General features: G+C 72.8%; 81 protein-coding genes and 2 pseudogenes. 48 read left to right on the top strand and 35 right to left on the bottom strand.

Features of this window, described 5'->3' with window-relative positions:
* On the top strand, positions 1–309 hold a 309-nt coding region (locus tag CHC11_RS37775), incomplete at its 5' end, for a thiamine pyrophosphate-dependent enzyme (RefSeq protein WP_245920261.1).
* A 10-nt stretch (positions 310–319) separates the two neighbouring features.
* A complete protein-coding gene (locus tag CHC11_RS37770) occupies positions 320–1,801 on the top strand; it encodes a CoA-acylating methylmalonate-semialdehyde dehydrogenase (RefSeq protein ID WP_089316695.1) in 1,482 nt (493 codons plus the stop codon).
* On the opposite strand, the pseudogene CHC11_RS42270 reads toward CHC11_RS37770, so the two are convergent.
* The 5 genes and pseudogenes from CHC11_RS42270 to CHC11_RS37750 form a co-directional block, all read right to left on the bottom strand.
* Positions 1,775–2,092 (bottom strand): annotated as a pseudogene (locus CHC11_RS42270) (isochorismatase family protein); the annotation flags it as partial. The gene CHC11_RS37770 and the pseudogene CHC11_RS42270 sit on opposite strands and share 27 nt — an antisense overlap.
* Before the next feature lie 117 nt (positions 2,093–2,209).
* Positions 2,210–2,425, bottom strand: coding sequence for a hypothetical protein (locus tag CHC11_RS42265; RefSeq protein ID WP_218826414.1), 216 nt, complete (start codon positions 2,423–2,425; stop codon positions 2,210–2,212).
* Positions 2,426–2,590: 165 nt separating this feature from the next.
* A complete protein-coding gene (locus CHC11_RS37760; RefSeq protein WP_179279204.1) occupies positions 2,591–3,166 on the bottom strand; it encodes a hydantoinase/oxoprolinase N-terminal domain-containing protein in 576 nt (191 codons plus the stop codon).
* A gap of 20 nt (positions 3,167–3,186) precedes the next feature.
* Entirely contained in the window at positions 3,187–4,410 is a 1,224-nt protein-coding gene (locus CHC11_RS37755) for a CaiB/BaiF CoA transferase family protein (protein WP_089316694.1), read from the bottom strand.
* A complete protein-coding gene (locus CHC11_RS37750) occupies positions 4,411–5,112 on the bottom strand; it encodes a GntR family transcriptional regulator (RefSeq protein WP_089316693.1) in 702 nt (233 codons plus the stop codon). It lies immediately after the preceding gene.
* 113 nt (positions 5,113–5,225) lie between these two features.
* Here CHC11_RS37750 and CHC11_RS37745 point away from each other — a divergent pair, with 113 nt between their 5' ends.
* A complete protein-coding gene (locus tag CHC11_RS37745) occupies positions 5,226–6,119 on the top strand; it encodes a hydroxymethylglutaryl-CoA lyase (RefSeq protein ID WP_245920260.1) in 894 nt (297 codons plus the stop codon).
* A gap of 93 nt (positions 6,120–6,212) precedes the next feature.
* On the opposite strand, the gene CHC11_RS37740 is transcribed toward CHC11_RS37745, so the two are convergent.
* A complete protein-coding gene (locus CHC11_RS37740; RefSeq protein WP_089316706.1) occupies positions 6,213–7,436 on the bottom strand; it encodes an IS30 family transposase in 1,224 nt (407 codons plus the stop codon).
* A gap of 127 nt (positions 7,437–7,563) precedes the next feature.
* Between CHC11_RS37740 and CHC11_RS42260 the strand changes: the two genes are divergently transcribed.
* The 3 genes from CHC11_RS42260 to CHC11_RS37725 all read left to right on the top strand — a co-directional run bounded on the left by CHC11_RS42260 (position 7,564) and on the right by CHC11_RS37725 (position 13,739).
* On the top strand, positions 7,564–7,833 hold the full coding sequence (locus CHC11_RS42260) for a hypothetical protein (protein WP_218826411.1): 270 nt from the start codon (positions 7,564–7,566) through the stop codon (positions 7,831–7,833).
* A 201-nt stretch (positions 7,834–8,034) separates the two neighbouring features.
* Positions 8,035–10,956, top strand: a complete 2,922-nt coding sequence (locus CHC11_RS37730; protein WP_089316692.1) for a hypothetical protein — start codon at positions 8,035–8,037, stop codon at positions 10,954–10,956.
* Positions 10,953–13,739 (top strand): protein-arginine deiminase family protein, encoded by a 2,787-nt coding sequence (locus CHC11_RS37725; protein WP_089316691.1) that lies wholly within the window; start codon positions 10,953–10,955, stop codon positions 13,737–13,739. Before CHC11_RS37730 ends, CHC11_RS37725 begins: the two co-directional genes overlap by 4 nt.
* A gap of 93 nt (positions 13,740–13,832) precedes the next feature.
* Here the strand turns inward: CHC11_RS37725 and CHC11_RS37720 are convergent, their stop codons facing one another.
* From CHC11_RS37720 to CHC11_RS37700, 5 genes are all read right to left on the bottom strand, one after another.
* Positions 13,833–14,261, bottom strand: coding sequence for a hypothetical protein (locus CHC11_RS37720; protein WP_089316690.1), 429 nt, complete (start codon positions 14,259–14,261; stop codon positions 13,833–13,835).
* Positions 14,262–14,566: 305 nt separating this feature from the next.
* Positions 14,567–15,715 carry an oxygenase MpaB family protein gene (locus CHC11_RS37715; protein WP_089316689.1) on the bottom strand — a complete coding sequence of 383 codons (1,149 nt, stop codon included), beginning with the start codon at positions 15,713–15,715 and terminating at the stop codon, positions 14,567–14,569.
* Positions 15,708–16,691, bottom strand: a complete 984-nt coding sequence (locus CHC11_RS37710; protein WP_089316688.1) for a polyprenyl synthetase family protein — start codon at positions 16,689–16,691, stop codon at positions 15,708–15,710. Before CHC11_RS37710 ends, CHC11_RS37715 begins: the two co-directional genes overlap by 8 nt.
* Positions 16,684–16,923, bottom strand: a complete 240-nt coding sequence (locus CHC11_RS37705) for a hypothetical protein (RefSeq protein ID WP_089316687.1) — start codon at positions 16,921–16,923, stop codon at positions 16,684–16,686. Before CHC11_RS37705 ends, CHC11_RS37710 begins: the two co-directional genes overlap by 8 nt.
* Positions 16,924–17,126: 203 nt before the next feature.
* Complete coding sequence (locus tag CHC11_RS37700) at positions 17,127–17,858, bottom strand: polysaccharide deacetylase family protein (protein ID WP_089316686.1); 732 nt, start codon at positions 17,856–17,858, stop codon at positions 17,127–17,129.
* 29 nt (positions 17,859–17,887) lie between these two features.
* On the opposite strand from CHC11_RS37700, the gene CHC11_RS37695 reads away from it, so the two are divergent.
* A complete protein-coding gene (locus CHC11_RS37695) occupies positions 17,888–18,961 on the top strand; it encodes an MGDG synthase family glycosyltransferase (protein ID WP_089316685.1) in 1,074 nt (357 codons plus the stop codon).
* On the opposite strand, the gene CHC11_RS37690 is transcribed toward CHC11_RS37695, so the two are convergent.
* Together CHC11_RS37690 and CHC11_RS37685 are read right to left on the bottom strand one after the other, a co-directional pair.
* On the bottom strand, positions 18,939–19,808 hold the full coding sequence (locus tag CHC11_RS37690; RefSeq protein ID WP_089316684.1) for a DMT family transporter: 870 nt from the start codon (positions 19,806–19,808) through the stop codon (positions 18,939–18,941). The two genes, CHC11_RS37695 and CHC11_RS37690, sit on opposite strands and share 23 nt — an antisense overlap.
* Positions 19,805–20,686, bottom strand: coding sequence for a DMT family transporter (locus tag CHC11_RS37685; RefSeq protein WP_143227452.1), 882 nt, complete (start codon positions 20,684–20,686; stop codon positions 19,805–19,807). The genes CHC11_RS37690 and CHC11_RS37685 overlap by 4 nt, the downstream gene beginning before the upstream one ends.
* Before the next feature lie 57 nt (positions 20,687–20,743).
* Between CHC11_RS37685 and CHC11_RS43635 the strand changes: the two are divergent.
* The 5 genes and pseudogenes from CHC11_RS43635 to CHC11_RS37665 form a co-directional block, all read left to right on the top strand.
* A pseudogene (locus CHC11_RS43635) lies at positions 20,744–21,106 on the top strand (RrF2 family transcriptional regulator); the annotation flags it as partial.
* A gap of 119 nt (positions 21,107–21,225) precedes the next feature.
* Positions 21,226–21,459, top strand: a complete 234-nt coding sequence (locus CHC11_RS37675) for a ferredoxin reductase domain-containing protein (RefSeq protein ID WP_089316682.1) — start codon at positions 21,226–21,228, stop codon at positions 21,457–21,459.
* Positions 21,459–21,878, top strand: a complete 420-nt coding sequence (locus tag CHC11_RS37670; protein ID WP_089316681.1) for a ferredoxin reductase domain-containing protein — start codon at positions 21,459–21,461, stop codon at positions 21,876–21,878. The genes CHC11_RS37675 and CHC11_RS37670 overlap by 1 nt, the downstream gene beginning before the upstream one ends.
* A gap of 32 nt (positions 21,879–21,910) precedes the next feature.
* Positions 21,911–22,066 carry a biotin/lipoyl attachment domain-containing protein gene (locus CHC11_RS41830; protein WP_179279198.1) on the top strand — a complete coding sequence of 52 codons (156 nt, stop codon included), beginning with the start codon at positions 21,911–21,913 and terminating at the stop codon, positions 22,064–22,066.
* Positions 22,067–22,290: 224 nt separating this feature from the next.
* Entirely contained in the window at positions 22,291–22,602 is a 312-nt protein-coding gene (locus CHC11_RS37665) for a hypothetical protein (RefSeq protein ID WP_143227450.1), read from the top strand.
* A 417-nt stretch (positions 22,603–23,019) separates the two neighbouring features.
* Here CHC11_RS37665 and CHC11_RS37660 read toward each other — a convergent pair whose 3' ends face one another.
* Entirely contained in the window at positions 23,020–24,204 is a 1,185-nt protein-coding gene (locus CHC11_RS37660) for an MFS transporter (protein ID WP_089316679.1), read from the bottom strand.
* A gap of 189 nt (positions 24,205–24,393) precedes the next feature.
* On the opposite strand from CHC11_RS37660, the gene CHC11_RS37655 reads away from it, so the two are divergent.
* From CHC11_RS37655 to CHC11_RS37640, 3 genes are all read left to right on the top strand, one after another.
* A complete protein-coding gene (locus CHC11_RS37655; RefSeq protein WP_089316678.1) occupies positions 24,394–24,771 on the top strand; it encodes a group I truncated hemoglobin in 378 nt (125 codons plus the stop codon).
* A gap of 296 nt (positions 24,772–25,067) precedes the next feature.
* Positions 25,068–25,634, top strand: coding sequence for a TetR/AcrR family transcriptional regulator (locus CHC11_RS37645; protein ID WP_089316705.1), 567 nt, complete (start codon positions 25,068–25,070; stop codon positions 25,632–25,634).
* A gap of 15 nt (positions 25,635–25,649) precedes the next feature.
* Positions 25,650–26,393, top strand: coding sequence for a (R)-mandelonitrile lyase (locus tag CHC11_RS37640; protein ID WP_089316676.1), 744 nt, complete (start codon positions 25,650–25,652; stop codon positions 26,391–26,393).
* A 14-nt stretch (positions 26,394–26,407) separates the two neighbouring features.
* Here CHC11_RS37640 and CHC11_RS37635 read toward each other — a convergent pair whose 3' ends face one another.
* Positions 26,408–26,797: a DUF302 domain-containing protein gene (locus CHC11_RS37635; protein WP_089316675.1), complete on the bottom strand. Its 390-nt coding sequence runs from the start codon at positions 26,795–26,797 to the stop codon at positions 26,408–26,410.
* A 93-nt stretch (positions 26,798–26,890) separates the two neighbouring features.
* Positions 26,891–27,574: a pentapeptide repeat-containing protein gene (locus CHC11_RS37630; RefSeq protein WP_089316674.1), complete on the bottom strand. Its 684-nt coding sequence runs from the start codon at positions 27,572–27,574 to the stop codon at positions 26,891–26,893.
* Between the two features lie 219 nt (positions 27,575–27,793).
* On the opposite strand from CHC11_RS37630, the gene CHC11_RS37625 reads away from it, so the two are divergent.
* The 3 genes from CHC11_RS37625 to CHC11_RS37610 all read left to right on the top strand — a co-directional run bounded on the left by CHC11_RS37625 (position 27,794) and on the right by CHC11_RS37610 (position 29,768).
* Positions 27,794–28,270, top strand: a complete 477-nt coding sequence (locus CHC11_RS37625; protein WP_218826410.1) for a DUF4279 domain-containing protein — start codon at positions 27,794–27,796, stop codon at positions 28,268–28,270.
* Between the two features lie 136 nt (positions 28,271–28,406).
* Positions 28,407–29,156, top strand: a complete 750-nt coding sequence (locus tag CHC11_RS37620) for a ZIP family metal transporter (RefSeq protein WP_218826409.1) — start codon at positions 28,407–28,409, stop codon at positions 29,154–29,156.
* 201 nt (positions 29,157–29,357) lie between these two features.
* Positions 29,358–29,768 carry a VOC family protein gene (locus CHC11_RS37610; RefSeq protein ID WP_089316702.1) on the top strand — a complete coding sequence of 137 codons (411 nt, stop codon included), beginning with the start codon at positions 29,358–29,360 and terminating at the stop codon, positions 29,766–29,768.
* Here CHC11_RS37610 and CHC11_RS37605 read toward each other — a convergent pair.
* Positions 29,765–30,259, bottom strand: a complete 495-nt coding sequence (locus tag CHC11_RS37605; RefSeq protein WP_089316672.1) for a MarR family winged helix-turn-helix transcriptional regulator — start codon at positions 30,257–30,259, stop codon at positions 29,765–29,767. The genes CHC11_RS37610 and CHC11_RS37605 overlap by 4 nt on opposite strands.
* A gap of 96 nt (positions 30,260–30,355) precedes the next feature.
* On the opposite strand from CHC11_RS37605, the gene CHC11_RS37600 reads away from it, so the two are divergent.
* Positions 30,356–32,479 (top strand): MMPL family transporter, encoded by a 2,124-nt coding sequence (locus CHC11_RS37600; RefSeq protein WP_089316671.1) that lies wholly within the window; start codon positions 30,356–30,358, stop codon positions 32,477–32,479.
* Between the two features lie 6 nt (positions 32,480–32,485).
* Positions 32,486–32,992 (top strand): hypothetical protein, encoded by a 507-nt coding sequence (locus tag CHC11_RS37595; protein WP_089316670.1) that lies wholly within the window; start codon positions 32,486–32,488, stop codon positions 32,990–32,992.
* A gap of 24 nt (positions 32,993–33,016) precedes the next feature.
* Here CHC11_RS37595 and CHC11_RS37590 read toward each other — a convergent pair whose 3' ends face one another.
* Together CHC11_RS37590 and CHC11_RS41820 are read right to left on the bottom strand one after the other, a co-directional pair.
* Complete coding sequence (locus CHC11_RS37590; protein ID WP_089316701.1) at positions 33,017–33,415, bottom strand: ester cyclase; 399 nt, start codon at positions 33,413–33,415, stop codon at positions 33,017–33,019.
* A gap of 112 nt (positions 33,416–33,527) precedes the next feature.
* A complete protein-coding gene (locus tag CHC11_RS41820) occupies positions 33,528–33,692 on the bottom strand; it encodes a hypothetical protein (protein ID WP_179279200.1) in 165 nt (54 codons plus the stop codon).
* 627 nt (positions 33,693–34,319) lie between these two features.
* On the opposite strand from CHC11_RS41820, the gene helR reads away from it, so the two are divergent.
* Positions 34,320–36,509, top strand: coding sequence for an RNA polymerase recycling motor ATPase HelR (gene helR / locus CHC11_RS37585; RefSeq protein ID WP_089316669.1), 2,190 nt, complete (start codon positions 34,320–34,322; stop codon positions 36,507–36,509).
* Positions 36,510–36,727: 218 nt separating this feature from the next.
* Here the strand turns inward: helR and CHC11_RS37575 are convergent, their stop codons facing one another.
* Entirely contained in the window at positions 36,728–37,204 is a 477-nt protein-coding gene (locus CHC11_RS37575) for an iron chaperone (protein WP_089316668.1), read from the bottom strand.
* Positions 37,205–37,251: 47 nt separating this feature from the next.
* Positions 37,252–37,707 (bottom strand): carboxymuconolactone decarboxylase family protein, encoded by a 456-nt coding sequence (locus CHC11_RS37570; protein WP_089316667.1) that lies wholly within the window; start codon positions 37,705–37,707, stop codon positions 37,252–37,254.
* Between the two features lie 183 nt (positions 37,708–37,890).
* Between CHC11_RS37570 and CHC11_RS37565 the strand changes: the two genes are divergently transcribed.
* Both CHC11_RS37565 and CHC11_RS37560 read left to right on the top strand, forming a co-directional pair.
* Complete coding sequence (locus CHC11_RS37565) at positions 37,891–40,380, top strand: tetratricopeptide repeat protein (RefSeq protein WP_245920258.1); 2,490 nt, start codon at positions 37,891–37,893, stop codon at positions 40,378–40,380.
* Between the two features lie 118 nt (positions 40,381–40,498).
* Entirely contained in the window at positions 40,499–41,437 is a 939-nt protein-coding gene (locus tag CHC11_RS37560; protein WP_245920257.1) for a DUF5996 family protein, read from the top strand.
* 253 nt (positions 41,438–41,690) lie between these two features.
* Here the strand turns inward: CHC11_RS37560 and CHC11_RS37555 are convergent, their stop codons facing one another.
* Entirely contained in the window at positions 41,691–42,932 is a 1,242-nt protein-coding gene (locus CHC11_RS37555; RefSeq protein WP_089316664.1) for an oxygenase MpaB family protein, read from the bottom strand.
* A gap of 198 nt (positions 42,933–43,130) precedes the next feature.
* A complete protein-coding gene (locus tag CHC11_RS37550) occupies positions 43,131–44,363 on the bottom strand; it encodes an acetyl-CoA hydrolase/transferase family protein (RefSeq protein WP_089316663.1) in 1,233 nt (410 codons plus the stop codon).
* 280 nt (positions 44,364–44,643) lie between these two features.
* Here CHC11_RS37550 and CHC11_RS37545 point away from each other — a divergent pair, with 280 nt between their 5' ends.
* The gene (locus CHC11_RS37545; protein WP_089316662.1) at positions 44,644–45,408 is read left to right on the top strand and encodes a dienelactone hydrolase family protein; all 765 of its coding nucleotides are present in this window, start codon (positions 44,644–44,646) and stop codon (positions 45,406–45,408) included.
* A gap of 138 nt (positions 45,409–45,546) precedes the next feature.
* Positions 45,547–45,894: a VOC family protein gene (locus tag CHC11_RS37540; RefSeq protein WP_089316661.1), complete on the top strand. Its 348-nt coding sequence runs from the start codon at positions 45,547–45,549 to the stop codon at positions 45,892–45,894.
* Here CHC11_RS37540 and CHC11_RS37535 read toward each other — a convergent pair.
* Both CHC11_RS37535 and CHC11_RS37530 read right to left on the bottom strand, forming a co-directional pair.
* Positions 45,891–47,081, bottom strand: a complete 1,191-nt coding sequence (locus CHC11_RS37535) for a putative PEP-binding protein (protein WP_245920262.1) — start codon at positions 47,079–47,081, stop codon at positions 45,891–45,893. The two genes, CHC11_RS37540 and CHC11_RS37535, sit on opposite strands and share 4 nt — an antisense overlap.
* Positions 47,082–47,269: 188 nt before the next feature.
* The gene (locus tag CHC11_RS37530; RefSeq protein ID WP_089316659.1) at positions 47,270–49,126 is read right to left on the bottom strand and encodes an FAD/NAD(P)-binding protein; all 1,857 of its coding nucleotides are present in this window, start codon (positions 49,124–49,126) and stop codon (positions 47,270–47,272) included.
* A gap of 1,190 nt (positions 49,127–50,316) precedes the next feature.
* Here CHC11_RS37530 and CHC11_RS43630 point away from each other — a divergent pair.
* The gene (locus CHC11_RS43630) at positions 50,317–50,445 is read left to right on the top strand and encodes a hypothetical protein (protein ID WP_281258426.1); all 129 of its coding nucleotides are present in this window, start codon (positions 50,317–50,319) and stop codon (positions 50,443–50,445) included.
* 397 nt (positions 50,446–50,842) lie between these two features.
* Here CHC11_RS43630 and CHC11_RS37525 read toward each other — a convergent pair whose 3' ends face one another.
* The gene (locus CHC11_RS37525; RefSeq protein ID WP_089316658.1) at positions 50,843–51,664 is read right to left on the bottom strand and encodes an SAM-dependent methyltransferase; all 822 of its coding nucleotides are present in this window, start codon (positions 51,662–51,664) and stop codon (positions 50,843–50,845) included.
* A 249-nt stretch (positions 51,665–51,913) separates the two neighbouring features.
* Here CHC11_RS37525 and CHC11_RS37520 point away from each other — a divergent pair, with 249 nt between their 5' ends.
* Positions 51,914–52,750, top strand: a complete 837-nt coding sequence (locus CHC11_RS37520) for an SAM-dependent methyltransferase (RefSeq protein WP_089316700.1) — start codon at positions 51,914–51,916, stop codon at positions 52,748–52,750.
* A gap of 55 nt (positions 52,751–52,805) precedes the next feature.
* Positions 52,806–54,332, top strand: coding sequence for a class I adenylate-forming enzyme family protein (locus CHC11_RS37515; RefSeq protein ID WP_089316657.1), 1,527 nt, complete (start codon positions 52,806–52,808; stop codon positions 54,330–54,332).
* A gap of 41 nt (positions 54,333–54,373) precedes the next feature.
* Here CHC11_RS37515 and CHC11_RS37510 read toward each other — a convergent pair whose 3' ends face one another.
* Positions 54,374–54,940 (bottom strand): hypothetical protein, encoded by a 567-nt coding sequence (locus CHC11_RS37510; protein WP_089316656.1) that lies wholly within the window; start codon positions 54,938–54,940, stop codon positions 54,374–54,376.
* A gap of 1,194 nt (positions 54,941–56,134) precedes the next feature.
* Here CHC11_RS37510 and argG point away from each other — a divergent pair.
* Positions 56,135–57,583 carry an argininosuccinate synthase gene (argG, locus tag CHC11_RS37500; protein WP_089316699.1) on the top strand — a complete coding sequence of 483 codons (1,449 nt, stop codon included), beginning with the start codon at positions 56,135–56,137 and terminating at the stop codon, positions 57,581–57,583.
* Positions 57,584–57,806: 223 nt separating this feature from the next.
* Here the strand turns inward: argG and CHC11_RS41815 are convergent, their stop codons facing one another.
* On the bottom strand, positions 57,807–58,361 hold the full coding sequence (locus CHC11_RS41815; protein WP_089316654.1) for an Rv1733c family protein: 555 nt from the start codon (positions 58,359–58,361) through the stop codon (positions 57,807–57,809).
* A gap of 107 nt (positions 58,362–58,468) precedes the next feature.
* On the opposite strand from CHC11_RS41815, the gene CHC11_RS37490 reads away from it, so the two are divergent.
* A complete protein-coding gene (locus tag CHC11_RS37490; RefSeq protein ID WP_089316653.1) occupies positions 58,469–59,320 on the top strand; it encodes a universal stress protein in 852 nt (283 codons plus the stop codon).
* A gap of 7 nt (positions 59,321–59,327) precedes the next feature.
* On the opposite strand, the gene CHC11_RS37485 is transcribed toward CHC11_RS37490, so the two are convergent.
* Positions 59,328–59,918, bottom strand: a complete 591-nt coding sequence (locus CHC11_RS37485) for a TetR/AcrR family transcriptional regulator (RefSeq protein ID WP_218826407.1) — start codon at positions 59,916–59,918, stop codon at positions 59,328–59,330.
* A 93-nt stretch (positions 59,919–60,011) separates the two neighbouring features.
* On the opposite strand from CHC11_RS37485, the gene CHC11_RS37480 reads away from it, so the two are divergent.
* Positions 60,012–60,671 (top strand): HAD family hydrolase, encoded by a 660-nt coding sequence (locus tag CHC11_RS37480; protein WP_089316652.1) that lies wholly within the window; start codon positions 60,012–60,014, stop codon positions 60,669–60,671.
* On the opposite strand, the gene dmpG is transcribed toward CHC11_RS37480, so the two are convergent.
* From dmpG to CHC11_RS37465, 3 genes are read right to left on the bottom strand one after another with little or no spacing between them, the layout of a single operon-like run.
* The gene (gene dmpG, locus CHC11_RS37475) at positions 60,666–61,697 is read right to left on the bottom strand and encodes a 4-hydroxy-2-oxovalerate aldolase (RefSeq protein ID WP_089316651.1); all 1,032 of its coding nucleotides are present in this window, start codon (positions 61,695–61,697) and stop codon (positions 60,666–60,668) included. The genes CHC11_RS37480 and dmpG overlap by 6 nt on opposite strands.
* Positions 61,694–62,644, bottom strand: coding sequence for an acetaldehyde dehydrogenase (acetylating) (locus CHC11_RS37470; RefSeq protein WP_089316650.1), 951 nt, complete (start codon positions 62,642–62,644; stop codon positions 61,694–61,696). Before CHC11_RS37470 ends, dmpG begins: the two co-directional genes overlap by 4 nt.
* Positions 62,641–63,438 (bottom strand): 2-keto-4-pentenoate hydratase, encoded by a 798-nt coding sequence (locus tag CHC11_RS37465; RefSeq protein WP_089316649.1) that lies wholly within the window; start codon positions 63,436–63,438, stop codon positions 62,641–62,643. The genes CHC11_RS37470 and CHC11_RS37465 overlap by 4 nt, the downstream gene beginning before the upstream one ends.
* Positions 63,439–63,532: 94 nt before the next feature.
* Here CHC11_RS37465 and CHC11_RS37460 point away from each other — a divergent pair, with 94 nt between their 5' ends.
* Positions 63,533–64,279, top strand: a complete 747-nt coding sequence (locus CHC11_RS37460; RefSeq protein WP_089316648.1) for an IclR family transcriptional regulator — start codon at positions 63,533–63,535, stop codon at positions 64,277–64,279.
* A 13-nt stretch (positions 64,280–64,292) separates the two neighbouring features.
* Here CHC11_RS37460 and CHC11_RS37455 read toward each other — a convergent pair whose 3' ends face one another.
* Positions 64,293–67,145 (bottom strand): FAD-binding and (Fe-S)-binding domain-containing protein, encoded by a 2,853-nt coding sequence (locus tag CHC11_RS37455; protein ID WP_089316697.1) that lies wholly within the window; start codon positions 67,143–67,145, stop codon positions 64,293–64,295.
* Between the two features lie 384 nt (positions 67,146–67,529).
* Between CHC11_RS37455 and narI the strand changes: the two genes are divergently transcribed.
* The 16 genes from narI to CHC11_RS37375 all read left to right on the top strand — a co-directional run bounded on the left by narI (position 67,530) and on the right by CHC11_RS37375 (position 82,915).
* A complete protein-coding gene (narI, locus tag CHC11_RS37450) occupies positions 67,530–68,273 on the top strand; it encodes a respiratory nitrate reductase subunit gamma (RefSeq protein ID WP_179279199.1) in 744 nt (247 codons plus the stop codon).
* Between the two features lie 102 nt (positions 68,274–68,375).
* Positions 68,376–68,765 carry a hypothetical protein gene (locus tag CHC11_RS37445; protein ID WP_089316647.1) on the top strand — a complete coding sequence of 130 codons (390 nt, stop codon included), beginning with the start codon at positions 68,376–68,378 and terminating at the stop codon, positions 68,763–68,765.
* A 61-nt stretch (positions 68,766–68,826) separates the two neighbouring features.
* Complete coding sequence (locus CHC11_RS37440) at positions 68,827–69,699, top strand: Gfo/Idh/MocA family protein (RefSeq protein WP_089316646.1); 873 nt, start codon at positions 68,827–68,829, stop codon at positions 69,697–69,699.
* Between the two features lie 21 nt (positions 69,700–69,720).
* Positions 69,721–70,113, top strand: a complete 393-nt coding sequence (locus CHC11_RS37435) for a rhodanese-like domain-containing protein (RefSeq protein ID WP_089316645.1) — start codon at positions 69,721–69,723, stop codon at positions 70,111–70,113.
* A 71-nt stretch (positions 70,114–70,184) separates the two neighbouring features.
* A complete protein-coding gene (locus tag CHC11_RS37430; RefSeq protein ID WP_089316644.1) occupies positions 70,185–70,976 on the top strand; it encodes a DeoR/GlpR family DNA-binding transcription regulator in 792 nt (263 codons plus the stop codon).
* 269 nt (positions 70,977–71,245) lie between these two features.
* Positions 71,246–72,322: a substrate-binding domain-containing protein gene (locus CHC11_RS37425; RefSeq protein WP_089316643.1), complete on the top strand. Its 1,077-nt coding sequence runs from the start codon at positions 71,246–71,248 to the stop codon at positions 72,320–72,322.
* Between the two features lie 19 nt (positions 72,323–72,341).
* Positions 72,342–73,280, top strand: a complete 939-nt coding sequence (locus CHC11_RS37420) for an ATP-binding cassette domain-containing protein (RefSeq protein ID WP_089316642.1) — start codon at positions 72,342–72,344, stop codon at positions 73,278–73,280.
* Positions 73,273–74,517, top strand: a complete 1,245-nt coding sequence (locus tag CHC11_RS37415; RefSeq protein WP_089316641.1) for a sugar ABC transporter permease — start codon at positions 73,273–73,275, stop codon at positions 74,515–74,517. The genes CHC11_RS37420 and CHC11_RS37415 overlap by 8 nt, the downstream gene beginning before the upstream one ends.
* 46 nt (positions 74,518–74,563) lie before the next feature.
* On the top strand, positions 74,564–76,075 hold the full coding sequence (locus CHC11_RS37410) for an FGGY-family carbohydrate kinase (RefSeq protein ID WP_089316640.1): 1,512 nt from the start codon (positions 74,564–74,566) through the stop codon (positions 76,073–76,075).
* Complete coding sequence (locus CHC11_RS37405; RefSeq protein WP_089316639.1) at positions 76,072–77,547, top strand: FGGY-family carbohydrate kinase; 1,476 nt, start codon at positions 76,072–76,074, stop codon at positions 77,545–77,547. Before CHC11_RS37410 ends, CHC11_RS37405 begins: the two co-directional genes overlap by 4 nt.
* The gene (locus CHC11_RS37400) at positions 77,544–78,152 is read left to right on the top strand and encodes a histidine phosphatase family protein (RefSeq protein ID WP_089316638.1); all 609 of its coding nucleotides are present in this window, start codon (positions 77,544–77,546) and stop codon (positions 78,150–78,152) included. Before CHC11_RS37405 ends, CHC11_RS37400 begins: the two co-directional genes overlap by 4 nt.
* Entirely contained in the window at positions 78,153–79,211 is a 1,059-nt protein-coding gene (locus CHC11_RS37395; RefSeq protein WP_089316637.1) for a 2-hydroxyacid dehydrogenase, read from the top strand.
* Positions 79,212–79,256: 45 nt separating this feature from the next.
* Positions 79,257–80,063: a hypothetical protein gene (locus CHC11_RS37390; RefSeq protein WP_089316636.1), complete on the top strand. Its 807-nt coding sequence runs from the start codon at positions 79,257–79,259 to the stop codon at positions 80,061–80,063.
* A gap of 230 nt (positions 80,064–80,293) precedes the next feature.
* A complete protein-coding gene (locus CHC11_RS37385) occupies positions 80,294–81,001 on the top strand; it encodes a hypothetical protein (RefSeq protein WP_089316635.1) in 708 nt (235 codons plus the stop codon).
* A gap of 317 nt (positions 81,002–81,318) precedes the next feature.
* Positions 81,319–81,810 carry a metallophosphoesterase family protein gene (locus CHC11_RS37380; RefSeq protein WP_089316634.1) on the top strand — a complete coding sequence of 164 codons (492 nt, stop codon included), beginning with the start codon at positions 81,319–81,321 and terminating at the stop codon, positions 81,808–81,810.
* A 70-nt stretch (positions 81,811–81,880) separates the two neighbouring features.
* Positions 81,881–82,915: a crotonase/enoyl-CoA hydratase family protein gene (locus tag CHC11_RS37375; RefSeq protein ID WP_089316633.1), complete on the top strand. Its 1,035-nt coding sequence runs from the start codon at positions 81,881–81,883 to the stop codon at positions 82,913–82,915.
* A gap of 229 nt (positions 82,916–83,144) precedes the next feature.
* Here CHC11_RS37375 and CHC11_RS37370 read toward each other — a convergent pair whose 3' ends face one another.
* Together CHC11_RS37370 and CHC11_RS37365 are read right to left on the bottom strand one after the other, a co-directional pair.
* Positions 83,145–83,618, bottom strand: a complete 474-nt coding sequence (locus CHC11_RS37370; protein WP_089316632.1) for a DUF2752 domain-containing protein — start codon at positions 83,616–83,618, stop codon at positions 83,145–83,147.
* Positions 83,619–83,621: 3 nt separating this feature from the next.
* Positions 83,622–83,912: a CD225/dispanin family protein gene (locus CHC11_RS37365; protein WP_089316631.1), complete on the bottom strand. Its 291-nt coding sequence runs from the start codon at positions 83,910–83,912 to the stop codon at positions 83,622–83,624.
* Between the last annotated feature and the right edge of the window lie 680 nt (positions 83,913–84,592).

The raw sequence follows: 84,592 nt of genomic DNA, 5'->3' as shown, positions 1-84,592 counted from the left end.
CACCGCGTGCGCACCCCCACCGGGCTGGACGGCGACCCCATCCCGGTCGACCTGGCCGCCAACGCCGCCAGCCTCGGCGCCGACGTCATCCGCGCCGACGACGCCGACGGATTCAGGAAGGCGCTCCGCCAGGCGATCGCGTCGCCCCGCACGACGGTCGTCCACGTTGAGACCGACCCCCTCGCCGCGGGGCCGGGCAGTGACGCGTGGTGGGACGTCCCGGTCGCCGAAGTCTCCGCCCTGGAGAGCACACGGCAGGCACGCGCCCGCTACGACGACGACAAGAAGACTCAGCGCCGTTACCTCTGAAAGGAACCCGATGCGTTCTATCCAGCACTGGATCGGTGGTGTCCCGGTGGGCGGGAGCACCTCGGCGGCCGTCCACGATCCGGCGACGGGCCGGCAGGCGGGCGAGGTCGTCCTCGGGCGGCGCGCCGAGGCGGACCTCGCGGTGGGGACCGCGGCGCGAGCGTTCGAGTCGTGGTCCGAGGTGTCGCTGAGCCGGCGGGCGCGGATCATGTTCGCGCTGCGCGACCTGCTGGAACGGCACGAGGACGAGCTGGCCCGCCTGGTCACCGCCGAGCACGGCAAGGTCCTGGACGACGCGCGCGGAGAGGTCGTGCGGGGCCGGGAGGTCGTCGAGTTCGCCTGCGGGATCGCGCAGGTGCTCAAGGGCGAGTACTCCGACCAGGTGTCGTCCGGGGTCGACGCCTTCTCGTTCCGGCAGCCGCTCGGCGTGTGCGCCGGGATCGTCCCCTTCAACTTCCCGGTGATGGTCCCGCTGTGGATGCACCCGATCGCCATCGCGTGCGGCAACACGTTCGTGCTGAAGCCGAGCGAGCGCGTGCCCTCGGCGTCCAACCTGATCGCCGAGCTGTACGCGCAGGCGGGGCTGCCGGACGGGGTGTTCAACGTGCTGCACGGCGACCGCGAGACCGCCGACGCGCTGATCACGCACCCGGGCGTGGCGGCGGTGTCGTTCGTCGGGTCCACGCCCGTCGCGCGGCACGTCCACGAGGCGGCGAGCGCCGCCGGGAAGCGGGTGCAGGCCCTCGGCGGAGCGAAGAACCACGCGGTGGTCCTGCCCGACGCCGACCTTGACCTGGCCGCGGACCAGATCACGGCGGCGGCGTACGGATCGGCGGGCCAGCGCTGCATGGCGGTCTCCGTCGCGGTCGCCGTCGGGGCCGCCGCGGACCCGCTGATCGATCGGCTCGCCGGCCGGGCTCGCGCGATCAAGGTCGGGCCGGGCGCCGATCCGGCGAGCGAGATGGGGCCGCTGATCAGCGAGGCGGCGCGGCAGCGCGTCACCGGCCATGTCGAGGACGCCGAGCGGGCCGGCGCGAAGCTCGTCGTGGACGGGCGCGGCGCGGCCGGCCCCGGGTTCTTCGTCGGCCCCTGCCTGCTCGACGGTGTCGCCACCGGCATGGCGGCCTACCAGGAGGAGATCTTCGGACCGGTCCTGCTGGTGCTGCGCGCCGAGACCCTCGACGAGGCGATCGCTCTGATCAACGCCAACCCCTACGGCAACGGTACGGCGATCTTCACCTCGTCCGGGGAGGCGGCGCGGCGGTTCCAGCGCGCCGTGCACGTCGGGATGATCGGGGTGAACGTCCCCATCCCGGTGCCGATGGCGTTCTACTCCTTCGGCGGCTGGAAGGCGTCCCTGTTCGGTGACACCCACGTCCACGGGGCCGAAGGGGTGCGCTTCTACACACGCGCCAAGGCCGTCACGTCCCGGTGGCCCGCCCCCGCCGTGGCCGACGGGGCGTCCTCAATGGCCTTCCCCACGGCCCGCTGAGGATCCGCGCAGGGTCGTGAGCGCCTCGTCGAGGGACAGGACGTCCGCGTACTTGGCGCCCAGGTCCAGCAGGTTCGCCTCGTGCAGGCGGCGGTCCCGGTCGCCGCAGGCCTCGTCCACCACCGGCGGGCGGAACCCGTGCTGCAGCGCGTCGGTCGCGGTGGCGCGGATGCAGCCGCTCGTGGTGAGCCCGCAGATCAGCACGGTGTCGATGCCGGACGCGGTCAGGGTGGCCGCCAGGGACGTGCCGTGGAACGCGCTGGCGTACTGCTTGGTGACCACGGTCTCGCCGGGACGGGGAGGCCGCCCCCTCGGCGAAGTCGCCGAGGGGGCTGCCTTCCTCGAACACGCGGAGCGCGGGGATCTTGCGGCGGAACAGGCCGCCGTCCGCGCCGCCCGGCTGGTGACTCACCCGGGTGAACAGCAAGGGCAGCCCGGCCGCCCGGCCCGCGTCGACCAGGGTCGCGGCGGCGGCCACCGCGTCCTCGACCGGGGCGCGCAGCGGTGACCGTCCGCCAGGTAGGCGCGGACGAGGTCCACGGCCAGCACCGACGGCGACCGGCCGCAGCCGAGGCCGCCGCCGAACCCCGAGGCGCGGTAGCCGGCGGCGAGGTCGTCGCTCACCGGCGGTCCCGCAGCGCGGCGGCCGACCGGACGCCGACCGGCGGTCGTGGTGCGGGGAGGCCCGTCTCCTCCTCGCAGCGTTGATCGAACTTTCTGGGGCGCAGACCCCCGGCTTCAGCCGTGGGGGTAGCCCATCCGTCTCGACTCCCGGACATTAGGTAGCCCCTAGCTTTGTAGTCTTCGTGTGGCTGTAACCGTGCGGGCGAACCAGACCGCCCCCGTCACCTCGCCGGCCGGGCCGGACAGCAGCAGCGACAGCGGCGCGTCGATCCCGCTTCCGCTCAGCGACCGGTCCAGGTTGCCCACGTAGCGGGACACCTCGGGCTGGACGTAGCTGTTCGCCACGGTGGTGACGGTGCGCTCGTACTCCCGCATCTCCCGCATCTCCCGCAACTCCGGCAGGACGTGGCTGGACAGCGACACCGGCACCCCGGGCAGCTCCTCGGCGGCGAGTTCCGCCACCCGCCGCTCGTGCGCGTCGTTCGCGTAGGAGTTGATCGGCGAGACGGTCAGCGCCTCGATGCCGGCCCCGCCGAGCCGCCGCAGCTCCGCACGCGCGCGGTCCTCGTGCATCTCGATCCCGGCGTCCCGGCACACCTTGCGGATGCCGTCGAGCACGCCCTCCGACTGGTCGGCCGGAGTGGACGCCGTCTTGGCGCGGTGGCTGACGCCGGTCCGCTCGTCGACCAGCAGCACGTCGGTGAACGTGCCGCCCACGTCGACGCCCAGTCGATAACCCATCTGCCCTCCCGGTGCCGTGCTCAGATGACGCCGCGCTCCGACAGCGCGGCGATCTCGTCCTCTGGTAGGTCCAGGAGGCCGCCGTAGACCTCCCGGTTGTGCTCGCCGAGCCCGGGGCCGGGCCGGCGGACCGACCCCGGGGTCTCGCTGAGCCTGGGGAACGCGTTGTGCATCGGGAGCTCGCCGAAGTCCGGGTGGACGAGGCGCACGATCGCCTCGCGCGCGGCGAAGTGGGGATCGTCGAACATGTCCTTGGCGGTGTAGATGCGGCCGGCCGGGACGCCGCCGGCGTGCAGCCGCTCCAGCAGGTCCCCGGTCTCGATCCGGGCCGACCAGGCCGAGATGATCTCGTCCAGCTCGGCCATGTTCCGGCCCCGCTCGGCGTGCCCGGCGTACCGGGGGTCGGCGCTCAGTTCGGGCCTGCCCATCGTCCTGGCGAGCCGTCCGAACACGGTGTCCTGGTTGGCGGCGATCAGGATCATCTCGCCCGAAGCGGTCGGGTAGACGTTGCTGGGCGAGACGTTGGGCAGCACGGACCCGGTCCGCTCGCGCTGGTACCCGGCGACCGCCCACTCGGGCAGCAGCGACTCCATCATCGCCAGCACCGCCTCGTAGATCGCCGAGTCGACGACCTGGCCGCGTCCGGTGGCGTTGCGGTGGTGGACGGCGACGAGCGCGCCGATCGCGGCGAACACCGCCGCCAGCGAGTCGCCCAGCGAGATCCCGGCGCGGGCGGGCGCGCCGCCGGGATCGCCGGTCACGTGGCGGATGCCGCCCATCGCCTCGCCGATCGACCCGTACCCCGCCCGGGGCGCGTAGGGGCCGGTCTGCCCGAACCCGGACACGCGCACCAGGACCAGGCCGGGGTTCGTCTGGCGGAGCCGGTCGAAGTCCATCCCCCAGCGCTCCAGCGTGCCGGGCCGGAAGTTCTCGACCACGATGTCGGCACGCTCGATGATCCGCCGGGCGAGGTCCTGGCCTTCGGGGGTGCGCAGGTCGCAGGTCGCCGACTTCTTGTTGCGGGCGACCACCGGCCACCACAGGGACTTGCCGTGCGGCTTCTCCCGCCCCCACTGGCGCATCGGGTCGCCGGCGCCGGGCGGCTCCAGCTTGATCACTTCCGCGCCGAAGTCGCCGAGCAGCTGGCCGCAGAACGGTCCGGCGAGCAGCTGCCCCATCTCCACGACGCGGAGGTCGGCGAGCGGGCCCCTGGCGTCCGGCGCGGCGCCGACGTGCGTTGACATCTAGCCGGTCCTCGTTTCCGTGTGATCGTTCCGGTCGCTCGGGTCGTCCCGGTCGTCCGGGGTGCGGGCGGCGCGCAGCAGCACCGCCTTCGCGGCGAGCACGTGCGCCCGCGTCACCGACTCGGCCCACGTACCGTCGCCGGCCCGCAGCGCGGCGGCCAGCTCCCGGTGGTGTGCGGAGCTGCGGGCCAGGTCGGCGGGGGAGTAGCGGTGGAAGGTCCGCATCACGAGCGGGAGCCGCACCACCGCGTTGAGCATGGACACGAGCCGGCCGCTGGAGGCGGCGGCGCGGACGATGTCGTGGAACTCGGTGTTGAGGTTCGCGACCCGGTCCAGGTCCTGGCCGGCGCCCGGCGCGACGGCCGCCTCCATCAGGCGGCACAGCTCGTCCATGCGGTCCACGTCCGCGGCGGTGACGCGGGTGGCGGCGCGCCGCGCGGCGGCGCTCTCCAGCAGCATCCGCAGGTCGTAGATCTCCTCCAGGTCCTCGGGCGTCCAGTCCGGGACCCGCGCGCCGCGGTGCGGCAGCACCTCCACCAGGCCCTCGACCTCCAGCCGCCGCAGCGCCTCCCGGACGGGCGTCCTGCTGGCGCCGGTGGTCGCGGCCAGCTCGGCCTCGCCGAGTCGTGCCCCGGGCGGGTGGACGCCGTCCAGGATGTCGGCGCGCAGCCGTGTGTAGACGCGGTCCACGGCACGGACCATCCGTAACCTCCTCCCATGGATTGCATGCAAGATAGGCAGAACGTGAGCCTTGACACAAGAGACTTCCCAGGACAATCCTGAAGTTGACCTCATATTGCATACAAGGGAAGTCCGTGGTCGAACTCATCGAGGTGGCGCCCCGGGACGGGCTGCAGAACGAGTCCGCGATCCTCGCGACCGCCGACAAGGTGCGGCTCATCGAACGCAGCGTCGAGGCGGGACTGCGGCGGATCGAGGCCGTCAGCTTCGTGAACCCGAAGCGGGTCCCGCAGATGGCCGACGCCGAGGCGGTGATGGAACGGCTCCCCCGGCCGGACGGCGTCGGCTACGCGGGGCTCGTCCTCAACCGGCGCGGGCTCGACCGCGCTCTGGCCGCCGGCGTGGACGAGATCAACGTCGTCGTGGTGGCCACCGACGAGTTCAGCCGCCGCAACCAGGGCTGCACGGTCCAGGAGGGCGTCGCCGCCTGGGCCGCCGTCGCCGCGGACGCCCGCGCCGCCGGCGTCCGCCGCACCGTCACGATCGCCGCCGCCTTCGGCTGCCCCTTCGAGGGGGAGGTCCCCGCGGACCGCGTGCTCGACCTGGTCCGGCGGGTCGCCGAGAGCGAACCCGACGAGATCGCCGTGGCCGACACGATCGGTGTCGGCGTCCCCGCCCAGGTCCGCGCGCTGCTGACGGGCGCCGCCGGCATCGCCCCGGGCGTCCCGCTGCGCTGCCACTTCCACAACACCCGCAACACCGGCTACGCCAACGCCCTCACCGCGCTCGACTGCGGTGTGAGCGCCCTGGACGCCAGCGCCGGCGGCTTCGGCGGCTGCCCGTTCGCGCCCGCCGCCACCGGCAACATCGCGACCGAGGACCTGCTGTACGCCCTGGACCGCTCGGGCGTCGACACGGGCGTCCGGATGTCCGCGGTCGCCGAGACGGCGGCCTGGCTCGGCGAACGCCTCGGCAAGCCCGTCCCGGCCCTGCTCGGCCGCGCCGGCCCGTTCCCCGCCGTCCCCTGATCGGCGCCGCGTTCGCGGTCCGCAGTGCGTTCGGGTGCGGCAGGGCCCGCCGGGCACCCGGGCGGATTCAACGGGTCGTTGCAACACAGGTGGTCAACTGGCGGTTGCCAGAAGCTTAGCGAGACGCTGGGCTGGGGTTTCCCAGCCCAGCGTTTTGCGTGGTCGGCTGTTGAGGCGGGCGGCGATCGCGGCGAGGTGTTGGGGGGTGTGGACCGACAGGTCGGTGCCCTTGGGGAAGTACTGGCGGAGCAGCCCGTTGGTGTTCTCGTTCGAGCCCCGCTGCCAAGGCGAGTGCGGGTCGCAGAAGTAGACGGGAAGGTCGGTGGCGAGGCTGAACTGCTGGTGATCAGCCATCTCGGCGCCTTGGTCCCAGGTGAGGGACCGTCTGAGCTCGGCGGGCAGCGTGCGCATGGTGGTAGTGAGGGAGGCGGCGACGGTCTGGGCGTCCCGGCTGCCAGGCAGCGGGACGAGCAGGACGTAGCGGCTGGCGCGCTCGACCAGGGTGCCGATCTGGGACTGGTTGCCCGCTCCGATGATCAGGTCGCCTTCCCAATGGCCGGGGACCGCACGGTCATCGGCCTCGGCCGGCCGGTCCGAGATCATCACCATGGGGCTGGTGAAGCGGGGTTGGCGCTGGTCGGGGCGCCGGTGGGGTTTGCGGACGGTCCGCCCCGTCCGCAGCGCCCTGGTGAGTTCGCGGCGTAGTTCACCGCGGCCCTGGACGTAGAGGGCCTGGTAGATCGTCTCGTGGGACACGTGCATCTCCGGCCGGTCGGGATGGGCCAGCCTCAGCAGGTTGCTGATCTGTTCGGGGCTCCATTCCCGCTCAAGCCCGGCCCGGACCGCTTGCTCGAGCTCCAGGTTGGCCGCGATCTTCCCTTTTTTCGGGCGGGGCCTGCGGGCGTCGGCACGGGCCTGGGCGGCATGCGGCCGGTAGTCGCCGCTGCCGGGGTGACGGTTGCGTTTGATCTCACGGCTGATCGTCGAGGCCGGTCGGCCCAGCTCAACGGCGATCTGCCGGATCGAGATCTTCTCCCGCCGCCGGTCGGCGATCACGATCCGCTCGTCCTCGCTCAAGTACCTGCCCGAACACGACGGCGGCTCCACCGGCGCGTTCGCCGGTGGAGCCGCCTTGTTCCTCCCGGACGCTCTGCGTCCGTTCCGCCATCGCCTGCCGGTCTTCGGGTTCACCCCGACGACCCGGCACGCGGCCTCGTTGCCGTAGCCCTGCCGCACGAGCTCGAAGTATGCCGCCCGCTCAGCAGCCAGCCTCACCGGCCCCTGCGGCGACCGAACCTCACGGATCTCGAAGCCCAACACAACCCCTCATGAACTGAGGTGTTGCATCGACCCCTAGAACCCAAGCCGCATCGGCGGGCCCTGCCGCGTTCCCGCGGCGGCTATGAAGGCCCACGGGGACGGAGAAGGCGGTGCTGCGCCGGGCGTGCGCGGACCTGCTGCGGAGGAGATCGTCAACAGGCCCAAGAGCGCCTACCCGGCCAGCCGGGACCCCGGCTACGTCGAGACGCTGAAGAACCTGGTCATCGAGATGATCGACGAACCGGGCGCCCCTCTCTTCGACCTCTTGGACCGGGTGAGGGTCCGCGACGGCCGGCGCGGTGGCCCGTTCATGGTCACCGCGGCCGACCCGGGACGGGCAGGACGCCGGCGCGGTGATCGCGATCATCGACCCCGAACGGGTGGGCGGCTGTGATGGTCGGCTGAGGGCGGTGCTCGTGGTTTCCCTCAACCGAGTGGCACGATCCGGACACTGAAAGTAGTGGTTTCCACGATGTTGTTCCCCGACTACTCGGCGCACTCTGCGGTGAGCCGAGTCTCGCAGCCGTCCACCAGAAACGGCGGCCGGGAAGACCGTGGAGGGACCTCGATGGCGAGTGAAGGCATATTCCGGTTCATGACCGTTCGGCCGGCGCGCAGGCAGGCGACCCTGGCCGGGATCCCGATCATGGTCGAGTCGTCCGCGCTTCACCGGCGGCTCGCCGAGGCCGCGGCGGCGGGAGCCGACCGGGAGAGGCTCCGCGAGATCGCCGGCGGTCGACCGCGGCCGGACGAGGCCGCGCGCACCGCCGAGCTGGACCTTGCCCCGCTGCGCGCCTGGTTCTACGCCAACGAGAAGAGCACGCTGGCGGAAGCCGACCTGAACGGCTGCGTCTCCCGCGCCTTCGGGCGGTCCTTGGCCGAACTGGTCGACGCCCCGGAGTTCGCCGCTGCCCGGGCCGAGCTGAGCGACCGGCTGCTGGCGGCGGCGCTTCGCGGCGACACCGCGGGGACCGCGGAGCAGGATCTCCTCGACGCCAAGCTGCTCGGGCTGGCCGCCTCCGCCGCGACGGCCGGGCAGGAGCGGTCACTCGGAGAGGTCATGAGCGTTCCGGCATCGCTGCCGGCGTTCTTCGCGCAGCTCCCTGCGGCGCCGGTGTCCCCGCCGGTGGCGCCCGTCCTGGCGGAGCGCGACGAGGAGGCGGGGAACTGGCTGGACGACCTGGGCCGCGCGCACCGTGATCTGCTCAGGCTCGTCCACGACGGCAGGCACCTGGTCTTCTCGTCGGTGACCGCGGCGGCGGTTCCGGGCGCCGCCGCCGAACCCCCGGAGGCGGCGAGTGCCGAGCCGAGGCTCTCCGCCGACGCCGTGGCGGGGCTCAGCGAGGAGACGCGCGGAGTCCTGGACCGGCTGGGGCTGCTCGCCGGCGACCTGCGGCCGTTCCGCGCGATCCCCGCGGTCGAGGCCGAGCTGCACCACGCGGCCGGGCAGGTCGCGGTGGACGTCCGGCCGACCGGGACCCTGGCCTTCGACGGGGGCGAGATCGACCTGCACCGGTTCCACCGGGCCATGAGCGCCCGGGGCGAGGGGCTCGCCGCCGACCCGCCGCCGCCCGCGCCCCAGCACTCCGCCGCCGGCCTGGCCGACCTGCTGGTGGTGCGGCAGAAGATCAAGGCCTACGAACTGGGCGAGTTCGCCCACGTCGAGAACGTCATGACGGGGGAGACCCGGGACCGTTCGACCCGCCGGCTCACCCAGGTGGAGGTGACCACGGAGGACGAGAGGGAGACCGAGACCGAGAAGGAGCGGGACCTGCAGTCCACCGAGCGGGACGAGTTGCAGAACGAGGCGGAGAAGCACGTCAAGAGCCAGCTCGACATCGAGGCCGGGCTCCAGGTGAGCGGCAGCTACGGCCCGGCCGCGTCGTTCTCCTCCAGCGTCAAGGCCGGCAGCTCGACGTCCACCGAGGAGTCCCAGCGCAAGGCCTCGTCCTTCTCGCAGGAGGTCACGCAGCGCACGGCGGAGAAGGTGCGCGAGCGCGTCCGCAGCCTCGTCCGGCGGCGGACGCTGGAGGAGTTCGAGGAGACCAACCGGCACGCCTTCAGCAACGGCATCGCCAAGCACGTCCGCGGCATCTACCGGTGGCTGAACAAGGTCTACGACGCCCAGGTCTTCAACTACGGCCAGCGGTTCATGTTCGACTTCGTGGTGCCCGAACCGGCGGCGTACTACCTCTACGGGCTGGTGGAGAACCCGCCGCAGGACAGCGAGCTGGTGAAGCCGCAGGCGCCGGCCACGCCCGACGGCCAGCCGCTGCGACCGTCCTACCTGACCCGCGGCAACTACACCGACTTCGTCGCCCGGTACCGCGTCGTCAACGCGCCCGCTCCGCCGCCGTCGACCCGTACGGTCACGTTCTCCGACAAGCAGGACGGCACCACCACGACCAACTTCGGCCGCGCAGGCAAGATCGACATACCGGAGGGGTACGCGGCCAAGAGCGTGACGGTACAGGCCACCCACCTGTTCGAGGCCGGCAGCCTGCACAACTTCCACATCGTGATCGGCGGCCAGCTGTACGTCTACACCGACATCTTCGGCGCCAAGAGCGGTACCGCCGGAGCCGAGAAGGAGCTTTCCATCTCGATCGCGGTGACGGCGCTGTGCTGGTCGGTCGGCGTGGACGTGGAGTGCGTCGTCACGCCGGAGGCCGAGGCCCGGTGGCAGCAGTCGGTCTACGACGCCGTCATCGCCGCCTACCAGCAGCAGCTCGCGGAGTACAACGAGAGGGCCGCGCAGCGCGAGCTCCAGCGCAGCACCAACCAGCAGTTCGGCCGCAACCCGCTGGTCAACCGGCGGGTGGAGCGCGACGAGCTGAAGAAGTGGGTCATCATGATGCTGGCCAAGAAGCCCGACCTGAACCTCGACTCCTTCGCTGCGCCGGTGCCCAAGACCCCGCCCGAGCCGGTTCTGGACCTCGACAAGGCCAACGCCAACGGCAAGTTCATCCGGTTCCTGGAGAACGCGTTCGAGTGGCAGAACATGCTCTACGTCTGCTACCCCCACATGTGGGGCCGGCGTGCCCGGTGGATCTCCGCCCTCAACATCACCGACCCGGACGCCGACTTCGCCGCCTTCCTGCGCGCCGGCGCCGCGCGCGTCCAGGTCCCGGTCCGGCCCGGATTCGAGAGCGCCGTCGCCTACTTCGTCTACACCGGCAACATCTGGGACGGCAACGACGTACCGCGGATCAACGACGACCTGTACGTGCCGATCATCGATGAGATCACCGCCAACCTCGGCAAGCTCGACAACGGCGTCCCGTACCCGGTGGGCTCCAAGCCCTGGGAGGTGGTCATCCCCACCGACCTGGTGCTGGTCCAGGACGTCTCGGACGTGCCCCCGCTGCGGGACTCGCTGAAGCCCGGCGCCCCGGTGGCGCTGGCGGACGGGGCGGGCGACGGCAGGGCCGACGCGCCCGCGGACGCGCCCGCCGGGACCGGGCACGGGACCGGCGCAGGGACAGGGCCGGGGCACGGGGACGCGAGCGGCCGATGACCGCCTACCGGCTGCACGCCGACTTCGACCGCGACGGCCGGCTCTCCGCGCGGCCGGGCGAATGGGCGCGGCGGCAGGCGCCGCCGGGGGCGCTGGTCAGCGCCAACCTGGACGACGACGCCCGGCGGCTGCCCACGACGGTCACCCCCGGCGACGCGGTCCGGCTGGACCGCGAGCTGCCGGTGAAGACGGCCGGGGACGACGAACCGGCCGGACTCCTCGTGGAGGAGATCACCGCGGCGCCCGGCCCGCTGTTCGTCGTGCTGCGGGGCGCGGACGCCCTGCGCTGCGCGGTGATCGACGCCACCGGCCGCCGGCTCGCCGGGGCCGGGGCGGGGAACCGGGTCCGCTTCCGGCTGCCGGTCGGCCCGTTCCCCCGCAGACTCGCGCTGGAGGCGGTGGACCTTCCGGCCGCCCCGTCGGCCAACACGGTGCTCTCCGGACCGGCCCCGGGGCTCCCGGACGGCCGGGTCACGGTGTGGCTGGAGCGCGACGACCCGGGCGGCACCGTGGTCGAGGACGAGGTGCTGTTCACCGTGTCCCCGTTCGTCCTCATCGGGAACGCGGGCGCGCTGGAACGGCTCTACATGTGCCAGGTCACTGCGGACGACCCGGCCAGGCCCCTGGACGACAACGGTCCCGCCGTCGCCGAGGTGCAGGCCGCGCTCCAGCCGCTCGGCGTGCCGCTGACCCTCATCCCGATGGAGGTGCACGGCGGCGACAGCTGGATCCAGGACCAGTACCAGCTCGGCTTCACCGAGACCCCGGACGGCCCGCTGCGGGTGCTGCTGCACGCGCCGCGCACCCGATCGGACGCCGCGCAGGGGGTCGTCGCGCCCAACCTGAGCTCGATGGTGGTCGGCCACTTCCCGAGCAGGGGCCTAGGGATCTGCCAGTCGTTCTGGGACCGGGAGCTGACGATCACCTCCCCGGACGGCACGACCGGGCGGCTCGGCTTCCCCGGCAGCGACCGCGCCCTGGTGATCATGATCCGGGTGAAGATGCTGCGGCGGCAGCTGTTCGAGTCGATCGCGCGGATAGGTACCGACGTCGAACTGAACACGACCGTGGCGGTTTTCGGGGACGCGACCGTGGAGTTCTTCCGCGCCCGCAACGAGCTGCCCGCGCTGGCCGGCCGGTTGAAGCAGGTCGCCAGGGCGGCGGCCGAACGTCCGGACTCACCCTGGTACAAGGAGCACGGCAAGCTCGGCCGGCTCGTGCAGAACGCCGAGAAGCAGGTCGAGGACGTCCGGCGGGAGATCCCGGTCCCGCAGGGCGCGCCCCAGCTCCGGCTTCGGCTGCCGGCCGCGGGCAGGCTGCCGCAGCAGGATCTCCTGATGTCCGAGGCGGAGGTGGGACGCCTGGAGAAGCGCCTCCAGCAGTGGCACTCCAGCCACAACTTCGGCGGCAACATCGAGGTGGGGCCGCCGCACGCCAAGGCCCCGGCCGGCGTGGTCGTCGTCGGCAACCAGACCACGCCGCAGCCGGACGGATCCACCGCGACCGACATGGACCCCGAGCTCCTGGCCTTCCTGCGCGGGCAGGCGCAGGGCCGCCAGCGGATGCTGGAGATCGACACCAGCTGGCTCGACGTCGGCCACGTCGACGAGGTGCTGGCGTTCGTCCCCGACCTGCGCGATCCGCAGAGCCAGAAGGGCGCGGTGCTGCGAGCCTCGCCGTTCGTCGCGCTCAGGCTGGTCGAGGCCGCTCGGCGGGAGTTCATGGCGGGCCTGTCGCCGGGCGAGCTGACGCGGTACAAGAACTGGCTGCCCATCCCTGGCGCGCGGCTCACCTACGAGGGCGCGAACCCGGTCACCCATCTGCTCCGCGGCATGCAGTGGCTGCACCAGCACGAGAGGGGACAGCTCCTGCCGATCGAGCCGCCGGAGGTCTACCTGTCGATGGCGGCGCTGTACCGGGTCCTCACCGGCCCGATCCCGAACTCCCCGCTCCCGCTGCCCGACTCTCCCTGGCAGCCGACCACCCCGTCGATACCGGCCGGCATTTCGATCTTCGAGCTCGACTACTTCCGCGACGGCACCAACGAGGACCTGGAGGACCCCGAACCGGCCGGCCCGCGGACGGGCCCGGACGGTGCGTCCGTCCCGGCGAAGGGGCAGCTGACCGAGACCGAGGAGAAGCTCACGACCGAGTACGGCGCGATCCCCATCCTCAAGCTCCCGGTGATCTTCGACGACCGGTCGGCCATCGCCGAGCAGACCGCGGCCTTCACCCCCAACCTGGCGAACCTCCAGGTCGCCGCCCCCTGGCTGCTGGTCCCGCGGCCGCACGGCCCGCGGATGGACGTCGACGCGGCCGTCCGCGTGCTGCGCACGGTGGCCGAGCAGGTCGGGGACGTGAAGGCGTCGCGCTTCACACCGCAGTGGCTGCGCGCCCGTGGACTCGACCGCACGGTCTTCTGGGCGCGGCCCGGCTCGATGGCGGGAGATCTCGCCGGGGACGACGCCGAGAAGCTGACCTCCGCCTTCCGCGACGGCTGGCCCAAGGCGGCCGATCGCGGGGAGATCCGGCAGCAGATCGTCCGGGCCAATCCCGGCGCGTTCGACTCGCGCGGCTTCCTCAGGGGGAGCACCTGGCGGAAGCTGCAGATCCCCGAGCGCAAGGTCGACCTGTTCGAGGCCTGGACCGAGGCCGTCGCCGACCGGATCGGCTACCGGGTGAGCTGGGTGGAGGCCTGGTACTACCACGTGCGCCTGGGCTCCATCCACTGCGGGACCAACGTGCTGCGCACCGCCCCCGCCGGCCTCCGGTGGTGGCGCTGAAACCTGGCGAAGGGCGGGATCAGCCGCCGAGGCCGGGGCGGCCGAACCGCCCGACCGCGCCGCGGTGACGACCCGCCCGTGCCGCGCTCCCGGTCATCCGGCGCGACGGTGGCAGGCGCGGCGGGAGCGCCTCCTTCGGGCGGTGCCGGCTCGCAGCCAGGCGGTGATCCACGCGGCCTCCAGGGCGGCGTCGAGAAGGTAGGTCCAGCGGATCCTGCCCCGGGGCACGTGTACCAGGTCGATGGCGAGGAGGGTCGCCGCGGTCCCCAGCCCCGTCCGGCGAGCCTGGAGGAGTCCGGCCGGCGACGGCTCGGCGCGAAGTTGGGTACAGCCGGCGGAGACGAGCAGCCCGGCGACGGTCTGCTGGAGCCACCTGTCCTGCTTCGGCCCGAAGATCCCTTCGAAGCTGCGCCTGCTCACCAGAGGCCATGCTCCGCCCACCACGTTGAAGACGCCCTGGGCGCGTGCGAGGACCTCGGGGTCGCGAAGCGCCTCCGCCCGCGTTCGTTCTCCAGTTCCCATGTTCACCTTCCGGTGTCCTCGGCCTTACCGCCTGCCGATGGCCTTGCGGATCGTGCACGGCCAGCAACCGGCGCAGCCGGTTGAAGGCGGCGGCCCGCTCGTCCCCGGTGGCGGCCTCGACCTGGTCGAACAGGTGCCGGATCTCCGTGCGCTGCCTCAGCAGGAGATCGACGACGTCGTCGGGCGCGGCCTCCGAGCGCTCACTCATCTTCCCCCCGAAGAGTCCGAGCGTTGGGGTGCTCCTGCCCCACCTGCGTCGTCGAAACATCGCCCTCGGCACGTCGACCGCCGTCTCCCGCGTGCGGCTAGGGGACGAGGGTGGGCGGGGGCGGAGTCCACCGCGCATTCCTCGAGGGCACCCCGAAGTCGGATTTGAGCTCCTGGGGGATGGCGTAGTGCATGACGCGGCCCCGCGTCAGAGAGGACAGTTCGAGCATGGTGACCAGGTGCCCGAGCCGGTCGGAGATCTGCTCGGCCCACGGCCCGCGGTCCTCGACCCACTCCAGGGCGCCCAGCAGGGCCGGAGCGATCCTGATGAGGGAGTCGAACCGCGTGCGGGGGACCTGGAGCCAGTCCGCGGACGTGTCGCCGATGAGGTAGCGGATGAGGGCGGGCACGACCGGGTCGAGCAGCGTCCCGGGCACGACCTCCTCGTACAGGTCGATCAGCTGCCGGGTCAGGTGCACCCCCTCGGGGGAGGGGCCCATGTGGCGCACCATGTACCGGTCGGAGAACTCCCTGGCCGCCTGCAGGTCCGGGGGGATGGTGTCGGGCTCGATGCCGAGGATGACGCCGACGACGCGCCAGGCGTAGTAGTAGGCGTCCGCGCCCTCGGCGGTCATGTGGACGCCCATGCGGTGCAGGGCGTCCAGGACCTGGATGCTGAACATCATCAGCCCGCCGAGCATGTCCTCCTGGCAGATCGCGACGGGCTCGGGCCAGCGGCCCTGCTCCTTCAGGTGCCGGCGGATGGAGGCGTGCAGCAGCCGGACCTTCTGCGCCGCCGGAAGGAACCGCCCGCCGGCCTGGAACGCCTCGGGCTGCATGAGGTAGACGGTGAACTGCCCGGTCTCGGCCATCCGGCGCGAGGGGTAGGCCAGCGAGTGCGTGGCCGACAGCAGCTTGGCCACGTGCGGGACGACGTAGCAGGCCGGCATCGCCGCGAACGACAGGGCGGTGGAGACGTGCACGTCGTTGTCGAGGAAGAACCGCCGCGCCTGTTCCATGACGCCCCAGTCGATCCAGTCCGGCGGGGTCGCGGTCGCCCGGAGGTAGTCGCGCGCCGCCTCGGGCAGGGCGTCGGGAAGGGCCTGGCCGGAGGTCGTGAACCAGCGCATGAGGGTGTTGTACTTGCCCACCTGCCCGGTGCTGAACAGGGCCTCGACGGTCGCGTCGGCGAGCGGGTCGCCCTGCAGCCGCAGAGCGTCCATGTACTGGTCGGTGTAGTCAGTCATCGGCGGTCACCTCGCAGATCAGTCGGGCCAGGGCGGCGGCGGCGTCCGGCCGGGTGCCGGCGAGGGCCGCGTGCGCGGCGTGCGCGCGTTCGTCGATCATCTGCCGGACGCGGGCCGGCGCCCGGGCGCGCAGCATGATCTCCCGTATCTCGGCGGCGCCGGCCGGGGTGAGCGGTCCGTCCAGCAGGTCCCGCAGGCGCCGGCGGTCGGGCTCGACGGCTTCGGTCAGGGCCAGCGCGAGCAGGGCGGTGGGCTTGCGGCCCGCCAGGTCGTCCAGGAGCGACTTGCCGGTCCGGCACGGGTCGCCGAACACGCCCCACAGGTCGTCCCGCAACTGGAAGGCCTCACCCAGCGGACGGGCGTAGGCGGCCAGCGCGTCCAGTGTCGGCGCGGCCGCCCCGCCGAGCACCGCGCCGATCCGCAGGGGCCCCTCGACGGTGTAGGAGCCGGTCTTGAAGCGCACGATCGTCAACGAGCGGGCCACGTCCGGCGCCGCCCCGGTCCGCAGGATCTCCAGGCACTCGCCCGCCACCAGTTCGCGGCCCATCGCCGTCCACAGCGGCACGGCCCGGCCGAGGAAGGTCCGCGGCAGGCCCGAGGTGTGGAACAGCTGCGCGGACCACGCCACCAGCAGGTCGCCGACCATGATGGCGAGGGCGTCGCCGAGCCTCTCGTGCGCGCTCGGCCGCCCGCGACGCATCGGGCTGCGGTCGATGACGTCGTCGTGGACGATCGCCGCGGCGTGCACGAGTTCCAGCGCCGCCGCCGCTCGGACGATGGCGTCGGTGTCCGGCTGCCCCGCGGCGCGCCACCCCCAGTAGCAGAACACCGGGCGGATCCGCTTGCCGCCGTCGACCGAGATCCGCAACTGGTCGGCCACGGGCGCCAGCTCGCCGTCCAGGGCCAGCAGCTCGGCGACCTCCGCTTCGACGAACTCCTCCAGCGCCCGGTCGACCCGGGTCCGGAGGTCAGCCATCGTGGGGGCGTGCGGCGGCCTGCCGGGCCAGGACCTCCATGTGCGCCTCCGGCGCCGCGCCGCTGCGCCGCAGCGCCAGCTCACCGCGTGCGCGAAGCTCCTGCCGCACCTCGGCCGGACCGGGCATGCGCCGGGTCAGGACCCGCAGCCCCTCCGCCACCACATCGGCGACCCCGGCCGCCAGGCAGAGCACTTCGTTCCGCGAACCGGCTCTTCCGTCAGACTGCGCCATTGTCACCTTCCGCTCCTTGAAGTCACAGTAAGTGATATCAGGAAAGCGGTGGGTCACCGCCGAAACGGGGTGACAGGACTGCATCGCCGCTGCACGACGGAATAGTCACTCCGAGACCGTTGCGGCGGGGTCGCGGAGGCCGCGCCACGGGAACCGTCCGAGGAGGCCATGGCGGCGCACCAGCATGGACGGACACCGTCTGGTTATGAGTGACCAGGTGACGTCCTTGAGGAGTAGACCTGGTGGTCGCGCAGGGGGCCGACGGTCAGGCCGGTGGCGCGACAGGTCGCCACCACGCCGGGGAGGGCGCCGAGGGACGCTCTCCATGCGCCCGGCGCCGAGGTGGCGTCGCTGTCGTGCAGAAGCAGCGTCGCGCCGCCCTCCAGGCCCGGGGAGAGCGCGGCCAGTACGGAACGGGGCGTCGCGGAGGCCGTCCAGTCCCTGCCCCAAGCCGTCCACAGGACGGGCCGCAGGTTGTCGCGACGGGCCGCGAAGAGGGCTTCGGCACTGAGCACGCCGTACGGCGGGCGATACCAGGAGGGGGTAGTGCCGCAGACGTCCTCGATGAGACGGACGGTGCGGCGCACTTCGGCGGAGACACGGCCGGGGCGGGTCTTCAGGGCGTTGTCGTGGTGCCATCCATGGACGGCGATCTCGTGACCGTCGGCGACGATGCGCCGGCCCAGGTGCGGGCTGCGCTGGAGCATGGCGCCGAGGACGAAGAAGGTCGCATGACAGCCGAGACGGGCCAGCTCGTCCAGGAAGAAGGGCGTGGAGCGGGCATCGGGCCCGTCGTCCAGGGTGAGCGCGACATGGCGGGCCCCGCCGCGGCCGGCGAGACGGGGAGTCAGGCGGCGGACGGGCGGAAGGCAGGTCGCGGCAGGCAGGGCGTGCGCCAGGAGGACCCCGGCGAGACCCCGCGTCAGATGCGACATGGGACCAGTCTCACAGGGGGATCGACCGCATGGGCAAACGACTCCTCATCCTCACGGCGGCCATGGGGGCAGGTCACGACGCCGTCGCCGGGGAGTTGGCGCGACGGATCGCGCCGTGGGGCGTGGAGGTGTGCGTCGTCGACGTGCTGGACCTGGCCCCGCTGCGCCTCGGGGCCGGGCTCAGGCGGATGTACGGGGCGATGCTCCGCGGGGCGCCATGGCTGTACGAGTGGATCTACCAGGTGTTCTTCGTGGCGCCGCACCCGCCGCCCGCGTCGCCGCTCACGGTGCTGATCGCCAGGAGGCTGGAGCGGCGGACGTCGGAGCCGCCGCCGGACGTGGTGGTGTCGACCTTCCATGTCGCGGCGCAGGTCGCGGGGTGGCTGCGCCTGCGGGGGCGGCTGGAGGCGCCGTCGCTCGTGCTGGTGACCGACTTCGCCGCCCACCGGATGTGGGCGCACCCGGGCAACGACCGCTTCCTGTGCCCGGACGAGACCTCGGCGCGCGCGGTGGCGGAGCGGACGGGACGCCCGGCGAGCCGGGTCGCGCCCGTGGTGCGGCCCGGGTTCCGGCGTGCGGACGACGGCGGACGGCTGCGGGTCGCGGTCGGCGCGCGGCCGGGGGAGCGGATCGTGCTGATCTCCGCGGGGGCCTGGGGCGTCGGCCGGGTGAGCGAGACGGCCCGCGGCCTCGCGGCGTCCGGCCGGTACCTGCCGGTCGTGCTGTGCGGACGGAACCGGCGGCTGCGCGCCCGGATCCGGGCCGGCGGGATCGGGCACGCCCTCGGCTGGCGGGACGACATGCCCGGCCTGATGGCGGGCGCCTACGCGCTGGTCGACAACGCGGCGGGGCAGACGTGCCGGGAGGCGTTCGCGTGCGGGTTGCCGGTGGTCTCCTACCGGCCCATCCCCGGCCACGGACGGGACGGCGCCGAGGCGATGGCGCGGGCGGGCCTGAGCGATCTCGCGCGGTCGCCCGCCGAACTCCTCGAGACGCTGGACGGGCTCGGGAACGAGCGGGTGCGCGTGGCCCGGGCGCGGCGGGTGGACACGCTGTTCGACGCCGCCCGGGCCGAGCACGTCATTCGCGCCGCGCTGGGGTGACGGCGCGCTCGTCGTCCAGCAGTGGGGACCGGGCGATGGCGCCGCTGCCGAGCAGGATCAGCACGACGCTCAGGATCTCCGCGGCGATCCACGGACCGGTCCGGATGCTCTCGCCGAAGAGGCCGACGCCCAGCGCGATGCTGGCGACGGGGTCCGTGACCGTCAGGGCGGGCTGCACCGCCACCAGGCTGCCGCTCTGCAGCGCGTTCTGGAGCATGAACAGGCTCGCGACCCCTGCCACGGCCATCGCGTAGAGTTCCCAGGTCGTCAGGGCGGCGACGAAGCCGCCGGAGAAGGCGCGCGTGGCCGTCCGCATGAACGCGGCCGTCAGCGCGAAGCCCAGGGACGTCGTCACGCCCAGCAGCACGCCGCGGATCGGTCCGCGGACGGACCAGGCCACCGCCACCAGGGCGGCGGCGCAGCCCGCCGTGGCGGCCGTCGCGATGATCCACTCGCCGGGGCCCGGCGCGCCCAGGCCTTCGCTCGGAGCGGCGGCGACGAGCAGCCCGGCCAGGCCCACGGTGAGGACGGTGACTCCCGTCCACGGCACCTGGCGCAGCCCGCGCGGCGGCAGCAGGGCGATGAGGATCATGGTGAACGGCAGTTCGGAGGCCAGCAGCGGCTGGACCAGCGCCAGGCCCGCCATCGACAGCGCCGCGGCCTGCAGGGCGAACGCGGCGATGAGCGCGCCCACCCCGCCGAGCCAGAGCGGCTGCCGCAGCAGGTCGACGATGAGGGACGGCTTGAAGGCGTCGGCTTCGGGGGCGGTCCGGGCGGCCCGGCGCTGGAGCACCGACGCCAGGGCGTTGGCCGCGCCGCCCAGCAGGCCCAGGATGACGGCGATCATCGGCCACCGCCCCGCGACTCCATCTCGCCCGGCTTGCCGAGGTACGGCGACCGGCCGAGGACGACGATGCCCGCCACCATGCCCGCCAGACCCAGCGCCTCCAGGGCCAGGTCACGGGTGGACAGCCGGATCCCCTCGCCGAAGACCGCGACGCCCAGCGCTATCCCGGTCAGCGGCTCGGCCGCCGTGCTGGCGGGCAGCGAGATGCGCAGCGGCGCCGCGTCGAAGGCGCTCTGGGCGAAGAGCAGCGCGAGCGCCCCGACGAACACCAGGCCGTAGGGCTGCCACGTCCTGAACGCGTCGGCGACGCCCCGGTCGAACAGCAGCACGACGCTGCGGGTCAGCGTGTCCTGGAGGCCGTAGAGGAGTCCGGCGGCCGAGGCGAGCAGCATCGCGCGGACGCGCAGGTCCCGGTGGCCTCCTCCCACCGCGACCAGCACGGCGAGGCCCAGCACGACCGCCCCGCTCACCCAGCGGAGGGACAGCGCGCCGGGCGGCGCGCCTCCGTGCGGCTGCCCGATGCCGAGGAACAGCGCGACTCCGCCGGTCAGCATCAGCGACCCCAGCAGTGCCCTGACGCCGAACGGCTCCCGGTAGATCACATGCGCGGCGATCAGGGCGAAGACGAGGTTGACGGTGAGCACCGGTGTGGCCTGGGCGACGCCGACGAGGTCCAGCGCGAACGCGAAGACGAGCTGGCCGGCGATCATCAGGGCGATCCCGGCCAGCCACAGCCGGCTGTGCAGCAGGTCCAGCAGCAGGCTCGGATGCAGGATCCGTCCCAACGGCTCCTGGAAGGCCGCGTGCTGCTGCGCCACGAAGCCCAGACCGATGAGGCAGGCCGCCACCACCGCGACGGCCATCCCGAGAAGGCTCATCCTGATTCACGATTTCCCCCGTCGTGACTCTCGCGCCGATCTCCTACCCGGCTCCGGATGCCCGAATCCGCCTCCCAGGTCCGGCCGAAAACAGCCGGGGCGGCTTCGTCGGTGACTGTGGGGACGCTCACCCGCGGTACCGCCGCAGTCGCGCCGCAGCACATGGCGAAGATCGTCCAGCGGCTCCGCAGGGACGGGTTCGTCAGTACGACCCGCGGCCGCGGTGGCGGCGTCGTCCTCGCCGGCGGGGTGACCGACCTCCCGGTCGGCGAGATCGTCCGGGTGCTGGAAGGACCCGGCGAAGCGGTCGAATGCGAAAGCCCGCCCTGCCCGCTGCGCGGCGGCTGCCGCCTGCGCGGGGCGCTGCGGGAGGCGCAGGAGGCCTTCCTGGCTTCGCTGAACCAGGTGCGACTGCGTGAGCTGGTGGCCGATCCGACCGGACCGGTCCTGCTCCGTCCCGGCCGTGGCGCGTCACCGAGCGGCGGGACGAGGCCGAGGACACCGTCTCCCTCGTCCTCGCCCACGCCGACGGAGGCACGGTGTCCGCGCACCGGCCGGGCCAGTACGTCTCCGTCGCGGTCACGCTGCCGGACGGGTTGCGCCAGCCCCGCCAGTACACGCTCTCGCGGACGACCGGGGACACCGTCCAGATCACACTGCGGCGCGTGCGGGGCGGCGCCACCGCCCCCGACGGCGCCGTCTCGACGTTCCTGTTCGAGAACGTCGCCGTCGGCGACGTCGTGGAGATGTCCCGCCGTTCGGCGACGTGGTGATGGAGGACGACGGCGACCCCCTCGTCCTGATCAGTGCGGGGATCGGCATCACCCCGGTCGCCGCGATGATCGACCACCTGGCGGCCGAGCAGCCGGGCCGCCAAGTCCTAGCCGTGCACGCCGACCGGAGCGCCCGCACCCACGCGCTGCGGCGGCAGATCGCCGAGGCGGGCGCGAGGATGGCCGACTTCCAGCAGCTGACCTGGCACGAGGACACCGGCGGGGACGAGGACCGGGACGCCCGCCCCGGCCGGATCGACGTCACCCGCCTGCCGCTGCCGCGCAAGGCCCGCGTCTTCATGTGCGGGCCGATCCCGTTCATGCGCGAGATCCGGCGTGGACTCGCCGACGCCGGGGTCTCGGACGAACGCGTTCACCACGAGGTCTTCGGCCCAGACCTGTGGACCACGAGCGGCTGAACCTCCGAAGAGTCCGCTCCCGCCCTGTGCCAATGACGCAGGCCCACCACCCGGCCCGCCTGCTCGCCGAACGCGTGGTCACCGGCGACCCCGTCGTCGAGGTGGAGGCGATGAAGAGGGAGCAGCCTCACCCGCCCCACGAACTCTGCATCGGCTCCGCGCTGAACGCCGGCCGCGGCAATCCGTGACCACCGGCCGTAAAGGCAGGAACGACTGCCACACCGGAAACTCATGCCACTGGAGCACCGGCTGCCCGTTGAGGAAATCCTTTTCCGAACAGCTCACGCGCCTTTCTCGCACACCTCGCTCGCCCGCTCCGTTGGATGGCGCGAGTGCACTGTGACCTGGAAGGAATAACCGTGAGTAGCGGAGTGGGCGCACAATGTGCCTACACTCCGAAAGGAAGGGCCTCATGGACCTCCAAATGATCCAGTCGAGCGTCGAGTCCCCGTCCGAGCGCTCCGCCGACGCCGTCTTCACCGGCACCGCGATCTTCGTCGCGCACGGCCAGGTGATCCTCAACGCCACCTCGAACGTGTTCACCGCCGGCACGCGCGTCGTCGCCTCCATCGTCGAGATCGACAACGCCGGCGTCCCCTTCATCGGATCGGCCCGGATGACCATCCACAACGTCCGGCCGTACCAGGGGGGCGTGCAGGTCTGGGCGAACATCGAATGGAACACCAACCTGCGAGTCCGGGTCAGCTACATCTGGGAGACCTGATCCGACTCCGCGTCAGATCCTGTGTACCGGCCGCAGTGCCGGCGCGCATTCTCTGGGAAGGGGTTCCGGTCATGGTTGGAACCCCTTTTCCCGATGCCTCCCGAGACAGATGAGCGCCCCGGCAGATCGTGCCGCCCACTCTCGGGAATTCCGGTCCCGTCGTCCTCCACGCGCAGCACCGCGCCCGGATCGCCGCGACCTCCCGCCGCGTCGACGCTGGACGCTGCGCAGCACCCGGTCGCGGAGTCGTCGCTCCGGTATCTGAGCATGCCGGCGACTTGGCGGCCGTCCCGGAACCCGACCTGCCCGACCCCTGATCATTGGCCGGGTCGCCGCCTGCGGGCCGGCGTCCCTCTCTCCGCCCTCCATCGCTGACTGACCGGCGACACCCCGGTCCCGCCGACCTGAGCCGATCGCTCAGGCCCTGCTGACCACGGTCATGACCATGACGACCGCGGCGGCTCCGCCGAGCATCATGATCGTCGACGGGGACGTGCGGTCCATGATGACTCCGCCGAGCAGGGCGCCGGTCGACAGCGTCGCCTGGAACGAGGCCGTGAACAGTACGGAGGCCGCCTCCGGGGAGTGCGGGGCCGCTCTGGCGAACCAGGTCTGCGAGCAGACTGGAACAGCGCCGTAGCCGGCGCCCCACAGGACGAGCAAGGCGATGGCGCCCAGATCCCATCGCCCCGCGAGAGGAAGCGCCAGGGCGGCGAAGGCGATCAGACCTCCGGCCACGCCGAAGGTGGCGTGCGGATGGCGGGCCAGAGCCGTGCCCGCGAGAAAGTTGCCCAGGACGCCCGCCACGCCGTAGGTCAGCAGGAACACCGTGATCATCCCTGGGGACACGTGCGTCACCCGTTCAAGGAAGGGCGTCACGTAGGTGTAGGTGCCGAAGTGCGCGAGGACGACCAGGACGGTCACCAGGAGCGCGTACCGAGTGTCGAGGCTCCGCATCATGCCGCGGAGCGCGGTCAGGCGGGTGACCCGCTCGGCGGGCAGCGGGGGGAGCAGCACCGCGAGCGCGATGAGCACCGCCACCGACAGCAGGCCCATCACCGCGAAACTGGTCCGCCACCCCGCGAGATCCCCGATCAGCGTCCCCAGCGGCACGCCGAGAACCGATCCCAGCGGGACGGCCGAGAAGATGACCGCCGTCGCCCGGCGCGTCGAGTGCGCCGGGACCAGCCGGCCGGCCAGGCCCGCGCCGATCGACCAGAAGCCGCCGATGACCGCTCCGACGAGGACGCGTGAGACGAGCATCGCCCAGTACGCCGGGGCGGCGGCGGCGATGAAGTTCGCCGACGCCAGCAGGAACATGCAGGCGCACAGCATGAGCCGCCGGTCGATCCGGGCCGTCGCGACGGTGACCGTGGGCGCGGCGGCCGCCGCCAGGTATCCGGGCATGGTCATCATCAGCCCGGCCGTCCCGTCGGAGACGGTGAAGCTGGAGCCGATGGACGTCAGCAGCCCGATCGGCAGGATCTCGGTGGTGACGATCGCGAAGATCCCCATCATCACCGAGAGGACCGCCGGCCAGTTGGTCGCCGCCGACGGCGAAGACGTGGCCGATGTCTCGGCCGAAGTGGTCACTGAGGACATCGATTCCGTCCTGGGAGAAGCAGTGGTCGGGCTCGTCCACTCAACAGGGGTCGCCAGCGCAGGTCTGGCGGGTTCACGACGTCATAGTGGCCATCGAGAGAAGGCGACTATTGGCGGAGCGCCAATAAGCGTCTAGGGTTGTCGCGCGGAGACGGGGGTGTTCTTGTCACTCGACCCGAGGGGGACGAAATGAGCATCTACGAGTCGATCGGCGGCGAAGAGGCCCTGGCGGCGGTGGTGGACGGCCTCTACGAGCGGATCCTCGCCGACGACGCACTGAGCGCCTTCTTCGTCGGCACGCGGCTGAACAAGCTGAAAGGCCGCCAGGTCGAGTTCTTCGCGCAGGCGCTCGGCGGCCCGGCGGTCTACCAGGGCGGCTCGATGAAGGACGTCCACCTCGGCCTCGGGATCGAGCGCGCCCACTTCGACCGCGTCGCCGAGCACCTGACGGCCTCGCTGGCCGCGGCGGGCGTCCCAGCGGCGACGATCGCCGAGATCGCCGCCGTTCTGAGGCCGCTGGCCGCAGACATCGTGTCCGGCCAACGCGGCGCCCACTTCACGGGATGACGCCGATGCGCCCCCGAAGAAGCGCCCCGCGACCGCTGGGGCCGGTCCGCCCGGGCGATGAGAGACGCTTACGCCCGCCTGAAGCAGTCGGCCACGACGCGGGTCGCCGGGAGCGACAGCGCCGTTCTCTTGCTCGCGGAGCACGCGAACGACCCGGAGACCTGGGAGGCCCCCCGGCCTCCCGCCGGCCGAGGCCTCCCGGTCGCCGTGATGTCGGTGTGCCCGCCGCGGCGCCCGCGCTGAGCGCGGCGACGACGACCGTCACGGCTGTACCTATTGGTATGTACACTGGTTGGGTGAGTGCGAGAGAGCGGTTGGTGGAGAGTGCTCGGGAGCTGCTGTGGGAGCGCGGGTACGTGGGGACCAGCCCTAAGACGATCCAGCAGCGGGCCGAGGCCGGCCAGGGAAGCATGTACCACCACTTCGCGGGCAAGGAGGAACTCGCTCGCGCGGCCATCGACCGCACGGCCGAGGAGATGCGGGCCGCCATCGACGCGCAGCTGTCCGGACCGGGCGCGGCCGTCGAGCGCATCGCCTCTTACCTGCACCGGGAGCGGGACGTCCTGCGGGGCTGCCCGATCGGTCGGCTGACTCAGGACCCCGACGTCATCGCCACGCCCACACTGCGCGAACCCGTCGAGGAGACCTTCGCCTGGCTGCGCGCCCGACTCGCGGCGGTGGTGCGGGAAGGGGTGGATCGCGGAGAACTGGAGTCCTCGGTGGACCCCTCGTCCACGGCGGCCGCGATCGTCGCCACGCTTCAGGGCGGCTACGTCCTCGCCCGCGCCGCCGACTCCCCGGAGCCCTTCGACCAGGCGGTCGAAGGAATCCTCGCGCTGCTCGACGCGCGCACCGTCCGCTGACTTCGGAGAAACGGCATGCAGATAACCCCTGGACCTGTGAGAGGCATCGCCGCCCCGTCTGCATGGTTCACCGGTGACGCCTGGATCGCGCCGGTGGCCGTACCCGGGGGAGGGGCGCGGACACAGGGCGACTGTGTCCGCTTCGCCCCCGGGAGCCGCACCGTATGGCACCGGCATCCGCTCGGACAGGTGCTCGTCGTCACCGAGGGCACCGGGCGTGTGCAGCGCCGTGGCGGGCCGGTCGAGACGATCCGGGCCGGCGACATCGTGCACATCGCGCCCGGCGAGTGGCACTGGCACGGTGCTGCCGCCGACCGCCCCATGACGCATCTGGCCATCGAGTCGATGCCGGACGACGGTTCTTCCGCCGAGGCGGGGGAGCCGGTCAGCGACCGGGAGTACCACGGTGGCCGTGCGGAGGACGTCCCGCAGGTCACCCGCACGGTGCTGCTCGACCAGCCGCTGTCGCCACCCCGCAGCACGCACCGGGTCGAGGTCCGCCGCATCACCATCGCGCCCCGTCGAGCAGCCGGATTGCACGTGCACAACGGACCGGTGTTCGGCAGCATCGAGACCGGTTCGGCCGTCTACCAGATCGAAGGTGAAGCGGCGGCCGTCCTCGGCCCCGGGGACGTGTTCCACGAGCCCGAGGGCGCCCGCATCGCGCGCTTCGACGCCGAGGAGGACGGCGTGACGTTCCTCGGGTACTTCCTGCTCGCCGCCGACGAGGCCGCGCAGATCGAGTTCCCCGGCCGATGAGGGCGGTGCCGGGCTCAGGAGTCCAGCCGCCTCAACGCGGCGGCGAGCCGCTCCGCCGCCTCGTCGGCGACCGGCCCCAGGTCGGGACGGTCGCTGACCGACACCATGACCTGCGGGTCCAGAGCCTCCACGACGGTGTCGTCCCCGTCGGCGCGGACCACGACGTTGCAGGGCAGCAGCAGCCCGATCCGCAGGTCGACGCCGAGTGCCCGGTGCGCGAGCCGCGGGTTGCAGGCTCCCAGGATGAGGTAGTCCTCCATCGTCTCGCCCAGCTTCTCGCGCAGGGTGGCCCGCACGTCGATCTCGGTCAGCACGCCGAAGCCCTGGTCCTTCAGGACCGCGCGCACCTGCTCGACGGTCTCTCCGTACGGCCGGTGCAGCCGGACGCTGATCGCGTAACCCATGACGCTCCCCCTGGGAGGTGTCTTCCCCGTGGAGCTCGTGCGACGCACCGAGGTCGCGCCGATCCGCCCGCCGGGGACCTTCCGGCGGGGCGGTCAGTCTTCGATGGTGATGCCGAGTTCCGCGGCGAACGCGTCCAGGAGGCCCATCGCGTCGGCGCTCGCGACGATCGCGCCCTGGAAGGAGTCGAGGCCGGCGACGCCGCGCAGGTCGCAGCCGCGGAACCGGACCGCCTGCATCCTGGCCCCGGAGAACTGGGCGCCGCCGAGCCGGCAGTTCTCGAAGCGGACGCCGGTCATCTCGACGGACTGGAACGTCGCCTCGGTCAGGTTGCAGTCGCGGAACACCACGTCACGCAGGTGCGCGAACCTGAAGCCGGTGAGGTCGGCGCGGCATCCCTCGAACAGCGCGTCCCGCAGCCCGCTCTCGGCGAGCTGCATCCCCGTCATCCGCGCGTTCATGATCTGCACGTTGAACATCCGCGAGTTGAACGCCCGCAGGTTCGCCAGGTCCGCGTCGCCGAACGCGCAGTCCGCGAACCCGGCCCGGTGCAGGACCAGCCCGGAGAAGGCAGTCCGGGTGAACCGGCAGCGCTCGAACTCGACGTCCTCGACGCCGTCCGGGTCGTCCATGGACAGGCTGTCGGCGCCGTACTCCAGCGACAGGTACTTCCCGTCGTGCCGGATGTGCCGCTCGACCTTCCCGGCAGGCGTGAGCCTGCGGGGGATCTGCGGCGGCTTGGGTTCTCTCACCGGGGAGGCGGGGGTACGAGCGGGCATGCGGCCGACCCTACTAGCGCGCCGGGCCCTGTTCCCGCGCCGCCGTCAGCGCGTTCCGCCGCGCCGCGCTGGACGGCGGCTCACCGTCGGACTACGGCCCCCAGGTGATCACAGCCGCCGAGGAGGCCTTCACCCTCTTCGCCCGCGGTTTGGAGGGATTCGCGGCGGTCCGCCCTCGTCCCGGACGAGCAGGGCCGTCGCAGCGGCTAGGGTACCCGCGTGCGGATCTCCCAGTACGCCTACTTCGCCGTGAGATCGAGGCAGATGTCAGCGGACGAGATCACGGCGCGGTTGGGCATCGATCCGGACGAGACGGTCGTGCGCGGCAGCCGCGACGCGCACCCGCCCCGTCCGGCCAGGCACGTCTGGCGGGTCGTCTGCCGGAAGCCGCACCTCACCGTGGACGAGCAGATCACCCGGATCGTGGACAGGCTGTTCGAGCACGCCGGGACCATCGGCGCCCTGGTCGCAGAGCTCGACCGCGCGGACGCAGGGATCCACGCCGGCACGCTGCAGGTGGTCCGGGTGTTCGAGGGCCCGCAGGGCGAGGAGGAAGACCTGACCAGCCCCGTCGAGGGCCTGGAGAAGCTCGCCGGTCAGCACCAGATGCTGGGCTGGCACCTGGACGCGCGGACGCTGGAGTTCCTCCGGAGGGCAGGAGCCGAACTGGACGTCGACGAATACGCCTACGGGTGACCTGCCCAGGCCGGCGCCGTCAAACGGGTCTGAGCTCCGGAACGTTTCGGGCGAGCCCGGCGGGTAGCCACAGCGGCGCGTTGGACGGCGTTCACGGGCGGCGTCCGCCTGAGGGTCGTGGTCGGAAGGGAGAGCCGTGCTGGGAGCGTTGCAGGCCGGAGGGTGGGGCCTGTTGGCCGGGTCGGCGCTGGTGATGGGGGCCCTGGTCGGGTTCCTCGTGCCGGTCCCCGCCCGGATTGTGGCGAGCGTGATGGCCTTCGGCAGCGGTGTCCTGCTGTCGGCGGTGTCGTTCGACCTGATCGCCGAGGCGCATGAGAAGGGCGGGCTGGCCCCGACGGCGATCGGCGCGGTGACCGGTGCGGTGCTCTACGCCGGCGCCAACGCCGTGCTGGCCTGGAGGGGCGCGCGGCACCGCAAGCGCTCGGGCGGGCAGCAGCCGTCGGAGGAGCAGCAGCCCGGATCGGGCGGCGCGATCGCGCTGGGCGCCCTGCTGGACGGCGTGCCCGAGTCCATCGTGATCGGCACGAGCCTTCTGGGCGGCGGCGCGGTCAGCCTGGTCACCGTGGTCGCGGTGTTCATCAGCAACGTGCCCGAAGGTCTCTCCAGCGCCTCGGGGATGCGCCGGGCGGGACGCGCCCGCGGCTACGTCTTCGGGCTGTGGGGCGGCATCGCGTTGATCAGCGCTCTGGCGGCGGTCATGGGTTACACGGTGCTCGGCGACGCCTCCGCCGACGTCCTGGCCGGCATCACCGCGCTGGCCGGCGGCGCCATCCTCACCATGATCGCCGACACGATGATCCCCGAGGCATACGAGGACGCCCACCTGCTCACCGGCTTGATCACGGTCGTGGGGTTCCTGGCGGCGTTCGCCCTGTCCCACGCCTGACGGCCTGCTCCACCGCGACGAGCTCGTCGGGGCGGAGCAGCGCCGACGCGGTGGGATCGGCGAACCGGTCGGGGGCCGGCCGGCCGTGGACCACGGCCCGCGCCTGGCAGACGAGCACGGCAGTACGGCTGCCCTCTGTCCTGTCCATTCCGTTCCCTGGCCGCCCGACCGCCCGGGCGACCGCGCCGTACCCTCATGATGGTGCGACTTGATCTCATCACGATCGTCGTGGACGACTACGACGACGCCATCGAGTTCTTCACCGGCGCTCTCGGGTTCGACCTCGTCGAGGACTCGTCTTCGCTCACCAACGACGGCCGTCCCAAGCGGTGGGTGGTCGTCCGGCCGCCGGCGGCCCTGACGGGCATCCTGCTCGCCCGCGCGGACGGTCCGCACCAGGCGGCCGTGGTCGGGAACCAGGTCGCCGGGCGCGTGGGGTTCTTCCTGCGCGTGGAGGACTTCGACGCCGCCCGCGAACGCATGACGGCCGCGGGCGTCGAGTTCGTCACCCCGCCCCGCTCCGAACCCTACGGACGCGTCGCCGTCTTCCTCGATCTCGCCGGAAACCGCTGGGACCTGCTCGGTCCCGCCGAGAACGCGCCGCGGCCCTAGCGGTCCGGACCGCGGGCGCGCAGGTTTGACAGCTCCTCGTTCATCGCGCGAAGGAAGCGCAGGATGATGCTCAGTTCATCCTCGCTGAACCCGCCCCGCGCCGCTTCGGTGCTCTCCGACAGCGGGCGGAAGTACTCGCGGGCCATGGTCATGGCGGACGGCTCGTACCGCAGATGGACGACCCGCCGGTCGGCCGGGTCGCGCGCCCGGGAGATGTGGCCGAGGCGTTCGAGGCGGTCGAGGCAGGCGGTGACCGCGCCGGAGGTGACGTTCAGTTCCTCGCGCAGCCGGCCCGGGGTCATCGGCCGGTCGGGGGTGCGCCGCCGTGCGTCCATGATCGCGACCAGGGCCTGGACGTCGGTCGGGTGCAGGCCGCTGGCGTGGGCGAACGCGTGCGCTATCCGGTTGAACTCGGCGTTCAACCGGCGCAGCTCGACGGCGAACGAGCGGAGGCCGGCGGGGCGCCGCGTCTCCTCCGCTCCCTCGGCCATGCCGATCAGATTACAGTAACTCAATCATTGAGATAGTTAATGATTGAGGTATTCGGGGGTATGGCCGCGGCAGGTCGAACTCGCTGGGAGGAACCGATGCGAATACCGCCGCGCCCGCTCCGCTGGGCGATCCCGGCAGTGCTGCTCCTGGTCTGGCTGGCCGTCGGCGGCGCCTTCGGCCCCTATGCCGGGAAGCTCGGTGATGTCTCCACCAACGACCAGGCGGCCTTCCTGCCGCGCAGTGCCGAGTCCACCCAGGTCCTGCAGGCACAGCAGGCCTTCGCCGAGAAGGAGACCGTGCCCGCCATCGTCGTGTGGACGGTGAGCGGCCGGGTCTCGGGCGCCCAGCAGGACGCGGCGACCCGCGCGCTCGCCGGGCTGCGGGGCGCGCCCGGTACGCTCGGGACACCGTCGCCGGCCCTGCGCTCGGACGACGGCCGGGCGCTTGAGGGCGTCGTCCCGCTCAGACCCGACCTCGGCGACGAACTGCCGACCGTGCTGGACCGGGTCCGTGCGGCGGCCGGGACCGTCCCCGGGACGAAGGCGCAGATCAGCGGGCCGGCCGCCACCCAGGCCGACCTCTCGGACGCCTTCGCCGGGATCGACGGGCTGCTGCTGGGCGTCGCGCTCCTCGCCGTCCTGGTCATCCTGCTGCTGGTGTACCGCAGCGTGCTGCTCCCGCTGGTGATCATCCTTGGGGCGGTGTTCGCGCTGGGCCTGGCGTGCGCGATGGTCTACGCGCTGGCCAAGAACGATGTGGTCCGGGTCGACGGCCAGGTCCAGGGCATCCTGTCGATCCTGGTCATCGGCGCCGCCACCGACTACGCGCTGCTGCTGGCGGCACGCTTCCGGGAGGAGACGGCGGCGGGCCGGGACCGCTTCACCGCCGGATGGGCGGCGGTGCGCGGATCGTTCGGCGCGATCGTCGCCAGCGGCGCCACCGTCGCGCTCGGCCTGCTCGCGCTGCTGCTCAGCAACCTCACCAACAACCGGGCCCTCGGGCCGGTCGGCGCGATCGGCATCGCCTGCGCCGTCCTCAGCGCGCTGACGTTCCTCCCGGCGGTCCTCGTCGTGCTCGGGCGGGTCGCGTTCTGGCCCGCGAAACCCAAGCACCCGGCGGACGGCGCGCACGGGGGAAGGGGCCTGTGGGCCCGCGTCGCCCGCCTGGTCGACCTGCACCCGCGCCGGGTCGTCGCCGGAACGGGCATCGCCCTCATCGCCTGCGCCGCGTTCGCCCCGGGGCTGCGCGCCCATGGCGTCCCGCTGGACGAGACGTTCATCGACGACGCGCCCTCGGTCGCCGCGCAGCGGACGCTCTCGGAGCACTTCCCCGGCGGTTCCGGCCAGCCGGCGATCATCATCGCCGACGCGGCGCAGGCCAGGGCCGTGACTGATGCCGCCGCCCGCACGGAGGGCGTCGCGGACGCCGTGCCCGTCGGCGCGTCCGGCCGCCCCGGCGGGCCGCCGAAGGTCGTGGACGGGCGGGTCCGGATCGACGCGACACTGGAGGCGGCCGCCGACAGCGACGCCGCGAAGGCCGCCCTCAAGCGCCTGCGCGCCGCCGTGCACGGCGTCCCCGGGGCGGACGCGCTGGTCGGCGGCTACACGGCCCAGCAGTACGACACCCAGAAGACCGCCGCCCACGACCGTACCGTCATCATCCCGGTCGTCCTGGCGATCATCCTGGTCATCCTCGTGCTGCTCCTGCGCTCCCTGCCGCTGCCCGTCCTGCTCATCGCGACCGTCGCGCTGAACTACGTCGCCACGCTCGGTGTCGCGGCCCTGGTTTTCCGCCATCTGTTCGGCTTCACCGGCCTGGACGCCTCGGTGCCGCTCTACGGTTTCGTATTCCTGGTGGCGCTCGGCGTCGACTACAATATCTTTCTCATGTCGCGGGTCCGGGAGGAGACGCGGCGCTCAGGCGTACGGGAGGGCGTGCTCCGCGGCCTGACGGCGACCGGTGGCGTCATCACGTCGGCGGGGGTGGTCCTGGCCGCCACGTTCGCCGCCCTGGTCGTCATCCCGCTGTCGTTCCTGGCGCAGATCGCCTTCATCGTCGCGTTCGGCGTGCTGCTGGACACGCTGGTGGTCCGGTCTCTGCTGGTCCCGGCTCTCGTCCGGGTGATCGGCCCCACGGTGTGGTGGCCCACCCGCTTCCCCCACCGACCGCGGGACACCGGAACAGCCGAGAACCTCCATTCGACCCCGAGAGACAGGTGACGAGGCGTGGGCAACACCTTCGCAGCTCTGGGAACGTCTGGGGGAGACCTGTACCTGTCCAACGGCGGGACCGACGTCTTCTTCGATGTGCTCACCCTGGCCGGATGCGCCCTGGCCGGGTCCGCCTGGGAGAGCAATCTCGTGCTGCTGTTCGCCGACGGGCAGCGCGTCGGCCGCGGTACGGACGGGTTCGATCTGAACTGCCTGCCGTGGACGGCGAACTGGCCGGCTGAAAAGGAGTTCCTGCTGCGCGTGATCGACCTGGCGATCACGCGACACGGCTGGGACCTTCTCTCCTACGCCCCTCCCTTCGCCCTCGACTACCTGCGCCGCTACCGCGCGATGGTGGACGGATGGCCCGCTCCCGTCGCCGTGAGGACTCCGGCGACGCGTCCCGAATGGAGCGACCCGCCGCCTCCCGAATTCCTGGACCGCTGCCCGAAGCACGGCATTTACCAGGGCATGCTGGGCTGCCGCCTCTGCGACCTGACCCTTCAGCCCTTGCCCGAGTAGCGTTCTGGGGGAGTGGTCGGCGAATCACTCCATGCCGAGTTCACGGGCGAGGGACTCGGTATCGGAGATCACCCAGTACTCCGCGAACCGGCCGTCTTCGGCGCGCAGGACGTCGTGGCCGCTGAACGACACGTCCGTACCCTCCGGGACGGTCGCTCCAGGCATGCCGCCCTTGTAACGCCCGCTGAACGTCCACCGGGCGGCGACCTGGTCCCCGTCCACGATCGGGCCCACGTCCAGCGTCACCGTGACGCCCTCGAAGGGCGCGTGCCCCTGCCGCAGGATGTCGATCAGCTCTTCGGCCCCGTGCACCTCCTGCCCCGGCCAGTGCCCGACGAAGTCCGGTGCGACCAGCTCGCGGGCGAGCCCGAAGTCCCCGGCCCACATCTCCAGCAGCCACCGCTCGTACAACTTGTCGATCACGCAGTCCTCCTCGCCTCTCACCCGTACCGTCGTCCCCCGCGGACGTTCTCCGACGCTCTCCCCGGTGACACCCGGTCGCGTGGACGACTCGCGTTCCCGGCTCCGGACCGCCTCAGGACTCGGAGAAGTCGTCCCGCGACAGCCCCTTCTCCGCCATCTTGTCCTCGAGCTCGGCGCCCAGTTCGGTGCGCACGTCAGGTCGCGGCTCGCGCTTGCGGTCGGGCTCGGCCTGATCGGTGTCCTCGGTCTTCGGAGCGTTCTCCTCCGGCGTGGTCAACTCCGCCCCCTCGGTGTCGAATGAGTCACCGGCTCCTCCGGCCACCGCATACGGCTACCCGGCCACACCCGGCTCTAACGACCGCGCTCGCCTCTTCCGTCGTCCGGAGCGGGCCCGCTCGGTGGTGTACGTCACAGCCCGCGCCGTCACGTACGAATCAACGGGCGGCCAGTACGGGCTCTACCGGGTGGGACCTGGGAGCCGAGCCCCGTCGGGGCACGGGCACGCACTTCTACAGGACGATGTCGGAGTCGATATTCGTCCTGTCCGGCATCATCGGGGCCCGTGGCTCAGCGAGCGGGAGCGGCCGGTCCCTACCACCGTCCCGACAGGTACATGGTCTGAGAGGGCGGCTGCGGACGTGCGGGGGAGGGGCGGCGGAGGGCACGAGAACGCAGACTCTCTCCGCCACTCTCAACGTATAGCGCACCGGGGGGCTTGCGGCAAGACCCGGGTCGTGCCGCAGAATCGTCGGCCGAGGCCAGAACCTGCGGAACCGGGGGCGCAGTGCAGGGGGGCGTGGTCGCCGTGCGAGTCGCACGGGGACGGCGGTCCGCCTGCGGGCTCCCGGGCACTCGCGGGGACTCGCCGGAACCACGAACAGCGATCACGAGCCGGAGCCGATACGTGAACCCTTTGACCGCCAGCGTGTTCGACCTCCCCGAGCGTCTGTCCCCCAAGGCCGACCCGGCGCTGATCGAGCGCGACGAGCGGCATTTCGCGGCCATCGCGGAGACCCTCGACCAGACGATCTCCGACCTGTCCGACCGCCTCGAAGCCGAGCGCAGGGCGCCCGGCGGGATCGGCCAGGGGGCGATGGACCGGGACATGGAGATCCACCGGCTGACCGCCCGCCTGCGCACGCTGCGCCGCTTCGGCCTGGACCTCTGCCTCGGGCACATGGCCGGCGCGGACGGCTCCGAGCCCGTGTACGTCGGACGGCTCGGTCTCACCGACAGCACGGGCCGCCGGCTGCTGCTCGACTGGCGCTCGCCCGCGGCCGAACCGTTCTTCGGGGCGACCCACGCCAACCCGATGGGGCTGGCGAGCCGCCGCAGGTACCGCTGGACCCGCGGCCGGATCAGCGACTACTGGGACGAGGTGTTCACCGCGGACGGGTTCGCCGGGCACGCGGCGCTGGACGACCAGTCCGCGTTCATCGCGAGCCTCGGGAGCAACCGGTCCGACCGGATGCGCGACGTGCTCGGCACCATCCAGGCCGACCAGGACGCGATCATCCGCGCGGGGTCCCGCGGCGCCCTGGTCGTCGACGGCGGCCCGGGGACGGGCAAGACGGTCGTCGCCCTGCACCGCTCCGCCTACCTCCTCTACTCCGACCCCCGCCTGGGCCACCACCGGGGCGGCGTGCTGTTCGTCGGCCCGCACCAGCCCTACCTGGCCTACGTGTCCGACGTGCTCCCCAGCCTCGGGGAGGAGGGCGTGCAGATCTGCACCCTGCGCGACCTCGTCGCCGAGGGGGCCGGGGCGGCGGTCGAGTCCGACCCGGAGGTGGCCCGGCTCAAGTCGTCCGCGGACCTGGTGAAGGCGATCGAGAAGGCCGTCAGGTTCTACGAGAACCCGCCCACCGAGGGGATGGAGGTCAGTACCCACTGGTCCGACGTCTGGCTGAGCCCCGCCGACTGGGCCGAGGCGTTCCAGGCGCCGGAGCCCGGCACGCCGCACAACGAGGCGCGCGACCAGATCTGGGAGGAGCTGGTCACGATCCTCGCGGACAAGCACGAGGGAGCGGGCAAGCGCGGGGGCGGGGACGATCACGAGGGCGCGGTGTCGCCCGACCTGCTCCGAAGGTCTCTTCGGCAGGACCGGGAGCTGCGCGCCGCCTTCAACCGGGCGTGGCCGCTGATCGAGGCGGCCGACCTCGTCGGGGACCTGTGGTCGGTGCCCGCCTACCTGCGGCTGTGCGCTCCCTGGCTCGGCAGGGACGAGATCCGCAAGCTGCAGCGCGAGGACGCCCAGGCCTGGACGGTGTCGGACCTGCCGCTCCTGGACGCGGCGCGGCAGCGCCTCGGCGATCCGGAGGCGTCGCTGCGCAGGCGCCGGCGCAGGGCCGCCGTCGCCGCCGAGCGCGAGCGCATGGAAAGGGTCGTGGACGACCTCATCGAGGTGGCCGACGACGAGTACGGGACGGGGCTGGTGACGATGCTGCGCGGCGAGGACTTCCATGACGCCCTCGTCGACGAGAGCGCGCTGACCGGCACCGACCCCGACCTGCTCGCCGGCCCGTTCGCGCACGTCGTCGTGGACGAGGCGCAGGAGCTGACCGACGCGCAGTGGCAGATGCTGCTGCTGCGCTGCCCGTCCCGGAGCTTCACGATCGTCGGGGACCGCGCGCAGGCCAGGCACGGGTTCACCGAGTCCTGGCGGGAACGGCTCGAACGGGTCGGGCTCGACCGGATCGCTCTGGCGTCCCTCAGCGTCAACTACCGGACGCCGGAGGAGATCATGGCGGAGGCCGAGCCGGTCATCCGGGCCGCGCTCCCGGACGCCAACGTGCCGACCTCGATCCGCGGCACCGGCGTTCCCGTCGTCCACGGACCGGTCGCGGACCTGGACCGGGTCCTCGACGCCTGGCTCGCCGCGCACGACGACGGGGTCGCCTGCGTCATCGGCGACCCCGCGTTCCGGGGGAGGCCCCGCGTCCGGTCGCTGACCCCTGAGCTGGCGAAGGGGCTGGAGTTCGACCTCGTCGTGCTCATCGACCCGGACGGGTTCGGTGAGGGCATCGAAGGGGCGGTCGACCGCTATGTCGCGATGACCCGGGCGACCAGGGAACTCGTCATCCTCACGAGCGCCTGACACCGCAGGGCCCGGACAGTCGCCGACCTGCCCCGCCGGGCTCGGGCCGCCGAGCCCGGCGAGCAGTTCGCGCAGCAGTCCGGCGAGCTGCTCGCGGCGGTCGGGGCCGAGGTGGCCGATGAGCCGGTCCTCGGCCGCGAGCAGGTCGGCGACGACGCGGTCGAGCAGGGCGTTGCCCGTGCGGCGGGCGGGGGCGCCGCCCGCCGCGTCCGGGGCGCTCAGCTCGCGGCCCGCTTCACCAGGGCGGCGATCCGCGCCTCGCCCTCGGCGGTCAGCTCCGGCAGGGCGAAGGAGGTCGGCCACATGGCGCCGTGGTCGAGGGCGGCCACGTCACTGAAACCGAGGGTCGCGTACCTCGTCTTGAACTTCGTCCTGGCCTGGAAGAAGCAGAGCACCTTGCCGTCCTTGGCGTAGGCGGGCTGGCCGTACCAGAGCCGCGGCGCGAGGTCCGGCGCGGCGGTCCGGACGATCTCGTGCACCCGCTCGGCGATGGCGCGGTCGGACTCCTCCATCTCGGCGATCTTGGAGAGGACGTCGCTCTCCCCGTCGGCTGTGGCCTTGCCCGGGCTGCGGCGCGCGGCCTTCTTCAGCTCCTGGGCGTGCTCCTTCATCGCGGCCCGTTCCTCGTCGGTGAAGCCGTCGAACTTCGCACCGGCCGCGGCGGTGCCCTCGGTGGCCTTCTTCGTGTCGTTCATGGCGGAGTCCTCCTGGTCAGCGAGTGAGTCGTTCCTGGACGGGCAGCTCAGCCCCACGCGCCGGCGATCTGCCGGGTCGTGGCGTTGAGCCGGTTGAACATGTTGGTGACGCCGATCATCAGGACGATCGCGGCCAGCTGCTTCTCGTCGAAGTAGGTGGCGGCGGTGTCCCAGACGTCGTCGCCCACGGCGTCGGCGCGGTCGGCCAGCCGGGTCGCGGCCTCCGCCAGCGCCAGCGCCGCGCGCTCCTCCTCGGTGAAGTACGGGGCCTCCCTCCAGGCGGCGACGGTGGCCAGCCGCTCGTCGGTCACCCCGGCCTTGCGCGCCGTCTTGGCGCCGGCGTCCACGCAGGCGCTGCAGCCGTTGATCTGGCTGACCCGCAGGTGCACCAGCTCCAGGATCTCCGCCGAGACGCCGCCGGAGTGCACGGCCTTGAAGATCTCCTGGATGGGCTGCATCGCGCCGGACAGGACCATGGCGGGGTTCTTCATACGAGACTGCATCTGCGCTTCTCCTCTGCGGTCGCGCCCCCTTCCCTCGGGGGGCATGACCCCATCACAGCCGCAGCGGCCTACGATGACGACGTCGGTGGGACACCGTGGGACAGGTGCAACGGCCTTGAGCAGCGGCGACGCACCCGGCAGGAGTCCGGCCGCGGTGGGACGGGAGGCAGGGGAACGGTGGTCGTGCAACAGCATCGGGCGCAGAAGGCCGACCCGCAGGACGAGCTCGCGGCCCGGCTGCGCATGCTGCAGGAGCTGTCCGGACGCGGCGTCCGGGCCCTCGCGCGGGACGCCGGGCTCAGCTCGTCGTCGCTGTCGCGCTACCTCAGCGGCCAGACGGTGCCGCCCTGGACGGCGGTGATCGCGCTCTGCCGGCTCCTCAAGCGCGACCCCCGCCCGCTGCGCCCCTTCTGGGAGCGGGCCTCCAGCCCGCTGCCCGCGCCGCCGAAGACCAGCCGCCAGGTCCAGCCCCCGGCGCCTCCCGCCGGCGTCCCGCGCCCGCCCCGCAACGACCTGCCGCGCGACGTCCCGGACTTCACCGGACGCGAGAACGAGCTCGCGGCCGTGCTCGCCGCGGTGGAGGACGGCCGTGTGGTCGCCCTGGACGGCATGGCGGGCGTCGGCAAGACCTGCCTGGCGGTGCACGCCGCGCACCGACTGGCCGCCGACTTCCCCGACGCCCAGCTCTACGTCGACCTGCACGGCTTCACCGCCGGGCGGGAACCGCTCGACCCCGACCCCGCGCTGCGGACCCTGCTCGCCGCACTGGACGTGCCGTCGGAGAAGATCCCGCAGGAGGGCGGCATCGAGCCGCTGGCCGCCTGCTGGCGGTCGGAACTGGCGCACCGGCGGGCCGTCGTGGTCCTCGACAACGCCGTGGACGCCGACCAGGTCCGCCCGCTGCTCCCCGGCGCCGGCCCGTCCGTCGCGCTGGTCACCAGCCGCAACCGGCTGCTGGGCCTGGAGGAGGTGCCCCCGGTGTCGCTGGACGTGCTGACGCCGCGGGAGGGCGCCGAGCTGCTGGCCCGCGCCAGCGGCGACCCGGGCGGATCCGACGGCCGGCTGGCCCGCGAGCCGGAGGCCGCCGCCGAGGTGCTGCGGCGGTGCGGCCACCTGCCGCTGGCGCTGCGCCTGGCGGCGGCGCGGCTGCGGCACCGCCCGGGCTGGACCGTGGGCATCCTCGTCGAGCGGATGGCCGAGGGCGCCACGGAGTTCGACACGGCGTTCGCGATGTCCGTGCGGCAGCTGGACCGGGAGCGGCGCCGCTTCTTCCGGCTGCTGGGCCTGGTGCCCGGATCGACCTTCGACGAGCACGTGGCGGCGGCACTCGCGGACGTGCCGCTGCGCGACGCCCGGGCGATGCTGGAGGACCTTCTCGACGCGCACCTCGTCCAGCAGCCGGCGGCCGGCCGCTACCGGCTGCACGACCTGGTGCGCCAGCACGCGCGCCGGGCCGCCGGCGAGCAGGACCCGCCCGCCGAGCGGGAGCGGGCGCTCGGCCGGGTCCTCGACTACTACGTGCACGCGGCGGCCGCCGCGGACGCCGTGGTGTCGTACCTGCCCCCCGGCTCGGAGGTCTCCGCGGGCCGGCCGCCGGCCGACCTGCCGGAGTTCACCGGCAAGCACGCGGCGCTCCTCTGGTTCGCCACCGAGTACACCAACCTGATGGCCGTCTTCGAGGCGGCGGTCGCCGCCGGAGCCGACGCGCACGTGTGCGAGCTGCCCCGCCACATGCGGGCCTTCTTCGCGCGGCGCTGCGGCACGACGCACCTGAACGTCCTGTTCGAGCACTCGCTGGTCGCCGCGCGGCGCCTGGACGATCCGCTGCGACTGGCCGAGGCGCACAGCGACCTCGGCTTCGCCCGCTACAACGCGGGACGGATGGCGGAGGCCGACGCCGCGTACGAGGCGGCGGAGCCGCTGGTGTCCCGGGCCGGGAACGTCAGGACCGAGGCCGAGCTGACCATGCGCCGGGGCTACCTGAAGTGGGACGAGGGCCGTGTCGAGGAGCCGCTCGACCTCTTCCGGCGGGCGGGCAGGCTGTTCGAGCACGCCGGCTGCCCGACGGGCACGGCCCACGCGACCGCGTACGAGGCGTGGGCGACGCTGCAACTGGGGCACCGCGAGGAGGCGGCGCGGCTCGCCCGCACCGTGCTGGAGATCCCGCACGCCGACCCCGCCTGGCCTCCCGCGCTGACGGCCCGGATCACCCTCGGCGTCGCCATCGCCGCCGAGGAGCCCGGCGAGGCGATGAGGCATCTGGAGCAGGCGCTCGCGCTGGCCCGCGAGGACGGGCACCGGCACAACGAGGCCTGGTGCCTGAACTGCCTGGGCGTCGCCCTGCGGCAGGCGGGCCGGTACGAGGAGGCGCTGGCCGCGCACCACCGGGCCTTCGCCCTGCTGGACGAGCTGTTCGAGGAGCACTGGAAGATCCACTTCCTCTACGGCCATGCCGAGACGTGCCGGCTGGCGGGCCTGCCGGAGGAGGCCCTGCGGCTGCACCGGCAGGCGCTGGAACTGGCCCCGAAGCTGGGGTACCGGTACGCCGAGGCGCTGGCCCGCGAGGGGATCGCCGCCGTGCTCGACGGCACCGACCCGGTGGCGGCCGCCGAGCACCGCGCGGCCGGGCAGGCCATCCGGCGGGACCTCGATCCGGGCGCCCGACCGGACTGACGCTCCGCGGCCACCCCCACGACCCTGCCGAAGCCTCAAGCGGAATGCCTTGGCCCCCACTGTTGCGGAGCCCGGATCCGGGGCATGACCCGGATGTTCCGGCTGGAAGGGGGCTCTGGTGGAACGACAGGCATGGCCACGGCTGCGCGTCGCCGACTGGACGCGGACGCGCGACACGCTGCACATGTGGACGCAGATCGTCGGCAAGGTGCGGCTGGCTCACGCACCGCTGGTGAACCACTGGTGGAACGTGACGCTGTACGTCAGCCCCCGCGGGCTGACCACGTCCGCGATCCCGTACGGCGGGGGCGCGTTCGACATCGAGTTCGACTTCGTCGACCACCGGCTGCGGTTGCGCACCTCGGACGGCAGCCTCCGGGAGTTCGAGCTCGCGCCCATGCCGGTGTCGCGGTTCTACGCCCGGACGATGGCCGCCTTGCACGAGCTGGGGATCGAGACGCACATCCAGGCGCGCCCGAACGAGGTCGACCCGGCGATCCCGTTCGAGGAGGACGACCAGCACGCCTCGTACGATCCCGAGGCGGCGCACCTGTTCTGGCGCCAACTGCTCCAGGCCGCGCGGGTGCTGGGGGAGTTCCGGTCCCGCTACATCGGCAAGGTCAGCCCCGTGCACTTCTTCTGGGGCGCCATGGACCTCGCCTGCACGCGCTTCTCCGGGCGGGACGCGCCCGAGCACCCGGGGGGCGCCCCGAACTGCGGCGACTGGGTGATGGTCGAGGGGTACTCGCGGGAGCTCAGCAGCTGCGGGTTCTGGCCGGGAGGCGGCGAGGAGGGGGCCTTCTACGCCTACGCATATCCCGAGCCCGCCGGGTTCGCCGAACGTCCGGTGGGCCCGTCCGGCGCCTTCTACAGCAGGGAGAACGGCCAGTTCCTGCTTCCGTACGAAGCGGTGCGGGAAGACCCCGATCCCGACCGGGCCCTCCTGGAGTTCCTGCAGGGCACCTACGAGGCGGCGGCCGATCCCGGAGGCTGGGACCGTGCCGCGCTGGAGGCCGACCCGGCGCGATGGGACCACAAATCCCGCCAGGGGGCCTGAGCCGAAACACCGCCGGAGGCCGCGGCGGTCGCGGCTGCTTTGCGGGCGGCCCGGACCCGGCCCGCGCCGAAGGACGCGGAGCCGCTCGGCCGGGCCGATCGGGTCGCCATGGGCGAGGCCGCCCACGACCTCGCCCGCGACCTGGCCCCGCGGCCCGTGCCGGCCGAACGGGCCGGGCTCGGGACCTGGTCGGTTCCGAGCCCGGCGTCACCGCGGCGCGCCCGGTCCCCGAGTGCGGTCCGGGCGTCCCGGATCAGTAGTGCGGGTTGTTGGTCTGCGGGATCTCGATGCTGATCGGCGTCTTGAATCCGGACAGGTAGAGCAGCGCGCCCTGGCGGAGGATCTCGTCGAAGGCCCAGTAGAGCTGCCGCAGCTCCTTCGGCGCCTTGGTGAGGTCGAGGAGGCCTTCGCGGACGGCGACGAAGGGCGGCCAGAGGGTCTGGATGAGCGGGTCCCACAACGGGTCGCGCGGGATCTTCAGCCATCCGGCGATCTCGTTGCCGAGCATGAAGCGGGTGAGCGAGCCGAGGATGGGCTTGGTCAGGATCCCGCCGTCGATCGTGGAGCCGAGGTTGAGCAGGATGTCGGCCAGCTTGACGCCCTCGGGGGTCGGCGCGAGCACCGGGGTCAGCACCTGCCCGGCCTGGGAGTTCGCCTCGTCCCACGACTTCGGGATGTACTCGTCCCGGATGCCGAGCATGTGCCCGGCGAGCTGCCAGGACAGCAGGAACGCCTCGGACTCGGCGTCCGGGATCGGAACCTTCCACCTGACCAGATTCTGCATGACGGTCGTGGGCAGGCTGTGCCAGGTGACCATCATGTCCGCCTGGCTGATCGGGATCTTCTCGTCGGCCGCCTTGGTCCAGTACGGGGACTTCGGCAGCAGGTGGCGCACGGCGGCGTGCACCAGCCGCGTCTTGACGCAGGTCACGATCATCTCGCCGTCGGGCTCGAACGCCTTCTCGGTGCCGATGTCGTAGCCGAGCTTGGCGGTCTTGGTGATGCGGTCCCTCATGTCCGCGCCGCCCTTGGAGTAGTAGACCGCGCGCGCCTCCTTGGGGATCGCCGTGCTCATCATCCCGCTGGCGAAGCCGTAGGTGACGCCGAGGTAGAGGCCCCGCTTCTCGTTGAACTCGAACGCGGTGGCCAGCTTGCCCTGGTCGGCCCACGCCGGCAGCCGGCGGGCACGTTCCATGAAGTCGCGCAGATCCGCCGGCAGCCCGTCCGGCAGCGGCTGGCCGTTCTTGGCCCACGTGCGCAGCAGCTCGTTGACCCTGGGGACGTCGCCCCGGTCGATCAGCGAGGCGACCAGCGCGTCGGCCTCCGGGTCCCACACCCACCGCGGGTCGGCGCCCTTGCCCGCGCCCGCCACCGAGCCCTCGGGCGACCACGTCCACAGTGAGGACGCCTGCGCGGGCGAGGCGACGCTGAGGGCGCCGAGCGCTCCGAGCGCGCCCCCGGTCATCAACACGTTGCGTCTGCTGGGTCTGTCCATGCCTTCGCTCCTCCTGGCGGCCGGGGGCGCCCTGCCGCTCGCGATGTCGGACACTCCCGGGTTTCCTGAGCTGACCGGAACACTAGACCCTTATTGGCGCTGTGCCAATAGGCGTCCACGCGTTCGTGACGGCGCGTTGAAGGAGGGGTGCGACGGAGGGCGGCGCGGACCGCGTCCGGTGGGGGGCCGACCTGCGGGTCAGCGCAGCGGGAAGCCGAGCTCCCGGCCCTGCTCGCGCAGCTCGTCGCGGGCGGAGGGGTGGGCGACGTTGTCGATGATCTGCTGCGCCTGGGAGGCGGCGTCGTTCCCCCAGACGGTGGCGGCGCCCCGCTCGCTGACGATGTAGCTGTGCTGGAACGAGGTGACCGGGCCGGCGAGGCGCGGGATGACGGTCGAGACGTCCGCGCGCGGATGCCAGGACGGCAGGGCGATGACGGCGTGCCCGCCGGGGGAGTGCAGCGCGCCGACGACGAAGTCGGTCTGCCCGCCGAATCCGGAGTAGATCACCCCGCGGACGCGGCTGGCGTTGGCCTGGGCGAACAGGTCGACCTGGAGCGCGGAGTTCACCGAGACCATCCGGGGCCGGCGGGCGATCAGGCTCGGGTCGTTGGTCTTCTCGGTGCGCAGCATCCGGATCCGGTCGTTGCGGTCGGCCCAGGCGTACAGCTCCGGGCTCCCGAAGGCGAAGGAGGCGGTGATCGGGGTCCCGGCGTCGAGCGCGCCCGCCTTCTCCAGCGCCAGCACCCCGTCGCTGAACATCTCCGACCAGACGCGCAGCCCCCGCCGGTCGAGGAGCGAGGAGAGCACGGCGTCCGGTATGGCGCCGATGCCGAGCTGCAGGGTGGCGTCCTGCGGGACGAGCCGGGCCACCCGCTCGCCGATCTCGTGGGCGACCTCGCCGGGCGGCCGGGGGACGGGGGTGGCGAGCGGTTCGTCGTCCTCGATCGCCAGGTCGATCTCGTCGGTCGCCAGGACGGCGTCGCCGAACGTGTAGGGCATGTGGGGGTTGATCTGCGCGACGACCAGGCCGCCGCGCGCGCGGACCGCCTCGATGGCCGCGGGCAGGATGTTGACCTCGATGCCGAGCGACACCGTCCCGCCGACCGGCGGGGAGGTCTGCACGATCACCACGTCCGGCGGCAGCGACTCCTTCAGCAGGTTCGGCACCAGCGACAGCCGCGACGGGAAGTAGCGCAGGTTCGCGCGGCCGCGCATCCCGGCGCCGACGAAGGGCGTCTCGAGATCGACCCCTTCGCGGTCCGGCATCCCGGCCTGGGCGTTGAGCATGAACAGGCGGTACCCGCCGACCGCGGCGTCCAGGATCCGCAGGGCCCGTCGAGGGGCGGCGAAGTTGCCGCCGGCCACGATCCGGGGCCGGCCCGGCAGCCCGCCCAGCACCCGTGCCAGATCCTCCTGGGAGACGACGCGCATCAAGATCCCTTTCCGAGAGGCTTCGCGACCAGGTCGCGGCGGGTCCGCACGGCCAGTCTGCCCGACCGGCCGGACGGCGCCGACGCCGAGGGCGGCGGAAAAAGAGGTGGAGGGGCGACGCGCCGGGTGGTAGCTTTCCCGGGCCGCGACGCCGCTGGAGGAGGTGAGACCCATGAACGCTGTACAGACGTGGGTGCTCTCCGATCCCGTCACGGCCGTGCGACCGATGTAGTCGTCGCCGGGAGCGCCTCGACACCGGCACTCCCGAAAGGCGACAGCCATGCATTCCCTCCGTTTCACCGCCGAGACCTCGTCGGACGGGGTCCTCGAACGCGACTTCACCCTGGGCGAGATCACCGGCGCCCTCTGGACGCCCGCGTCCGGCACCGATCGCCTGCCCCTGGTGCTGATGGGCCACGGCGGCGGTCAGCACGGGAAGGCGCCCGCCATGGCCGGACGCGCACACCGCATCGTGACCGGGTGCGGCTTCGCCGTCGCGGCCATCGACGCGCCCGGGCACGGCGGCCGGCCGCGCACCGCCCGCGACGAGCGCGAGATCGCCGCGATGCGGCGGGCGATGTCGGCGGACGAGCCGGTCGGCCCGATCGTCGGCCGCTACAACGCCCACCTGGCGGAGCGCGCCGTCCCGGAATGGCGGGCGACCCTGGACGCGCTCCAGGAACTACCGGAGATCGGCGCCGGCGGGCCGGTCGGCTATCTCGGCCTGAGCCTGGGCAGCGCGATCGGGGTGCCGCTGGTGGCGGCCGAACCGAGGATCAGCGCGGCGGTCCTCGGGCTCTTCTGGCTGGAGTCCCTGGTCGAGACCGCCGAGCGGATCACCGTGCCGATCGAGTTCCTGCTCCAGTGGGACGACGAGCTCATCCCGCGCGAGTCCGGCCTCGCGCTGTTCGACGCCTTCGCCTCGAAGGAGAAGACGTTGCACGCCAACACGGGCGCCCACAAGGACCTGCCGAGGTTCGAGGCCGACAGCGCGGTCCGGTTCTTCGCCCGCCATCTCGGCCGGGCGGGGACCTCGCCGGCCTGACATGGAAGGGATCGGCGCCCGGTCACCGGCCGGGCGCCGGTCCCGCCGGCCCGCCGAAGTCGGAGCGCGGGCGCCGATGAGTTCGCGGCACCGCCGCGGTCATCACCTGCGAAGCATCCGCGACGCCCGAGGAACGCCATGTCACTCGATCTCTTCGCCGGCATCCCCGTCACCGACTACGCGGAGGCGCTCCAGTGGTACGAGCGCTTCTTCGGCGCGAAGCCGTCGTTCCTGCCCAACGACACCGAGGCCGTGTGGGAGGCGGCCGAGCATCGGTACGTCTACATCGTGCAGGATCCGGAGCGGGCGGGGAACGCCCTGGTGCTCGCGTTCGTCGACGATCTCGGCGACCGGGTCGCGGGGGCCGCCCGGCGGGGGATCCCGCCGGCGGGACGCGAGGAGTACGGCGACGGCGTGACCAAGGTGGTCTTCCGCGACCCGGACGGCAACGAGATCGCCTTCGGCGGCGCCGGGGTGGCGCGCTAGGCCGCCGACCTCTCGGCGAGGTGACGCAACTCGGCGGCGCACATCATGAGCCGCCGCACCGGAATGTGCCGGGCGTAGTGGTCCAGGTCGGCGCCCAGCGCGAACACGTGGACCGGGACCCCGGCGCCGCGGCCGGACTCGACGGCCTGGCGCAGCGCGGCCAGGACCGCCGGATGCCGCGTCTGGTAGACCGAGGAGACCAGGTGGTTGCCGCGGTCGGCGGCGAGATAGAACTGGATCAGGTCCTTGGTGCCGACGAACAGCTCGCCGGCCCCGGAGGCGCAGAAGTCGGCCGCCGAGTGCACGGCGGCCGGCGTCTCGACGAAGACGGCGAGCGGCGTCCCGTCCCCGAGGCCGAGGAAACGCCGCAGCCGGACGTACTCGTCGCAGTCGTTGATGAACGGAACGGCGAAGCGCACCCGGTCCGCGTCCGTGCCCAGCCGGTCCCGCAGGTGGCGGCGCAGCGCCCGGAAGGCGTGCGGGTAGCGGCGCTCCCCCAGCAGCCACCGGGCGCCGTGCCGGCCGAGTTCGGGGTTCGGCTCGTCGTCCACGTGGTCACCCGACGTGATCTTGGCGGCGTCGTCGGAGCGCAGGTCGAGGAGCCTCATGATCAGGCGCTGGCCGGGGAGGAGTTCGCGCACCATCGGGCACAGCCGCGACGCCACGGCGGCGCCGTAGCGCTCCGCCTCGCGGACTCCCGCGCGCAGCGAGTCGATCGGGCTCAGGGCGGCGGAGAAGCAGAGGAACTCCTCGCGGATGAAGAACGAGTCGGCGTGCTCGACGCGCGGTGCGAGAGCGTTGGTCGCCCGGATGTCAGCGGTGTCGGTGACGACCACGCAGATCGACTCGACGTCGCCGAAGGCGGCGTCCGGGCACCGCGGGGCGGGCGCCGCCGGTGCGGCATCGCCGAGGACGACCGACGCGCGGTCGAGCAGGACCGTGGCCTCGCCGGCGAGCGCGTCCAGTTCGGACGGGGCGACGCGCAGCACGGGGATTCCACGCGAGCGGCAAAGGGACTGCATGTGGCCGGTGCGGCCGCCTTTCGCGCAGATGACGGCGGAACAGGCGACGATGGCGTCGTAGAGTTCGGGGCCGAGCGCATCGACGACCAGAATGGTGCCGTCGACTGGTTCTCTGCTGAGATTGCAGGGTCCTTGAACGGATCGCTCGTGCGAATCGACGAGCACGACCCCTGGAATTTCGCGAGGGCTCACGGACGTCCTCTCTCTCGCCGGTCCCGGTTGGCGATGCGGGCCCGCCGCGTTCGAAGGCGATCCGCGGTCAGGCCTGTCCCGGGCGGAGCATGGATAGAGAGTGACAGCCGTGGACGAAGAAACGCACCCTCCCGAATGCCGGTATGGCTTTCCGGCTATCCCTATTCCGGTGCCTCGTCGAGTTCGAGCAGCGAGCGGAGATCCCGTGGCGTGACGGACAGGTCGTTGAGACTCGTCGTGGCGGCCGCGTTCACGACGGAGCGCAGCGCGCCGTCCGGCACGGGGGCCTCGCCGCCGGCGATCACGGCGGCCAGGAGGGCTTTCAGGCCGTCCTCGAGCCGGGCCGCCAGGACCCGGCGGTCGCGCCGACGCCGGGTGGCCATCCGGTGCACGTCGAGCCGTACCGCGCGGGCGAACGCCTCGCGCACCTCGTCGTCCCCTCCGTGGGCCACGGCCTTCGACCCGGTTTCGGTCGGTTCGTCGTAGCAGGATTCGAGGTGGCGCAGCACCGTCGCGGCGACGCCGACCGAGTGGTTCTTGATGGCGGCGAGGTTGAAGGTGAACGCGCCCATCCGGCCGTACCGGGTGATCTCGTCACCCTCCCGGGGGCAGCCGACCACGGTGATCGGAGCGGTGCGCACGCCGGCCGGTCCGAGCAGGAAGCCGTGGCCGTCCACCTCGACGCCGCGCCCGGTCCGCCGGTGCCGCGCGGCGATCCCCCTGCGCAGCAGGTTCCGCCATAGCGCCGAACCGACCCGCTCGTAGTCGGTCTCCCGCCCGAAGTTGGAGATCACGAGGTCCGCCTCGATCGTCCGCGCCGGCGCGGGCCCGGACACCGCCACCCGCAGCCGGCCGGCCTCGGTGGCGGTGATCCCGCCGACGGCGCCGGTGGTGAGGACGATCGGCCCGCCCTCCGCCATCGCGGCGTCGACGAACTCGGTGATGTAGGGGACGGCGCTCACGCGCAGCGTGGCCAGCAGGCTCCCGTACCTGTCGAGGAGCGCGCGGAGGTCGGCCGAGGGGATCCGGGCGAGGACCTCGGGCAGGCTGGGCTCCCAGGACTTGGCGATGCGCTCGCTCACGACCGCGGGCGCCACGCCGGAATGCCGCTGGGCGACGAAGGTACGCGCCCGTTCCCACTCGTCCCTGAAGAGCCGGACGAGCTCGTCGCAGCCCTCGTAGCCGTCGGAGTGCAGCCGTGGAGCCGGCAGGTCGAGGACGTGGTGCCGGTGGTCGGAGGGATAGGTGCGCAGCGTCAGCCCGGACCGCGAGATCATGTGGATCCTCCCGGTGTGGCCGTGCCGCAGCAGGAGTGAGGCCGAGTCGTACGCGCTCAGCAGCGTGCCGATGATGGCGACCTCGGCGTCCTGCCGGAGGCCGAGGATCCGCTGGACTCCCCGCTCGGAGTAGGGGTGCCGGACGAAGCCGGGGTGGTCCGCGACGCCGGCCGCGAACGGGAGCTCCCGTTCCTCCAGCCCCGTCGCGAGGACGACGTGGTCGGCCTCGATCGTCATCAGGTCCGGCCCGGTGCCGGAGGGCGGCGAGGAGTGCCGCTCCACGACGACGTCCGCGCGGCCGGCGCCGATCGTGATGTCGACCGCCTCGCCGTCGGCTTCGAGCAACTCCACGCCGTCCGACGCCTCGCGCGCGGCTTCGTCGAGGCGGGTGCGCAGGTAGTCGGCGTAGAGCCGGCGGGGCGCCGGACCGGACTCGGTGAAGGTGAAACCGCTCCACCCCTCGGGCCAGCCGGTCCGGTCGGCCTCGGTGTTCGCCCAGTCCACGAAATCGTCGACGTCCTCCCGGAACATCGACATGCGGCCGGCCTGGATATTGAAGACGTGGTGCCAGTGGTTGCCCGAACGGTGATAGGCCACGCCCGCACTGCGGTATTCGGGCCGCCGCTCTATCAGCACCACTTGTAATGGTTCCCGGGCGAACTGCATGAGGCGTATGGCGGTGGCGGTTCCGGCTAAGCCTGCTCCGACGATGACGACCCTTCGGGGTCCTGGAAAGCCCACGTGACCACCCCTCCGCCCGCACCGAGCGGCTATAGAAATGCCCCCGCTGCCGAGCGTAGCGTGCGTTATCGTCCGGGCTCAATGGTCCGGCGGCCGAACGGGTGGCGCATATTCGCACGGCGGCGGCCGGCCTGGCTCCAGGGCCAATCCACTGGCACCGGCGCTGGAAAGTCGCCTCCCCTGACCGGGCGCATTCCGAAGCAATTCGCTATATGAATTCTTAGCAAGTACTCCGGCGAGCGGACGGCGGGCCGGGCGTGCGGAAGCCCCGCCACGTGGGCAGGGCCGCGCCGGGCCCGCTCCCGTCCGGCGTTCCGAGCGCTATCGGTTTGCCGGGCGCCGGTCGGGGCGGGGCGGGGCGGGGATCGCACCGTAGACCGTGAGCCAGATCGTCCGGGCGAGGGTGCGCGCGATCCGCTCGTCTCCCGCGCCCTCGTCGTGGTGGCAGTGCGCGGAGATCGTCAGACTCGGTTTCCACGCACGACCAGCCGAGGGCCGGACGTCACGGGGGCTCAGCCGAGGAGGCTCAACGTGATCCGCTCCACCGTCCGCCGCGCCGCCGCCGCTCTGGCGCTCGCGACCACCGCACTCGTCCCGTTAACCGCCCGCCCGGCCGCGGCCGCCCCGCCGGAACCGGCGCCCGCGGCCGGCCCGGGCTCCTGGATCCCCCGCACCGACGTCGCGCCGCACCTTCATCGCGATGCTGTTCACCGCGCCCGTCCCCACCGCGCTGATCTTCTGGTACCCGGAGAGCGGGGCAAAGATCGTCCTGCCGGAGCCGACCGCGCGGGTGACCGCGGCGGACGGTCCCGCCGTCGAGAGCAGCGCCGGGAGCCTGGTCTGGGACCGCCGGCGCGGCGTCTACCACCTGCGCTGGCACGGGACGTTCGCCAGGGCCGACATCTGGTTCGACCACACGCTCCCCGGCGTCGCCGGGGGCCGATCCGCTACGACGGCGACCAGACGATGTACTGGAGCGCGCCCGTCGCGACGAGCCGGGTCCGCGGCTGGCTCCGTTCGCCCGGCGCGTCCTCGCGCATCAGCGTGGACGGGTGGCGCGGGTACCACGACCACGACTGGGGCCGGTTCAGCGTCGTCGACCAGCGCTATTCCGGCTGGGAGTGGGGCGTCTCCCACGAGCCCGACGGGACGGCCACCCTGCTCGGCGGCGTGGTGAAGGGCGACGGGACGTGGTGGACCCGTTCATCCTCGACGCCGGCCTGCTCGCGCTGCCCGAGTCGCTCGGGCGCACCGTCCCCGGCTCGTTGGGCCTGATCGAGCACATCCGCACCCTGCGCGCATGGCTCCCGCAGTCCTGACGCGCCGCCCGTGCCCGCCCGCACGCTCACCCACCCCGAGGAGACGGCGACCATGACCAGTCCACACGCGCACGCCGGTCGGCGCGCGCACCACACGACGTCCGGCCCGGCCGCACCGCCGCGCGGCCCGGGCGGGCTCACACGGCGCCACGTCCTGTACGGCACGGCGGCGGCCGGCGCGGTGACCGTGCTGCCCGCCGCCGCCCGCGCGGCGACCGGACGCGACCGGCGGACGGTGGCCGTGCTCGGAGCGGGCCACGCCCCGCAGCCGACGCGGGCGACACCACGACCACCGAGGCCCGCTACATCCGGGTGGTCGGTTCCGGCAACACCGCCAACCTCACCTTCCACCTCACGGAGGTGAGCGTCTACGGCACTCCGGTGGGGTGACGGCCGCTCAGGACTTGCGCCCGACGCCCCCGACGCTCCAGATCGGCCTGGACGACTCGATGGTCTCGTGCTCGGGACGCCACAGGGGGAGGTAGACGACGCCGGGGTCGATCAGGTCCCAGCCGGAGAAGAGCCCCTCCACCTCGGCCCTGGTCCGGACGTTCGAGCGCGGCGTGCCGCGGATCGCGTGGGTCTCCTGCTGGTAGAGGAAGGCGAGCCTGGCGGTGACCTCCGGGCACAGGTCGCTGACCGGATGCGAGATCGCGATATGGCTGCCCGGCGCCATCCGATCGCTCAGCCGCCGGACGCTCCCCGCCACTTCCTCGTCGTCGGGAATGGTGTAGAGCACGTGGAAGAACAGCAGCGCCGTCGGCTGGTCGAGGTCGATCAGGCGGCGCAGGTCGGGGTCGCGCGCGATCCCTTCGGCATCCCGCATGTCGGCCTCGACGACCGTGGTGTTGGGATTCTTTCCCAGTAGTGCCTGCGCGTGGACGCGCACCACGGGATCGTTGTCCACATAGACGACCCGGCAGTCCGGCGCCACCGCCTGGGCGATCTGGTGCACGCTTCCCCGGGTGGGCAGGCCGGTCCCGATGTCGAGGAACTGGCGTATCCCCGCGGCGGCGAGGAACCGCACGACGCGGTCCAGGAACTTGCGCCCCTCGCGTGCCAGGACCGGCAGTTCCGGCGCCAGTTCGATCGCCTGGAGCGCCGCCTGCCGATCCGCGGCGTAATTGTCCTTGCCGCCGAGGAAGTAGTCGTGCATCCGGCTCTCGTTGGGCGCGGCCGGATCGAAGGCCTGCGGCTCGTGCCCCGGGGGGAAGGGCATGGCTTCTCCAATCAGCTGACATCCGAGCGGTGACGCACGGCGGCCGGGAATCGCCCAGTATGGCACGCTACTTTCCGGTACGCCCGACGTACTCAAGGTAGGCACCCCGGCCCTGACGACGTCATCGGCCGGCGGCGGGGCACCGTCCGGACCGCCCGGACGGGGTCCGGCCGCCGGACCGAATCGTGATCGGTCGTTCTCGTGGACCGGTCCCGGCGGGGTGGTCGCAGCCGTAGAGTGGGTGTGAAGATGATCAGCGCGGGCGGCCGGCAGGGAGGCACGGTGGCAGGCGAGGGGCTTCGGCCAGGCGGATTCGACCCGAGCGTGCCGAACATCGCTCGCATGTACGACTACTACCTCGGCGGCAAGGACCACTACGAGGCCGACCGCCTCCGCGCCGAGGAGGCCAAGACCGCCGACCCCACCCTGATCAGCCTGATCAAGGAGAACCGGGCGTTCATGGGCCGCGCCGTCCGGTACATGGCCGAGCAGGGCATCGACCAGTTCCTCGACATCGGCACCGGGCTGCCCACCCAGCAGAACGTCCACCAGATCGCCCAGGCGGTGAACCCCGCCGCGCGCGTCGCCTACGTCGACTACGACGGCCAGGTCGTCGCGCACGGACGGGCGATCCTCGCCGACTCGCCCGGCACCCGGATGGTCCAGGCCGACATCCGCCGCCCCCGCGAGATCCTGGAGCACCCCGAGATCACCCGGCTGCTGGACTTCGGCAAGCCGGTCGCGCTGCTGACGATCGCCACCCTGCACTTCATTCCGGACGAGGACGACCCGTCCGGCGTCATGGCCGAGCTGCGCGACGCGCTCGCCCCCGGCAGCCACATGGCGATCACCCACGCCTCCGCCGACGGCGTGCCCGACATCGTGGCGAAGGTCGTGGAGGTCTACAAGAGGACGAACGCGCCCGGCACGCCGCGCACCCTCGACCAGGTGACGGGCCTGTTCGGCGACTTCGAGCTGGTCGACCCGGGCGTGGTGTGGGCGCCGCTGTGGCGGCCGGAGCACCCGGTCGCCCTTGAGGAGGCCCTGCCGATCTGGTTCTACGCGGGAGTCGGCCGCAAGCTCTGAGGTGTGCGTGCACGACCGCTCCCTGACGAATGCCACCGGGACGAGGGAAGGCGACATGCGGGCAGTGACGGTCGGAGGGGCGCTCGAGGCCGCGGTGACGCGGGGCGGGGCGTTCCTGTACGACGGCGACGACACCATCACGTTCAGCGGGTTCGACGAGCTGGCCGACCGGGTCGCGGCGGGCCTGCTGGCCCGCGGGGTCGGGAAGGGCGACCGGATCGGCCTGCTCGGATTCAACACCCCGCAGTGGCTCGCGGTGTTCTTCGGCGCGGCCCGGATCGGCGCCGTGGTGGTCCCGCTCAACGTCCGCTACCGGGAGCGGGAGCTGTCCTACATGCTCGGCCAGAGCGGCGCCCGGCTGGTCGTCGGCGTCGACGCCGTGCCCGACTTCGACTTCGCCGCGTACTTCGAGTCGTCCGGCACTCCCGCCGTGCACTTCGGCGCGGGCTTCGACGCCCTGGCCTCGACCCCGGCCCCGCCGTCCCTCGCCGCGGCCCGCGCCGCGGTGGATCCGGACGACCCGCTGATGATCCTCTACACGTCGGGCACCACGGGACGCCCCAAGGGCGCCGTCATCACCCACCGGAGCATCCTGGCCTCGGCCTCGGCCCAGGCCGACCACTTCGGGATGACCGGCGAGGACGTCCTGCTCGGCCACCTCCCGTTCAACCACGTCGGCGGCATCACCTGCACCATCATGGCCGCCCTGGTCAGCGGCGGCTCGGTCGCGCTGCTGCCCGCGTTCTCCCCGGACGCCGCGCTGCACGCCGTCGAACGCCACCGGGTGACGTTCCTCGGCGCCGTCCCCACGATGTACGTGCTGATGCTCGGCCGCCCAGACTTCGCCGAGCACGACGTCTCGTCCGTCCGGCTGTGCATGGCGGGCGGCTCCAACGTGGAGCCCGCGCTCGCCGACGCGATTCGGCGCGGCTTCCCCGGAGCGCCTCTCCACGGCCTCTACGGCCTGTCCGAAACCTCGGGCGCCTGCGTGCTGTCGCCGATGGGCGACGACCCCGAGACGGTCTCCCGGACCCTCGGCGCGATCATCGGCGACTTCGAGGCGCGCGTGGCGGCGGCCGACGGGACCGTCCTGCCGCCGGGGGAGACCGGCGAACTGCAGATCCGCGGCGCCTGCGTCGCCGCCGGCTACTGGGACATGCCGGACGAGACCGCCGAGGTCTTCCTGCCGGAGGGCTGGCTCGCCACCGGGGACATGGTCGCCTCGGAGCCCGACGGGCACCTGGTCCTTCGCGGCCGCAAGAAGGAGATGTACATCCAGGGCGGCTTCAACGTCTACCCGGTCGAGATCGAGAACGTCCTGACCGCGCACCCGAAGGTCGCGATGGCCGCCGGGATCGGCGTCCCGGACACGATCCTCGGCGAGGTCGGCCGCTTCTACGTCGTCCCGCGCCAGGTCGGCGAACCGCCCACCGCCGACGAACTGACCGCCTACTGCCGCGACCGCCTGGCCGACTACAAGGTCCCCCGCCAGTTCGTCATCACGCCGGACGTCCCGCTGACCCCCGTAGGCAAGATCCACAAAGCCCTTCTCAGGGACCGCGACCACTCCACGCCGGACTGAACCCGGCGCCGGGGAGGAGCGGCCTCCCCGGCTGCCGGAATCTAGCTGTGCGCGTGGACGTCGAGGATGGCCTGGGCGAGGGTCTCCGAAGCGGGCGCGTTGACGAGCCTCCACTGCGCGGCGCAGGGGATGAGGGCCCACCACTCCTTGGTGTGGGTGCCCCACCAGCACAGGACACCGAAGCGGGCACGCAGGTAGGCGATCGTTTCCGTGTGGGGCGTGTCGGGGCCGGGCGGCGGGATCCGGAGCGCGGTGCCGTCCCTCACCGGACGGCGCGCCCGGGCGGCGAGCGCGGCCGCCACGTAGGGGGTGAGGATCCGGGTGATCCGCTCGGCCGCGCGGGCCGGGCTCGTGTGCGGGGCCAGATCCTCGCCGGTGCTCGACCGGTACCACCACGCGTCGGACGTCGATCCCGGGGCGAGCGTGACGCTCTCCCCGAGCCCCGGGACGGCCGGGTCGAAGACGCGCAGGAGCGGGAGGGGCCCGTCGTAGCGCGGTACGGCCTTCCAGCCCTCCCGGATGAGCTCGTGTGCAAGTCGGTCAAGATGGCCTGTAATGGAGGAAGTTGAGGCCTCGGCTTGCAGATTCTTCGGTTCGATCCACCCCATTACCGGCGCACCCACTTACGGGCGTCGGGCGTCGGACGGCAGGCCGCACGGCTGAGCTCGTTGGTGAGCGCCCTGCGGAGCTCATCGGCGGTGTTGCATATAACGGTCGGGTCAATGCCGGCCTTTGGGTCGTGCAGGGTGGCGACCCAGTCGCCGAGCCTCCCGTCGTAGCGCGTGGCGCGCCAGATTCGGTGGCCTTGGAAGTCCTCGCGGAGTCGGGCTAACGCCTGGTCAGCGGGGTTGACGGGCGTGTCCATGATCAGTTCAAGCTTCCGTTGGTGTGGTTGCTCTCCGTTACCTTCCCCAATCCTCCCGTGACCGGGTCGACTTTTGGAAGAGCGCGGAGCCCAACAGATGGAAAGCTCTCGGCGCCGTTAGAAAACACTTCGCTTTCGGGTCGCCCGAGTTTTCCGTCCCCGCCGCCCCGCGAGCGCGGGGTTCGGCGTACCTCAGGCTGCTTTGGCGGTGAACGCCTGTTTGCCGAACCGACTCCATCTCGTTTCCCTCCGTTCCGTGCAATCCGGTGTAACCGGACAATTCTCCGTCGGACGTCGGCGCGCTGAGGATCACCGGAGTGGGGCGGGGGTTCGGACGGATCCGCAATGGAACGCCTCCTCTGCTCGTACTGCCGGCTTCCGGCAGCGCCAAGAACCAGGGAACGCGAGGCCGTGCAGAATGTAAGGCGATCGGCCACAAGCGGTCATCCTCAGGTTTCGGAATGGCGCATTACGGTCATTCCCATTCCGGTTGTGAAACTTGCGCGGCAAGTATTGGTGCCATAGTCGATGAGTATTAACCGGCCGCGCGAGGATCGGTACCCGGTGGAACGAATACGCGGCGAAAGAAGCGTCGCGTATTGGGACTGGAGTCCGTGCCGCTTCGCGTACTTGCGTCCGCGGCCGGCCGCCTGGTAGGCGGCGAATCGCGAAAGCCGAATGATCCGCACGTGTGAAACCGGTGCGAACTCGGAGGCGAGTGATTGAACGGTTCCTCCGGGGCTGTGCTGATGCGACCGCCCATGCGAGAGGAGGGCGACTCGACAGGTAAGAAACGGGATGACCGCTGCTCGGGCTCTTCCAGTGGAGGTGCGGCACGTCCTTCACCGCGTGGGGACCGAGGTCGACCGGGCCGGTGGGGTGCGGAAGCGCGGAGGCCGCGTTGCATGTTCATGCAGGAGCGTGCATACTTGTGCTCATGTCCAAAGTGCTGACCTCCCTGCCCGTCGGTGAGCGCGTCGGGATCGCCTTCTCCGGTGGCCTCGACACTTCGGTGGCGGTCGCGTGGATGCGCGACAAGGGCGCGGTGCCGTGCGCCTACACCGCCGACATCGGGCAGTACGACGAGCCCGACATCGCCTCCGTGCCCGGCCGCGCCGCCAAGTACGGGGCGGAGGTCGCGCGCCTGGTCGACTGCCGCGCCGCCCTCGTGGAGGAGGGGCTCGCCGCCCTGGCGTGCGGCGCGTTCCACATCCGCTCCGGCGGCCGCAGCTACTTCAACACCACCCCGCTCGGACGGGCCGTGACGGGGACCCTCCTGGTCCGCGCCATGCTGGAGGACGACGTCCAGATCTGGGGCGACGGCTCGACGTTCAAGGGGAACGACATCGAGCGGTTCTATCGGTACGGGCTGCTGGCCAACCCCTCCTTGCTGGTCTACAAGCCCTGGCTGGACGCCGACTTCGTCACCGAACTCGGCGGCCGCACGGAGATGTCGCAGTGGCTGCTCGCCCGCGGCCTGCCCTACCGGGACAGCGTGGAGAAGGCATACTCCACCGACGCCAACATCTGGGGCGCGACCCACGAGGCCAAGGCGCTGGAGCACCTCGACGCCGGGATCGAGACCGTCGATCCGATCATGGGCGTCCGGTTCTGGGACCCCGCCGTGGAGATCCCCGCCGAGGACGTCACGATCGGTTTCGAGCAGGGCCGCCCGGTGACGATCAACGGCAAGGAGTTCGGGTCCGCCGTCGACCTGGTGCTGGAGGCCAACTCCATCGGCGGGCGGCACGGCCTCGGGATGTCCGACCAGATCGAGAACCGCGTCATCGAGGCCAAGAGCCGCGGCATCTACGAGGCGCCCGGCATGGCGCTGCTGCACGCCGCCTACGAGCGGCTCGTCAACGCGATCCACAACGAGGACACCCTCGCCACCTACCACAGCGAGGGGCGGCGCCTCGGCCGGCTCATGTACGAGGGGCGCTGGCTGGACCCGCAGGCGCTGATGCTGCGCGAGTCGCTGCAGCGCTGGGTCGGGACGGCCGTCACCGGCGAGGTCACCCTGCGGCTGCGGCGCGGCGAGGACTACTCCGTCCTCGACACCTCCGGGCCCGCCTTCAGCTACCACCCCGACAAGCTGTCCATGGAGCGCACCGAGGACTCCGCCTTCGGCCCCGTGGACCGGATCGGCCAGCTGACCATGCGCAACCTCGACATCGCCGACTCGCGCGCCAAGCTGGAGCAGTACGCCGGGCTCGGCATGGTCGGCAGCTCGCACCCGGCCCTGATCGGCGCCGCGCAGGCGGCCTCCACCGGGCTGATCGGCGCGATGCCGGCGGGCGGCGCCGAGCAGATCGCCTCCCGCGGCAAGGACTCCGGGGACGCCGAGGTCCTCGACCGCGCCGCCATGGAGTTCGGCACCGACTGAGCCGCGCCCGGCCGGGCTGCCCCCCATGGAGCTGGGGGGCCTCCTCCTCCAGGGGCGGGAGCGGGGTCTCCTTCTCCGGCGGCCCGGCGAAGCCGTGCAGCGCCGCCGCCACCACGGCCCCCACCAGGGGCGCGACGATGAACAGCCACACCTGCGACAGGGCCGTCCCGCCCACGACGACGACCGGGCCGAGGCTCGGAACGGGGGCGGCCTGGGGAGACGATCAGGCGTGCTGGGCCAGGCTGGTCCAGCTCTCGTCCCAGAGGGCGTCGCGGTGGCGGTCGCAGCGGCGGCGGACGAGGAGGTAGGCGGCCAGGAGGGGGACCCCCACGGCGACGGCGGCCGCTGCCGCGGCCACGGCGGTGGTGGCCAGGGTGGCGGTGCGGGTCTGAGGGTGCTGGACCGGATTGCCCGCCGCGTCCACCCAGATGCGCTGCTCCATGCCCGGCCTGACGGACTTGTCGGCCGGGACGACGGTGGTCCGCGGCCGGCCGTCGAGGGACGTCCAGGCCAGCTCGGCGTAGGTGTGCCGCACGCCCGCGCCGCCCTGGGAGTCGGTGTGGACTACCTGCGCCACGGCCCGGTGGACGTTGCGGTGCTCGGCCCGGACGCCGCTGCGGTAGGCGTCGACGGCCAGCAGCACGGACGCGGGCGGGGCGAGCACCGTGAACAGCACCGCGGCGGCGACGCCGACCGTCCACTGGCGGCGGTCGACGCAGCGTCGCAGATCGTTGCGGTCGAAGCCGAAACGGCGGCGGACCCGTCCTAGCCTTCTCATGGCCTCCTCCTTCGTCCGTGACATTAATCGCTCCGGGAAGCGGTCGCGCACGCGCCTCTTCTGGTGTGCGGGCGAAGCGCGCAGACTGGCAGAAGGAGGGCAGGCACATGAAGGGCGTGGAGAGCGACGAGCAAGGGCACGTCCTGTTCGGCTACGACGGGACGGCGGAGAACGACACGGCGCTGCACTGGGCGATCGAGGAGGCCCGGCTGCGCGACCTCGGCCTGGTGATGTGCCACTGCTGGCACTGGCCCTACCCGGAGGGGCACGAGGATCCCAGCGGGGAGGCGACCATGCGGCGGGTCGGGGAGAACCTGCTGGAGCGCGGCACGCGGCGCGCACGCGAGCTGGGGGCGACCGGCGCGGTGCGCGGCCGCCTGGTCCGCGGCCCGGCCCGCGGCGCGCTGCTGCGCGAGTCCGGCGAGGCGGAGCTGATGGTAGTCGGGGCCCCCGAGCGGCTGGACGAGGGCGCGGAGGTGCTGGAGCTGGCGGCGGGCGCCTCCCGCCCGGTGATCGTCGTCAAGGACGGGACGGGCCCCCGCCGGGTCGTGGCGGGCGCCGACGGGACGACGTGGTGCGATCCGGCGCTGGGCTTCGCCGCGGCAGAGGCGGCGCTGCGCCGGTGGGAACTGCGCGTTCTGTACGCGTGCTGGGAGCCCGCCGCGGTCGACGCGGAAGAACTGGCGCTGTTCCACGACAGGGAGCTGCTGGAGAAGACGCGCGCCGCGGAGCTGGAAGCGGCCGTGGCGCCGTGGCGCCGGCGGTACCCGGACCTCGACATCCGGGTGTCCCTGCTGCTGGAGCGCCCCCTGGAGGCGCTGTACGGCGCCGCGGACGACGCCGGGCTGCTGGTGCTGGGCGATCGGGGCGCCGGCATCGCCCCGCTGGGCTCGACCAGCACGGCGGTGCTCCGGCATGCCCGCCGCGCCGTCGCGATCGTCCCCGCGCGCCCGGGCTGAGCGCCGCTCAGGGATCCTGGGCCAGGGCCTCGGTCGCGTGCAGGGCGGGGTCGGCCGGCAGGTCGGGGTCGAGGATCAGCTGGAGCATCAGGCCGTCCAGCACCGCGGTGAAGAGCATGGCGGTGCCCTCGCGGCGCTCGGCGGGCCAGCCGGGGCGCAGGTGCTCCAGCCGCGCGGCGACGCGCGCCCGCACGTCCCGCGACCAGTCCCGCCGCTCGGCGCCCATCCGCGGGTCGCGCAGCGCCCGGACCAGCAGTTCGGCGGCGAGCCTGAGGTTGCGCTCGCCGGCGAGCATGTCCAGGACGCGCTCGCGCAGCGCCCGCAGGGCGGCCGCCGTGTCCGGAGCGGCGACCAGCGCGTCCACCACCGGCTCGACGATCGACTCGCTGGCCCGCTGCGCGACGGCCACGTGCAGCCCCGGCAGCCCGTTGAAGTAGTGGTGGAGGAGCCCCGGCCGGATCCGGGCCCGGTCCGCGACGGCCCGGGCCGTGAGCGCGGCCCAGCCGCCCTCGGCGAGCAGGTCGAGACCGATCCCCAGGAGCTGCTCCCGGCGTGCCAGGCCGCGGGGGGTCGACGCGCGGGGCTCCTCGTGGGTCATCACGCCACGCTATCCCAACGCTTGCACCGTGCAACCGATCGAGATCGGCGCGGGTCCCCGATTCCCCGGAGACGGACGGGGTAGGGCCGGGGCATGATCGATGCGGTGCTCTTCGACGTCGACGGCACATTGGTCGACACCAACTATCTGCACGCCGCCACCTGGTGGCAGGCGTTCCTCCAGCACGGGCACACCGTCCCCATGGCGGACGTGCACCGGGCGGTCGGCATGGGCGCGGACAAGCTGCTGGACCACCTGCTCCCGGACGACCGGGACCGGGACGCCGACGACGGGATCCGCACCGCGCACACGGCCCTGTACGCCCAGTACTGGTCGCGGCTCCAGGCCTTCGACGGCGCCGCCGACCTGCTGCGGGCCTGCTCCGGGCGCGGGAGCCGCGTCGTGCTCGCCAGCTCGGCCGCCACCGCCGAGCTGAAGGCGCTGCGCGCGGCGCTGGACGCCGACGACGCGATCGACGAGGCCACCTCCGGCTCGGAGGTGGAGGCGACCAAGCCGGCGCCCGACCTCGTCCGGCTCGCCCTGGAACGCGCCGCGGTGCCCGCCGCCCGGGCCGTGTTCGTCGGCGACACCCGCTGGGACGTCGAGGCCGCCCGGCGTGCGGGGATGCCGTGCGTGTGCGTCCTCACCGGCGGCTGGAGCCGCGCCGAGCTGGCGGAGGCGGGCGCGGCGGCCGTCTACGACGACCCCCGCGCCCTCCTGGACGATCTGGACCGCAGCCCGCTGGCGCTATGACGCGCGGTCGCGCTCGGCGGCGAGCTGGAGCGCCACGTCGATGATCATGTCCTCCTGGCCGCCCACGTAGCCGGCCTCGCCGACCTTCTGCAGGATCTCGTGCGCCGGGACGCCGTAGCGCTCGGCGGCCCGCTCGGCGTGCAGCAGGAAGCTGGAGTACACGCCGGCGTACCCCTGCGTGATCGCGCCGCGGTCGGCGAACGGCAGCCGGTGCAGGAACGGCTTCACCACGTCGTCGGCCGCCGCCAGCGCGCCCTGCACGTCCACGCCCGTCGGGACGCCGAGCCGTTCGAACGTCGCGACCAGCACCTCGGTGGGGGAGTTGCCCGCCCCTGCGCCGAGCGCGCACAGCGCGCCGTCGATCTGCCGGGCGCCGTTCTGCTGCGCCAGGACGGAGTTGGCGACGCCGAGGGAGAGGTTCTGGTGGCCGTGGAAGCCGACCTGCGCCTCGTGCCCGATCTCCTTGACCAGCGCGCCGACCCGCTCCTGCGCCTCGCCGAGGACGAGGGCGCCGGCGGAGTCGACGACGTAGACGCACTGCGCGCCGCCGTCCACCATGATCCGGGCCTGCCGCGCCAGCTCCTCCGGGCCCACCCGGTGCGACAGCATGAGGAACCCGACGGTCTCCATGCCGAGGTCGCGGGCGGCGGCGAAGTGCTGCAGCGACACGTCCGCCTCGGTGCAGTGCGTCGCGACCCGGGCGACGGACGCGCCCGCGTCGTGCGCCATCTTCAGGTCGTTGACCGTGCCGAGGCCCGGCAGCAGCAGGACGGCGATCTTGGCCCGGGCGGCCTCGTCCACGGCGGCGGCGACGAGCTTGACGTCGTCCTCCAGCGAGAAGCCGTAGTTGAAGGACGACCCGCCGAGGCCGTCGCCGTGGGTGACCTCGATGACCTCGACCCCGGCGGCGTCCAGGGCGTGCACGACGCCGCGGACCTGCTCCTCGGTGAAGCGGTGCGCCATCGCGTGGCTGCCGTCCCGCAGCGTGGAGTCGGTGATCCGGATCTTCTCGCCGGTGTCGCTCATGCGGAGGCCTTCCTGCGCGCCAGCTGCTCGCCCACCCGGGCGGCGGCCGCGGTCATGATGTCGAGGTTGCCGGCCCACGGCGGCAGGTGGTCGCCGTTGCCGCGGACCTCCAGGAACACCGCGACGCGGGCCATCCCGTTCCAGATGTCGCGGGGCTCGTCGAACTGCGGCTCGACCCGCAGCGTGTAGCCGGGGACGTAGGCGGCGACCTCCGCGACCATTTTCTCGATCGACTCCGAGATGGCCCCGGTGTCGGCGTCGGACGGGATCGCGCAGAACACCGTGTCCCGCATGATCATCGGCGGGTCCACCGGGTTCAGGATGATGATCGCCTTGCCCCGCCCGGCCCCGCCGACCTGCTCGATCGCGCGGGCCGTGGTCTCGGTGAACTCGTCGATGTTCGCGCGGGTGCCGGGCCCGGCCGAGCGGGACGCGATCGACGCGACGATCTCGGCGTACGGCACGGGCACCACCGACGACACCGCGTGCACGATCGGGATCGTCGCCTGCCCGCCGCAGGTGATCATGTTGAGGTTGGGGACGTCCGACAGCGAGTCCAGGTTCACCGGCGGGCACACCAGGGGGCCCGTCGCGGCCGGCGTCAGGTCGATCGCCGTGATCCCCGCCTCCTCGTAGCGGGGCGCGTTGGCCAGGTGCGCCTTCGCCGACGTCGCCTCGAACACGAGGTCGGGCAGTGTGGGCTGCTTCAGCAGCCAGTCCACGCCCTCTGCCGACGCCTCGACGCCCATCCTGCGGGCGCGCTCCAGGCCGTCGGACTCCGGGACCACCCCGACCATCGAGTGGACGTCGACCAGTTCGCTGCGCTGGAGCTTGACAAGCAGGTCGGTGCCGATGTTGCCCGGCCCGACGATCGCCGCCGTCAGCCTGCCCCCGCCCGTTCCCTGCGAGGGGGCGCCCCCTCGCGCCCCCCGGTCCGCTTCGCTCATGTGAGCTCCTCCTCTCCGAACCGGGCGGTCACCGAACCGATCCCGGCGAACGTCGCCGTCAGTGTCTGCCCGGGCGCGACCGGCACGGCCGCGGTGATCGAGCCGGGCAGTACCACGTGCCCGGCCTCCAGGCTCACGCCGCGCTCGCCGAGGACGTTGGCCAGCCAGACCAGCGCGTTGATCGGCGACCCGAGGACCGCGCCGCCCGCGCCGGTGTCGATCAGGTCGCCGTCGCGGCGCAGCAGGCAGCCCATCAGCGACAGGTCGTGGTCGCCCAGCCGGACCGGGCGGGTGCCGAGCACGACGCCGCCGCTGGAGGCGTTGTCCGCGATCGTGTCCGGGAGGGTGATCTTCCAGTCCGCGATGCGGGAGTCGATCACCTCCAGCGCGGGCAGCACGTACTCGACGGCCGCGACCGCGTCCGCCGTCGTGGCCCCGGGACCGGCCAGCGGGCGCCCCAGCACGAACGCGACCTCCGGCTCGATCCGGGGCTGCAGGAACCGGCCGGCGTCGATCGGGGCGCTCTCCGGCAGGAACATCGTGTCCAGCAGCACGCCGAAGTCCGGCTGGTCCACGCCCATCTGGCGCTGCATCGCGGCCGAGGTCAGGCCGACCTTACGGCCCTTGATCCGCGCGCCGGCGGCCGTCCAGGCCTCGACCTGGGCGAGCTGGACCGCGTAGGCGTCGGCCACCGACATGTCCGGATGGTCCTTGGTCAGCGGCGAGATGGGAGTGCCGGTGGCGTACGCGTCGAGCAGCGCGGCCGCGGCCTTCTCCACGGAACCCGGGTCCATGGGCCGTCCTTTCGTTCGTGTGGGCAGGGCGAGCCTCTCCCGCTGCGACCCCCGCGGGCAATGCGGACGTCCCGCGTGGTGGGACACTTCTTTCATGCCGCCCGTCCCGTCCGAGGAGAGCTTCCTGCGCCGCGTCGTCGCGGTGCTGTCGGCGTTCCGTCCGGAGGACGACGGCCTGGGCGCCGCCGAGCTGGCCCGCCGCAGCGGCCTGCCGAAGTCGACCGCGCACCGCATCGCCCTCGACCTGGTGGACGCCGGACTGCTGGAGCGCAGGGGCCCGCGGGTGCGGCTCGGGCTGCGGCTGTTCGAGATCGGGCAGCGGGTCCCGCGCCAGCGGGTGCTGCGGGACGCCGCCGTCCCGTACATGTCGGACCTGCGGGAGGCCACCCGGCAGACCGTCCACCTCGCGGTGCTGGAGGGCGGCGAGGTCGTCTACGTGGAGATCCTCGGCTCCCCAGGCGGGCCGCGGCTGCCGTCTCAGGTGGGCGGGCGGCTGCCCGCGCACGTGACCGGGGTGGGCAAGGCGATCCTCGCGTTCTCCCCGCCGGAGGTGGCCAGGGGTGTGCTGGAGTCGGACCTGGTCAAGGCCAGCGAGCGCAGCGTGACCGCGCCGGGGCTGCTCGCCCGGGAGCTGGAGACGATCAGGCGCGAGGGCGTCGCCTACGACCGGGAGGAGTCCGGCCGCGGGATCGTCTGCGCCGCCAGTCCCGTCCTCGGCCCGGAGGGCCTGGTCCTCGGCGCGCTGTCGGTCTCGGGCTGGGCGGCCCGGATGCGGCTCGCCGCGGTGGCCCCCGCGGTCCACACCGCTGCGCTCACCCTCTCGCGCACGCTGGGCGGTTAGCCGCGCCGGGCGGTCAGCGCTCCGGCAGGCGGCGGGCCAGGAGCTGGGCGAGGTGCTCGCCGTCGCGGTGCGCCAGCTCGCGCAGCTGCGTGCGGCAGCTGAACCCGTCGGCCAGGACCACGGCGTCCTCCCCGGCCGCGCGGACGGCCGGGAGCAGCCGCTGCTCGGCGACGGCGACCGACACCTCGTGGTGGCCCCTCTCGACGCCGAAGTTGCCGGCCAGCCCGCAGCAGTCGCCGAGCCGCTCGACGCCCGCGCCCGCCTTCCGCAGCAGGTCGGCGTCCTTCGCCCAGCCCATGACGGCGTGGTGGTGGCAGTGCGGCTGCGCGATCCCGGTGACGCCGGACAGGTCGGGCGGCGTCCAGTCCGGCGTCTCGGCGAGCAGCTCGGCCAGGGTGCGGGTCGCGGCGGCGACCTCGCGGGCGGCTGCCGCGTCCACGCCCCTCAGCAGCTCCTCGGCGTCGGACCGCAGCACCCCGGTGCACGACGGCTCCATGCCGACGACCCTGGCGCCGCGCCGGACGTGGGGGAGCAGCGCGCGGACGGTGCGGCGCGCCTGCGCCCGCGCCCCGTCCAGCTGCCCGGTGGAGATCCACGTGATCCCGCAGCACACGGGGCGCTCGGTCACCGTGACGCGGTAGCCGGCGTGCTCCAGCACCCGCACGGTCGCCCGGCCCACCTCCGGGGAGAACGCGTCGGTGAAGCTGTCCACGAACAGCACGACGTCGCCGTTGCGGCCCGCCGGGCTGCGGTGGGAGGCGAACCAGCGCCGGAACGTCACGGGCGCGAGCGCGGGGAGCGTCCGCCGCCGGTCGATGCCCGCGCCCCAGGCGAGCAGCGGCTTCAGCGCGCGCGACCGCATCGCCGCGTTGACCGCCTTGATCGCCGCGGGCGCCCTGGCGGCGAGCCGGGTCCAGCGCGGGAGCCGGCCGAGCGCGTAGTGGGAGCGCGGCCGGATCCGCCCCCGGTACCGCTGGTGCAGCGCCTCCGCCTTGTAGGAGGCCATGTCGACGCCGGTCGGGCAGTCGGACGCGCAGCCCTTGCAGGCCAGGCACAGGTCGAGCACGTCGTGCAGGGCCTCGGACCGCCAGCCGTCCGGGCCGAGCTTCCCGCTGACGACCTCCTGAAGGACGCGGGCCCGTCCGCGCGTGGAGTCCTTCTCCTCCCGGGTCGCCAGGTAGGACGGGCACATCACGCCGCCCGCCCCGGTGTTGTCGGCGCGGCACTTTCCCACGCCGGTGCAGCGGTGCACGGCCCGGGACAGGTCGCCGCGGTCGTCCCGGTAGGCGAGACCGAGTCCCCGGTTCAGCGGGATCGTCTGCACGGCGCGCAGGTCGGCGTCCACGGCCGCCGGGCGGACGATGATGCCGGGATTGAGTACATCGTCCGGATCGAAGACGTCCTTGACGGCCGAGCACAGCGCCAGCGCCCCGGCCGAGTACATGTGCGGCAGCAGCTCGCTGCGGGCCCTCCCGTCCCCGTGCTCGCCGGACATGGTGCCGCCGTGCCGGGCCGCCAGCGCGGCCGCCTCGTTCAGGAATTCCCGGAAGACGCGCGTCCCGCCGGTCCGCCCGAACGGGAAGTCGATCCGGACGTGGATGCACCCGTCGCCGAAATGCCCGTACGGGACGCCGAACAGGTCGTAACCGGCCAGCAGCGTCTCGAACTCCCGCAGGTAAGCGCCGAGCCGCTCGGGCGGGACGGCCGCGTCCTCCCACCCGGCGTGGGCCTGCTCGCCGGCGGGCGTGCGCGCGACGAGCCCGGAGCCGTCCTCGCGGATCCGCCACAGCGCGTCGGCCAGCGCCATGTCCTCCACGAGCGCCGAGTCGGCGCAGCCGGACGCTGCGGCGATCTCGCGCGCCGTGGAACGCAGCGCCCCGGGCTCGGATCCGGCCAGTTCCACCAGCAGCCATCCGGACCCGGACGGCAGCGGCGGCACCGCGCCGGCGCCCCGCCGCTCCCGCACGACGTTCACGATCCGCGAGTCCAGCCCCTCGCACGCGACCGGGCCGTGCGGCAGGATCGCCGGGACGGCGTCGGCGGCCTCGGCCATCGACCCGTACCCGAGCACCACGAGCGCCCGGTGCGCGGGCTCCCGGACCATCCGCACCCGGGCCGCGAGCGTCAGTGCGAGCGTCCCCTCGCTTCCCACCAGCGCGCGGGCGACGTCGAAGCCCCTCTCCGGCAGGAGGTGCTCCAGCGAGTAACCGGAGACCTGCCGGCCGAACCGCCCGAACTCCGTCCGCACGAGGGCCAGGTGCTCGCCGACCAGCCCCCGCAGCCGTTCCAGCAGGACGCTGCCGGGGTGGGCCCCCGGCACGTCGCCGAGCCGCAGCCGCTCCCCGGATCCGGTGACGACGTCGAGGCCGAGCACGTTGTCGCTCGTGCGCCCGTACCCGAGCGCCCGCGACCCGCACGCGTTGTTGCCGATCATCCCGCCGAGCGTGGCGCGCGTCCGGGTGGACGGATCCGGCCCGAACCGCAGCCCGTGCTCCGCCGCCGCCCGGTGCAGGCGCGCCTGCACGATGCCGGGCTCCACCAGCGCCGTCCCCGCCTCCGGGTCGATCTCCAGGACCCGGTCGAGGTGCCGGCTCACGTCGACGACGACCCCGGGCCCGACTGCGTTCCCCGCGATGGACGTCCCGGCGCCCCGCATGGTGAGCGGCACCCCGGCGTCCCGGCACACCGCGAGGACGACCGGCAGCTCGCCCGCCTCACGGGGCGTCACCACGACCCGCGGCGGCACCCGGTACAGGGAGGCGTCCGAGGAGTACAGGGACCGCGCGAGCGCCGAGTCGTCCACCCCGCTGACCCCGGCCGCCCGCAGCGCCTCCACCAGCTCTCCGTGCTCACGATGGTCGGTCACGGTCACAACGGTAGGTCATGGCGCGGGACGCCGGTCGCCGGGCGGCCCGCACCCTCGCGGGGCCTTTGGGCGGGACCAAGGTCCCTACCACGCGTCACCGAGGGCCACGAGGGTGGTGCGGACGGAAACCGATCATGGTTTTTCGCAACACGCACAGGGAAGGCCCACCGAAATCGGGCCGGCGGAGGCAGAGGCACGGTGACTGGGACACGTCGGACGGCGGCAGCGGGCCCCGCGGAGACCGGGCCGGGCGGCGGGCGGCCGATGGTCATGCTGGCCGGTGGCCACGCTCGGGTTCGCGGTGAACTTCTGGGCATGGGCGCTGCTGAGCTCGCTGGGGCGCATCCCCGTCGGCGCGCTGACCGACCGTTCGGCGGCCGGGCGATGTTCCCCGCGGTCTCGCTGTTCACCATCGTGCCCGTCCTCTACCTGGGCCTGGCCGGGCACTCTTCGCTGGCGTCGCTGCTCGCGGGCGGGTTCTTCCTCGGCATCGCCGGCGCGACGTTCGCGGTCGGAGTCCCCTTCGTCAACGCCTGGTTCCCGCCCCGGCGGCGCGGGCTGGCGGTCGGGATCTTCGGCGCCGGGATGGGCGGCCACGTCGGCGGGCTGCTGATCCCCGACCGCTGGACCGAGGCCGCCGGCGTGACCGAGGACATGTACCACGTCGTCGCCGTGGTGCTCGGCACCGTCGCCGGCTTCTGCACCCTGGCCGGGCTGGCGATCCTGGTCTACCGGCGCCGCACGGTCGGACCGGTGTTCTCCGCCACCACCCGCAACGACAAGCTCATGTACGCCGTCCTGGCGCTGACCATCCTGCTCGGCCTGTCCGCGACCGTCGTCGCGAACATCGTCGGCGACGGCTACGACTACCGGGAGACGGTTTCGCCCTGGTTCCGGTCGATCTTCTACCTGCAGCCCGACCCCGACCTGATGACCGGTGTGCCGATCCTGTTCCAGCTCCACGCGATCAGCGCGCTCGTGCTGTTCGGCATCTGGCCGTTCACCCGGCTGGTCCACATGCTCACCGCGCCCGTCGGCTACCTGACCCGCCCCTACATCGTCTACCGCAGCCGCGACGAGCAGCTCGGCATGTACACCCCCCGCCGGGGATGGGAGCGGGCCTCCTGAGACCCCCCGACCGGGGTGCCGCCGGACGCCGCCGGGGCGGGCGGTAACGTTCCGGGGCCGACCCGTCCCACCACTCGCCCGGTACGTCCTCGGAGGCCCCTCGTGCTCGCCGTCACCACCGCCGACGTGCGGATCTTCCTGCACGTGCTCGCCGCGACAATCTGGGTCGGCGGGCAGATCACCCTCGGCGCGCTCGTGCCCGCGCTGCGCGGCTACGAGGGCGTCACCAAGGCCGCCGCGCGCCGGTTCAACACGATCGCCTGGCCCGCGTTCGCCGTCCTCGTCCTCACCGGCGTCTGGAACATCGTCGCGGACGACCTGGGAGGCGCCGCCCAGCGCACCCTGGAGGTGAAGCTGGTGTTCGTCCTGCTGTCCGGCGTGGCCGCGTTGCTGCACACCCGCGCCACGTCCAAGGCCGGCCTCGCCGCCTGGGGCGCCCTTGGGGCCCTGGGCGCGCTCCTGGCGCTGTTCTTCGGCGTCCAGCTCGGCTGACGCCCGCCGCCCCGCTGGCTGGGCGCGCCGGGGAAGATGGTAGATCGTCTAAGTTTGTCCCATGAGCGATTCCGTGGCGGTGGGGCTGGTCGGGGCGGGACCCTGGGCGGGGATGGTGCACGCGCCGGCGCTGGCGGCGGGCCCGCACACGCGGCTCGCGGGCGTGTGGGCGCGGCGGCCCGAGGCGTCCGCCGCGCTGGCGGGCGAGCACGGCGCGCCCTCGTTCGAGCGGATCGAGGAGCTGTTCGACGCCTGCGAGGCCGTGGCGTTCTCCGTCCCGCCGGACGTGCAGGCCGACCTCGCCGCCCGGGCCGCCCGGGCGGGCAAGGCCGTCCTGCTGGAGAAGCCCCTCGCCATGGACCTGGACGGGGCCCGCCGCCTCGCGGGCGCCGTCGCGGAGGCGGGCGTCGTCTCCCAGATGGTCCTCACGCTGCGCTACTCGCGCGCCGCCCGCGGCTTCCTCGACCGGGCGCGGGGGCTGGAGCCGTTCGGCGGCTACGGCTCGTTCGTCTCGTCCGTGCTGAGCGGGGGCCCCTTCGCCACCCCGTGGCGGCTGGAGAAGGGGGCGCTGCTCGACCTCGGCCCCCACATCGTCGACCTGTTGGACGCCGCACTCGGCCGGGTCGCCGGCGTGCGCGCGCACGGCGACCCCCTCGGCTGGCTGGGGCTGACGCTGGAGCACGAGGGCGGCGCGATCAGCCAGGCGTCGGTGTCGATGGCGGGCATGGGGGAGCTCCCGCCCGCCCACGTCGAGGTGTACGGGCGGGGCGGCCACGCGCGGCTCGACTGGTCGCAGCTCGGCGACGACGCGTTCGCCACGATGGTGGCCGAGTTCGCCGCCGCCGTCCGGAGCGGGACGGGCCCGCCGCTGGACGCCGCCCACGGCCTGCGGATCCAGGAGGTGCTCGCCTCGGCCGAGGCGCAGCTGGCCTGATCCGCCTGCCATGCTTGGTCCATGGCACGCACTATCGATGACATCCTCGCCGCGGCGCGCGACCGGCTCGCGCGCGTCCACCCCGACCAGGCCCACGCCGAGATGAGCGACGGGGCGCTGCTGGTCGACATCCGCCCGGCCGCCCAGCGCGCGGCGGAGGGCGAGATCCCGGACGCGCTGATCGTGGAGCGCAACGTTCTGGAATGGCGCCTCGACCCGGCCTCGGACGCTCGGCTGCCCCAGGCAACCGGGCACGACCTGCGCGTCATCGTGTTCTGCTCGGAGGGCTACACCTCCAGCCTCGCCGCCGCGTCCCTGCACGACCTCGGGCTGACCCGCGCGACCGACGTCGTGGGCGGGTTCCAGGCATGGCGCGCGGCGGGCCTGCCGACGACCGGGGCCGACGACCGGTGACCGGGTGAGTTGAGCTCTTAACATTCCTGGTGTTAACTTCTGGCCTGGCGTCCGGACGGAGGAGCGGGGCTATGAGCGACCGGCAGCGGCGGGGGCCCGCGCAGCGGCAGGACGCGATCGCCGAGGCGGTGCTCGCCGCGGGATCGGGGACGGCCGCCGAGCTCGCCGAGCGTTTCGGGGTCAGCCTCATGACGATCCACCGCGACCTGGACGAGCTGGAGCGCCAGGGCATCGTGCGCAAGTACCGCGGCGGGGTCACCGCGCAGCGGTCCGGGGTCTTCGAGAGCAGCGTCGCCTACCGGGCCAAGACGATGCGCGAGGAGAAGGAGGCCGTCGCCGCAAGGGCGGTGGAGCTGGTCGAGCCCGGCATGGCGATCATGCTCGACGACTCGACGACGGCCCTCGCCCTCGCCCGCCGGCTCCCCGGGCTCGGCCCGCTGACGATCGTCACCAACTTCCTGGACGGCCTGAACCTGCTGGCCCCGGTGCAGGGCATCCGGCTGATCGCGCTCGGCGGCGACTACGATCCGCTGCACAACTCGTTCATGGGCGTCTCGTGCGTCGAGATGATCGAGTCCCTGCAGGTCGACCTGTGCTTCGTGTCGACCTCGGCGGTGTCGGCGGGCAACGCCGGCCACCAGGAGCAGCGGGTCGTGGTCGTCAAACGGGCCATGCTGCGCAGCGCCGTCCGCAACGTCCTGCTGGTGGACCACACGAAGCTGGGTCGCACCGCGCTGCACCGGGTAGCGCCGCTGAGCGACTTCGAGCGGGTGGTCGTGGACGACGGGACGGCGCCGGAGGCGCTGGCCGAGCTGGCGAAGCACAAGGTCGACTACGACGTCGCCGTGCGCCCGCGCCGCTGACCTCCGTGTGAGCACGGACGTTACAACTAACATCGCCTGACCCGCGGGTGCCTAGTGCCCTCGCAGGATCGATGCTGAGCTGTGACCAGGCTTTTCGGGTTCTCCGAACGATCATGTTCACGATCACCCGTGTTAGTTAACGCCCATGTATTGACACTTCTAACGTTAAGGATGTTACGTTCTCCCCGCGGTGGCCGCCGATCCCGGTCGAGCGGACGCCGCATCGGCTCAATCGCCCCCTTCACGGGCGTACCCACGAGGAGAACTCTGTGAAGAAGCCCTCTCTCAGGACGGTCGCCGCGGCCGCCGCGGCGCTCGCGGCGCTCGCCCCCGCCGCGGCGTGCTCCTCCAAGAGCGCGGGGTCCGATGGCGGCGACGCGAAGAACGCCAAGATCGCGTTCCTCATGCCCGACATCGCCTCGACCCGCTACGAGCTCTACGACGCCCCGCTGTTCAAAGCCAAGATGAAGCAGCTGTGCGGCGGCTGCACGGTGCTCTACCAGAACGCCGGCGCTGACGCCTCCAAGCAGCAGCAGCAGGCCAGCTCGGTGCTCGCCCAGGGCGTCAAGGCCATCGTGATCGACCCGGTCGACTCGGCCGCGGCGGCGTCGATCGTCCGGATGGCGCAGTCCCGGAGCGTGAAGGTGATCGCCTACGACCGCCCCATCCCGGCGGCCAAGGCCGACTACTACGTCTCGTTCGACAACGAGAAGATCGGCGCGATGATCGGCCAGTCGCTGGTCGACCACCTCAAGCAGGAGAAGGCCGAGGGCGGCATCCTGGAGGTCAACGGCTCGCCGACGGACGCCGCCGCGAACCTGATCAAGAAGGGCATCCACAGCTCGGTCGACCCGAGCGGCTTCAAGCTGCTCGCCGAGTACGACACGCCCGGCTGGGAGCCCGCCAAGGCCCAGCAGTGGGTCACCGGCCAGATCAGCAAGTTCCGCGGCCAGATCGCGGGCGTCGTCGCCGCGAACGACGGCACCGGCGGCGCCGCCGTCGCCGCGTTCAAGGCCGCCGGCACCGACGTCCCGCCGGTGACCGGCAACGACGCCGAGCTCGCCGCCGCGCAGCGGATCATCGCCGGCGACCAGTACAACACGATCTCCAAGCCGATCAAGATCGTCGCGGAGGCCGCCGCCAACGCGGCCCACGCGTTCGTCCAGGGCGAGACGCCGAAGGGCAACACGACGCTGTTCGGCACGCCGTCGGAGCTGTTCACCCCGACCGTCGTCACCCAGGACAACATCGGCAAGGTCCTGCTCGGCCCGGACGGCGCCCTCAAGACCGACAAGGTCTGCACCGCCGAGTACGCGGCCGCCTGCGCCAAGCTCGGCCTCAAGTAGCGATCTCCCGAGGTTCGTCATGTCACCAACGCCCACCCCGGCCGCCGGCGCGGCGGGCCCGCTGCTGTCGCTGCGCGGCGTCAGCAAGTCGTTCGGCGCGGTCGCCGCGCTCACCGGCGTCGACCTGGACGTCGCCGCGGGCGAGGTCGTCGCCCTCGTCGGCGACAACGGCGCCGGCAAGTCCACCCTGGTGAAGGTCCTGTCCGGCGTGCACGCCCCGGACGCGGGGACCATCGCCTTCGAGTCGCGGGAGGTGAGCATCCCCACCCCGGCCGCGGCGCAGCAGCTCGGCATCGCGACCGTCTTCCAGGACCTCGCCCTCTGCGAGAACCTCAACGTGATCGAGAACCTGTTCCTCGGCCGCGAGCTGCGGGCGCTGCGCCTGGACGACGTCGCGATGGAGGTCCGCTCCCGCGAACTGCTCACCCAGCTCTCGGCGAAGATCCCCTCGGTGGCGGTCCCGGTCGCGGCGCTGTCGGGCGGCCAGCGGCAGACGGTGGCGATCGCCCGGTCGCTGCTCGGCGACCCGAAGGTCATCATCCTGGACGAGCCGACCGCCGCGCTCGGCGTGGCCCAGACCGCCGAGGTGCTCAACCTGATCGAGCGGCTCAGGGAGCGCGGCCACGGCGTCCTCATGATCAGCCACAACATGGCCGACGTGCGGGCCGTCGCCGACACCGTCGCGGTGCTGCGCCTCGGCCGCAACAACGGCGTGTTCGACGCGCGGACGACCTCCGCCGAGGAACTGGTCGCCGCCATCACCGGCGCGACCGACAACGTGGTGAGCCGCCGCGCCGGCAAGCTCCGTCCCGGAGCGGAGGACGCCCCCGCCGGGGCCGGCGGGAAGACCGAGACCGCGCAGGCGCGGGACGCCGCCGGCGGCGCGGACGAGCCGGACGGCGATCGGCCCGAGCGGGTCGCACCGGGCGGCCTGAGGAAGGGAGCGGGCGATGAGTGACCTCATGGCGCCCCCGGAGACCAAGACCGGTCTGCCGGGCGAGCCCGGGAACCGGGGGGTGCGCGCCATGCTGGCGGCGGCCGCCGACCGGGTCCGGGGCGGCGACCTCGGCGTCGCGCCGGTGGTCGGCGGGCTGATCGTGATCTGGACCGTGATGCAGATCCTCAATCCGGTCTTCCTGTCCAGCGCGAACCTGGTCAACCTGGCGCTGGAGTGCGTGCCGGTCGGCGTGATCGCGCTCGGCGTGGTGTTCATGCTGCTGGTCGGGCAGATCGACCTGTCGGTGGGGTCGGTGAGCGGGCTCAGCGCCGCCGTGGTCGCGGTGCTGTTCGTCGACCACGGCTGGCCGTCCTGGCTGGCGATCGTCGCGGCGGTGGCGCTGGCCGTCGCGCTCGGCTGGTTCTACGCGAAGGTGTTCAACCGGCTCGGCGTGCCCAGCTTCGTGATCACCCTGTCCGGGCTGCTCGGCTGGCTCGGCCTGCAGCTGTGGGTCCTCGGGCCCAAGGGCTCGATCAACCTGCCGTTCGACTCGCGGCTGGTGACGTTCGCCCAGCTCGACTTCCTCCCGCCGTGGCTGGCGTACGCGCTGGCCGCCGCGGGCGCGGGCGGGCTGTACCTGACGGGCCACAACCGTGCGGCGCAGCGCCGCAAGGCGGGCCTGCCCGCGACGACGGAGCGCACGCTCGTCCTGCGCAGCGCCGCCCTGCTGGCCGGCCTCGTCGTCGCGGTCTGGTACCTCAACCGGGACCGCGGCGTCGGCTGGATGTTCGTGCTGTTCCTGGCGCTCGTGCTCGCCACGCACTACGTCCTCTCCCGGACCAAGTACGGCAAGTCCGTGTACGCGGTCGGCGGCAACGTCGAGGCGGCCCGGCGCGCCGGCATCAACGTCAAGACCGTCTACGCCTCGGCGTTCGTCATGTGCACCACGCTCGCCGCGATCGGCGGCATCCTCGCCGCGGCGCGCCTGGCGGCGTCCAACCAGAGCAGCGGCGGCGGCGACGTCAACCTGAACGCGATCGCGGCGGCCGTCATCGGCGGGACGAGCCTGTTCGGCGGGCGCGGCAACGCGTTCGCGGCGCTGCTCGGCATCCTGGTCATCCAGTCGATCTCCAGCGGGCTGACGCTGCTGAACCTCGACTCGTCCTACCGCTTCATGGTCACCGGCGCGGTGCTGCTGCTCGCCGTGGCGCTGGACTCGGTCGCCCGCCGCTCGCGCGCCTCGCACGGCCGCGCCTGACCGGCACGGGTTGGATGGGACCACTACGCAACGGACGGGGGAGCCGATGACGGTCGTCTGCGTCGACGCGGGCACCACGATGATCAAGGCGGTGGGGTACGCCGGGGACGGCGCCGAACTGGCCGTCGCCCGGCGGCCCACCGAGGTGGCCCGGCCCGCGCCGGGGCATGCCGAGCAGGACATGGGCGCGGTGTGGCGGGCCGTCGCCGACGCGGTCCGGGAGGTGCTCGCGCAGGTCGGCGGCGACGTCGACTTCCTGGCCCTCACCGCGCAGGGCGACGGCTGCTGGCTGGTGGACGGCGACGGCGCCCCCACCGGCCCGGCGATCCTGTGGAACGACGGCCGCGCCGCCCCGGCCGTCGAGCGCTGGGCGGCCTCCGGCGTGCTGGAGCGGGCGTTCCGCGTCAACGGGTCGCTGCACTTCGCGGGCCTGCCGAACGCGATCCTCACCTGGCTGCGCGAGCACGACCCCGACCGGGTCGCCCGGTCGGCGGCGTCGCTCACCTGCGGCGGCTGGATCTTCTCCCGCCTCACCGGGCAGATCGCGGTGGACGGCTCGGACGCGTCCGCGCCCTTCCTGGACATCGCCGCGCTCCGCTTCTCGGACGACCTGCTCCGCGCCTACGACATGGAATGGGCGCGGCGGCTCCTGCCCGACCTGCGCGGCGACGACCGGCGCACCGCCCCCCTGACCCGGGACGCGGCGGACGAGCTGGGGCTGCCGGAGGGGCTGCCGGTCGTCCTCGCCCCCTACGACATCGCGTCCACCGCGATCGGCGTCGGCGCGGTCGACACCGGCCAGGCCTGCACGATCCTCGGCACGACGCTGTGCACGGAGACGGTCGTGGACGGCCCGCGCCTGAGCGGCGACCCGTCCGGCCTCACGGTCGCGATGGGCCTGCCGGGCCGCTACCTGCGGGCCTTCCCGACGCTCGCGGGCGGCCAGGTCGTCGACTGGGCGTGCCGCGTGCTCGGTTTCGCCGCGCCCGCGGCGCTCGCCGAGCTGGCGGCGCGGGCGGCGCCGGGCGCCGACGGCCTGGTCTTCCTGCCGTACCTGTCGCCGGCCGGCGAACGCGCGCCGTTCCTTGACCCGCGGGCGCGCGGCGCGTTCCACGGCCTCACCGTCCACCACGAGCGCGAGCACCTCGCCCGCGCCGTCCTGGAAGGGCTGAGCCTGGTCGTGCGCGACTGCCTGATGGCGGCCGGGACCCGCCCCACCGAGCTGCGGGTCAGCGGCGGCGGCTCGGCCAGCCCCGTCTGGCTGGGCATGCTGGCCGACGTGACGGGCGTCCCGGTCGTCCGGTCGGCCGACAGCGAGGCCGGCGCGCGCGGCGCGTTCATCGCCGGCCTCCTGGCCACCGGGCGGGCCGCCGGCGCCCGCGAGGCCGCCGACGCGCATGTCCGTCCGGGCGACGCCTACGCGCCCGACCCCGGCCGGGCCGCCCACTACGCCCAGGCCTATGAGGACTTCTTGGCGATCCGCACGGCCACGGCGCCCGCCTGGCCGACCCTCGCGGCGGCACGTGCCCGCACCGGCCAGGACGGCGGCGCCCGGTGACCGACCAGAACGAGGAGGTGTGGGTCGGGATCGACCTCGGGACGCAGAGCGTGCGCGCGCTGGCCGTCACCGCGTCGGGGGACGTGGCCGGGGCCGGCAGCCGGGCGCTGACCGGGCGGCGGGACGGCCCCCGGCACGAGCAGGACCCCGAGGACTGGTGGACGGCGGTGGGCGCCGCCTGCCGGGAGGCGCTGCGCGACGTCCCGGCGCAGGCGGTGCAGGCCGTCGCCGTCGACGCCACGTCCGGGACGATCCTGCTCACCGACGACGGCGGGCGGCCGCTCACCCCGGCGCTCATGTACGACGACACCCGCGCGGCCGGGCACGTCCAGCGGGTCGACGAGGCCGGCGGCGAGGTGTGGCGCAGCCTCGGCTACCAGCGCATGCAGCCCGCCTGGGCCCTGCCGAAACTGCTGTGGCTCCTGGAGCACCACCCGCGCGAGGGCGCCCGCCTCGCCCACCAGGCCGACTTCGTCAACAGGCGGTTGACCGGGCACGCGGTGGCCGCGGACCTCAGCAACGCGCTCAAGACCGGAGCGGACCTCATCGCCGAGGCATGGCCCGCGGACGTCCTCGACGCGCTCGGCGTCCCCGCCGATCTGCTCCCGCCGCTGGAACGGTCCGGCACGCCGCTCGGGACGGTCTGCGCGGCGGCCGCCGAAGCGACCGGCCTCCCCGAGGGGACCGCCGTCGTCGCGGGCGCCACCGACGGGTGCGCCGCGCAGCTCGGGACGGGACGCCTCACCGTCGGATCGTGGAACTCCGTCCTCGGGACGACCCTCGTCCTCAAGGGCGTCAGCGACGACCTCGTCCAGGACCCGTTCGGCGTCGTCTACTCCCACAAGGCCCCCGACGGGCGGTGGCTGCCCGGCGGCGCCTCCAGCACCGGCGCCGGCGCGATCTCCCGGGACTTCCCCGGCCGCGACCTGGCCGACCTGGACCGGCGCGCCGCCCGGCGCGAGCCGGCGGCGGCGCTGGCCTACCCGCTCGTCCCGGCGGGGGAGCGGTTCCCGTTCCTCGCGCCGGACGCCCGCGGGTTCCGGCTGGACGGGACGGGCGACGAGGCCGACGACTTCGCCGCCGTCCTTCAGGGCGTCGGCTACCTGGAGCGGCTCTGCTTCGACCACCTCGACCTGCTCGGCGCGCCCACCGGCGGTGACCTGACGCTGACGGGCGGGGCCGCGCGCAGCCGGTACTGGTGCCAGCTGCGCGCCGACATCCTCGGCCGCCCCGTCGTGCTGCCCCGGCAGGCCGAGCCCGCTCTCGGCGCCGCCGTCCTCGCCGCCGCGCCGGGCCGCGACGTCGCCGAGACCGCCGGGCGGATGGTCGCCGTCAAGGCGGTGATCGACCCGCGTCCGGAGAGGGCCGGCGTGTTCGACGCGCCCTACCTGCGCCTGGTCGGTGAGCTCGAACGGCGCGGGTGGCTGCCCGCCGCGACCGCCGCGCACGCACGCGAGAGGACATCCCGATGACGCGCCTCATCCTCGTCCGGCACGGGGAGACCGAGTGGCACGCCGACAACCGCTACGCGGGGATCAGCGACGTCGCGCTGACCCCGCGCGGCCTGGACCAGGCCCGCACGCTGGCCGCGTGGGCGGGCACGGACCGGCCCGACGCGGTGTGGTGCTCGGACCTGTCGCGGTCCCGGCTGACCGCGGCGCCGTCCGCCGCGGCGATCGGCGCGCGGCTGCACGTCGACGAACGGCTCCGGGAGCTGGACTTCGGGCACGGCGAGGGGCTCACCCGCGCGGAGATGGAACGCAAGTTCCCCGAGGAGCTGCGCGCGTTCCTGGCCGACCCCGTCGCCGCCCACCTGCCCGGCGGCGAGGACCCGGCCGCCGCCGCCCGGCGCTTCACCGCGTGCCTGGACGACATCGCCCGCGTGCACCAGGGCGGCCGCGTCCTGGTCGTCGCGCACTCCACGGCGATCCGGCTCGCGCTGTGCCGGCTGCTGGGGGTGCCGCTCAAGGACTACCGGCGGCGGTTCCCGTCGCTGGGCAACTGCGCACTGACCGAGATCCGGCTCCGGGACGGCGAGGCCGCCCTCCTGGAGTTCAACACCCCACTGGAGCGATGAATGACTACCCGCGTGCTCGCGGCCGGTGACCTTTTCGTCCGCAACGAGCTGTTCATCGACGCTCTGCGCGCCGAGGCGCCCGGCGACCTGGCGTTCTCGGAGGTCACCCTGCCGTGGCCGGTGGAGCCGTTCGGGCGCGTCGCCGAGGTCGACGAGGCGTCCGGGACCGAGGAGCAGCTCATCGGGGCGCTGCGCGGCGCCGAGGTCTGCGTCACCCAGATGGCCCCGCTGACCCGGCGGATCCTGGAGGACTCGCCGGACCTGCGGCTCTTCGGGATCAGCCGCGGCGGGCCCGTCAACGCCAACCTGGAGGCGGCGACCGAGCACGGTGTGGCCGTCTGCTTCGCTCCCGGACGCAACGCCGGCGCCACCGCCGAGCACACCCTCGGGCTGATCCTCGCGGCGGTGCGGCGGATCCCGCAGACGCACGTCGACCTGATGGCGGGGCAGTGGCGCGGCGACTACTACCGCTACGACGACGTCGGCATCGAGATCCACGGCAGCACCGTCGGCCTCGTCGGCTGCGGCGCCGTGGGCCGCCGCGTCGCCCGGGCGCTCGCCGCGCTCGGCGCCCGCGTGCTCGTCCACGACCCGTACCTGGACGACCTCGGCGACCTGTCCGGCATCGCCTCACTCGTCCCGCTCGACGAGCTGCTGGCACGCGCGCAGATCGTCTCCCTGCACGCCCGTGCCACGCCGCAGACCACGGGGATGATCGGCGTCGCGCAGATCGCGGCGATGCCGCCCGGCTCCATCATCGTCAACTGCGCGCGCGGATCGCTGCTGGACTACGAGGCCGTCTGCGACGCCGCCGAGTCCGGGCACCTGTTCGCCGCCGCGTTCGACGTCTTCCCCGAGGAGCCGATCCCCGCCGGGTCGCGGCTGCTGACCACCCCGAACATCATCGTCACGCCGCACCTGGCCGGGGCCAGCAAGCAGACCGCCGCCAACGCGGCCCGCATCCTCGCCGCCGACGTCGGCCGCCACCTGCGCGGCGAGCCCCTGCTGCACTGCGCGAACCCTGAGGTGTTGGAGGCCCCCCGGCCGGCCCGCCCCTGAACCTCCTCCCCACCACCCCCACCACCCCCACCACAAGGAGGCACGATGCACGGACCCGGACTCGGCGAAGCTGCTCCCACCCGCCGCAGAGTCCTCGGCTTCGCGGGCGCCGCCACGCTCGCCGGAGCCGCCGCCCTGGCCGGCGCCCGCCCCGCCGCGGCCGACGGACGCACCTACACCTTCGACCCGCTGTTCAACGTCCCCCACACCGACAACATGCAGGGCCTCGCCTACCGCCGCGGCCGCTTCTACGTCGGCTTCGACGTGGGCGGCGGCCACGGCGTCATCCGCGAGTACGACCGCGACGGCACCACCCTCAAGGAGAGCGCGCCGCTCGCCGTCGGGCACGCCGCCGAGATCAGCGTCCGCGACCGCGACGGGCTCCTCTACGTCGCCACCGGCGGCGGGACCAACCCCACCAAGGTCAACGTCGTGGACTGGAGCGGCGAGCCGGAGGTCGTGCGCACCATCGACTTCGGCTCGCTCGGCAACTCCGGCCTGGTCGCCGTCGACAACCGGCGCGACGGCCTGCTCGTGCACGCCGGACCGGGTGACCAGGGCCCGTTCGTGTTCGCGTTCACCGACCTCGACGGCACCGTCCGCTCGACCTTCGGCCTCGGCTACCAGGGCGTCCCGCAGGGCCTGGAGATGGCCGGCGACAAGGTCCTCTACTACACCAACGACACCATCACCGTGCTGGACCGGGCAGGGAAGATCCTGGAGGCGATCGACATCCCGCTGACCGGGGAGAGCGAGGGGCTGGCGGTCGCGCCCGCCGGCCGCGGAACCCGCGTCTTCTTCGGCTACAACAAGCCGAACCGCGTGTACGCGATGAAGCCCGTGTTCCACTGACGGCCAGGCGCGCGGCCGGTTCCGTCCTCGGCTCCCGTCCCGGCCGCGCGCCATCCCGTCTCTGCGCACGAAGTGCTTAAATTTCCGGTCGATATCACGGTCAGCTTAGTGTCCGGCCGCCCCCGTTTAGCGGAATTCTCTAGACTGTGGATATTCGGCTGAACGGGGTCTTGCTTTTCACAGCCACTCGGGTAGAAAAAATCAAATCCCTCTTCCCGAGGAGGAACCCCGTGAAAGCTCCCATCAGGCTGGCCGCGCCCCTGGCGGCCGCCTCCGCCGCGCTGGCCCTGACGGCGCCCGCCGCGTTGGCCGCCACCACCACCATCCGCCAGGAGACCGCCACCGGAACGCCCTACTCCGGCAACTGGCAGGTCGCCACCGTCGGGGCGCTCGCGTTCTCCGTCAACTACCTGGGCGTGAAGGTGACCGGTTCCTGCGACGGCGCCCAACTGCGGGGCACCGTCCAGTCCTCCGGCGCGGGCGAGCTGACCGCCGCGTCGATCGGCGCGTGCCGGACCTCCAACGGCCTCAGCTCCCCGGCCACCGACCTCGACCTCGGCCAGATGCCCGACAAGAGCGGGAACGTCGCCTATGACCCGGTATCTGGAGGCCGGGACGGCACCCTGTCCATCAACGGCGGCCTCCGCTTCAAGATGGAGGGCAAGATCCTTGGCGTCACCGTCACCTGCTACTACGGATTCCGGACGGGGAGCACCGACGGTCTGCGCTTCGACGTCTACAACCGCGACAACCCGAACCGCCCGCTGCCGAACCAGGACGACGCGCAGGGCAAGGCCGACGGCATCACGCTCGTGCGGCAGTCGGGAAGCAGCGGCCTCTGCCCGTCCAACGGCACCGGCAGCGGCTCCGCCATCGCCCGCGGTGAGACCACGCCGGGCTCCGGGGTCTTCGACCGCAAGCTCTACCTGACCTCGTAGCCCCGCAGGGCGTGCGGAGAGGCGGCCGGGTCCGGGGCCGGTGCAAGGGAGTGGTCATCCTCCTCGGGCCCGGCCGCCCTCACTGCGCCCTCGCGGTGCTGGGTCGCCGTGTCGGGAGGAACGACCGGGGGCGTACGGCCGAATCCTCCTGGACGATCGCGAGGAATTCGAGCGTAACTCCGCAGTTCAGTCCTCAGTAATGACTGCGTGCTTACAGTTGTTTCCCACGCGTGTCCGAGCCCTGTTGTGGCAAAATCACCCGTCGTTCGCGCGGTGGTCCGCGCGCCGGAGTCGGCCGCTACGGGACAATGGGAGACATGAGAGCGGTGGCCATCTCCGACACCCACGCGCCCCGGCGCTGGAAGTCGTGCCCGCCGCGGGTGGCCGAGCACCTGCGGGACGCCGACGTGATCCTGCACGCCGGCGACGTGTGCGTCGCGTACGTCCTGGACGAGCTGGCCGAGTACGCGCCCGTCCACGCCGTCCTCGGCAACAACGACGGGCCGGACGTGGCCGAGTGGGGCGCGCCCGAGCGCCTCGAAGTCGACCTGGACGGCCTCGCCGTCGCGATGGTCCACGACAGCGGCCAGGCCCGGGGCCGCACCGCCCGGATGCGGCGCTGGTTCCCCGGCGCCGACCTCGTCGTGTTCGGGCACTCGCACATCCCGCTGGACGAGACCGGCGACGGCGTCCGCATCTTCAACCCCGGGTCGCCGACCGACCGGCGCCGCCAGCCGCACGGCACCCTCGGCCTCCTGGACATCGCCGGGGGCCGGCTCACCGGGGCGCGGATCGTCCCCGTGACCTGACCCTCGACCTGCGGCGCGCCGCGTGGAATCGTCCCCCGGAGACGACCGCGAGGATGAGAGGGACCCCGCCATGACCGACCGCGTCACCGTGCACGTCCACGAGGGGGTCGCCGACGTGCGGCTCAACCGTCCCGACAAGCTGAACGCCCTCGACCTCGCCACGTTCGAGGCGCTCGCCCGGACCGGGGACGCCCTCGCCGCGGACGCCTCCGTCCGGGCCGTGGTCCTGTCGGGGGAGGGCCGCGCGTTCTGCGCCGGCCTGGACTTCGCCGGATTCGCCGCCATGGCCGGTGCCGGCGCCGGGCGGCGCGCCGACGACATCACCGCGCGCGAGCCGGGGCGCGTCACCAACCTCGGGCAGCAGGCCGTGCACGTGTGGCGGGAACTGCCGCAGCCCGTCATCGCCGCCGTCCACGGGCACGCCCTCGGCGGCGGGCTGCAGATCGCGCTCGGCGCCGACATCCGGATCGTCGCCCCGGACGCGCGCCTGTCGGTGCTGGAGATCCGCTGGGGCCTGGTACCCGACATGACCGGCACGGCGGCGCTGATACGCCTCGTCGGAGAGGACGTCGCGAAGGAGCTCACCTTCACCGGCCGCACGATCTCCGGCGCGGACGCCGTCCGCATCGGGCTGGCCACCCGCGCGGCCGACGACCCGCATGCCGCCGCGACGGAGCTCGCCCGCGAGATCGCCGGCAACAGCCCCGACGCCGTCCGCGGAGCCAAGCGCCTCCTCAACCGCGCCGCCGACACCGACCTGGCCGGCCAGTTCCTGGAGGAGTCCCGGACGCTCGGCGCCCTGCGCGGAAGCCCGAACCAGGTCGAGGCCGTCCGCGCCTACTTCGACAAGCGCCCGCCCGCCCGCCTTCACCGATCCCGCCTGACGCGCCCTCCGGCGCCCGCGAGCCGGGCAACCGAGGCGCAGCCGAACGCATCAACGCGTACCCGGCCTCGTAGAAGACGCGAGCACCCACCTCGCGTTGTTCTGCTTCGGTCACCGCTACTACAAGCTCACCCAGGAAGGCGCCGAGAGCGCCCGCATCGCCCCGGCCAAGGCGCACGCCAACCGCGCCGGCGTCCCGAAGCCCCCGAAGTCGCCTCATGACGCCTTTCGCGGCGTCCGATGACCGGCTCTGCCCCCGTCGCGCGTCTCAGTTCGACCCTGGCGACCTTCCTGTCTGACCCTACGGAGCAGGTCTTCGGCGAGTAGTGGGTTGAGCCCGCTCAGCGAGCTGCCCGCCCGCCGGTCGCGGGTTGGTCACCTGCCGTCCATCCTGTGCGGCGCGCCGCGTTGGGCTTGGACGTCGCGCCGCCCGGCCCTTGGCCGTTCGTGGTCAGGCGGCGAGAACCGATCCGACCGGCAGGTTCCTGATCAGCCAGAAGAGAAGGATGGTGCCGAACAGGACCCAGATCAGTGCGGGGTGCGCCACCTTCGACCTCACCGGACGATCCAGGGCGCGGGCTCTTGCCCACCGGAGCCAGAAGAACGCCAGAACCGGGAGCATCGCGACGGTCAGTACGTTCAGCCCGAACGCTTCCTGGAGATGACCGTGGGCGAGCGCGTGCACGGTGCGCATCGATCCGCAGCCCGGACACTGGAACCCGGTGAGAGCGAGGAACGGGCAGGTCGGATAGTGCCCTGCCTCGTTGGGGTCGACCGCGGCGACGTACAGGACGGCCGCGACGCAGAGGATCAGCACCCCGCCCGGCCGCAGCAACCGGACGGCGAGGGGCCGCTCAGCACCGTCCGGTGCCTCCGGAACCAGCCCGTCCCGCGGGAGCGGGACGGGCTGGGACTCGTTCGTCATCGGTCAGCTGCCACTGTTCCCCATCATGGCGATGACGAAGTAGATGGCACCGACGACCACGCCGAGGACCGCGGACACGATCGCCCAGGTCTTCGCGTTATTGGACGACTTGAGCGCACCGGCCTGGTCGCCGGCGGACCACTTGGAGTTGACCTGGGCGGCGTAGACGATGGAAACGACTCCGGCGGGCAGGCAGCACAGGATCGTGGTCGCGATCGCCCACGGGAGGTGGTTCGGGGGCGGAGAGCCGCCGCCGGAGGTCGGGGGCGGCGGCGGGGCGGGTGGGTAGGCCATGTTGGTACCTCTCCTGCTCGGGCTGGGTGATCTACTTAGGTAGATGGTGACAGGACACGCCGGGTTCCCCCAATACGCCGCAACCTGGCAGAGGAGCACCTTGCCGGGCCGCCGATTTGACGCGGGCGCTCCGGCCGCGTAGGTTAACCCCTCGTCCCCTCACGGATGCAGGACGCCCACGTGGCGGCCGGCCGAAGCATGGGGAAACCACCTACGAACCAGCCGACACGGCCTCGCCGTGCCTGCCGTGCCGTGGTGGGTCGGAAAGGTTCGGTTTTGACAATCGGCCCGGATCTGATGAAATAGCACCACCGCCGGGAAGGAACCGCGCAAGCGGAACCGGAATGGCGTATCGGAAAAGCCCGGAATTGACAGTCCGGGCGGACCTGATAAAGTAAGAGAGTAGCCCCGGGGCGGGAAACGCGAAAGCGGATCCGGCACGGTGGGTGTCTGTTTCTTGAGAACTCAACAGCGTGTTAAAAGCCAGTGCCTTTATCGGCTCGGTCTTTAAGGCCGGGTCGCCCCGTGCCATCTCGCTTTTGTGGGGTGGTGGGGATTTCTTTGAGGCAATGCTGTCCCCTTTTCGGGGGGATGGTGATGCTGGGATTGTTTCCTGAGGTTTGGCCGGCTGGGGTTCGCCCCCTGGCTGGTCGTGTGGCCTTGATGGAGAGTTTGATCCT

It is taken from the genome of Actinomadura mexicana (genome assembly GCF_900188105.1).
Lineage (GTDB): Bacteria > Actinomycetota > Actinomycetes > Streptosporangiales > Streptosporangiaceae > Spirillospora > Spirillospora mexicana.
This window is presented reverse-complemented; position numbering and strand designations above follow the sequence as displayed.

Bases quoted from the DNA above. Each gene is read 5' to 3' on its own strand.
- CHC11_RS37410 (WP_089316640.1), top strand. From the start codon at position 74,564: ATGACGGTCGTCTGCGTCGACGCGGGCACCACGATGATCAAGGCGGTG.
- CHC11_RS37725 (WP_089316691.1), top strand. From the start codon at position 10,953: ATGACCGCCTACCGGCTGCACGCCGACTTCGACCGCGACGGCCGGCTC.
- CHC11_RS37515 (WP_089316657.1), top strand. From the start codon at position 52,806: ATGCGGGCAGTGACGGTCGGAGGGGCGCTCGAGGCCGCGGTGACGCGG.
- CHC11_RS37555 (WP_089316664.1), bottom strand. From the start codon at position 42,932: ATGGACAGACCCAGCAGACGCAACGTGTTGATGACCGGGGGCGCGCTC.
- CHC11_RS37485 (WP_218826407.1), bottom strand. From the start codon at position 59,918: ATGACCCACGAGGAGCCCCGCGCGTCGACCCCCCGCGGCCTGGCACGC.
- CHC11_RS37400 (WP_089316638.1), top strand. From the start codon at position 77,544: ATGACGCGCCTCATCCTCGTCCGGCACGGGGAGACCGAGTGGCACGCC.
- CHC11_RS37545 (WP_089316662.1), top strand. From the start codon at position 44,644: ATGCATTCCCTCCGTTTCACCGCCGAGACCTCGTCGGACGGGGTCCTC.
- CHC11_RS41815 (WP_089316654.1), bottom strand. From the start codon at position 58,361: ATGAGAAGGCTAGGACGGGTCCGCCGCCGTTTCGGCTTCGACCGCAAC.
- CHC11_RS37550 (WP_089316663.1), bottom strand. From the start codon at position 44,363: ATGCGCGTCGTCTCCCAGGAGGATCTGGCACGGGTGCTGGGCGGGCTG.
- CHC11_RS37570 (WP_089316667.1), bottom strand. From the start codon at position 37,707: ATGCAGTCTCGTATGAAGAACCCCGCCATGGTCCTGTCCGGCGCGATG.
- CHC11_RS37395 (WP_089316637.1), top strand. From the start codon at position 78,153: ATGACTACCCGCGTGCTCGCGGCCGGTGACCTTTTCGTCCGCAACGAG.
- CHC11_RS37370 (WP_089316632.1), bottom strand. From the start codon at position 83,618: ATGACGAACGAGTCCCAGCCCGTCCCGCTCCCGCGGGACGGGCTGGTT.
- CHC11_RS37525 (WP_089316658.1), bottom strand. From the start codon at position 51,664: ATGCCCTTCCCCCCGGGGCACGAGCCGCAGGCCTTCGATCCGGCCGCG.
- CHC11_RS37630 (WP_089316674.1), bottom strand. From the start codon at position 27,574: ATGCCCGCTCGTACCCCCGCCTCCCCGGTGAGAGAACCCAAGCCGCCG.
- CHC11_RS37730 (WP_089316692.1), top strand. From the start codon at position 8,035: ATGACCGTTCGGCCGGCGCGCAGGCAGGCGACCCTGGCCGGGATCCCG.
- CHC11_RS37460 (WP_089316648.1), top strand. From the start codon at position 63,533: ATGCCGCCCGTCCCGTCCGAGGAGAGCTTCCTGCGCCGCGTCGTCGCG.
- CHC11_RS37390 (WP_089316636.1), top strand. From the start codon at position 79,257: ATGCACGGACCCGGACTCGGCGAAGCTGCTCCCACCCGCCGCAGAGTC.
- CHC11_RS37720 (WP_089316690.1), bottom strand. From the start codon at position 14,261: ATGGGAACTGGAGAACGAACGCGGGCGGAGGCGCTTCGCGACCCCGAG.
- CHC11_RS37690 (WP_089316684.1), bottom strand. From the start codon at position 19,808: ATGATCGCCGTCATCCTGGGCCTGCTGGGCGGCGCGGCCAACGCCCTG.
- CHC11_RS37660 (WP_089316679.1), bottom strand. From the start codon at position 24,204: ATGTCCTCAGTGACCACTTCGGCCGAGACATCGGCCACGTCTTCGCCG.
- CHC11_RS37665 (WP_143227450.1), top strand. From the start codon at position 22,291: ATGGACCTCCAAATGATCCAGTCGAGCGTCGAGTCCCCGTCCGAGCGC.
- CHC11_RS37430 (WP_089316644.1), top strand. From the start codon at position 70,185: ATGAGCGACCGGCAGCGGCGGGGGCCCGCGCAGCGGCAGGACGCGATC.
- CHC11_RS37415 (WP_089316641.1), top strand. From the start codon at position 73,273: ATGAGTGACCTCATGGCGCCCCCGGAGACCAAGACCGGTCTGCCGGGC.
- CHC11_RS37635 (WP_089316675.1), bottom strand. From the start codon at position 26,797: ATGGGTTACGCGATCAGCGTCCGGCTGCACCGGCCGTACGGAGAGACC.
- dmpG (WP_089316651.1), bottom strand. From the start codon at position 61,697: ATGAGCGACACCGGCGAGAAGATCCGGATCACCGACTCCACGCTGCGG.
- CHC11_RS37420 (WP_089316642.1), top strand. From the start codon at position 72,342: ATGTCACCAACGCCCACCCCGGCCGCCGGCGCGGCGGGCCCGCTGCTG.
- CHC11_RS37710 (WP_089316688.1), bottom strand. From the start codon at position 16,691: ATGGCTGACCTCCGGACCCGGGTCGACCGGGCGCTGGAGGAGTTCGTC.
- CHC11_RS37470 (WP_089316650.1), bottom strand. From the start codon at position 62,644: ATGAGCGAAGCGGACCGGGGGGCGCGAGGGGGCGCCCCCTCGCAGGGA.
- CHC11_RS37750 (WP_089316693.1), bottom strand. From the start codon at position 5,112: ATGGTCCGTGCCGTGGACCGCGTCTACACACGGCTGCGCGCCGACATC.
- CHC11_RS37655 (WP_089316678.1), top strand. From the start codon at position 24,394: ATGAGCATCTACGAGTCGATCGGCGGCGAAGAGGCCCTGGCGGCGGTG.
- CHC11_RS37685 (WP_143227452.1), bottom strand. From the start codon at position 20,686: ATGAGCCTTCTCGGGATGGCCGTCGCGGTGGTGGCGGCCTGCCTCATC.
- CHC11_RS37640 (WP_089316676.1), top strand. From the start codon at position 25,650: ATGCAGATAACCCCTGGACCTGTGAGAGGCATCGCCGCCCCGTCTGCA.
- CHC11_RS37575 (WP_089316668.1), bottom strand. From the start codon at position 37,204: ATGAACGACACGAAGAAGGCCACCGAGGGCACCGCCGCGGCCGGTGCG.
- CHC11_RS37605 (WP_089316672.1), bottom strand. From the start codon at position 30,259: ATGGCCGAGGGAGCGGAGGAGACGCGGCGCCCCGCCGGCCTCCGCTCG.
- CHC11_RS37715 (WP_089316689.1), bottom strand. From the start codon at position 15,715: ATGACTGACTACACCGACCAGTACATGGACGCTCTGCGGCTGCAGGGC.
- CHC11_RS37480 (WP_089316652.1), top strand. From the start codon at position 60,012: ATGATCGATGCGGTGCTCTTCGACGTCGACGGCACATTGGTCGACACC.
- CHC11_RS37375 (WP_089316633.1), top strand. From the start codon at position 81,881: ATGACCGACCGCGTCACCGTGCACGTCCACGAGGGGGTCGCCGACGTG.
- CHC11_RS37520 (WP_089316700.1), top strand. From the start codon at position 51,914: ATGATCAGCGCGGGCGGCCGGCAGGGAGGCACGGTGGCAGGCGAGGGG.
- CHC11_RS37540 (WP_089316661.1), top strand. From the start codon at position 45,547: ATGTCACTCGATCTCTTCGCCGGCATCCCCGTCACCGACTACGCGGAG.
- CHC11_RS37600 (WP_089316671.1), top strand. From the start codon at position 30,356: ATGCGAATACCGCCGCGCCCGCTCCGCTGGGCGATCCCGGCAGTGCTG.
- CHC11_RS37695 (WP_089316685.1), top strand. From the start codon at position 17,888: ATGGGCAAACGACTCCTCATCCTCACGGCGGCCATGGGGGCAGGTCAC.
- narI (WP_179279199.1), top strand. From the start codon at position 67,530: ATGTTCCCCGCGGTCTCGCTGTTCACCATCGTGCCCGTCCTCTACCTG.
- CHC11_RS37755 (WP_089316694.1), bottom strand. From the start codon at position 4,410: ATGTCAACGCACGTCGGCGCCGCGCCGGACGCCAGGGGCCCGCTCGCC.
- CHC11_RS37380 (WP_089316634.1), top strand. From the start codon at position 81,319: ATGAGAGCGGTGGCCATCTCCGACACCCACGCGCCCCGGCGCTGGAAG.
- CHC11_RS37365 (WP_089316631.1), bottom strand. From the start codon at position 83,912: ATGGCCTACCCACCCGCCCCGCCGCCGCCCCCGACCTCCGGCGGCGGC.
- CHC11_RS37705 (WP_089316687.1), bottom strand. From the start codon at position 16,923: ATGGCGCAGTCTGACGGAAGAGCCGGTTCGCGGAACGAAGTGCTCTGC.
- CHC11_RS37760 (WP_179279204.1), bottom strand. From the start codon at position 3,166: ATGGGTTATCGACTGGGCGTCGACGTGGGCGGCACGTTCACCGACGTG.
- CHC11_RS37700 (WP_089316686.1), bottom strand. From the start codon at position 17,858: ATGTCGCATCTGACGCGGGGTCTCGCCGGGGTCCTCCTGGCGCACGCC.
- CHC11_RS37490 (WP_089316653.1), top strand. From the start codon at position 58,469: ATGAAGGGCGTGGAGAGCGACGAGCAAGGGCACGTCCTGTTCGGCTAC.
- CHC11_RS37670 (WP_089316681.1), top strand. From the start codon at position 21,459: ATGGAGGACGACGGCGACCCCCTCGTCCTGATCAGTGCGGGGATCGGC.
- argG (WP_089316699.1), top strand. From the start codon at position 56,135: ATGTCCAAAGTGCTGACCTCCCTGCCCGTCGGTGAGCGCGTCGGGATC.
- CHC11_RS41830 (WP_179279198.1), top strand. From the start codon at position 21,911: ATGACGCAGGCCCACCACCCGGCCCGCCTGCTCGCCGAACGCGTGGTC.
- CHC11_RS37465 (WP_089316649.1), bottom strand. From the start codon at position 63,438: ATGGACCCGGGTTCCGTGGAGAAGGCCGCGGCCGCGCTGCTCGACGCG.
- CHC11_RS37440 (WP_089316646.1), top strand. From the start codon at position 68,827: ATGAGCGATTCCGTGGCGGTGGGGCTGGTCGGGGCGGGACCCTGGGCG.
- CHC11_RS37435 (WP_089316645.1), top strand. From the start codon at position 69,721: ATGGCACGCACTATCGATGACATCCTCGCCGCGGCGCGCGACCGGCTC.
- CHC11_RS37510 (WP_089316656.1), bottom strand. From the start codon at position 54,940: ATGGGGTGGATCGAACCGAAGAATCTGCAAGCCGAGGCCTCAACTTCC.
- CHC11_RS37770 (WP_089316695.1), top strand. From the start codon at position 320: ATGCGTTCTATCCAGCACTGGATCGGTGGTGTCCCGGTGGGCGGGAGC.